This window comes from Exiguobacterium sp. s48, assembly GCF_018617395.1.
Classification (GTDB): Bacteria; Bacillota; Bacilli; order Exiguobacteriales; family Exiguobacteriaceae; genus Exiguobacterium.
This window is the reverse complement of record NZ_JACSKC010000001.1, coordinates 746,775-862,117: the sequence shown is the minus strand read 5'-3', so window position 1 is coordinate 862,117 and position 115,343 is coordinate 746,775. Positions and strand designations below refer to the sequence as shown.

Sequence of the window (115,343 nt, the reverse complement as noted above, 5' to 3'; positions counted from 1 at the left end):
GGGCCATATGGTTCAGGGAAAAGTAGTTTACTAAATACATATCAAGAAAAGCATAACCATAATTATCACTTTTTAAATATTTCGTTAGCGACTTTTCAACAAGAGGCAGGACATCTGCAAGAGAATGAATTAGAGAAAAGCATACTTCAACAAATGATATATCGTGTGAAGGGGCGAACTATACCATTTTCGCGCTTCAAAAGAATTAATCATGTGAACAATCTTAGTATTATTTTTTCCTTCACATTATTTCTAATGTCAGTAACTGCAGGTATTTTTTTATTCCAACCATCATATTTTAGGGATCTTTTCGATGGAACTCTATTTCAAGAAAACATTATAAGTGGGAATCTTACAAAGATCTTATGGACACTCCTTCTTAGTATAGTCTGTTTATTATTCCCTTTTGTTTTTCTTAAAAGAATATACGGTTTCTTTCAAGGAAATCTGAGTTTTAATAAAGTGACACTTGCGAGTGCTACGTTTGAAAAAAATAGTGAGAATGCACAATCTATTTTTGATAAGTACCTAGATGAAATATTATATTTCTTCGAAGCAACAAAATATGATGTTGTAATTTTTGAGGATTTGGATCGCTTTGATAATTTGGAGATTTTTGAAAAATTAAGAGAGTTAAATGCGTTACTAAATAATTCAAAGCAAATTAAACGTAAAATTGTATTCATTTACGCTATCAAAGATGAGATTTTTGGCGTAATTGATACAGAGAATAAAACAACTAGAGATTCTATTGATTTCAGTAAAAGTAGAACTAAATTTTTTGATTTTATCATACCTGTTATACCAATCATTAATTCCTCAAATTCGATTGATAAATTGATAAAAAGAATTGAAAATCTAGACTATAAAGATAGTATTAACCCTGACTTTTTAAGCGATGTTACAATTTACATTGATGATATGAGAATATTAAAAAATATCATGAATGAATTTATAATCTACAAGGGAAAGCTTGGGAGCATTGATTTCGATTTAAATAAGCTTTTAGCAATGATAATCTACAAAAATATCTACCCATTTGACTTTTCGCAGCTACAATATGGTAAGGGTCTTGTATATAACGTTTTAAAAAATAAGGATGAGGTAATACGTTTACGAACACTTAGTATAGAAGAAGATATTGAAATTTTGAATTCAAAGCTCAGTCAAATAGAACAAGAAACTTTGATTTCTTTGACAGAACTTCAAGTAATTTATCTTTATGACTTAGGGTTTTATAGTACTAATAGACGTGGAAACTCTTACATTCAAATTGCCACGGATGTATATAGAGACGATCAAGAAATTGATAAGCAAAGTTTATTTGAGAACTTGAAAAAGGCAGATATCGTTCAATATAAATTACCTAATGGGGGTTCGCGCCAAATTAAAGCTGAACATATTGCGACAGTTTTTGATACGAAGCAAAATTATTTTGAACGTGAGGATTACATAAAGATACGTGGAGAAGGAAAAGTTAATGATTTAAAAGAAGATTTGGCAAAACTAAAACAATTAAAAGCAGAAGTTAGCTCGAAATCATTGAAAGAGTTAATACAAGAAAGTGATTCACAAGATGTGTTTTTTAATTTGATTTCTGATCAGAAGTTATTAATTTATCTATTGCGTCATGGTTATATCGATGAGATGTATAATCATTATCTCACATATTTCCATCCTGGAAGTCTAACGGAAAGTGATATGAAATTTATCTTTAGTGTCAAAAATCATGAATTGTTAGAAATGTCTCATCAGCTGAAAAATATCGATAAAATTATTGAGTTATTAAATGGGAGTGAATTTAAACAAGAGGAAATCCTTAATTATGATTTACTTAACCATTTGATGGAAAATATTCAAAGACCGAAGTATAAAAATTATTTTGACACAGCTATTAATCTACTTTCCAGTAAATCAAAAAGAGTCTTAGCATTTATTGATGAATTTAGAATGGTAGCAACTAACAAAAAGATGTTTATTCAATCCATTTGTAAAGAATGGAATGGTATTTGGAATTATGTGGAAAAAGAATCAAACTTTTCAAATAAAGAAATAGATAGTTATTTAACAGATATACTTACTTTTGCAGACATAGAAGATATAAAGCAAATGAATATGAACAATGAATTATCGTTCTTCATCGCAAAACACCACAATTTCCTAACTGTCGCACCAACGGATGAACACAAACGTAATCAAATAGTAATTGACCTTGATGTCAAATTTCATTCTCTGGAAGGACTCACAAGTAACCAGAATTTTATCGATTATATTGTTGAAAAAGAATTATATGAAATCAATCCAAATACGTTAGTAACTATTCTTGGAGTATCTGATGACAAATTATCTTACTCCTGTATAAGGCAAACCGAGTGTGAAGAGGTACTCAATTATCTCGACGCAAATATTGAAACTTATGTACTACAAGTGCTGCTGAAAGTTGCAAGCAAAAATGAAACTGAAGATGCAATAATTGATTTATTAAACCGAGATGATATTTCAATAGAATTAAAGAAAGCAGTTATTGAAGAGAAAAGTGTGATGATTACAGACATCACATCATTAGATTCTGAAATTTGGACATTGCTCATGAGCTCAAACAAGATAGCTATAACTTGGTCTAATATAATAGCATATTTCCAAAAAAATGAAGGTTTTGATAAGGTATTAAATGAATTTCTCAATACTTCAGAAGTTATGAATGAACTGTCTAAATACTCTATTAATGATACAAATGAAACTGATAAAGATGCTATAGAGGTATTTTCTGAAGCAATAATTAAAAATGAGAATGTCACGGATCAATCATTTGAAACACTAATAAACAGTCTCGACAAATATGATTACTTCCCGATTGATTCTTTGTCAACAAATAGGGTTAAAATCATGGTGATTCATGATTTACTAACACTAAGTACTGAGAATTATGAATCATTAAAAATGAATCACGATGAGCTTGTTCTTTTATACTTAGAGACAAATATTGCTCAGTTTATTAAAGATATCGATAACTATACTGTCGAGAATGAAATAATAGTTAAGCTAATTCATTCAGATAGAATTTTGGATAATGATAAAATTAGCTTAATTAAGGTTCTGGATTTTGAGTTACTATTAGAAATGAATTTACCGACTGATTTGTTTAAGTGGTTATTAAACAGTGATATGGATAATGAACAAAAACTGATGCTGATCACTGATAAAGTAGATGTACTTGGTTTAGATGATATTACAGAAATATTAATAAAATTGGGGCATCCATATTCCGAGATAGCGGTCAATGGTAGGCGTCCGAAGGTTCGGAATAATATTATGAACTTGGAACTTGTGAGGGCACTAAAAGAGAAAAACTATATATCCTCTTATCGTGAAGAAGGTGAAAATATTAGAATTGAAACTAAGAGGAAATCCGAAAAAAGTTAGGCGGGTAGTAAAAGTTGTAAATGGCTCTTGACTCGATTGATTTTGTTATGACCTATAATTGTTATAAATATCTCTCTTTTATATTGTAATGAAGATTGGGGTAATCTATTTTATATGAGTGACTAAGTTAAAAAGAATAAGGCAAGGCTATAGAAGCAGCATGGGTCTAAATTAGATCCGTGCTGCTTGTGGAATCGCATAATAATTCTATTCTAATCAGTTTGATTAACTTGTTCATGTTGAGAGATAACGAACTTAATTATATTGTTTTGTTGTTATAATAGAAACCATAAAAGAGCATTGTCGTTGGAAGAATTTTCTTAAAGAATGAGCCTTCAAATAAATTTTCAGATACAAGAAAAATTTAAATGCGACTAATTAAATTGAAACTCGTTAAATGAAATGACTATAAGTATTTTCATATATTTAAGAGAAGTATGCAGACCCTTATTGAATAGACTGCAAATGTCCTGTTTTTAAAGATAGGGTATTTTTACTTACTTCTCCTTCTTATATGTCTCACATTCCACATCATCGACGTCATAAACGCTGCCCATCCACCGAGTACAATCATATAAATTCCTAAGAATAATACGAATGCTCCATAGTCTTCGAGCTCTTCGAATGGATTCTGAATGATCATCGGTTCGGATAATATGCCGACCACCATCAATGGAATGAAGAACAGAAAGAAACGTTTCCAAAAGTAGTGTTTGTACGGTTGCGAGAATGTCTGCTCCATAATCGTACCTCCTCAATTGAATTACACTTATTTACATATATGATAGCATGTTCTCAATTGATGTTGGATGATTGGTCTTTATTTTTTTATGCAATTTCAATTGAAAAGAGGGTGGCCGATTCATTCAGCCACCCTCTAGTCTGATTATTCACTTGATCCAGTCAGTTCACCCGTCCCGAACGTCGCGCTGAACGCACGGCACCAGATGACGACGGTGTTGTACTCTTCTAAATTCACATCCTCAGGGACCAAGTAGTTTTGATTCCCGATGTTCCCTTTTAGCGCCCCTAAACTGACGCCTTCGGTCGTCTCTTGTCCTGGTTTTGTCAAATAGACGAATAAGTCAGGACCGTTCGTCGTCTCGAACTCTTCGAATCGGAGATACGTCCCGTCTTCTGCCTCGACCGAGCGGATCGTACCGGTCGTCTCATAATTTTTCTCCCCGTCCATGAACACACCCGCTACTTCGGTTGGACTCGGTTGTGCTTCCGGTGTCTCGGACGACTCTTGAGCTGATTCATCTTCCTCTGGAGCTGGTGATTCGACTGCTGTCGGCGGCAATCCTTCATCGACCGTCTCCGTTAAGAATAGTGGGGAGATGAGCCACCAGGCAACAGCGATTACGGCTACGCCGATCACACCGATGATGAGTTTCGTACTTGTTTTCATATATGAGTCCTCCTTTTCGGATGTATGAACCGTTATATCCCATTTCCCGATTAATGTGCTTATTAAAAGACGCGAATGCTAACATTCGCGTCTGATGACCGTTATACGGTTTCCGTCCAGTTTTCCTCGATGAACTCGTCACGTCCTGAAATTGCCCGGTCTTCCTTATAATGCTTCGGATTCTTTTTATGATAATCCTGATGGTAGTCTTCTGCAGCGAAGAACGTCGTCGCCGGAATGATTTTCGTGACGATCGGAGCCGTGAAGCGACCACTTACCGCTAATACGTCTCGACTCGCCTCAGCCGCGACTCGTTGTTCTTCCGTGTGATAGAAGATGGCTGGGGCATACTGAGGTCCCCGGTCTTGGAATTGACCACCATCGTCCGTCGGATCGGTCTGAATCCAATACAGTTCAAGAAGACGTTCATAGGAGAATAATGCTGGATCATATGTGATTTGAACGACCTCGAGGTGCCCCGTTGTCCCGGTTTTCACTTGTTCATATGTCGGATTGTCGACCTGTCCGCCCATATAGCCGGATACGATGCCTTCAATCCCTGGTAATTCTTCAAATGGTGTCACCATGCACCAAAAACAGCCGCCTGCGAATGTTGCTTTTTCCATACTGTCGTTCCCTCCAAATCGTCATTCAACAAAAAAAGCGCTCACGTCGGATGACATGAGCGCTTTCGTCATATCGTCCAAGGTTTCCCTTGCTGGTCGTAGCACCTTGCCTAAGGCAGGTTGCTGTGAAGTCGCGGAGCCAGATCTCTCGTTCACTCTTGATATCGATATGTAGTTGGTGAGAGCATCATACCACCCTCAAATTACATTCGTCAATGATTCGGTTTTCGTTTCAACTGAAAAACCGTCAAGACGATGATGAATCCAATCAACCCGATGGAAATGAGCGTACCATACGGCACATTCTCCCCGTATAGCTGTAAGAAAAATAGACCGAATACGGCAAGCAACACAAAGACATAGGAGCGAGTCATTGGGACCTCCTGTTTTTTCTTAAGTGTATCAAGAACACATCGACTTGGCGATACGAAAAGGAAATCAGACGTAGAGCACGAATAGAGTGGGAGAGATAAAGGAGGAATGCATGATGGAACAAATCCAATTACATGAACTGACGATCGAACGTGCGCATCGTGGGTATAAAGAAGGACAATTCACGGCGAGAGACGTGACCGCCTACTATTTAGGACGGATTGCGACGTATAATGAACGGCTTCACGCCGTCATTCAAGTCAATCCGGACGCCCTGTTCGAGGCAGAGGCAGCAGACCGGGCCTACCGAAAAGGGGTACGCAAACCGCTACTCGGCATTCCCGTCTTAATCAAAGACAATATCGAGACGAACGGTCTGATGCGAACGACTGCAGGTGCTACCGCGATGCGACATCATTTCGCCGGTCGAGATGCCGAGCTCGTCAAACGGTTACGGGCTGACGGGGCCATCATCCTTGGCAAAGCGAACCTGTCCGAGTGGGCGAACTTTTTAACGGAAGATATGCCGAACGGCTGGAGTGCCGTCGGTGGACAGACGATGAACCCATACGGCGACGGGTTAGACGTCGGGGGGTCAAGCTCAGGGTCGGCTTCAGCGGTCGCGGCAAACCTCACGCTTCTCGCAGTCGGATCTGAGACGAGCGGTTCAATCATCCATCCGAGTGTCCATAACAGCATCGTCGGGATCAAGCCGACCGTCGGATTAATCAGTCGCTCGGGGATCATCCCGATTTCACGTTCTCAAGATACGGCGGGACCGATGGCGCGTACGCTTCGTGATGCGGTCATCGCCTTACAATCGATGTGCGGTGAGGATGAATCAGACCCGGCGACGTGGGAAACTCCAGTAGGACCGCCTTATGTGACATGTCTCGATGTCCGTCAAGCGGTAGGGATGCGTGTCGGGTTCGTCAAACCAGACATCTCAGAAGAAGAAGTCGGATTGTATGAGAGGGCGCTCCGATTGCTACGGCAAGCCGAGGTCGAACTCGTCGAGGTCACGCTACCAAAGCATGAGGCGCTAAATCAGGCGGACATCTTGTTCGACGAATTCAAGCTCGGGGTCGAGGCGTATCTTGCCAACACGACCGTGCCGTTTAAAACGCTTTCCGATTTGATCGAGTGGAACGCGGAACATCCTGAATCGATTCCGCACGGTCAGACCATCTTTGAAGAAGCGAACGCCAAATCTGGAAAACTGACTGAAGCGAACTATCTCAACCGTCGCATCGAGGACGTCCGTCTCGCGAAAACGGAAGGGATTGACACATTGCTTGCGTCACATAAACTGGACGCACTCGTCCTGCCGCATGACATGAACTACGACATGGCTGCGAAAGCAGGGCATCCGACGATTACGATCCCATATCAACGAAAGGAGAGCGGTGCCCCATTCGGTCTCTCGTTCACGGGAACGAGCTATGCGGAGCGTGATTTGATCCGAGTCGCTTATGCGTTCGAACAGTTCATCACACGACCGACGCCTCCAGACTATTCGTAAGTTGCACCCGTCTCTCACGTCCGCTACAATGGTACGTATGCGGATTAGAGAAAGGACAGATTACAATGAAATCATCTATATACGGGTTGACGTTCGATCAACTCACAAACGAGTGTACGGAAGCGGGATACGGTGCCTTCCACGCACGTCAAGTTTGGGACTCGCTCTACATCGACCGGGTCAAATCGATGGACGACCTCAACGTACGTGATGAGGTGCGTAATTACTTAACAGAGAAATATGTCATCTCGACACAAGAACTGTTCGTCAAACAAGAAGCGGGCGACGGGACGGTCAAATTCTTACTTAAATTACATGACGGGCACTACATCGAGACGGTGCTCATGCGTCACAAATACGGACGTTCGGTCTGTGTGACGACTCAGGTCGGTTGTAACATCGGCTGTAGCTTCTGTGCGAGCGGCTTGTTGAAAAAGACGCGTGACTTGACGGCGGGTGAGGTCGTCGAGCAAATCATGACCGTCCAACACTTCCTCGATGAAGAGGGTGAAGGGGACCGCGTCAGCCATATCGTCGTCATGGGAATCGGCGAACCGTTCGATAACTTCGACAACTTGGTCGACTTCTTGCGTGTCGTCAAAGATGAGCGTGGACTTGCGATCGCCCCACGTAAGATCAATGTGTCGACGAGTGGTCTCGCGGATAAGATTTACAAGTTCGCAGACCTTGATCTACGTATCAACTTGGCGCTCTCTCTGCATGCGCCAAACGATGAATTACGTACACGTATCATGAAAATCAACCGGGCGTTCCCGCTCGATAAACTCATGCCATCGATTCGTTACTACGTCGAGAAGACGAACAAACGAATCACGTTCGAGTATATCCTACTCTCGAAAGTGAACGATTTACCGGAACATGCGGAAGAACTCGCTGACTTGATCGAAGACATCAAAGACAAGTCTTACATCAATTTGATTCCATACAACCCGGTCAACGAGCACATCCAATATGAGCGAAGCACGCCTGAGGACATCATGGCGTTCTACGACATCTTGAAAAAACGTGGCGTCAACACAGGTGTCCGTCTCGAACACGGGACAGATATCGATGCGGCATGCGGACAACTCCGCAGTAAGCATATGAACGTCGAAGGCGCGAAGTAAAAAATGGCCTCTCCGAATCTCGGGGAGGCCATTCGTTTACCATTTTTGCCCAACATATTGAATCACAGCTGATTCGCCGTGATGGAGCGTGCCTTCTTCTCGCCAGACGACCGTCTCGTGTAAGACGAGCGGTACGAAATCGTCCTCTAGTTGGCGGAACATCTCTTCGGTGTATAGAAGTGAGGCATCTTTTGGTCCGCCTGTCCCGTAATCAAGTTGATGTGTAGAGTAAACTTCAGTCAGGAATACGCCACCAGGTCGAAGCGTTTGTTGGATACCCGTGAACACCTTTTCTCTGACATGTGGACGAAAGTGGCCAAAGATACAGAGGACCATGTCATACGCCTCGTTTGGCCAGTCCGCTTCATTCAAGTCGATCTGTTTCGTCTGAATGGACACGTTTCGTGACGTCGCCAAGCGCTTCGCCTTTTCGAGCCCCACTTTCGAAGCGTCCCACATTTCGACTTCATAGCCGAGCGTGGCGAGCCATACCGCGTTTCGACCTTCCCCCTCGGCGATGGCCAATACACGTTTCCCTCCAAGCTGGCGAGATGTGACCCATTCGCGTAAAAAGTCGTTTGGCTCTGTCCCATACACATATTCTTCCGAACTAAATCGTTCATCCCATTTCGACAAGCCATTCACTCCCTCGCTACGTTTCTTTCACTATAGCAGACCGAACGAACGACAGTGAAATTCCATCACGATTTTCCGGATTCATGCTTAGTCCCCATGCGAGAGGGGAATAGATTTCTGAACTAATGGATAGAGTGGAGGCTGTGCAATGGAGAAAGTAGATGCGTCGTTGTGGATTCGTGTACGGAATACGCTTGGTGAAGGTCCTTGTTGGGATGCTGAGCTGAAGCGGTTTTATTGGGTGGATATCGAAGGGCATACATTGTGGTGGTATGACGAACGTGAAGATGAAATCTCGTCGTTTGAAGTCGGGAAACAAGTCGGTTTCGTCATTCCGAAAGTGACGGATGGCGTCGTTCTCGGATTGAAGGATGGCATTTATGAATGGGATGAGATCAATCGGGACTTGCAGAAGATTGTCGAGTTGGATGATCCGGACGGTCAATTGCGGTTCAATGACGGAAAAGCCGATCCATACGGTCGAATCTTCGCCGGAACGCTTCATCTCGAAGACGAAGAGAATCAAGCGACATTGTATCGTGTCGATCGGGATGGGACGACGACGACACTCATGGATAAGCTCACACTTTCGAACGGATTGACGTGGTCTCCTGACCATTCCGTTTTTTATCATATCGATACACCGACTGAAACGATTCGCCAATATGATTTTGACATGAAGGCCGGCACATTATCGAACGGAAAGGTCGTCATCGATTTCGCAGACGAGGATGGCTTCCCTGATGGTATGACATCAGATACGGAAGGATGTTTATGGATTGCGCATTACGCCGGAAGCAAAGTATCTCGCTGGAATCCATCAACCGGTGAGAAGCTGTTAGAAGTTCACGTTCCTGCACCGAATGTCACATCCTGCGCCTTCATCGGGGATGGGCTCAATCGATTGGCCATCACGACGGCTCGTGAGGGGATGGATGAGGAAGCGTTAGCCGAATATCCGGATGCTGGATCGGTATTTATCATCGATACAGAGGTGAAAGGGATGCCGCTTTATCGCTTTGGGCGTTGAGGAGGACATGTAATGGTGAAACGACTGTTAGTTCGAGCGGGTATTGGGTTGGCAGTTGCGGCAGCGGTCAAGATGGGGATTCAAAAGTTGCAAGAAAATCGAGCGCGGGAAGAAGAACATTCTTATCTCGACCCAAAATGGGACGAGGTGCCGAGTGTCGATTCTGACAAGGACGAGGATGAGGTCGGGTTGACGCAACTCGACTCCATCTATCGGGCGGAGTGGCAAGCGAACGCCTATCCCCGCTCGGAAGCAGAACGAAAAGCGTTGGAAGAATAAGAGCATGTTTTTCAAAACACGTCCGTGTGGCGTGTTTTTTTGTTGACAAATCGAATCAGTCGTTTCAATATATAAAAAGTAATGATTACGATTTAATGGAGGTTCATCAATATGAAACGAATTCCAATCACGGTACTCTCGGGTTATCTTGGTAGCGGAAAGACGACACTGCTCAACCACATCTTACATAACCGGGAAGATAAAAAATATGCGGTCATCGTGAACGATATGAGCGAGTTGAACATCGATGAGAAATTGATTGAACAGGGTGGTTTCTCCCGTACCGATGAAAAATTAGTCGAACTCTCGAACGGGTGCATCTGTTGTACCCTCCGCGAGGATTTGCTGACAGCGGTCTATGAGTTGACAAAGGATCGTGACCTCGATGGCATCATCATCGAGTCTTCTGGTATCTCTGAACCGATTCCCGTTGCGCAGACGTTCACGTATGCCGATGATGCGCTCGGAATCGATTTGACGAGCCGTGTCTATATCGATGCGATGGTCACTGTCGTCGATGCGTACCGCTTCTTCAAAGATTTCAATTCTGGTGAATCGCTCATGGAACGTCAACAAGCCGTCGATACAGGAGATGTCCGTGAAGTCGTCGACCTACTCGTCGACCAAGTCGAATTTGCGGATATCATCGTGTTGAATAAGGCAGACCGGGTGTCTGAAGCGGAACTGCAGGAGATGAAGGGGCTACTTAAGACACTCAACCCGAGCGCCCGATTATTGACTTCAACATACTCCGACGTAGCGTTAGACGATCTACTCGACGTCCAGTTGTTCGATTTCGATCAGGCGATGCGTGCGGCGGGATGGATTCAAGAACTTGAGGCAGAAGAACATACGCCGGAAACGGAGGAGTATGGCATCAGCTCGTTCGTCTACCGTCGTCGTCGACCGTTCCACCCTGAGCGCTTGATGAATTGGATGGAGCACTATCCTGAAGAAATAGTCCGTGCCAAAGGCTTCTTGTGGATCGCGTCACGGAACGACCTTGCCTGTCTCTTCTCCCAGGCCGGATACGCATCGACGCTCGAACATGCCGGTCGTTGGTTAGCGACCCTTCCGGAGAGTGAACGAGAGGCCATGTTCGCCTCAGAACCTGAACTGCGTGAAGATTACATCGAGCCGTACGGAGACCGACAGAACGAATTGGTCCTCATCGGTCAACGAATGGACCGGGAGGCGGTCGAGCAATCACTTGACGCCTGCTTGTTGACGGATGAGGAGATGGTAGCGGAGTGGGATTCGTTCCATGACCCACTTCCTGGTACTGGCCAACTCGTCACCTATTCAGATTGACCGTTTACAAACTGACAAAACATCGCTATACTGTGACTGCATAAGTAACCGCATATCAATGACTGCACTAGGGGTGCTTCGGCTGAGATGTGAGCATGGCTCCGATCCCTTATAACTCGATCCAGGTAATACTGGCGTGAGGAAGTGCGGCACTTTCTCTATGCAAGTTTGTATAGATTTTGTTGCTGCATTCTCATGAATGCGGCTTTTTTTATGCAAACACATATAGAGGGGGAAACAAGATGAATGAATCATGTGGCACGAGTCCGATTGTCGGATTTCGCTTCACGCTTAGCCCGATGACAGATGACTTTGTCGGGACGATCAAAGGGGCATTGAAAGGAACGAATATGACGGGTGTGTGGCGACATACGGATGACGTGTCGACCGTGATCCGAGGTCGCGCCGAGCACGTATTCGACGTCGCAAGGACCGTGTTGAGCCTGGCTTCGAAGGAAGGACGCCATGTCTCGATGAGCGGAACCTTCTCTGTCGGATGTCCGGGAGATTCGGCAGGGGATGAGGCGCTCGAGGCACCACCACAACCATTGAACGGAATTTCAAGAGAACAGTATGTCTCGTCACAGTTCGCGCTTTATCCGATGGGGGCGGAGCACTACATGGATCTCATCTATGATGAAATCGAGCAAGCGAAACAGGCGGGTGTCTATAATGACTCCATGCACTACGCGTCAGGCATTCATGGGAACTTAGATGATGTGTTCTCGTATTACGAGGCGGCGTTCAACAGGACGCGCGAAAAGAATCGCCACGTCGTCATGACGGTGACGTTCAGTGTGAACAGTCCGTCACATGGAGGTCAACATGCTTAAATCGTGGAAATTGAAAGAGGTCGTCCTCGTCTCCGTATTGTCTGTCGTCTTTGCCGTCGTCTACTTATTGTTTGTCCATATCGGGAACTTATGGGCAGGGTTGATTGGACCGATCGCCTATGAGTGGATCTTCGGTATCTGGTTCATCGTGTCAATCATTTCGGCGTATATCATCCGGAAGCCGGGTGCTGCCTTCATCTCGGAAGTGATGGCAGCGACGATTGAGATGTTGATTGGAAATGCGATCGGACCCCGCATCATCTTGGTCGGCATCGTCCAAGGTCTTGGGGCGGAAGCTGTCTTTGCGATGACGGGCTATCGTCGATATGAGCTATGGGTTCTCATGCTAGCTGGATTTGGCTCGGCCGTCACGAGTTTCGTGTACACCTACTTCATGAGCGGATTTGCGATGCTTGAACCGGGATATGTGGCGACGATGTTCGGGCTGCGGGCGGTCAGTGGCATGGTCATCGCAGGAATCGGTGGGAAGTTGCTCAGTGACCTGTTGCTCAAGACGGGGTCGCTTCGTGGCTATGCGATCGCTCGGAGTGGGAACGTCCATGGTTGAGACAGAATCGCTTTCATTCCGGTTCCCCGAGAGTCAGGACACCATCATCAAAGATGTGTCACTATCCATTAAACCTTGGCGCACGATTTTGACAGGAGCGAGCGGAAGCGGGAAGTCGACCCTGCTCGCGCTGTTCAACCGTCTCTATCCAGAGAATTGTGATGGAATCCTTGAAGGCAGACTCGAACTATTGGGTCGCTCACACGACGACTACGAACCAGGTGAGATCAATCAGCGGGTCGGGACTGTATTCCAAGACCCGGACACGCAGTTCGTGATGGAACGGGTGGACGAAGAACTCATCTTCACACTCGAAAATTTGCAGACGCCGGTCGAGGTCATCGATCAGCGCGTGACGGAGATTCTCGAGTCACTCCAACTGACTGATTACCGAAATCGTCACATCGATTCCTTGTCAGGCGGGGAGAAACAGCGGATCGCCGTCGCTTGCGCCCTGGTCGGACAACCGGAATGGTTGCTTCTCGATGAGCCGTTGACACACCTTGACCCAGTGACCGCGAATCGATTCGTCGACTGGCTCGATCACTTGGACAACGTGAACGTCATCGTCGTCGAACATCGCGCGCACGTATGGGGAGACTTTTTTGATTGGCATATCGAACTCGATCAAGGGCGGATTGTACGGGACGAACCGTTTCAACCGGTCGATGATTTTTCATTCACACGAACTTCTGCATCACAACAAGAAGGCGAGCACTATGTGGTCGACGAGGTGGTGCGCGACACATTTCGATTAAAAGGCGTGACCCTAACAGCTCGTATTGGGGAAGTGATCGCCATATTGGGTCCAAATGGGAGCGGGAAGTCGACGTTTTTACGAAGTTTGACGGAGAGTGATCGCCGAGTCGGACTTGTCCCTCAATCTCCGGAACACTTATTTTTCATGTACTCGGTCGAGCAAGAACTACAGTTTGGTCATGAGGAGTCGATTGATATCGTATTGGAGGAGCTATCCCTTGCGGATAAACGGTCTCTTCATCCACTATCGCTCAGTCATGGACAGAAGCGACGACTCGCCGTCGGGATCCAGTTACTTTCAAACAAACAGTTGCTTGCCTTCGATGAACCGACGGCAGGGCAGGATGAACCGGCACTCCATGCCCTTGAGAAATTGATGAAGCGACATGCGGATAAGGGACAGACCATCTTGTTCGTGACCCATGACTTGTCGTTCGCCCATATCGCCAATACGTTCTATTTGATGAAGGATGGGGAACTCTCAGGACCATTTGGGGATGAGCTTTGGGAGGAAACGGAGAGACTTCGTCATTATCGACTAGCGGGAGGTCGAGAGCGATGTCACTCCATGATATGAATCCGACGATCAAGTTTGGGACGATGACGATCATCATGTTCGGGCTGGCCATGTTTTATAACCCGTGGACCCCGCTCGTCATCATCGTCGGTACGTTGACGATTCAATTGCTGGCGACAGATGTGTCCTGGAAGAAGTGGAGCCTGTTCTTGATCCCATTTCTCGTCACGGCGCTCGGGACGTTTTGGACGACGCTCGTGTTTGGGAAGGAGCTCGGGGGAGAGACGTGGGTGACGCTTCTCGGTCAAGATATCTCAAAAGAAGAGGCACGCGTCGCTACGTCTCTTAGTCTGCGTGTATTGGCGTTTACCGTGTTGTCCCTGCTCTTCATGTTGACGACCGATTCGAAACGTTTCGTCATGAGTTTGATGCAACAGGCGAGGCTTTCGCCGACGATTGCCTATAGCGCGCTCGTCGGATTCCGTTTCCTCCCGTTGATGCAACAGGAGATGCATCAGCTTCAATACGCGCATCGTCTTCGCGGTGTTCCGCTCGATACGAAATGGGAACGGATCCGACATGTACCGAAACTACTTCTCCCGCTGTTGGCAGGTTCGATTCGACGTGCTGAACGTGTCGCCTTCTCCATGGAGGCGAGGGGGTTCACAAGTGGAAAACGGACCGTCTATGAGCGGATTGACATCAAATCGTCCGACTACATGTGGTCCGGTATATTCTTCATACTGTTCGGCCTTTCCATTTGGATCGGCATATGAAAAGACGACTCACGGAGAGTCGTCAGCTTGTTGACAAATAACATGTTCGAACTCGTCCTTCAGGCGCCCACGCTTTCCACAGGCAATCCCGGAGCCGCATCGCGACTGAAGTCGCTGCTGGGTCTCCGTTGGATCGCGTTCCTGTAGGAGTCGGGGCGCCGTAGGACGAGTCACAAGAATGGCCAACACTTGTAGTGCTCATTTAGCTATTTTCTCTGGCGCCTCGTCTTCCAAAGAAATAGCCTGATCTATTCTTCGAAACGGTCTAAGCGAAGAAATAAGTTGGTAAACGTTACGTCCACTTCGCACAGAATGCCTCAATCTCGTTAAACATAAAAAAAGAATCAAATCGCACATGGCGATTTGATTCATCAACAGCCTGAGACGACTCACGGAGAGTCGTCTTTCTTCGTTTCTTTCACGATACGGAACTTCGGTTTGACCGATTCATTGTTGAACGCCTCAAGGACGGTGTTTTCATTCGCCATTCGAATCTGTTGTGGTTCGCCTTTAGCTGTTGTACCGATGCAATACATATTTGCCTCATAATCCGCAAAGAGCGACTTATAAGAAGTCGCGTGGTGCATCAATCGACCTGGTGAGCCCCAACCGACGATAATCATCCCGCCACTGGCCTCTACTTCTTGAAGCGTCTCTTCGACGTAATGATAGTTCGTCTCATCGAGCTGTGATTCCACATATGGAAGATTATCATTGACGGCGAGCGTCGGAACGAGGCTGATGACACGCATCTCTCGTATTGGTTGGGTCAAATGATTTTGCATCAGCATATAAGCACGCTGTGTTGTCGTGCCAGACAAAAAGGCATCGCTCATCCGCGGTGAATAAATGATGACGGCGCAGATGACCCCGTCCTCCACGTCGGTAAATTCATACGTTCGCATATAACGTTTCGTTTTATCTTCATTGAAGATTGATTTGACGCGGATGGTTACTTCTTCTACATGCGTATTCATTTCCATTCCTCACTTTTTCATGTAAGCATCAGCCGAGTGTCTTAAACCACTCGATATAACGAATTGTGTAATAAGCGACATGTTGACTAAATGTGTCACGTTCATCTGGCATATACGTAATCCCGGATTCATAGTTTTCGAAGTATGTCATCACATCATTGACGTACTGCTCACTTCGGTTGTATTCATAGATGGCGTTACGAATCGATGAGATCGAATCAGATGTTCTGCCTCCATGCTCACTTAAATAATACGCCGCTGTATGGGCAGAATCAACCAAGCTATGTGGATCTGCTTTTCCATCCCCATTGCCATCGCGACCGAGTCCTCCATATTGTTCAATCAATGAGAGGTCTGTCAAATCGACTTCGTCTTCTGGGACATCGCCTTTTACGTCATCGGTATCATATTCCCATCCTAGCCACGTACGAGGCATGAATTGAAAGGGACCGATTGCACCGACAGATGATCGCATCGAAGAACTATGCGAAAAGATCGTCTCTACACGATGTACGGCTGCAAGTAATCGCCAATCGACGTCGTACGTTTCAGCCGCGTCTTGATAGATGTCGATATGTGTATTCGGGACACCATGTTCCCCGTAGTACACACGATATAATCCATTATTCACTTTATCATGTTGACCGAGCCAGCCGACTGCACCGAGCAATAGCACGAGTACAATGATGAAACCGGTCAGTCGCAGCATCATTCGCTTCAAGATACCGCCTCCTAGCTTTTAGACAATACCCGAATAGTGTAGCATATAGCTAAGAGGAAGGACAGGAGTGGATATGGATGCTCGAACGACTCGTTTTTTCAGCCATCATCGGCTATATGCTGATTGTTCAAATCTTCAATGCGAGATTAATTCGCCCCTTAATCGAAACGAAAGGACGTACTTGGGTATATGAACAGACTGTGAAATCAGCTTGGGGGCTCAGTTTATTAATCGTTGCCCTCATATTCTTATTTCAAGTACCGCCATCTCAAGTTGGATTAAGGTTGGCACCAGAACCCGGCAACGAAGGGGCATGGCAAGTCTTTTATTTATCATGCATCCTTGTTACCTTTACGCTCGTCTTCTATTTACTAGTCAAAACTTCTGCCAAACTTCGCAATACCTTGCGCCCATACTATGAACTAGACTTAGAGAAACTGCTCCTCCCCCGAACTAAATCTGAAGAACAGGCTTGGAGTGCCGTCTCGGTCACTGCTGGCGTGACCGAGGAATTCATTTTCAGAGGAGTGCTCTTGTATACGATCACGCTCTATATAGAAGCGCCGAACCTGACGCTCGCCGTCATCGGAGGTGCACTGTTCGGTATGGCCCACGCCTATCAAGGGATTAAAGGAGTCCTCACGACGGGCGTCGTCGGTTTCGGACTCGCTCTCCTTTATTTAGGGATGGGTGTATTATGGCCGGTTATGGTGATACATGTACTCCTTGACTTGATTGCGGGCCCAATCCATGTCGATACAAAAAGTGAGTGACTGCCTCTTCGTAGCCAGGAGCGTCCTTGATGATACAATCGGTATGTTCGGCACCGTCAATCAATTTTATATCGTTTGTCCGGTTTAAAGCGTTCATCTCGACTGACATCCAAGTTGGAACGAAGTCGTCTTTTGAGCCGTGAACGAACAAGATAGGGGTCGTCGTTTCTGTGACGGCCTTTTTAGGCTGAACTTGATTCATGGTGAACCCGGCGCGAGACCATAAGAAATAATTGATCCCTGGTAGGAAAAGCTCGGCAGGGATATGGTGTAACTCCTTCAATTGATAACGCATCAGCTGTTTCATATCATCAAACGGACACTCCGCGATAGTGAAATCTACTTCGGTGAGCGGGGTCGTCTGTAAAACGGTCGCAGCGCCCATCGACACACCATGGAGACCGACCGTCTCGACCGTTTCATTTTCTCTTAACCAGTCGACCCAATCGATCATATCGATTTTTTCGTGATACCCATATGATGCGTACACTCCTTCAGACTCCCCATGTGAACGTAAATCGACGGCGAGTAAGTTGAATCCAAGCCGGTGAAACATGGCGAGGTGAGGTGCCATGAAACTATGAGATGCCGTATATCCATGGACGAATACAATCCATTTTGTGGAACCTTCATTCCGATAAATACGACCGTAGAGACGGTAAGCATCGCGCGATTGAATCGAGACATGCTCGAATGGGACGTCATGATAGAATGTACGATCCTCATCCGTATACGGAGCAAGTAACATCTCCGGTGTCTTCCGCTTTCCTCTCGTCATTCGCTTAAAGGCGTAATAACTGACCGCATAATAACCTGTGAATAATGATGCTAATCCAATTTGCCATTTTCGTTTCAAAAAGACCGACCCCTTTCATCGTTATTGTACCCGAAAGATACAGATGAGGTCCTCTTTTCTTACATAAGAAGGAAGTATAAGTAGCATAAACGGCTATCATCAAGACAACACGATGCTTCGAGCGACGTGCTCATTAGCGATATCATGAAGTGACAATTAAGAGAGGTGAGGGATGTTATGGGGAGGATAGATATCTTTCAAATGATTCAACAAGTACTGAGCAATCGGGAGGGGACACTAGATCGAGGAGTAACATTTTCATGGACGTGCGAGGGAGATGATCGAGTGGTCGGTCTGGTGTTCGACTTGTTGCTAGACCGTTACTTTTTCTATAACAAAACGACCCTCCTGACCGAGGTTCAAGAGATTGCGCGTCTAGTCGGGTGTCGACCGGCTGAAATCGTCCGCGCATTCTCCTGCCTCTCGGGGATTCAACTCGAATCGAATCATATCACCGAACGACTGATGACGATTGAAGAAGCGGCCGTCTCGGAGGAGGGGGCAATCAGCGTCACCATTCGCCTGGGTGGATGGCTCACTTATCAATTGCATCAAATCTGTCTTCGTGATGCCGTTCTTCCTTGTTGACTTCGGTCAAGGTACCGTCAATCACGCGAAGGACACGATCACACACATCGAGCATCCGTTCATCATGTGTGATGACGACGACACGTCTCCCTTCTTCATGAGCCTGTTCGGCTAATAGTTCCATCACACGACGTCCATTCTCATAGTCTAGACTCGCTGTCGGTTCATCTGCCAAAATGAGCTGCGGGGAGTTGACCAACGCCCGTGCGACGGCGACTCGTTGCTTTTCACCTCCTGATAAGGTCGTCGGGAGTTGGTGCAGACGGTGTCCTAAGCCGAGGTTGGTCAATAGTTGTTTCGCATCGATTTTTCTTTTCTCCTGAATCAGTTCAAGTTGTTCTAGCACCGTCAAGTAGGGAATCAGATGAGCCTGCTGAAACACGAACCCGACTTCATGTAGGCGTAACAGACGAAGTTCTTCCTCATCCAATTCGAACACGTCGCGTTCGTCCATGAAGAATGCTCCTTGATCTGGTTTTCGCAATAGACCGAGGATGTATAACAACGTACTCTTCCCGCTGCCACTCGGACCGACAATGGCGACACATTCGCCTGGTGATACATGTAACTCGATGTCATTCAATACGAGATGACCGTCAAACTGATGTGATACATGGCTTAACCTCATGATGCTTTTCCTCCTATGATTTCAATTGCGTCGACTTGACGGAGTTTCCATAACGGTAGCAATGCGCCGATAACCGATAAAAAGATGAACATGGAGCCGAATAGCGCGACATGACCGAAGTCAACAAGAAACGGTAGGGTCGATGGAATCAACGCGTCGACGATGTACATGATCCCAATCGACGTGGCGACTGCTGCGGAAACGATGACGATGACCTGAAAGAGCAGTGCACGTCCGATGACGCGTGGTGATAAACCGATTGCCTTCAGAATTCCGAGTTCAGGTAATTTTTGAAGCGTGAATAAATAAAAGAAGGCGGTCAAAATAAACGTTCCTATTACGAGCAGAAAGGCACGCATCATTGTGAACGTACTTTGTTCGGCACTATATCCAGGGACCGACTCAATCAAATCTTGTTGACTCATGACGAGCGCATCGGATACCGTAGATTCCGTTCCAATCTCAGCAGATACATATGGACGTTGTTCGGAATGATTTAAATAATCGAACCACGTCTCATTCGTCGTGTACATCACTGGTCCATGACTATAGCGTCCTAGTGACTCACCGGCAATCGTAAACCGGTAGTTGGAAGCGAAGTCGATCAACGGATCACCTGGTCTAAGATTTTCTGAAAGACTAGGATCGAAAACAACCTCACCTTTTCTAAGGGGGGAAACAGGACCGATATTGCTATCTTTTGGAAGAGCGAATAGTGTCACCTCTTCTTTTTTACCGTCAATGGTGACCGTTAGCGGTCGGACGCTCATCGTCTCTTTTGATGTATCCTTCGTGACCTCGATGAACGATCGTGTCAATTGACCTTCTGAGTCCGGATCTAGTCGATAGGTCGTAGCATTCAATTCATGCAGAGCAGAACCGTTATCATATGCGAGGCCGTCTGCTAGCCCTGTGATGAGCGTCGTCAACATGACAATCAATAATGTGATGACGAACAACATGGAAAATTTTCTTTTCTGTCGCCACATCTCTTTCCAACCTAACTGCATAAAAAAACCTCCTTCAAGTGCTGATGAAGGAAGTGTAAGCAATCTTTATGAACAGAATATGAACGACATCAAAAATGTAGATGAATCGTGGTACCGATTCCTATGCTTGATTCGACTGTAATCTTTCCACCATGTAATTCGATGATATCTGATGTGATGGCGAGACCGAGACCGGTCCCCTGACTCGTTCGAGCTTTGTCACCGCGATAGAAGCGATCGAAGAGGTGCTCTTTCGTCTCCTCGTCCATTCCAATCCCTTCATCCGTGAACGAGATGACGAGACCTGGGTCAAGCGTACAAGTGATGTGGATGGTACCTCCATCATGTGAAGCATGGATGGCGTTCACCAGTAAGTTGTTCCAAACTTGTGCGAGTAGAACCGGATCGCTCATCAATTCCGCATCCTGTGGAATATCGGTAACGACGGCAATTCCTTTTTGATCAAGGGCGAAGGCGTTCATTTGAATGACTTCGGATACTGATTGCAGCACATTCACATTTGTCTCGAGGATTGGTGGGTTTTCATCCAATCGTGATAACAGCAGGAGTTGTTTCGTCAATTGGGACAGACGCTTCGTTTCCTGCTCAATGACAAGCGCATATTCCTTCGATTCTCCTTCGGTTTCGTCAGACAATTTCTCAGCATACCCAACTAGGGAGGTCAACGGAGATTGAAATTCATGGGAGACATTCGAAACAAATCGCCGTTGTCTCGCTTCTGTCCGATCAATCTCATTCGACATATATTGAAATTGACGTGCCAACGTCCCAATTTCATCTTGTCGCTCGATGGGGAGGTGTTCCGGAGCTTTACGCATGGCGACGGATGTGGTTGCTTTCGTGAGCGTCTGTAACGGACGGACGAGGGACCTTGTCGAAATGGCGATCAAGCCAAATGCTAATAGCGTGACGAGCGCAAAAAATAGACCGACGAACAGATGTAGTTCGCGGATTTGGGCACTCAAATCCGGACGGATAAAGATGACGTCTCCGTTTTCAAGTGTAAATCCATATGTGTTCTTTAATTCGTTATCGAACAATCCGAGCAAGAAGAGATGAAACGGGAAGTCACGCATTCCTTGATAGGGTGACCCATTCCGTACAGATTGGACTACCGAATCAGAGATGGTCTCGTCTCGAAACTCACCGCCAAATCGTTGGCGCTCGTTCGTTGCGTCCACGACGACCAATTGATATCCGGTCGCGGCTAAAAAGGTGTAGAAGGCATCATGATCTAAGTCGGTATGTTCCTCAATATACGACTCTGCCATTTTGGCGACCCGTTCCGTTTTCTCGCTATAGGATGGTTGCCACCACGTATAGTAAGCGACATTACTGACCAATAAGGAGATTGCCCCTGATAAAAGTAAAATCAAAAACATCGTCACGATGATTCGCGTATAAAGAGTTTTCATGCGTTCACCTCAAGCGAGTATCCAACGCCTCGAACGGTACGAATCGTCAGAGCTGGATGGTCGAAACGGTGACGGAGACGTTTGATATGCACGTCGACCGTCCGCTCATCTCCTTCGAAATCAAATCCCCATATGAGTTCAATCAATTCCTCCCGTCGATATACCCTCCCTGGAAACGAGGCTAATTGAAACAAGAGCTCGAACTCTTTTTTAGGGAGATAGAGTAACTGATCGTCTAAACGTACCTCATATTCTCTCAAATCCAAGTGGAGCGGACCGGCTTGAATTTGAGAAGCGGCCGAGCGTTGATATCGACGCGAGACGGCTTGCAATCGGAACAGTAACTCTTCTGGGATGAACGGCTTGGTCACATAGTCGTCTGCCCCGTACTCGAAACCTTGGCGTTTATCCTCCCATTCATCAAGAGCGGTCAAAAGGATGACGGGTATATCGAGAGACTCCTTGAGTCGTCGACACAATTCACGGCCATCAAGCCCGGGGAGCATGATGTCGACAATCGCAGCATCGATCGGATGCATCGTAAAACGTTCTTCGCCTGTCTTCCCATCAGTCGCCGTTATCACCTCATGACCCGCATCCTCGAAGGTCTCCTTCACAAGGCGTAAAATTGATGGATCGTCTTCTACGATGAGTATTCGCATAAATATGTTCCCTTCATCACTAGTTTACGTCAAATGAGGTGACTCTTCGCGAGTCACCTCATGTCGTATTCGTTTCATTCAATTACTTTGTCATATTTTCATGTAGGGCACGGAGTGCGCGGATAAAAGCATCTTTAAAATATTTGTCTTCTTGAGTTTCGAGTGTCTGAATGGCTTTTTGGTCACCATTGCTCGCTTTCACGAGGAGATTGACCACTGTCCCCCAACGCTTCACATGTTCAGGTCGAGGATGGTTCATCGCGGTCGTGAGACTAAACCAGTAAGGTTGATCGCGCCGCTGTAGCGCGGCAATCATTCGTTTTGCGAGAAGGGCTTCTTCTTCAGAAGGAATGGTGGCCGTAGCGAACCATCCGAGCAGTGACGTACTCATCGACTCGAGCTCTTGTTTCATCGAGGATTCGATAGGGAGGCGACCAAAGTCTGTCACGTTGACGAAGACTAATCGGTCTTTCAGATCGATATGGGTGATCCATCCAGATACCGATTTCAGTTTCTCGCGTTCCTTTGATTGAGCTTTACACGTATAACCCTGTTGTTTTCCGATATAAATTCGGAACTGTCCTCGGTCGACATGCTTGTCTACCTTGAATTCGATATCTTGTCCCACTTGAAACGGTTGATTCCGCTTATTCAATGTTTGTCCCTTCTGTAGTTCTGGACGTTTCGAGATGTGACGCAACGCTTCCTGTTCCGTTCGGTCATCTAATGTCCAGAGGTTATGAGGGGTCACGTTTTTAAAACGATGACGTCGAACATAAATATACTGATCGAGTGCCTCCATCGCATCTGCGGAAGTGGAGGTTCCGTTAATAAAGTCATCAGCGATGTCACGTAAGGTGAGGGATTCGAGACGATCGATGTGTCCCGAATAAGGGACGCTTCCGACAACAAACAGCGCAGTCGCAATCAACTCACTTTCACGAGGGGTCAACGGTCGTTTGGCCATGATGCACTTCCTCTCTAACTTCATATGTTCAGTATAACAAAAACATCTTGGACGTTGCGAATTCAACTGACATTTGGAAAAAAATGAGGAGTGGACAGGATTCCCACATTTTATCTCGAATACTCACATGTAGAGAATCCGATGAAGCTATGAAAAGTGAGGTGAGGCGATGAAGCTCTCCATCGAGCCCGGGGATTATGTCGTATTGATAGAAATCAATAAAGAAGTATTAAAATGTGCCTCCCTAGAGGAAGCTGACCAGGCAGATCGCCTACGATATGAATTGGTCGGTCGTATGAGTGAACGTTTGCCTGCGGAAGTCATCGTTCCGTCCATCATCGACTACATCCGCTTCGGAAGCGGGTATATCGGAGATCGAATCGTCTGGAATGCCGAAACAGAGTCTTTTTTTTGTCAGCAATTCGAGACAATTGATGGTTCTCCGCTCGGTGAAGACCTTGAGGGATTCCGTCCCGACCCGAGTCGAGTCGAACTAGCCCGCTACTATACGTACTTGACAATCGGCCGAATCGTCGAGTTCGATATGTTACACCCGGACGAAACGAGTTATTGGTAAACTTTCCGACAACTTTTTATTCAAAAAAAGGGAAATCTAATCCAAAGTTTGAGATAATAAAGTCACTTTGTAAGTTTGGAATGGAGCGGAAGGAATGAAAAAGATTGCCCTTTTGACAGCGCTTGCCCTTTTACTGCCGGTCGGAGTAGATGCTGCGAAACCTGTCATCCTTGAAAAACACGGTTATGTTGTCTCGGAACCACGTGTCACGAGTCAATATTATGTACGTCAAATCGGAACCGATTTGGCTTGGAGTAAAACGCGCGGTGCCTCTGACATCGTCATCGCATTGATTGATTCTTCGGCTGATCGTAATCATATGGACTTAAAAAACGTACCTCGTGTTGTCAATTCGATGATCGGCCCTTATACGGCTGACGTCCATGGCACACATACTGCTGGAATTATGGCGGGGAAACATAATCGAGTCGGCATTGCCGGACTTGCACCTAATGTTCGCTATCACTTCTACAACGTATTCTACGGTAAAAACTCGGAATCCACCGATTCATGGACAGTCGCGAAAGCGGTCGATACGGCGGTCGCCAAAGGCGCGACCATTATCAACTTGTCTTTGGGTGGAGATGACTACGATACCCGCTTGGCGACATCCATCAAGCGTGCGCGAGCGAAGGGCGTCATCGTTGTTGCTTCATCCGGAAACGATGGGAAACGTCAGACATCGTTTCCTGCCAGCATGAACGAAGTGATTGCGGTCGGAGCCATCGACTCTCGCCACCGAATCGCGAGCTTTAGCAATATGGATGACCATGTGAGAATCGTCGCGCCTGGGGTGAACATTTTATCACTTGGAGTGAATAATCGCTTTGTCTATATGGACGGGACGTCCATGGCGGCACCGATGGTCACGGCAAGCCTCGCACTCGTGAAATCGATCAATCCATATTTGACACCGGGAGAGGTCGATCATTTACTTGCGAAAATGCCGCGTGCTTCAGGTAAATCGTATACAGAATTAAATACGATGAAGCTGCTTGAAGCAACAGCGCGCCCGATTCATATCTCAACCCCTTCCGTATGGGAGAGTCGATATGTCAAAAACGTTAAACTGAGTGTAATGAATCATTCCAATCTCAAATCAACGTTCTCATTGTATCAAGGGAGCAAGAAAGTCAAAACGCTCACACCGAACCGGTCGTTCACAATGTATTCGAACGGGGACTGGCTACCAAGCGGTCAATACCGAATCGTTGGGCAAGTGACGGACGGAAAATATAAACGTTATACAAGTCGGACGATTGAATACGTCAATACATTAAAGACCTCGATTTCCGTCGAAGCGGCGGATGAGTTGACGTTCACGTTGCACACGACACGAAAAGGCACGGTGACCGTTCTAGATTCAGAGGGCAAGGTGATGTATGAGGCCCTCCATGTCCCTGGCAAGTTTCCTGTAAGAGGAGACACGACTCAGCGTCTCACGGTCATCCTTAAACCGACGGACATCCGTGAAAAAGTTGTGACGACAACATATGAACCGCCGATCGTTGAAGAAGACACACCAGTCCTCGAAACGACTTGATCAAAAAAGCCGCTCGCTCCATAAGGAGCGGCGGCTTCGTTTATTTAATCCATGGTGATGGCTTCACCACACCAACGGATACTCGCTTCTAATACGTTTCCTTGGTCATCAATATGCTCGAAACTGAGTTTGCCATCTCGGATGATTTCGCATAAACCGACACGAACCCGATCGCTCCAGCCTCGACGCGTTTCCTTAGTTTCATCGAAAACTGGAATGGCATCTGGAAAACGCTCTTCTAAGTGTGCCAGATTGTGATGGTCAAAATGATAAGACCGTTTTGAGAGTTCGTTCGGTGCTTTAATATCGAACGGTTCAAACCCTCGGACGAGACGATTATTTCGGTAGAAGGCGAACACGCCGTTGTTCGGGTGGAGCACTTTAATGTCATCGATTTCGATTACATAAGTCAGACGTTGAATCCAACCGTTTTTTGCATCCTGATGCATCAAAATCCCTCCTTATTCATTGAACACGCCTTATTTTAGCGCTGACGGGATGTAAAATCAAGTTTCGAATTTCAGTTGTCAACCGCTCGAATTTCCGCTACAATGGTTGAAGTGACTATGAGGTCTGGACAATCGCGGGACGCAAGTTTTGAGGAAAGTCCATGCTCGCACAGCCTGTGATGGCTGTAGTGATCGTGCTACACGAAAAGATAAGTGTAGGCAACGCAAGTTGACGGCAGAAGAAATACCTAAGTCCTCGGATACGGTATACGCTTCTTGAAAGTGCCACAGTGACGGAGTCTGATCGGAAACGTTCAGAGTGGAACGAGGTAAACCCCACGAGCGAGAAACCCAAACTATGGTAGGGGAACTTCCGAACCGGAACCGAACGGAACGGAGGGCGCCGATGTGCGCAGATAGATGATTGTCACTCCATCGTGCCAGGGAGACCGTTATGAGCACCGGAGTACAGAACATGGCTTACAGGACAACATAGTCTCAACTGACAACGACAAGGAGTTCAAGCACATATACTTGAACTCCTTTTTTCATGAACTTTTTAGAATGTACAACATGAATCGACTCAATGTAGAAAGAAGGAGATGTTTAAATGGCGAAACGTAAACTGATTGCGACGGCGGCGATGGGAATCGAGGCACTCGTAGCTAAAGAAGTAAGAGATTTAGGATACACATGTGAGGTCGAGAACGGTCGCGTGTATATCGATGCGGAAATGGAAGACATTCCACGCCTCAACATGTGGTTACGGACTGCAGACCGGGTCAAGCTCGTCGTTGCCGAGTTCAAGGCGACAACGTTTACAGAATTGTTTGACGGTGTGGTGGCGTTGCCATGGACAGACCTCATGCCATGGGACGCGGCGTTCACGGTAGACGGTCGCTCGGTCAAATCGAAACTGTTCTCCATTCGTGACTGCCAGAAGATCACGGAAAAGGCGATTGTCGAAGCGATGCAACGCGGTTATCGCAAAGAAGGGGAGTGGTTGCCGAAGTCAGGGGCGAAATTCCCGATTGAGGTCGCTCTATTGAAAGATGTGGCGACGATCACAATTGATACTTCAGGTCCTCTTCACCGTCGTGGCTATCGTGAATTGCATTCCCAGGCACCGCTTAAAGAAACGATGGCGGCGGCGATGATTCAGTTGACGAACTGGCGTCCGGACATGCCATTTTATGACGTGTTCACCGGGTCAGGTACGCTCGCAATCGAAGCGGCGATGATCGGACGGAACATCGCGCCGGGTATCAATCGCGAATACTTCGCTCAGGACTGGGCATGTATCCCGAAAAAAGCGTGGTATGCAGCCATGAACGAAGCGAACGAGAAAGCGGAGTGGGATAAACCGCTCAAAATCTATGGAATCGACCTCGACCCGCGTATGGTGAAACTCGCGAAAGACAATGCGGAACTCGCCGACGTCCGTGATGCGATCACGTTCGTCCATAGTGACGCAGCCGCACTGAAACCGAAAGAGGAGTACGGCGTCATCATCGGTAACCCACCTTATGGGGAACGTCTCCAGTCAGAAGAAGAAATCATCGACTTGTACGAGCGAATCGGGGAGCAATATGCGAAATACCCTGGTTATAGCGTCTACATGTTGACGAGCTATGAAGACTTCGAGAAAGCGTACGGTCGCCCAGCGACGAAACGTCGTAAACTTTATAACGGTAATATTGAAACGCAGTATTACCAGTACTTCGGGAAGCGTCGTCCACGTCCGGACCGTGACGCAAAAGCGAAATCAGAGTAATGAATCCATGACCGCTCAACTGAGCGGTCATTTTCTATTTTCTAGAATGAACTCACTTGTTTCATCTTTCTCCGAACAGGTTATACATAACATATGTATAATAAGAGGGGGACATAAGATGGAAAAGCATACAGTCGAATACCAGTTACACGCGAAAGAACAGAACACTCGCACGGTCGAGGTCGAGATGGATCGGGTACCGGACCTGAATAATCAAGAGGAACTGAATGCGGTGTACCAAATTGTATCAGACGCTATTCGTGAACCGATTACCAGTTTTGAGATTGTATCCATCACGTGAGCCCGAGGCAGTCGCTTCGGGCTTTCTACATATTATTGGAGGAGTGAGTAGATGAATATGTTAGTAGTGGGCATTGGGGATGTCGCCAAAAAAGCATATCTGCCAGTATATGCCGGATTGAAGGATGTCAACGTGTATCTCGTCTCTCGAGATGAACAGAAGTTACAGGACATTAGATCGACTTACCGTTTCAAAGAGGGATATACGGATCTTCAAGCCGTTCCGATGACACAGATCGATGCGGTCATGATTCATTCGACGACAGCTGTTCATTATGAGCAAGCCGAGTATTGTTTACGCCAAGGGAAGCATGTCTTTATCGATAAACCGATCACGTTCACATTTGAAGAGACGGAACGACTCGTTATGCTCGCTAAAGAGAAAGGCGTCCATCTCGTCACGGGATTCAATCGCCGATTTGCGACAGCGACGCAGGCGCTGAACCAAGTAGAAAATAAAAATATGGTTTTCATTCAAAAGAATCGAACGTATAAGCCGGCGACGATTCGTGAATTCGTAATTGAGGACTTTGTACATGTCGTCGATACGCTCCGTTATTTGACCGACCTTCAGCCCGTCGACCGGTTGCGTGTCACTCCTCGGTATGAAGGGGATGTATTGAGACAACTCATGATTCACTTCACGGCAGGAGGGATTGAGGCAATCGGTTGGATGAACCGAGACAACGGTTGTACCGAAGAAGTGATGGAAGTCATGTCACCGACCGTAAAGCGGGTCACCCGTGACGTGGAGCGGATAATCGATTATGGACGAGACGGCATGAGGGAATGGTCACTCGACCCGTGGGAGTCGAACTTGAAGCGTCGGGGATTTGTTGACATGATTGAATCGTTTATCCGACTGCTAAGTGGTGAGAACAACACATCGGTCACTGCCGAAGATAGTCTCGAGACACATCGTCTCTGTGAAGAAATTCTAAGTCATGTACAGTGACCACACTGTTTCTGTCAGATTCAGAGCGGGTAAAAACCCGATAAAAGGAGGCGATATCGTTGGATATTCGTGAACTGATTATGCAAGTGAATGACTATTTATGGTCATATCTTCTCATTTTCGTATTGATCATTGGGGGACTCTATTTTACGATTCGGATGGGATTTGTCCAATTCCGAATGCTCCCTGAGATGTTCAAGCTCTTATTTGTTAAAGGACTTAAGCATGAGAAAGGTCAGGTATCATCATTCCAGGCATTCGCAATCGGTACGGCTGCACGTGTCGGTACGGGAAACATCGCTGGTGTGTCGACGGCAATCGCTCTAGGCGGACCGGGTGCCGTATTTTGGATGTGGCTCATTGCTCTGATTGGAGCGGCATCTGCCTTTGTCGAAAGTACACTTGCACAAGTATATAAAGTGCATGACGGTAAAGCGTGGCGGGGTGGACCGGCTTACTATATCGAACGCGCTTTAGGAGAGCGCTGGTTAGGGATTGTCTTCGCTATCTTGATTACGTTCGCATTCGGATTTGCTTTCAATTCGGTACAGGCGAATACGATTGCCTTATCAGTGAACAATGTATTTGAAGTCGACACGGTTTGGGTCGGACTCATTTTATCCGTTATTACCGCAATCGTTATCTTTGGTGGGATTCGTTCGATCTCGACCTTGTCCGGAATCATTGTACCAATCATGGCAGGTGGCTATATTTTATTAGCCATTTGGGTCATTTTTACAAATCTTGATGTGGTGCCGCAAGTGTTCTCTGCCATCTTCTCGGAAGGGGTTCTCGGATTACAACAATTGTTTGGTGGTGCCGTCGGGGCAGCTGTTCTACAAGGTATTCGTCGCGGATTGTTCTCCAATGAGGCAGGGATGGGTTCTGCACCGAATGCCGCGGCAACGGCCGAGGTGAGTCATCCCGTCAAACAGGGATTGATTCAATCGCTCAGCGTATTCGTGGACACGTTATTCATCTGTACCGCAACGGCCATGATCGTCTTGATTTCAGGTGTGGAGGGCTCTGAAGCCTTCCAAGGAATCGAACTTGCCCAGGAGGCATTACTCGTTGAAATTGGTCCGATTGCGACTACGCTTATGACAATCGCGATTCTATTATTCGCTTTTAGCTCAATCTTAGCTAATTACTATTATGGCGAAACGAATATCGAATTCATCTCGGAGAAAAAGCAATATTTGATCATTTATCGCATTGCTGTCGTCGGAATGGTCATGTTTGGTTCCGTACGATCGGCAGGGCTTGTTTGGTCAATTGCAGATATCTTTATGGGACTCATGGCACTCGTCAACATGTATGCGATTTTCCGACTAAGTAAAGTCGCCAAGACGTTACTCGATGATTATATCGTTCAGAAAAAAGCCGGAAGAGACCCAGAGTTCTTCAAAGATGGGGTCGATCTTCCGGGTAAAGAACATATTGAGGCGTGGGAAGCGAAAAAAGAAGAAATCAGCTAAGTTGATCGAAGGGAGCTCCTGGCAACAGGAGTTCATCCTTCATCAAACTAATATTATTTCAATTACCGTATTTTAAGATAAAATAAGAAAGTAGAGAGTAATGATGAAACAAGTATTTTTGACAATCGTCAAGCGATTTTTTACAGAGCGTTTTTTTGATCAGGCAGCAATGTTGGCCTACTATTTTATTCTTTCGACGTTCCCATTTTTATTGTTTGTGCTAGGGATTGTCGGTTTTTTACCGTTTACAAGTGGGGACGTGATTCAAGCGTTGTCCCTTATCATGCCAGAAGCAAGCTATCGTTTGTTACAGGGGAACATTGAGGCAATCTTTGATAATTCTAAATTGAAATTGGCATCATTCAGTATCTTACCGGCGCTTTGGATTTCATCGATGGCAGTTCAGTCACTTGTCCGTGCATTAAACGATGCATATCGAGTTGTACGCAATAAGGCCTTTTGGAGAGGTCTGATCCAAGATATCGCGATTACATTGGCACTTATGTTCGTTCTTCCGTTCTCGCTACTTGTACCATTAATTGAGACGGCGCTTAGAGAATTATCTTCATATGTGCTTTTCATTGATGAAATCGTGACAGACTATGCCCAAATCTGGTTCTATTTTCGATGGATTGTAGGGTCGAGCCTCCTATTCACCGTTTTCGTATTCGTCTATAAATGGTTACCAAGTGTATCTGGAACATTTAAAAACAGTTGGAGTGGCGCTGCATTTGCTACAGTGGGTATCTTAATCGTATCGAATGTGTTCAGTTACTATTCTCAGTTTGCAAACTATGAACAATTCTATGGACAATTAGGTGCCTTTATCGTTTTATTGATTTGGTTCTATTTAGCGGCAACTGTTATTTTGCTAGGAGGACTTTTAAATGCGACTTTGATGGAGAGAAAAGAAAAACTTCGCTAGACGTGTAATTGCTAGTTATCATTTAAAAGAATAGGGAATGGTAACGTAAGGTCCACATCATCTAAGCGGAGGTGGGAAACATGGATATGCAACGGCTCGTTCACAATCGTCGTTTCATCGATCAATCATTGTTTTACCTCGCCTTACATCTTTGGAAATGGGTTCTGTTGTTACCTGTCTTGTTCTACCTTGATGTCTCGTTTCGACATTCGCCGTTCTCTGAGTACTTGATCGTCAGTATCATCTTGTATCTCATGTTTCGTGTGATTCAATATGTCATTGCTAGCCGCGCCTCGTTTATGGAGTTAATAGAATTCGGCTATGCGGTATTGTCACTCGTTCTCGTATTCTCCTTTTTGATGGAAATCAATGCGCCACCCGTCGCCACTGCATTGATTGGTGCAGCATACTTGGTCCACCCAATGCTCGCGCTTCATCATTATCAAAATTTTTCGGAACGGAAGTGGTTGAATAAACAATTTCAACTGTTCAGTCCGATGTTACGTCAAGGAGAGGTACCTGTTCACGTTCTTGTATTGACGGAAGATGAGATTGTGATTACTGTAGAGAGTGGAAAAGAGTTTACGTACCGTCATATTTATTGGGGCGGTTTTTATGTAGAAAATGCTTCCTAAAAGGTGGTTACACAGTTGTTTAGTGGATTCGACAATATCATTGTCATTTTATTTTGGATTACGACATTCATAGCGTTCTTCAAGGGTGCATATGACATGTGGCGTGAATATCGATCGACTAAAGAGAAGTCGGTACTCTATTATTTGATTGTTTTGGTGATCACATGGTTTTGGTTCAACCCTTACGAATTAGTCGCCCTTCATCCATTCGTATTGATGGCGTATTACTGGAATCGAAACAAGTGGATGCGGAACGCGATGCTCGTATTGGTCCTCGTGCCATTCGTGATTCGTGTCTGGTTAATCGCAGCATCGATGTAAATACAAAAAACTCGGTTCCCTTCAAAGGAACCGAGTTTTTTGATGCATCTAATTATTCTTTCTTAGCAGCTGCCAATTCAGCTTCCATTTCACCGAATTCACGGTTGATACGTTTTTGTTCTTTCTGGCTAGTGAAGTTGCTGACAAGTACAATCGCCAACATACTCAAGAAGAAACCAGGGACCATTTCGTAAAGGACGGTTGAAAGTCCAGTCACAATCCAAAGAATTACGGTAACCGCACCGACGAGGATACCAGCGAGGGCACCTTGACGTGTCATCTTACTCCAATAAAGTGAAAGGAGTATGGCTGGTCCAAATGCAGAACCGAAACCGGCCCAAGCATAACCAACGAGTGTCAAGATTGTACTAGACGGGTTGAGTGACATAAGTGTCGCTACAAATCCGACGAGCAAGACACCGATGCGTCCAGCACGTACCATTGTTTTTTCACTTGCTTCTTTGTTGAAGAACTTACGATAGAAGTCTTCTGTCAAAGCAGATGACGTAACGAGCAACTGTGACGACACGGTAGACATGACGGCTGCAAGAATTGCGGCTAACAAGAATCCAGTGATAAACGGGTGGAACAAGACTTCAGAGAATCGAATGAAGACTGTTTCCGGGTCCCCAAGTGGATTTCCTTGTCCGCGGAAATACGCGATTCCGACAAACCCTGTCATGACGGCACCAATGATTGAAACGGTCATCCAACTCATTCCGATTCGGCGAGCCGTTTTCAATGATTTCACATCACGAATCGCCATAAAGCGAACGATGATGTGTGGCTGACCAAAGTAACCGAGTCCCCATGCAAGAAGACCGATAATCCCTAGTGTTGACGTTCCTTTGAAGACATCAAACAAATCAGCGTTGATTGTCGTTGCAGAGTTGACAGCAGTGTCTACTCCACCAATATCTGTTAAAGCGACAAGTGGTACAAGTACGAGTGCCAAGAACATGATGACACCTTGTGCAAAGTCCGTCCAACTTACTGCCGTGAACCCACCGAAGAGGGTATACAAGATCACGACACTGATTGTAACGATCACACCTGTCTGATAGTTTAATCCGAATGAGCTTTCAAACAACTTCCCGCCAGATACAAGTCCGGCTGACGTGTAGAACGTGAAGAAGATGATGATGACGGATGCAGATAGGATCCGTAGCCAGTTCGAGTGATCTCGGAACCGATTCTCTAAGAAGTCTGGAATCGTAATCGAATCGTTCGCCATCTCCGTGAAGACGCGAAGTCGTGGAGCAACTAACAAGTAGTTCAAGTAAGCTCCGATGACCAATCCAACGGCTAACCAAATTGCTGATAGTCCAGTTGCATACATTGCACCCGGTAGTCCCATTAACATCCATCCACTCATATCCGAAGCTCCGGCTGACATGGCTGTAACTCCTGGCCCCATTTTACGGCCACCTAACATATAATCTGATGAATCGGTCGTTCGTTTATACGCAACGTATCCGATTAGAAGCATCATCACGAGATAAAGCGCGATTGATACCCATTCTTGCCATAGCATTGAATTACCTCCTATTAAGTTAAGAAATCTATTTAATCAACTCGTCCGCGATTGTGTGAAGACATCACACAGTTAGTAACTAAAGTTGAAAAAGCGAACTTGTGACTTACCTTACAGAACCTTTTAAATGATTGCAAACTGTCACCTTTTCAGAAAAACGGCTCTAAAGCCCATCATATCAACGGATAAGAGTGAAAATCCTTTAATAAAAAGTTTAAATATTCTGAATATTTGAAATGTTGAGGACTTCCCTGTGTAACATGGTTGTAACATTCATAGCTTTTTTTCTGAAAAAAAGCAAAAAGGAAGAACGTGAATTTCACGTTCTTCCATAAATTATTGAAATGCATATTCTTCTACAAGACGCATGGCCGGGAATGTTTGACCAGATTTTGCTTGCATAGTGACAAGAATATAGGTTTCTTCCTGATGATTCATGATAAATACCATCGTATATCCGGATTCATCCGTATAACCTGTCTTTGTGGCGGTCACATACTTTGAATAATTAACACTTCTTTCATTAATTGATGAGCCAAGGTGGTACCACCATCGACGTTTACCATTTCCATCTTTGTCCTTGAACTCTGCTTTATATTCATATGTCCCCGCAATTTCAACGAGATCTGGATATGTACTGAAAGCGTATGCGATTTTGGCCATGTCGTTCGCCGTCGTGTAATGGTTCGGATCAGAATAGCCATGTGCGTTCATAAAATGAGTACCCGTCAAACCTAATACTTCAGCCCGTGCGTTCATCAATTTCACGAAATCATCGGTTGAGTCACTCGTGTATTCCGCTAAACTATTTGCGGCATCGTTACCTGATTCGAGAAGTGTGGCATAAAGCGCTTGTCGCACGGTTAGCGTATCACCGATTGCGAGATGTGCGATGTGACTGTCCCACGGGATATCAAGTGTCGAACTCTTGATGGTGATGATTGGTTGATCGAGCTCGTTTTTCTCTGAAGCTTTCTCATAAGCGAGAAGCGCCGTCATCAATTTCGTAGTACTGGCTGGAAACACACGATCGTTTGCATTCTTGTCGATTAATATTTTCTGTTCGGTCACGTTGACGAAGGTAAGGGCACCAACAGGAATGTCCTCGTTCGCAATCAAATTAGTGTCACTCAGAGACCAACTTCCCATTTCGATTTTCGGAAAGACCGGACCTTGTTTCATCTGTTCAACTTCAGGGGTGGCCGCTTTTGCTGGAGTCGATGATTTTTGATCCTGCTTAAATCCGACTAATGCCGGGATCAATGCGAGGATTCCAAGCAACACGACCGCTGCAATCATTCTTCGCATGATGTACGTTCTTCTTTGATGTCTCCTTCTACGGGTCAAGAAAAGTCCCTCCTTTTATCTTTACATGATAAACATAATAGAAACCGCTCTCTTTTTTCGCTGTTAAAATAAAGAACTAGGTCAATGATTGACAGACGATGAAAGAATTGTGTTTCGGGTATAAGAGTAGAGATGCCACTTTTTGAGAGGAGAATGTGTCATGCACCGTTATCCGTTCACGAACTCGATTTGGCGACAACATGATTCGGGAGATCTTTACCCGCCGCTCGCCGTTTCGGAATCGACCGAAGTCGTCGTCATCGGGGCAGGGATTGCCGGGTTAGTCTGTGCCTATGAACTACAACGACGGGGGAAACAGGTGACGCTCTTAGAAGCGTTAGAGATTGGGCACGGGACGACTGGTCATACGACGGCAAAATGTTCTGTTCAACACGGAGCGATCTATCATCAGTTGATTCGTCATTTCAATGAATCAATCGCCCGTTTGTATTACGAGTTCAATTTAGAAGCACTCGCTTACTTAAATAATCAAGTGGCTGAAGGATTTGACTGTGATTATTCGGCAGAGCATTCGTTTCTTTATTCTAGGGAGGCGAACGAGGAACTTTCTAAAGAACTTGATGCCTATCGTCGATTGAAAATTGACGGGGGTGACGCCACGGAAGAAGTAAGATCGACTCTCCCATTCTCAATCGAGCAAGCGCTGGTAATCCATAATCAAGCTCAATTCCATCCCGTAAAGTATTTACGTGAATTAGCCAATCGTTTTGTTCGATATGGAGGAAAAATTTATGAACGAACGAGAGCGACGGAAGTGAGTCAGGGACCACGTCCGGTGGTCACTACATCTACCGGTAGAAGGGTACAAGCAAATCAGGTCGTGATTGCGACCCACTATCCGTTCAATGACTTGCGCGGTCTATATGTGTCAAAGTTTTCTGTTGAGCGTTCGTATATCGTTGCCTGTGAAACGAATCTTCCTCCGCTGAAAGGGATGTATTTAGAGGTCGGACAGAATAGCCGCTCGTTTCGATCCTACGAGGAAGAGGGAACGAATTATCTACTTGTCGGTGGCGAGGGTCATCCTGCGGGACAAGTTACTGACACGCGTCTGCGATATGATCGATTGGAGAATGACGCCCAGTCATATTTCGGGACGAATCGAGCATCCTATCGATGGTCGTCCCAAGATCTCATGACGCTAGACAAACTTCCATATGTGGGACAAATGTTTAAGCGAGAACGAGATCTCTTTGTAGCATCAGGGTTTTCGAAGTGGGGGATGACAAACGGAATCGCTGCCGGGATTTTACTCGCCGACCAATTAACAGGTCGGCCGAATCGATTCATTGAAGTGATGTCTCCACTCCGTCAATCGGTAAAACCTGCTGATATTGGCGCATTCTTTAAGACAAACTTAGATACGGTCACTCAGTTCACAAAAGGGACAGTCGATCGGGTGCTTGAACGAAGAGATGTTCAAGAGCTTCAGCTAGATGAGGGGGGGATCGTGCAAGTTGATGGGAAGACCAGGGGTGTATATCGAGACCTCGATAACCAGTGTCATGTGGTCAACCTGACCTGTACACATCTCGGCTGTACAGTGAAATGGAACAATGCCGAACGGTCATGGGATTGTCCATGCCATGGATCTCGCTTTGATGCGAAAGGGGACGTTTTAGAGGGTCCTGCCACAAAACCACTTACCTACAACAAGCGTGGAGATTTGTAACCTGGTGTCGGTAAAGGTTGACAGCTATAATGAAATAGAAAGAGAAAATATGACATATAGGGGTGACTTGAAATGGAAATAACGAAAGAATGGCGAGAACATTTTAAACAACTACGCGCTTTTGATGAAGCAATCTCTCTCTTATATTGGGATATGCGCACTCAGATGCCGGAACAATCGGCACCTTTACGTGCGGAGACGATTGGTTATTTGTCGACCGAGGCGTTCAAACGGCAAACAAGTGAATCATTTGCCTCACTGCTCGAGCGCATGTCAGATGAGGAGGGGCTCTCTGATGTTGAAGCACGTTCACTTGCTGTCGCAAAGACGCAATACGAGCGTAACGCCAAAATCCCACATGACGAGTATCAAGCCTATGTGACACTTGTGTCCGAGGCGGAAACAGCATGGGAAAAAGCGAAGGAACAGGACGATTGGGACATGTTCGCTCCGTACTTAAAGAAAATCATCGGTTTCCAGCAAACATTTGCGGAATATTTCGGTTATGAGAAGCATCCGTACGACGCACTCCTTTATGATTTCGAACCCGGCATGACGGTCGAACTGTTAGATGAATTGTTCGCCTCACTCCGAGATGAACTGGTGCCATTGATTCAACAGCTTCCGAAAGAATCGCTATCCATGGATTGGTCGATGCCTGCGGACGTCCAAGAAAAAATTTGTCACGACTGGATGAACGTCGTCGCTTATGACTTGTCACGTGGTCGATTGGATGCGACCGTGCACCCGTTTGAGATTACAATCAACCGACGCGATGTCCGAATTACGACGAAATATGACGAAGCAGATTTCCGAAATGCTCTGTTTGGTACGATGCACGAAGCCGGACATGCGACCTATGAGCAACAAATTGACCCGATGCTCGATGAACTCGGACTTGGAGGAGGAGCATCGATGGGAATCCATGAATCGCAATCGCTCTTCTTTGAGAACTTCATCGGACGAAGTGAAGCGTTCCTACGTCGCGTCTATCCGCAACTTCAACAGTTGCATCCAGCATACGAGGACATCAGCTTTGATACTTTCTACCGTGGGGTGAATGAAGCTAAGCCGTCCCTCATTCGGATCGAGGCGGACGAATTGACTTACAGTCTCCATATCATCATCCGCTACGAACTTGAAAAGGCACTCATTCAAGGGACGCTATCCGTCGATGAGCTTCCGGCCGCGTGGAATGAAAAGTATAAGGAATATCTCGGGCTCGATGTTCCGTCGAATGCCAAAGGAGTTCTTCAAGATGTGCACTGGGCAGGTGGATCATTCGGATACTTCCCAAGCTATGCGCTCGGTTTGATTTATGCGGCTCAATTGACGGAGACGTTAAAAGCGGATCTCCCTGAGTTTGAAACGTTGATTCAAGACGGTGAAATCGAACCAGTCAAAGCTTGGTTGCAAGAACATGTCCATCAATACGGGAAGCGTCTCACACCGAACGAACTCATTCATAAAGTGACAGGTCAAGAAATCTCAGTACAGCCTCTTCTTCGCTATTTGACGAAGAAATATCAGACCGTCTCCAAATGAAGCGATTCGCACACCGAGGCGTGATGGCACACCTCCCGGAAAATACGATGTCTGCCTTCAACCTCGCACTTGAGGCAGGCGCAGATGGGATTGAGACGGATGTGCATATGACGAAAGATGGCGAACTCATTCTCATTCATGATGAAACGTTAAATCGAACGACAGATGGAAACGGTCTAGTTTCCGCCTGTACCATTGATGAATTGAGAGCATTCAATGCGGGAATCCGTCATGGTCGTGAGGATAAAATCCCGACACTTCAAGATTTATTGAAGCTTGTCCAAGACAAATCGGTTCTATTGAACCTTGAAGTGAAGACGGATGTCCTTCGGTATGAGGGAATCGAAACAAAGATCATCAATGCCATCGATGCAAGTGGGATTGAACCGTCTCGCATTTTGTTTTCCTCATTCAATCATGAGACCATTCATCGTTTAAAGAGGATGCGACCAGAAATCGAAGCGGCCATCTTGATTGCACAACCACTCTTTGACATGGTCGGCTATCTGAGAGCAGTCGGTGCCGATGGGGTCCATCCTCACATCGACCGCATCACGGATGCTGAAATCAAATGGTTGCAACAGAATGGTGTACCTGTCAGACCCTATACGATTAAGACGGATGCTCAACTCGAGCGTTGCCGAGCGTTACAAGTCGATGCCATTTTCGTCAATGACGTCGAGTGGTCAAGAAAAACCCTTTAGTTGCAGACTAAAGGGTTTTATATATTTTTTAGTAGGGAACTTCCTATATTGTAAAGGGAGCGCTTTCAATCGTGAGCATATCGGAGCACATTCACGGCATAGTGTTCCCTTTACGTCACTGTCGGATTGTCTTAAGTTTAAGATGTCACCGAGCTACATAGCAATCAGATGTAGCACACCATGTAGCACTGCATCACATTTGTTGTATGCACGTCGTAGGTTACCGTAGAAAAAAGGAGGAAATTTCACATGAAGAAGTTGATGTCTTTACTGGGTACTCTAGCACTGGCTTTCGCTTTCGTCTTACCGGTTAGTGCCGATGGACACGAAAACGCGATGGTCCGTGTGCTACATGCTTCACCTGATGCACCGGCAGTTGACGTGTATGTGGATGGGGAAGTCGCGGTCGAGGGAGCCGAATTCAAAGATCTCACAGACTATTTGACACTTCCTGCAGGGGATTACAACGTTGAAATCAAGCCGGCAGGGGATGCAGAAACAGTCGTTGTCGCAGCAGACCTTTCAATCGAAGCAGGCAAATATTATACAGCGGCTGCGATTGGTCAGCTTGAGAACATCGAAATCGCTGCAATGGAAGACGATGCAAATTTTGAAGACGGTAAATCGAAAGTTCGTGTCGCTCACTTCGCACCAGATGCACCAGCGGTTGATGTCGCACCTAAAGGTGGCGACCCACTCTTCTCAAACCTCGAGTTCAAAGCAGTAAGTGATTATGGCACACTCGATGCGGGGACGTATGACCTTGAAGTGCGTCCGGCTGGAGCGACTGATGTCGTGAAAGCACTTGACGGTGTCGCACTCGAAGGTGGCAAAAACTATACAGCATTCGCAATCGGACTCCTTGAAGGAGAACCAGCGTTTGAAGTCCTTCTCGCCGCTGACGGTGGAGAAATGGCGATGGCACCTGAGACAGGGCAAGGTGGACTCGCACAGACGGCATCAATTAACTGGTTGCTCGCGGCAGCGGTAGTTGGAGCGGCAGCGGCTGGTTTCTACGTCTTTCGTCGTCAGAAGCAAGACGCTTAAACTTCTCTTTATAGGAGGTCTCCTATTTCTTATCTTTGACTCACATGCAGACGCTCCAGACAAAACCTTTGTCATGCCGAAGGCTGATTTTGCAGAACCTCTCGTATTGACATCAAAACAGATTGATCGACAGTCGTTTCACACGAATCGATTCGTCCCATCCCGACTGATTATTCCATCGATTTCCGTCGAGGCATCGATCGAAGCGGTCGGGAAGGACGAGGTCGGTCGAATGGACACCCCGTCCGAAGTGGACAAGGTCGGGTGGTATCAATATGGAGCGAAAGCAGGAGAGATGGGAAATGTGGTGTTATCCGGTCATCTCGATGATCTGAACGGTCCAGCCATCTTTGCGAAGTTAAATCAACTTCCAATTGGAGAAGTGGTGACCCTCCAACGGAAAGATCAAATCGCAACGTATGAAGTGGTCAGTGTCAACCAATATCGAGTAGATCAAGTGCCGCTCGCATCGATCTTTGCGGCCACACAGGCAAGTCGGGTTCAATTGATTACATGCGCAGGACCTTATGATGAAAATCTGGGGTATCTCGATCGTATCGTGGTCACGGCCCATTTAGTTGAATCGAATTAAAAGGAGATGCGACCATAAGGTCCGCATCTCCTTTTTTGTATGAGTCAAGCATCCATTCGATCTAATAATTTCGAAAGTAAAATGAGTTCGTCATCAGAAAAATCATGGAAGACATCCATCAAATATTCGATCTTCATGTCTTCAAGTGTCTCAAATAATGCACGACCTTCATCTGTCGCTTGAAGTTCGACGACACGACGATCACGCTCGCTACGTTCGCGAGAGATCAATCCTTTTTTCGTCAACTCGTCAGCAAGTGCCGTGATCATCGAAGCCGAGAATTGAAACTCGTTCGACAAAGCAGAGGCGATTTGAGGACTTTGTTGGCATAGAGAACGTAGGATGAAGAATTCATTACGGGTTAGATATTGTGAGAACATCGAACGGAGATTTTTTTTCACTCCGCGATAGTTCATTCGGATTCCACGTTCAGCATCAGCGACGAGCTGACGACGTGAAGCCGTCTGTACAGGTGTTGTCATCCTCGAAACTACCTCCTGGCAAAATATTATTCATATATACTTCAGAACATAAAAACATTCTACATCAAAAACATGTTGTCTGTAAAGTTATAGAGGCTCATCTTTCGTCCGAATTTGTTGGATGATATCTTCATAATGTTTCAGGTCGGGATAGAAGCGTCTAAAGAAAAATTCAATTTGAGGATCATCGCCTTCCGCCAATAGTTTCGCAAGGACTGCATAGACAACCCCCATCCCTTGTCTTGGTAACAAAGAGGACGGTAAATGCAATGCGCATTCAATGGCACTCGTGAAATACATAGAGAGCGTGTCATTCAAATCTTTGAACGTTCGAATATCGGCGTAGTGAAACATTCTCGTCAATTCAACGATGGCCGAGAGATCGGTCTCAAGCAGCCATTCGCTCTGGAAAATAGCATTGTCTAGTTTTTCAACAGTTTGATCGTTCGCGATGTAATAATTCAAGTTATCTCGCGTGATTGTCACTTTTTCAGGGGAATCAAGAATTTGTTCGACCGTTTCTTGTTCGAACGTCCGCAATTGTTTTCGGATGTTAACGAACTCAGAGTCGGCAATCTCCAAAAGACCAGCGACCCGGCTGAAACTTCGTTTGATTTCCGGTGGGACGGCATTCGGGTTTTTGTATCCGAGGTCATGTTCGATTTCTGCCCAAGCATGCTGTAAAATCGAGCGGACTTGTATTTCTGCCTCCTTTTCAGCAAATCGGCGATATTCTCCAAGCGCTAGTCGTTTCTCGCTCAGCTCTACCACGTAGTGCACGGAAAGATAACCGAATTCATTGGCATCTAGTAATGTCGACTTGTCAATGGACTGTTCACGGTCGATGGTGAACTCGTCCTCTAATATTTGTGCGACGGCCCGTACGTCATCATGGAAATACGTCACAATCCGAATCCCTGCTAAATCCTGGACATCGCGTAACGAGCGATACTGGTATGGTTTTCGTGATAGCTTAGCATACAGGCTGTCCGCTTCCTTGGCACGTGCGACAATTGAATGAAATTGGATTCCGGCTTCCGTCAACAGTTCACTGAGGAGTGCTTTCAGCTTTGTGGCAAACGCCTCGAAATCTTCTTTTTCATTCAAGTATTCAAGCATGATTGTATTCAAGTCTTGTTTCGGCACGGAAATCACTCCTTTTCTCTAACTTTAGTATATCATCATCATTCTGAAACGATATGATAGCATGGAAGCGTCACAGAAATGAAAGGGGATGGAATGAATGCATACGTTCCGATCAGGTGAAAGAGAGAAAGTTGAAATCATTGCGGGGTTACTGCAACAAGCAGGGTATCGTATATCTCGAATTCGGGAAGTAGAGAACAAGTTCGTCGTCACCGCTCGATTAGAGGGGAGATCAATGATTGAAGGGGAGCGAGAGCGAATCAAAGGAATCGTGGAGCACTTCGGGATCGAAGAATGGACGCACGAATAAACTTCAAACAATCATGTTTATCTGCTCATTTTCGGGGAATAATAAAAACAATGAAATAATTGTGAACGTATAGGAGGATGGGCATGTTAGAGACGAGAGTAGTGAATGATATGACGACTGTGGACCACGAGGTGAATGAGATGGTCTCGGGCGGCTGTGTGAACGAACATATTTATTTATTTGCGAAAGATGAAGAATTGACGGTTCGTTTGGCCGCAGAGGCCGGCGTCCAGCCATATCGTATCCCGGAGAAAGGGATGTTCGAGTCGTTGTTATCTAAGTTCACGAGCAACTCAGATGACCGAATGGAACAAATGGAGAGCCTCGGACTCACGAAAGAAATGGTCGAATCCCTCGAACATGAAATTAAAGACGGAAAAATCGTTTTAGTTTGTGATAAATGAAAATGGACCGGCAACCCCGGTCCATTTTTTATTTTGTCTGATAATAGGCATTCACGATACGGCGTAACGACTGGTGATCGAGTCGAAGTGGGGAAAAACCGGCATCTCGTAATAACTGTTTCGTGTTCTCGTCATGGAAGGTGATGTTTCGATTCAAATAAGGATTGAACACTTTCACCATCTCGTTAAACGATTGTTCAACTGAACTGAGTGTCGTAGCCGGTGTCTCCGTAATCGTCAGATGTGGGAATGATAATGAGTCTTTCATATAATCAAGCATCGTCTTGTTTTGTGGTGGTGCATCGTTCGTCACGTTGTAGATGGTGCTCGCCTTTGCGTGCTCGATGGCGGCCAATAAGACGTCCGCAACATAATCGACAGGGACGAGGTTTGAAGTGCCTGTCGCGGACCCGATCAGCCGTATCGTGTCAAGGTCATGACCACGACGCTCTAACTTACGTTTGAACAATTCAAGGGCTTTCATATAGCCGTACATCGTGAATTTCGAATCCGCTTCACCCGTCTTAGAGTCCCCGACGATGATGGCTGGTCGGAAGATTGACACGTCAAACTCATCTCGCATCTGCCAGACGGCTTGTTCGGCGTAGGCCTTGCTCTCTTCATACGGATTTAAAAACGATTGTGAGACATCGTAAAGTGTTTCGCCACCGACTTCTTTAGCACCGAGTGTATAGGCGGTACTCACATGGAAAAATCTCTGGCAATCAACCGCCTGAGCCAATCGAAGAGCCTCTTTCGTTCCGGTCAAGTTCGTCTCAAACAATTCTTTGCGGAGTCCTTCATCAAATTTGACGAGTGCCGCCATGTGAAGGAATAAATCAATCTTCCCAGAATGTGTATCGATGAAGCGCTCATCCGCACCAAGCGCTTCTGCTGTCAAATCCCCTGATAAAACGTCAATTGATTCACGTTCTTTCTTAGTGAATTGAGCCTTTACTTTCTCAGGTGTCCGGGCAAGCATGCAGATCCGATGCCCTCGTTGAATCAACTCTTTGGCGAGACGTCCTCCTAAAAATCCAGTTCCACCAGTCATAAAAATATACAATCGCGTTCTCCCTCTCTATCGCATTCTTCATCCATCATACCAAGTCTCGTGTGATGTAGCCACTTCACCTCTTTTGAAATTCCATGTTTAGAAAAAATAGAAGTCGGTTATCAACTATAGAGAAGCGTACAAAAGGTGCGTAACGACAGCTTGCCTGTCAAATCCATTGAAGTGAGGTTTTAAAGAATCATGGCAAATCTATTCGGAACAGACAAGGATGACGTAGCAAAGAAGCAACAAGAGATTGAGAAAACGGTACAAGAGAAAGGCATCACCCAAATCCATCTTTACTTTTCAGATGTACTCGGTGACTTGAAACTCTTGACCCTTTCGGCAAAATTGTTGCCAGAGGTATTTGAAGGAAAAACGATGTTTGATGGCTCTTCCATCAACGGATTCTCTTCCATCAAAAACTCTGACTTATTCTTGAGACCGGATTTAGATCGTCCACGGTATGAGCAAGATGGGGATGAACAGATTTTAGCGTTCTTCTGTGACGTATGTACACCGGAAGGAGAGCGTTACGAATACGACCCACGAAATGTATTGAAAGAGGCCCTTGAACGTGCTGCTCGTGATGGGTACTCGGTATTTGTCGGAGCGGAGCCTGAATTCTTCATCTTTGATGAGAATGGGGAATTTTATGACGAGGCTGGATACTTTTCAACCCGTTCAGAGGACAAGGGTTATGAAGTCCGACAGCATATCGCAAACCGCTTGAGCAATGTTGGGTTCAACATCGAGGCCGTACACCATGAGGTCGCGCCTGCACAACATGAAATCGGCATCAAATATGACGATGCTCTCCATACAGCAGATAACATCCAGTTCTTTAAGGAAATCGTTAAAATCGCAGCAAAAGAAAAAGGAGCTTCCGTTTCCTTCTTGCCGAAACCGTTGCGTGATGTGAACGGATCTGGAATGCATCTCAACATCTCGGTATGGAAGAACGACGACGCTGGGAATGCGACGAACAACGCATTTGATGAGGCTGATGCAGATTATGGTTTGTCGAAAACGGCACGTCACTTCATTGAAGGAATCTTGAAGCATGCTCGCGCGACCGCCATCTTCACGAATCCACTACCTGAATCATATGAGCGGCTCGTGCCAGGATTTGAGGCACCGGTCAATATTTGTTGGAGCCCATCGAACCGTAGTTCGATGATTCGTATCCCGGCATCCCGTGGAAGTGCGACACGCGTCGAAGTTCGAAATCCTGACCCGAGTGCGAACCCTTATTTAGCACTCGCCGCCCTCATCTATGCAGGTCTTGAGGGAATCGAACAACAACTCGTCCCATCTTCACCGAATGAAGACGACTTATTCGAGTACTCGGCGAAACAAATTGAAAGTCAAGGAATCGCTTCACTTCCAGCGACATTCCATGAATCGATTCAGTCACTGAAACAAGACAATTTCCATGATTACTTTAACCACAATATGATTGATCGTTACTTGTCACTCATTCAAGTACGAAAATAAAAAGAAGCCAGCCGAATTGAATCGGCTGGCTTCTTTATTAGATTAATGAATTCCACGCATATACACTTTGATCTTCGGTGCAAGTGCGAAGAGAATCAAACTTAAGACGATGGCAGCACCACCGATCATCCCGAAATAAAGCATCTCATTCTCTGGTGAATAGAACTTGACGAGTTGCGCGTTGATTCCTTGTGCGGCAGCATTCGACAAGAACCAGAGTGACATCGTTTGAGCAGAGAATGCAGCTGGTGCAAGCTTTGTCGTTGCCGACAATCCGACCGGAGACAAGCTCAACTCACCCAAGACGACGATGAAGTAGCTCAATACGAGCCAGAGCGGATTGACGAGGGCATCAGGTCCACTAAAGTAGGCAGGAAGCAGGATGACCAAGAAACTGATTCCGGCAAATAAAATCCCGAATGCGAATTTCGTCGGAATGCTCGGCTCACGATCACCGAGCTTAACCCATAGCCAAGCAAAGACCGGGGCAAGCATGATGATGAAGAGGGGGTTCAATGACTGGAACCAAGCCGGCGACAACGTGAAGCCGAAGAACTCGAGATCGGTCCGTGTATCCGCATAGCTCGCAAGGATTGTCGCCCCTTGCTCCTGGATGGCCCAAAACATGACCGATGCGATGAACAATGGGATGTACGCGATGATTCGCGAGCGTTCCACTTCTGTCGTCTTCGGACTACGATACATGATGATGAAGTAAGCCGTCGGAATCGCAATCCCGAACACCCCGACCAACGTAATGAAGGTGTTGATTGTGAACCATCCGATTGGAATCAAGATGGCAAGTAAGATGGCGATGGCAATGGTAACGATACTGACGACTTTGATTGTCTTTTTCTTTTCGTCAGGCGTCAATGGGTTTGGTACATATGAACCTGCCAAGCCAAGGTTCGTCTTACGCGTCATCACAAAGACGACGAGACCGATGAACATCCCAATGGCAGCAAGGGCGAAGCCCCAATGGAAACCATAGTCTTTTTGCACTTGACCGACGATGAGTGGTGAAATAAATGCACCCAAGTTAATTCCCATATAGAAGATACTGAATCCAGCGTCACGACGGCGGTCCGTCTCACTGTACATATCCCCAACAATGCTTGATACGTTCGGTTTAAGCAACCCGGTACCGATGACAATCAATGCCATCGAGATGAACAAGAACACGACACTCCCTGGAATGGAGAGCACGATATGCCCGAGCATGATGAACACACCACCGAAGAATACGGCCCGTGATGTCCCGAATATCCGGTCCGCAAGCCATCCCCCAATGACCCCAGACATATAGACGAGCGCTCCGTAAACGGACATGATGGAGAGTGCGACGTTTCGGTCAAGCCCTAGTCCACCTTCGGAAACCTCATAATACATATAGAATACGAGAATAGCCCGCATGCCATAGTATGAGAAACGTTCCCAAAACTCTGTAAAGAACAATGTGAACAACCCTTTCGGTTGTCCTAAAAACCCTTTTTGTGGAACACTATCCACGATTGTTTGTTTGTCGATCCTTTCCATGAAAGATCCCTCCTTAACCGTTTTATCATAAAAAGGATTGTTATGATTGTAAAGTGAATTGAATGATAATTTCAAATTTTAATACAGTTGAAAAGAACGAAAAGACCACACTTCCGTAAACATAGAGTGTGGTCCAAAAGTGACTACGCCGACTTCTGTTTCGCTTCCGTCGCTTGAACATGACGTCCGAGTTGCCAATAGATGATTCCTGAGAGGCAGCTCGCGCAGCCGATCAGAATCAATGCGATGTGTCCTGCGCGATTATCAAAAAAGATACTTGCGATAATCGGAGCCGTGACACCACCAATCAACCATTGGATGCTCGCAGCCCCGTTATAGGCACCACGCATATTTTCTGGTGCAATCAAAGCGATGAACGTTTGTTGTACGGGAGACATGATCATTTCGCCGAGCGTATAGAAAGCGTAAACGACTAGTAATACTGTGACGAGTGGTACGTATGGCGTGTCGAGCGCGTATAATAGTCGCGGCACGATCGCGATCAACATCATCCCGACCCCGAATACCGTTGCTCCAGCCAACATGACTTTTCCAAACGGTTTGTTCCCAAGTTTTGATGCGATCGGGAACTGAAGAAGGACGACCATGATTCCGTTCAGTGCCAATAAATACGGGAATGGATTCTGTTGCGCTGTGTACGTTGGAAGCGACTCTTTCAAAAAGAGCGGTAACATACTCTCGACGACAGAGAATCCCATTGATATGAATATACCCGCAAAGATAAAGATGAGAAACACGCGATCATTATAAAATACGCGCAATACTTCTCGATTACTTGGCGTCTCTTCTTCTGTGCTCTCAGGTAGTGATTCATGAATGAATGTCCCGAGGGCAAGTGCATATAATCCGAAAACAAATGCCGCTGCGAAAAAGATCAGTTCGCGGTCGATGAATAAGACGGCACTCCCAAGAAGAGGACCGAATGCAGCACCGATATTATGTCCCATCCGGAGGAGACCGAACGCTTCATTCATATGCTCAGGTTCTGTGACGTCAGCGACCATTGCACTAGCCGCAGGATGGAAGAGTGAGTTCGTCAAACCGAGCATGGCGTTCAATAAGAGTAGGGGCCAGAACGAGTCCGCGAATGCAAATCCAATCAATGCAAGCGCATCGCCGACAATCGCAATCATCATGATTGGTTTGCGTCCGTATATATCCGCGAGTCGCCCTCCGATGATGGATCCAAGGAGGGCCATGATTGGACCGGTTGCCATAATGATTCCGACTTGAAGGTAACTATCCAACTGGTCGCTATAATATAAGACGAGGAACGGGGCAATCATGAACATCATAATCCCTGTGATGGTTTCACCAGAGAAACGAATCCAAATGTTGCGATCTAATCGTTTGAGTGATTGAAACATAAAAGTCACCTGCTTTATTTAATTTTGATACACAAAAGGGACGTCATATGCATGAAGGCATACGACGTCCCACGTTGTTTATGCATGCCTCGATAGGCAGGCGTCTTAGATATGAATCAATCGAAGAGGTGCCTGCCAATCAGTATGAACTTGAGTGAATGGTTTCGAAGATACAACTGACATGGGAACCTCTCCTTTCTATTGTTTGTTAATCTTCACTTCAACTGTATGACACATTTATTCAATATGTCAACTAAATTGTGAAGGGGATCAAAGTAACTCGTTTAAATTTTTTCGATTGAGTCGATAATCGATTAACCGAGATAAAACGACTTGAATCATGGCCGTGATGGGAACGCTCACAAACATTCCGATGAGACCGAACAAGCTGCCCCCGATGATGATTGAGGTAATGACCCAAAATGGCGTGATGCCGACGCTGTCTCCTAAAATCTTTGGACCGAGCCACAGTCCATCGAATTGTTGTAGCAGGAAGATGAATAGGAGCACGAGCAACGCCGTGAACGGGTCGTAAAAATAGGTGATGATGAACGCCGGAATCATTCCAAGAAGTGGACCGACATACGGAATGAAGTTTAAGACACCGACAATGACCCCAAGCAATAAGGCGTATGGCGCACCAATCAGTAAAAGTCCGATGACAGCCAGCACACCGATGATCAGACAGTCAAGAGACTTCCCGATGATGTACCGTTTAAAGATGTAATCCATCTCTTGAAAAATATCGATGGTAGTCTTAGCAGTACCGACTGGCAGCAACGCATAGAGAAGGCGCTTGAACATACGGGCAAAGACTTCTTTATCTTTCAATAAATAAATCGAGATCACAATCCCGATCAAGAAGTTAATCAAGGTCATTGTGAAGCTGGAGACATAACTGACAGATGAAAGTACAGCTGTCTCGACCCAACCCGAGTAGCGTGCTTCGAATTGAGCAAAATCAATCGCTTTGGCGATGGTCGCATTATAATCTTTCAAATAATTGTTCACGTCTCCAAGAAATGCATCGATTTGTCGAATGTAGACCGGTAGTTCTTCGATCAATGATGCGAGACTCGAGTAAATCCGCGGGAACAACGTGACGACGGAAATCGCGAGGATTCCGATAAATGTGATATAGACGATGAGTAGTCCTTGATACCGCTTCAAGTGGAACCGTTCTTCAATATAAGAGAGTACGGTGTTGAGTAACAAGGCGATGGCAATCCCCATGATGATAGGGGTCAGTAACTGAAACGTGTATTGTAAGACACGTGAAATGGTATCCGGTTCACTGATGACACGCCATAAGACGAGTAAGATCAGCCCGATGACACTCAGCTTCCAAATAAGTTGACGATTAAGCTCCAATGCTCTATCCCCTCATACAAATATAATTTTTCTACTCTTTTACTATGAATGTTTTTTGAAAAGGATTCAATAGATGTTCACCTTGAAAAAAATGTTTGACACCGTTGGGAATGTCTGGTTAACTTAGGGACATACAAAAATTACATAACGAATGACACTTTCTATCAAGAGAAGCGGAGGGACTGGCCCGATGAAGCTTCAGCAACAGATTGCAAAATACTGTGCTAATTCCAGCAAGGTGACCTTGAGAGATGGAAAGGTGGTTGACTACATACGTCTGTATCGAGCACCCCTTTCCTCAGAAAGGGGTGTTTTTTCGTAATAGGAGGACCCATTATGGCAGACAGACGTTCCAAGTTATTAAAATCATTACCGACACAACACTTCGTCGGCTTAGCAGAGGAAGTCGCGGCAGTAGAAGCGAGTGGCAAGACCGTCATCCGACTCGGACAAGGCACCCCCGACTTACCAACGCCAGCTACAATCTGTGAGGCGCTTGAACGAGCATTGACTGACCCGTCGACACATCAATACGGACCGTTCCGAGGGCAGGCTCGACTGAAAGAAGCAGTGGCCGCATTTTATCACCGGGAATACGGAGTCGACCTCGACCCGGCGCGAGAAGTGGCCATCTTGATTGGCAGCAAATCGGGTCTCATCACGTTGCCCCAATGTCTTCTTGAGCCGGGTGAAGGCATCTTGCTCCCGAACCCCGGCTATCCCGATTATATCTCGGGCGCGCGTCTCGCGGGAGCGGACATCATCGATTTGACGTTGAAGGAAGAACACGGCTATCTCCCGGATTACGCCACGCTCGATCCGCTTCATGCTCGACTCATGTATTTGAACTACCCGAGCAATCCGACCGGCGCCGTCGCGACGCCGGCATTCTTTGAGGAGACGGTTGAATTCGCAACAAAACATGATCTGATGGTCGTGCACGACTTTGCATACGGGAGCATAGGCTTTGATGGGCATGTCCCGCCAAGTTTTCTCCAAGCAGAAGGGGCAAAAGAAATCGGGATCGAGGTGTATACGATGTCGAAGGCGTTCAACATGTCGGGATGGCGTGTCGCGTTCGCAGTCGGGAACGCAGATATCATCGAGGCGATCAATACGTATCAAGATCATGTCCACGTCTCTGTGTTCTCTGCCATTCAAGAAGCAGCGATCGTGGCGTTAGAATCCCCGCGTGAATTACGTGACGACTTAGCCTCACTTTATGAAACAAGACGAAACCGATTGATTGACGGGTTACGCCGCGCAGGGTGGGCGATTGAGGCACCGAAAGGTTCTTTCTTCGTATGGGCGAAAGTTCCTGAGGGTGATGCGAAATCATTCTCGACAAAGTTACTACACGAGGCGGGCGTCGCCGTCACACCGGGTTACTTTTTTGGAACGGAGGGGGAGCATCACATCCGCTTTGGCCTCGTGTCGTCTGAACAGAAGATTGATGAAGCGGTAGAACGGATTGAGAGACTGTTTGCAGCCTATGAGGAGGTGCATTTGTGATTCGTCAGGCCGTGCTCGAATATGACCACTCGAATGATGCTCTCGATGACCTTCATACGTTGATTGGCAACCGGGAGGCACTCGTTTTGAAAGGATTGAACGGATACGGTGAAGCGATTCGCGTGTCCCCTCGTTTAGCAGAAATTCCGAGCATACGATTTAAGGGGGAATGTTCAGACGAAGAAGTCGAACGACTAAAAGCGCATCGACCTGACGTCTGGATTGCCGTCGGTGGTGGTAAATTGATTGATACGGCGAAGCGGATTGCATTCATCCAGTCGGTTCCGCTCATCATCGTTCCGACACTTGTGTCAAACTGTGCCACGTTTACCCCGCTCAGCGTGATTTATGGTGAAGATGGTACATATTTACGGTACGATACGTTCCCCGTCGTCATCGAGCGCGTCATTGCGGACAGACGACTGTTACGCGATTCGCCATACGATTACTTCAGAGCCGGGGTGATTGACACGGTCGCGAAGTGGTTCGAGGCTCGATATATTAGCGGAACAACATCAAGAGATGCAGGGATTCACTCGGGGCTCTCACTTGCTGCACAATGCGGCGCGTTGATGGATTTGTCCATTCGTGAAGATGATTTCCGCCGTTACGACACGGACATCCGATTTATCGTCGATCATGTCCTCGCCATCGGTGGTGCCGTTGGTGGATTCGGTGATGCTGGCACCCGTGTCGCCGTCGCCCATGCGGTGCATAACGCACTCAGTCGTTTTGACTCGACGCATCACTGGTTGCACGGGGACAAGGTAGGCTTTGGGCTGATCGTTCAAGAACGAATGATCTCATCCGAAGATACATTATTTCTTGAAAAATGGCTTCAATCCATCGATGCACCGACCTCACTTACACAACTCGGCATTCACTTGGATCAAATCGATGAATTGACCGAATATGTCGTCGAGGAAATGACGATTCAAGGCATTCATAAGGTCGAAGATACCGACCGATTAAAAGAAATTTTAAGAAATCTAGAAGAAATTGTTTACAGATAATGCTTTTATCAGTAATATAATAACAAAATAATAGAACCGATTGCTTATCAAGAGTGGTGGAGGGACTGGCCCGATGAAACCCGGCAACCAGATCAGGAATGATCATGGTGCTAATTCCAACAGACGAGACGTCTGGGAGATGAGCGTGTCCGACTTTCACGTGTCGTGCCCGCCGCTCTTTATGAGTAGCGGGCTTTCATTTGGAGGAGGAATCATTCATGAACATCAAACAAAAAACCATTTTGGCAGGTACATCTATCCTTGCGGCCATCGCACTCTCAGCGTGCGGACAATCCGAGGCGAGCGAGACGCTCAGCACGAAAGAGCTGACGATCGGCGTCACTGGTGGACCACACGAACAGATCGCCGAGAGAGTACAGGAGCTCGCAAAAAAGGATGGGCTTGAAATCGATATCAAAGTGTTCAATGACTACAACACGCCGAACACCGCTCTCGATGAAGGAAGTCTCGACTTGAACAGCTACCAGACGCTCTCGTTCCTCGAACTGCAAAAAGCGGACAAGGGGTATAAGATTGACGACGTCTTCAAGACGGTCGCTTTCCCGATGGGGCTCTATTCAGAGAAATTGACGGATATCAAGGACTTAAAGGAAGGCGATAAAGTGGCCGTCCCGAACGACCCGGCGAATGAGCTCCGTGCGTTACGACTATATGAAACGGCTGGGCTCATCACATTAAAAGAAGGATTGACGGATAAAGCAACGAAGCGCGACATTGCTGAGAATCCGCTCAACCTCGAATTTATTGAACTCGAAGCATCCCAACTGCCGACGCAACTCCCGGAAGTGGCACTCGCAGCCATCAACACGAACTTCGCGATGGGAGCGGGTCTATCTATTAATGAAGATGCCCTCTTCCATGAAAATACGGTCGACAACCCGTATCCGAACTACGTCGTCGTCCGTTCAGCCAATAAAGAAGATGAAGTCGTGAAGACGCTCGAGTCTTACTATCATTCAGATGAAGTACGTGCCTTTATCGAAGAAGAATTCAATGGTTCGGTCGTGCCGGCGTTTTGAGGAGGGGTCTTATGATTGAACTGAAACAGATCACCAAGGAGTTCAAGGTCAACGGAGACACAATCACGGCACTTGATGATGTCTCCCTCACGATTGAGAGAGGAGAAATCTTCGGAATCATCGGGCGAAGTGGTGCCGGCAAGAGTACGCTCATCCGGATGATCAATCTCTTGGAGCGTCCGACATCAGGGGTTGTCGAGATCGAAGGACAAGATATCACGCTCCTCAAAAAGAAAGGGCTGTCGACGTTACGCCAGCGAATCGGTATGATCTTTCAGCACTACAACTTGCTGAAGACTGCGACCGTCGAAGAAAATGTCGCCATCCCACTGCGTCTCGAAGGTCTCGCGAAACAGGTCATCCGAGAACGGGTCGACCGCTATCTCCAAATCGTCGGACTGAGCGAACATCGGAACCATTATCCTGAACAATTGTCAGGTGGACAAAAACAACGCGTCGCCATTGCGCGAGCGCTCGCCCACGAGCCAGACATTCTCCTCAGTGATGAGGCGACAAGTGCACTCGACCCTGAGACGACCGAGTCGATTTTAGAGTTACTGCTCGAAATCAATCGAGAGCTCGGATTGACGATTTTCTTGATCACGCATGAGATGGAAGTCATCGAACGAATCTGTGACCGGGTCGCCGTCATCGATCGTGGCCAAATCATTGAGCAAGGACACGTACTAGACGTCTTCTCCAATCCGTCACACGAGACGACCCAGAAGTTTTTAAAGACGAACCTCGACGTGCCGGAAGAAGTCGTCTCTGATCTCCAGACCCGGGGAACGCTCGTCCACTTGTCGTTCATCGGCAGTCAGACGGAACAAGCAGTCCTGGCACAATTGACCAAACGATTCGGTATCCTCCCGAACATCATCGGAGGCGGGATAAAAAAATTAAAGGCGGGTCTCGTCGGAAATTTGCTCGTCCATCTTGATGGGGACCAAGATCAAACAGAACTCGCCGTCCGTTATTTGAAAACGAGCGGCGTACATGTGAGGGAGGTGTCAAACCATGCAACAGTTTTGGACAGACTGGGGTGACTTAATCTGGACGGGAACGGTCCAAACCTTGACGATGACGAGTATCGCTCTTTTGATTTCGACCTTGATCGGATTGCCGCTCGGGACGTTGCTCGTATTGACAAGACCGAACGGAAGACTCGCCAACCGATTCGTCTATGGTGGCTTATCGAGCGTCATCAACGTCATCCGTTCCATTCCGTTCATCATTCTCTTGTTTTTCATCTTGCCGTTCACACGATTCATCATGGGGACGACAATCGGCGTGCAGGGCGTCTTGCTCCCCTTGATCGTCTTCACGGCACCGTATATCGCGCGACTCATGGAGTCGGCACTGCTCGAAGTCGACCGCGGGGTCATCGAGGCGTATGAAGCGATGGGCATCTCGACGAGAAAAATCATCTGGTACGTCCTCATCCGTGAAGCACGTTCTTCCATCGTTCTCGGATTGACGATTGCGACAATCGGGTTGATTGGAGCGACGGCCATGGCGGGACTCGTCGGGGCAGGAGGACTTGGCGACATCGCCTATCAATATGGACATCTCCGCTTTGAACCGGAGGTCATGTACGTGACCATTTTCGTCCTCATCCTCCTCGTACAGTCCATCCAATCCTTCGGGAATCGACTGGCGGCAAAGTTAAAAAAGGCATAAAAAGAATCGTGTCGCGAATGCGGCACGATTTATGCGTTATGGAGCAAACGCTTCAGTTCAGCGATGCGGTCATGTCTCGGGATGAACGTCCGAATCTCTTTTTCACTAAACCCGACCTGAATGCGGTGATGATCGAAGACGATCGGACTTTTCAGGATTTGAGGATTCGAGGCGACGAAGCTATATAGCTCACGTATCGACATTTCGTCGAGTTTCTCTGCCGCTTGTTTATAAACACTCTTTTGTACCGACAACAAATCGGTCGTCCCATTTTCAGTCAGACTCAACATTTCTTTAAACTCTCCAAAGGATAATCCTTGGTCTGTCAATTTCTTTTCGATGAAGGGAATCTTTTGTTCCCGCAACCAATCAATCGTTTTTCTGGAAGAACTGCAGCTCGTATGCGTGAATACCGTGACCGTCACGACAACCACTTCTCCTTTACATCAGTTTGGTTCTAACTATTATCTCCTTTTATACGTTACGTATCGTGATTATGTTTCAAATCACATACAGTTTCTTTTTGATTGAGGACGACTTCGTTCGGGTACAGATTTCATGAGTAACCACATAAGGAGGAATGAAGATGTTTGATTATACTGTACAATCTGACCGTACCGTCGAGGACGTGATCGACCGACTCAACGAATCACTGAAAGAAGAGTCATTTGGTGTATTGTGGGACTTTGATTTGAGTGAGACACTCGAGAAAAAAGGACAGGGGATTGATGGGAAGTATCGCATCTTAGAAGTATGCAATCCGAAGGCGGCAAAAGAAGTATTGTCGCATCATTTAGAAGGAGGGTACTTCCTCCCTTGTAAAATCGCAGTATTCGAAAAAGGCGACCACACCCAAATCGGTATGCCGAAACCGACAGAATTGATTCGCCTCATCGATGACGAATCGTTACACGACATCGCTTTAGACGTCGAATCTAGATTGAAACGTGCCATCGACCAAAGTAAATGATTGTTCTACCATCCGCTCATGAAACGTGAGCGGATTTTTTTACGTATAGGATAGTTAGATAATGGTAAAATTGGAATGGGCAAAGGAGGAGATGAAGTGTTCGAACGAGGGATACTTATGATGATCGGTGTATCACTGCTCAGTGCATGTGGGACATCAGACATAGATGTTATTCAAATGGATTACATAGAAGATCAGTGGAGTGTGGAAAGCTATTCAAAAGAAGGGGAAATGATTGAAGTCCATGAGACGAAAGAAGTATTAGCTGCATGTGAGGGGGAGCGTGCAACCGAATTAAAGGGTGACATCACAGTATATCAAACGGCGATTGCAGGGAGAACCGAACCTGTTTCAGCCATGATCCCATATACGATGAAAGTCGTGACGTACTTAGAAGGTGACGAACGGTATGTCGTATGTCGTGAAAGTTACACCAATCAATTGATGGCGGAAGTGATTGACTCGTTTCCAGACTTTGTGAATACAAGTGATGGAATTCGACTTCCACAACTCCCAAGTATTCATCAGACATCTTCCGCACTACAAGATGAGTTAGTAGAAGCAGAAGGGTTGGACATCGACGGGAAGCCCATCACCCCGTTCCCGCATACGTTACTGGAAATCGAACCAGCACTCTACGGCGAACTTGAAATAGAACTTGGTGGCAAGGCGATTCGTTATCCAATTGCGCAGTTCGAACCACGAGGATTTGAGATGCCGAATCAACAGATTGCCATCGGATATGATAAAAAGACGTTTCGTCCATATATTCTCTACTCGTTTGATGGTCAATTTTTCATGCCTCAACCGATCGAGTTTGAAGAGTTAGAGGACCCTGAGTCAAAAGAGAATACCGTCTTTTCCGAGTTAGAAATCAAGACTGTCGCTACAGCTCGTGAACTGAACGAAGGAGAGGAAATTCCTTTCTACACTTTCTCGTATCTGAAAAAAGGGAGACGTGTGACCGAAACGATGACGATCCGTTTCGTTCCCGGGACGTTGCTAAAAGACGGTGAAGAACCTGACCCGATGTTTGAAGATTGGTTGCCTGTTGAAGAAGCTGGGCCAAGGGCGATCGTTCATCGCCAACCATATGATGGAGAGTCAATGGATTTCGCAGAGTATAGTGAGGCAACAAAAGATGAATCTGAAGAATTGTTCGATATGATCAATGAAGCAGAACCCGTCGACCGCTACGGAGATGTTTCAGATTTTCGATATTTGACTTTAACGGATGGGTGGAAAGGACAAGTGTTCGAAATCAGTTATCAAAAACGTTCGAAAAAAATCGATATTTATTTAACGGACCCGCTCCGCAATCAAACATTTAAATTATCGAGCGAAGGAGCGGAATCGTTCTTAGACATATTTCCGCGCCTTAAGGAAACATTATGAAGCGAATCCTTTTACTCATTTGTTGTGTAGGTTTATTGACAGGTTGCGGTGACGAGGAAATGGATGTCGTAAAGCTAGATTACATATCAGAAAACTGGAATGTGAAAGATCTTCAATCAGGTCATATGGATGCCAAGTCGGTGATGTGGACTCCTGATTTACTCGATGCGTGTTCCGGGAATGCAATCTCACGAATCGAAGAGGACGTCACCGTCTATCGCTCGTATGAATTGAATCGAAAATTCGACGATGCATATAAAATCGTGATGTATATGAAAGGAGATCAACCATACACCGTTTGCTATGACAGTGCTTCAGAGCAAATAAGGGCGGAAGAGATAGATGAATTCCCTTACTTCGTTCATACGGAAGAAGGGACCGACATCTTGAGTACGCCAACGATTCGCACGGGTACACATGAAGAATTGAAACAAATGGAACAGAAAGACGAAGGTCATTACTATCCTGCGCCCGTCCGTCTCCTCGAGGGGACGATGATTCATGTGACACCCCCATTATATGGCCAAATCGATTTAACGATTGGAGACCAACAAGGACTGTTCCCCATTTCTCATCTAGATCCGTTTAGTGCCCAATCGGAAGAAGTGGGAATCGCGCTTGGGTATGACGAACAATCGAAAGAAGCATATTTTTATTATGAGAAAGAAGATGGATTGACGACCATACTTCCTTTAGTCGTGTGGAATGAAAAAGAGCACAAACATGAGCCGATTCAATTCGAAGGGCTACAAGTAGAACAGGTACTTCGGGAAGACATTCTTGAACCGGGTGTCAAGACGCCTCTCTACACGTTCTCCTTCATTGAAGATGGGAAACGTGTGAATGAGGAGATCCGTTTAACTTATTTGAATGGTGAATTTTCGACACATGATCCTGTTCAAAACGCGAGCGATTCAAATGGTCCATTCGTTTATGTTCATGAGAAGCCATTAAACGGTGCAATCGATATTCAGTATCCAAACGTTCTAACGGCTGAAGAGAACGACATATCTGATTTGATGGGCGCAATCAAGGATGCTACACCTGTCAAACGTGCTGGAGAAGTGAATCACTATTCGAGCCTTACCATCATTGACGGATGGATGGGTCAGGAATTTCAATTAAGCTTTAAGAAGCGATCCAAGAAAATCGATATCTATCTGACGGATTCACTTCGGAGTCAAACATTTAAATTATCAAGTGAAGGAGCAGAACGATTCTTGGAGATATTTCCGGAGTATATAAAGTCATGATGAAACGAATGGTATTGATGTTATGTACAGTCGTGCTTTTAACAGGGTGTGGTAGTGAAAAGAAGGATGTCGTGCAGCTAGACTATATGCCCGAGCAATGGAACGTGAACGATTTATATGCGAACCAGATGGATACGGACTCAGAGACATGGTCGACTGCGATTCTCGGCGCTTGTACGGGTGAACCGCTCCCTCAGATTGAGGGGGATGTGACGGTTTTCAATTCATATGCGGTGAGTCGGAAAGTCATGATATCAGATTATGACCCGAGCTCATATAAATTGGTGACTTTCTTGAAAGGAAAAGAAAATTACACGATTTGCTACGACGGTGACTATTCCAACATGAGGTTAGGAAAGATTGATGAACTTCCCGATTTTCTTGACTTGACATCCGGTGTGGAGGTTCCGAGCATCCCGAGTATTGAAGTCGGGACAAGAGAGGAAGAAGAGATTGTGGAGCAGAGTGATTCATCAGAATACCTCGGTATGCCCATCAACTTATTTGAAGACACGATGGTTCATTTGACTTCTCCTTTGAATGGAGCGATTGCATTAACGGTTGGTAATCAGGAAGGAATCTTTCCTATCTCCTTCATTGAGCCATATAATGCGCAAATGGGAACCGCTAAGATTGCGCTTGGATATAATGACAAATTGAAAGCAGCCCATTTTTACTTCGAGACAGAGAACGGGACTCCATCCATTCAACCGTTCCTTGTGTTAAATGAGAAGGAATGGGCACATGAACCCATCCAGTTCGAAGAGTTGCAAGTCGAACGTGTTCTTCAGACGGATACATTAGAGCCAAACGTTAAGACGCCTCTTTATACTTTCTCATACATGAAAAATGGAAAGCGTGTGAATGAAGAAGTCAGCTTGACGTACACGAAAGGCGAGTTTGCCACGGAAGAGTCCATTAAAGAAACAACTGAAGCAGGACTCATTGCCAATCCTTCAGTGCCGCGCGGTCCGTTCGTCTTTGTCCATAAATCATCACTAGACGATGCGACAACGCTTGATTATCCGGACGCATTACGTGCGGCAGGCATCAACATGTCTGATTTGATGAACGCATTTGAGGAGGCAGAACCGGTGAATCGAGCTGGGGAAGTGGGGGACTATCCGCTCCTCACCATCATCGATGGATGGAAAGGGCAGGAGTTTCAATTAAGCTTCAAGAAGCGGTCCAAAAAGATAGACGTCTATGTGACGGATGAATCAAGCAATCAAACGTTCAAACTGAGTAGTGCGGGAGCGGAAACATTCTTCTCCTATTTTCCGGACTTGCGAGAATGAAAGGCGCCCATTGGTGCCTTTTCATATGCTAAATACTTCAAAAACAAGATATTGACCTTCTGTATAAAAAGAGAGTAATGGTATGTTATAGGATACGTTACACTGAAATTCACGATTTAGTACGAACATCCTAGGAATAAGAAAGGTTGCTATCTATAATGAGTACTTTGAACCAAAAAGAAATTCAATCTGCAGACGTTTTTCAATCCATTGAAATGAATATGGCGATGATTCGATTCGATCGTCAACGCCGGGTCGTCGATGTGAACGATACGTTTGCGAAAGCAATGAAATACAGACGCGAGGAGATGATTGGCATGCAGCATCACTTTTTCTGCCCTTCTTCCTTTGTCAATAGTCCAGAATATTCGGCATTTTGGGATAAATTATGGAGTGGTTTCAGTTTCTCGGATAAAGTGGAACGATTGAATGCAAAAGGGGAGACGATTTGGCTAGAAGCAACGTACATGCCGATCCTAGAAGGGGAAGAGGTCGTCGGTGTCGTCAAGATTGCCTCGGATATCACCGAACGTCAAGAAGTGATCAAAGATTATGCCAGTCGATTCAAATTGATGACCGATGTGCTCGACGATAAGGCGAAGACAGGGATGAATGACACGAAAGTGTTACATGCAACGATTGAGCGGCTCGCCGAGGATGCAGCGAACAACTTGCACGCTCTCCATCAGCTTCGGCGCCAAGCTGAAGATATCAACAAGATCGCGTCGTCAATCAAAGCAATCGCCGCTCAAACGAATCTATTGTCCCTCAATGCTGCCATCGAAGCGGCACGGGCTGGAGAACACGGACTTGGATTCAATGTCGTAGCGACGGAAGTTCGGAACCTCTCCCGGATGGTCGAGCGTGCGGTTGTCGACGTCAACTCAAACACAGAAGCCATGAATGTTGAACTCCAAAAAATTGTCGATGGGGTCACGCAGTCCAATCGAGAGATTCAGTTGAGCGCCGAGACGATGGAACAGACGATGGACCGTTTCCATACGTTCGAACAGGCAGCCGCAGAACTACATGAGACGGCGGAAACGTTTACGTCAAACCTTTAAACCGACCGGCCCATTATAGGGTCAATCGGTTTTTTTGAATTGTAATGCATGTCCATTTTGTTTTAACCAAGCTTTCGCAAAATCCACTTCTGGATAAATGGTACGACACGTGTTCCAAAACGAGGCAGAGTGATCGAAATGAACGAGATGCGTCCATTCGTGAGCGATGACATAGTCCATGATTTTTTTCGGGGCCAACATGAGTCGGACGTTGATGGAGATGGTTCCATTCGAACTACATGATCCCCACCGTGTCCTTTGATGACCAATCCGAATCTTTTTCGCTTTAACATCCAATAATCTTTCGTAAGTCGGTGCCTGGTTGATTACATATTCTAGCGCGCGTTCACGTAGCCATGTCTCATAATGTTTAGCCAGGGCGTTTTCGTCCCATCTCTTCGGAACGAAAAATGAGGAACCGTCAAATCGGAGAGTCGTGCCATCATCTATTTGGGTCGGATAGTTTTTCCCATGAAAAACGAGCCCCTCATCGAGAACGGACGTCTGTCGAGGGAGCTTTTGCGATATCTCATGAATCCATGTGTCGTGCTCTTCTAGTATGCGGTCGACGACACGTTTAGACAAACGTGCTGGAATACGTAGCTCGATGCCGTTTGGCGTGACATAAAATGCGGCTTTTTTTCTTCGTTTGTTAGGGATGACGGTAACACGCATTGACGTGCCTCCTTTCTTATCTCGATCGAGTATAACGAAGTCGGCAAAAAACTGCCATGCTTTTTTAGCACGCAGGTGAATCAACTTTGATACAGTAAGAGAAGGAGGGATGAACATGAAATCAATTTTACAACAACAACTTGAACGAACAGGTACGAATTCGGTGAAGTGGGATGGATTGAATCGGTGGTTCCATCTGTCAGAAGAGGTGTTGCCGCTATGGGTAGCGGATATTGATATTCGTACCGCGCCATCCATTTCTGAGGCGCTCGCCGCAAAAGCCGCTCAAGGGGAATTTGGCTACACCTTGTTTGCACCTGAAGCGCAGGACGCGGTGTCTTCTTGGTATGGACGTCGCCATGGTTTGGATGTTGACCCGAACCATGTTTTATTCTCAAGTGGGGTCGTCCCCGCGTTGACACATATCGTCGAGGCGTTGACCGAAGAGGGGGAAGGGGTTGTCATCCAGTCACCCGTCTACCCGCCGTTCCATGAACTCGTCGTCGGTTCGAAGCGTCAGGTATTGGATGCCCCGTTAAAGAAAATCGATGAACGATATGAGATGGACTTCGTCGCACTCGAAGATGCGATGAAACAAGCGAAGCTCTTCTTGCTTTGCTCCCCGCATAATCCGGTCGGTCGTGTCTGGACAAAAACAGAACTAGAGAAGGTCGTGGAACTAGCGAATCAATATGATGTCATCGTTGTCGCCGATGAGATTCATGCAGATTTGACGTTCCCGTCTCATAAACATACCGCTATCGGCTCACTCGACCCTCGCGTCATCACGGTGAGTGCGCCATCGAAAGCATTCAATATCGCTGGTTTATTTGCATCCTACATCATATGTCCGGTCGATGACTGGCGGAAACAGATTACGAAAGTACAGAACAAACATCACGTCCTCCCGACACCGTTCGCGAATACGGCCATCATCGCGGCCTATACCGACAAACGTGCGGAGCAATGGCTCGATCAGTTGCGGGAAGAGCTTGAGCAACAGATGAACGACGTGATCGACTCGATCGAATCAACTATGCCGATGCTTCATACGGCACGTCCTGAGGCGAGCTATTTATTGTGGATCGACTTTTCGGAGCTTCCGATGTCTGCCGAGGAGCGGAAGTCGTGGCTCCATCAGGATGTCCGGATTTTCTTGTCTCCTGGAAGTCCGTTCGGACCTCATGGTGACACGTTCGAGCGAATGAATATCGGGACACGTCGTGAACTATTGGATGAGGCGATTCGACGTCTGAACACGCAAATGAAACGAAAGGCGTTTGTGTAAATCGAGAATCGGGAAAAAATTCTCAATGAGATGAAGAGAAAGCGAGTGGATAGGATGGAGTCAATCAATTGGAAGAAAAAGATGGAGGAGCAGTTGCGGCGCAGTGGTTTCACGTTGCAAGTCGAAAATATGTCCAATATCCGCTTGACTGAGATTCATGCGAGCTCTTCTCCGTTGATCTCTTATCCGCTCCGTGTCCGTCTCTATGAGCGGATGGGTTGGCTGATGTGTACGGTCGATTCACCTGCGCTCGATCGAAATGAGGATCACCCGCTTTTCGAACGCATGGTGACGGCCGTTTTCGAACGGATCGTTCGACACCTATATAACGGATATGGGTTCCATGTGTTGACATTTATCGGGGACACGGGGAATTATATCGCCCCGAAAGATTCAGAAACCGGTGAAGTCGTCCGTCTCATCGCACATCTCTGGAATGACCGTTCCTACATCCACCTTGATACGTTCGAAGAGTATCCAGCTCTTTATGTGACGCCCCCATGGGCTCATCAAGCTTATGCGGTTGAAAGCACCGATGAAGAATGGGTCATATATGCAGGAAGAGGGGGGCGCCCGTCAACCGATTACCGGGCAGATGGTGTGGAACTAAAACCACATCGACTCGCTGATGGTGAGCTCTTCTTTCCAATTGATCGAATCTCGAAGGACAAAGGGACGCTTGCCCTAGCCGAATGGCTACGACTCGAACGACGAGAAGTCGAGGACTTTATGATGTCGTTTATGCAGACGATTCGGAAGTTCGATCCATCCTTTGGGTTCGCCTGGGGCGGTACGGAAACCTTCTTTCATGGTGTTCCGGTCGAACCGTATGCTCAAGTCCTTCGACTCGAGACCGGCAAACGACGATATCGTGTCATGAATAACACGGCAAAACGATTATTTGCCGTATCAAATGACCCAAACGAATGTTTAAAAGAAGTGAGTCGGACACTCGGGACGATTACACTTCCTGAACGGCGTGTGTCGGCACTCGGGCAATTGATTATGGGAATCTGGCAACAATTTGAAACGGATGAGGAAACCTACATTCAAGAAGTAGCATTCCGCGACATTTCTAAATTCCAAATGGAAGAGAAAATCGGACATGCCCTCGCGAATCAACAACGGATTCGCTGGATTGAGAAAAGCCATCCGCATCAATTGGTGATTGAATATGCACATCTTCGTATCACGTTCCCGAAACGACCACCTGGGCTTGTTACAGTCGAACCCGCTGAATCTGGAATCGAGAGAGGTGCCTTATGAGAATCGTTGATGCACGAACCTTACCCATCGATCACGAAGATGTGATTGCGGTTACATCGTCTTCTTTATATTTCCGAAAGAAAGAGGAGCGTACGTCTTTCTCACTCTTTCGCTATGATGAAGAAGATGGAGCAATCACGCAATTGAATCGTCGGGTATACGAAGATTACGGGTACCCCAAACTGTTCGTCGATGGGGACGTGGTTTACTTTTTAAACGAGATTCCGGAAAGTGAAGGTGTCATTAAAACAGAGCTGATTGCTTTCTCGTACAAGGCAGGCAAAGAAGAAGTGATCACGACGTTCGATAAGAGAGGCAACAGTACGTTATTTTGGGTTCTCGACAATCGTTACTTCCTCTTTTTGACGGCGTTTGAGTCATCGGATGAGGCATGGCTATATGATCGGGTGACGGGACAACGTGAACGAATCCGAGACGAACGATTGGTCGGGAAGACGGAACGCTTCCGTGAGCTTTATCTGTTCACAACGACGTTCAAAGGGGTCTCCTATATCGTCTGTAATGCGCGACTTGATGAATTCGATTACTACGATGCACTCGACAATGGTCGAATCTCACCGGACGATCCGATCGATCACTCAGAGGCGCTACTGATTTGTCCACTCAAGGAAGCGGTCGAAGCGGTTTGGGATCAACGAGAAGAATTGCCATTCGATGATATTCTTCGCTTGCAAGGTGAAGGGGACACCGTTCAATATTTAGGCGAGAATGACGGACTTCTCCGCTTCTCTGCTTTCGTGGATGCGTTGAATGAGGAGGTCATTTACGACTTGACGGCACCGGATGTCTTACATGAAGTATCCGTCGTCGATTGGGGAGCCTATGAACCGCTTGATTTCACCTATGACGATGTCGGTTCGACTATCTTTATTAAAATAGATGAGAGCGACATGCATACGGAAGTCATCGACATTGCGACAGGGGCCCGTTACATTGACGTGGAACCGTTCGAACGTGTCATTGGACGACGGTACCTTGTTCATGAATTTACGGAAGATTTGACGAGCAGTGTCGTGATGTTCGATTTAGAAACGGAAGAGCGACATGCATATGATAATGCCTATTACATGGTCATCGACGATACTATTCTGGTATTGTCAATGTCTAACACATAAATATAACCACCATCCGTTTTTTTGGATGGTGGTTATATTTGGATTATTAGTTTACATAACATATTACTGTAAACCTGATATCGCATGTTTTTTTCGTTCATCTCCGATATGGGCATATACTTGTGTCGTGGCTACGGATTCATGGCCGAGTAATTGCTGGATCGTCAATACGTCGACACCGCTCATGGCGAGTCGTGAAGCGAATGTGTGTCGAAGTTTATGCGGCGTCACTTGCTTATATGTCAAAAAGGGGAGATACGGTTTCAAGCGGTCGATATGTCCCTTAAGCAAATGCTGAACCGTTCGCACTGCAATCCGTCTACCGTTCTCATTCTGAAATAGCGCACCGTCTTTCGAATGTTGTCGGAAATCAATCAATAGAGGATGAAGCGGTCCGGCAATCGGGATCACCCGCTCCTTGTTTCCTTTTCCGATCACGCGAATCGTCTCTGTTTCGAGGTCGATATCGGACCAGCTGAGGCCGACGAGCTCAGAAACGCGCATACCCGTAAGTCCAAGCAGTTGAATAATCAAAAAGTCTCGGGTACGATTTGCCTCATAACGACTAGCCTCCCGATTCGTCATACCGACGTTGCTCCGAACAAGTGTCGAGAAATCGAGCCATTCTGACTCTGTCAGATAGACCGGGTTACGTTTGGCTCGTTTTGGTCGTTCTACTGTCTGAAAAGGATTCACCGTCGCTTGATTGGTCTCAATCAAGTAATTGAAGAGTGATTGTAACGTCGATAGTTTTCGATTGATGACGCTTGGTGCGTTCTCTAGTTCAAGTGCGAGATAGGAAGCGTATGCCTCTGCTCCGGCATGATCGAGCTCGGTGAATGACGCTAAGTCGATCGTATCCGGTTCGAGTTCGGTTCCACTCACATGCTCGACCCAGCGAAAGAAGTCTAATACATCGTACACGTAACGTTGGGCTGTCTGTTTGGAATAGTGTTTTGCAGCTAAGTGATGAAAGAACTGTTGGATAAATGTCGGCAATCGGTGCAGTCCGTTCAACTCGAAACGCTTCGTCGTTGTCGGTGTCTGCCGTTGTCCAAGTTGGCGGAATATACTCATTTATGTCTCCTTTCTTTACGTGTATCTGACTTGATTCTTGCCATTTCGTTTTCCCTCGCGGAGAGCGTCATCTGCTTCTTTGACGATTTCTGCGACTGTATCGAAGTCATGTCGGATCGCCAGACCAAACGTCATTGTCACATGAAGACGCTGACCTTCGTAAAAAAAGCTCGTGGCTTCGATTGTTCGCCTTATCCGTTCGATCGACTCATAAAAGTTTCCAGATGGGTCGGTTAAGAAAAGCAGAAACTCTTCTCCTCCCCAGCGGACCGTAATCCCGTCACAATCGGACAGGATAGATGCGACTTGTTGGAGCACACGGTCCCCACAATCATGCCCATACGTCTCGTTGAATGATTTGAATCGATCGATATCACCGAGGGCAATCGCATACGGAATATGTTCACGGGCAGCTCTGTCAATCGCTTCTGCAACCTGTTCTTGTCCGATTTTACGATTCAAGAGTCCGGTCAATCCGTCCGTGGATGCGAGGATTTGTAGTCGTTCATTCGATAGTTCTAATTCATCCGTCACTTCGACGACGGCTGACTCAAAAATGAACGAGAGACCGGCAATCATCATGACGGTCGATAGGATACAAAAGAGACCGAGTGCCTGTTCGAAGCTTGCTGATATTGTCACTTGTCCATCCGATACGAAGATGAAAAGGATACTGTAGATCACCATCGCGAGGAGGGTAGCCAGGATCCGTTGCGTTTTCGTCACGCTTGGCATGAAAAAAACACCGTATGCCATCATGAGGATGAAATAATGCATGTTGACTCCCCATCCGAGGATGAACGTCGAAATCATTGCATTATAGACAACTTCAATAAAGAGTCCAGTAAAGAAAATTCCGTACCATCGTTTATGTACAAAGTAAAAGGAAATCGTGTAGTAGATGATACTCAATCCGTTTGATAAGAATAAGGAAGTCACGTCTAATCGCCAAAATAAGATGCAAAATAAAAAGTGAACCATCCAGGCGATCGCGTTTCCGTAAAAGGTAATGCGCTCATTGTAAAGTGTTCCGCGTCGGGATTCATAAATTGTTCCCATCTCACACCTCCCTTCTTTTAGTATATCGAAAGAGAGACTGATTTTATATAAAAGTCACCAAAAACCGAACCGAAAAACGCTTTTAATTCGCTTCTTATATTGCGTGAAATAGATATTTCACGCAATGTTCATGAGTTGCATGATTGTTTATAAATCGAGTGGTTAATCAACTAATAAATTTTATCGCGAAATAAAAGGTAGACGATAATTTGTTATGTAAACCATATTGATTTGTCTTGAAATTGTAATGTTGGGTCATTATACCTTATGATGAAAATAGGACTTGAAACAGGAAGGAATGTAACGTTACACTGTAAACGTAAACCAAAGGGGGATTTTGGATGGATGATCAGCGTTTGAAGCAACTTTTGTCTGAAGCGAAGACCATCGCGGTCGTCGGCGTGTCCGACAACCCGAACAAGACGGCCAACCAGATTGCAGAGTATCTACTACGCGTCGGCTATACCGTCATCCCTGTCAACCCGATGCTCGAACAATGGAACGGTCGCAAGGCGTATCCGTCCGTCGAGAGCATCCCGGGTAGAATCGATATTGTCGACGTGTTCCGTCGCAGCGAATTTTTAGCAGGTGTCGCGGAAGACGCGGTACGACATGGGGATGTCGGGCTCGTCTTCAACCAGCTCGGTCTCTCAAGTCCAGAGGCGGAGCAAATCGTGCGCGATGCCGGACTCGACTACGTTGAGAATCGCTGCCTGTACGTGGAGCATGCTCGTCTACTCGGATAAGACCTACCTCCTTGGTAGGTCTCCTTTTTTTCAGCAACGCCTGACATGGGAGGCTTGCCAGAATCGATGAACAGCTATACAATAGGAAAGAAAAACGAACGTGTGTTCGAAATTGAGGTGACTGCTATGTCAACAGATCTATTTAATTACAATGAAGACGCCATTCAGGTGCTCGAAGGACTCACGGCCGTACGAAAACGACCGGGGATGTACATCGGGTCAACCGACCATCGCGGACTTCACCATCTCGTCTATGAAATCGTCGACAACGCGATCGATGAGGCGCTCGCCGGTTTCGGTGGTCAAATCGATGTGACGATCCACAAGGACGACGCGATCACGGTCCGTGACCATGGTCGTGGTATGCCGACGGGGATGCATGCCTCTGGGAAACCGACCCCAGAAGTCATCTTCACGGTCCTTCACGCAGGAGGGAAGTTTGGACAAGGTGGCTATAAGACATCGGGCGGACTCCACGGTGTCGGTGCTTCTGTCGTCAACGCCCTTTCAAGCAAGGTCGTCGTGACGATTCACCGTGACGGCAAGGTGTTCGAACAGACATTTGCGGACGGTGGTGTGCCTCAAACAACCTTGATTGAGACAGGCAAGACACGTCAGACCGGGACGAGCGTCTATTTCAAACCGGATGCAACGATTTTCTCGACGACGACGTATAATTATGACACGCTCGCCGAACGCCTCCGTGAATCAGCTTTCCTCTTAAAAGGATTGACGATCTCACTCACGGACGAGCGTACCGATAAACAAGACACGTTCCATTACGAGGATGGAATCGCCGAATTCGTTCAGTACTTAAATGACGACAAGGCGACGCTCCACCCGATCGTCTATTTCGAAGGGACGGAGAACGAGATTGAGATCGAGCTCGCCTTCCAGTTCACGGACGCCTATTCCGAGAACGTCCTCTCATTCGTCAACAACGTCCGGACGCGTGACGGTGGAACGCATGAGGTCGGCGCTAAGACGGCGATGACCCGGATCATGAATGAATATGCGCGTAAGAACGGACTGCTCAAAGAGAAGGATAAGAACCTAGACGGCGGTGATGTTCGTGAAGGACTCACGCTCATCGTCTCGGTCCGAATCCCGGAGGAGTTCCTCCAGTTTGAGGGACAGACGAAATCGAAACTCGGCTCCCCGGAGGCGCGTGCGAGTGCCGATAGCGTCATGGCGAAGCAACTGACGATCTTCCTAGAGGAGAACCCGCAGATGGCCACGATGCTCATCAAAAAGGCGATTCGCGCGGCACAGGCTCGCGAGGCGGCACGTAAGGCACGTGAAGAGGCACGTAACGGCAAGAAAAAGAAACGTTCGAGTATCTTGAACGGGAAACTGACGCCGGCGACGTCGAAAAATGCCGCAAAGAACGAACTGTTCCTCGTCGAGGGGGACTCGGCCGGTGGTTCCGCCAAACAAGGGCGTGACCGGACGTTCCAAGCCATCCTTCCGTTACGCGGAAAAGTCATCAACTCGGAGAAGTCAAAACTCCAGGACATCATGAAGAATGAAGAAATCAACACGATCATCCATGCGATTGGTGCCGGGGTCGGTCACGATTTCGACTTGGACGACTGTAACTTCGATAAGATTATCATCATGACGGATGCCGATACAGATGGCGCGCATATCCAAGTGCTCCTTCTCACATTCTTCTTCCGTTATATGCGTCCACTCGTTGAGGCGGGCCGTGTGTTCGTCGCCTTGCCACCGCTCTATCGCATCTCAAAAGGGAAAGGCAAGTCCGAGCAATTTGACTATGCCTGGGATGAAGAGGCGCTCGAGAAGCTCGTCAAGGTGTATAAGAAAGGCTATATCCTCCAGCGCTACAAAGGTCTCGGTGAGATGAATGCGGATCAATTATGGGAGACGACGATGAACCCGGATACGCGTACACTCATCCGTGTCACAGTCGACGATGCGGCTGTCGCGGACAAGCGTGTCTCGGTCTTGATGGGTGACAACGTCACCCACCGCCGTGAATGGATTGAGGAGAACGTCGCCTTCGGACTCCAAGAAGATGATTCGATCATCGCCAATGAACATGTGACTAAAGCGATTGAGGAAGTGATGTAACGATGTCGACGATTCAACACATTTTAAACTTATCTCTCGAACAGGTCGTAGGTGACCGGTTCGGGCGTTATTCGAAATATATTATCCAAGACCGTGCCTTACCGGATGCTCGTGACGGGCTCAAGCCCGTACAGCGCCGGATTCTATATGCGATGCACCATGAGGGAAATACGAACGACAAGCCGTACCGGAAGTCCGCCAAGACGGTAGGGAACGTCATCGGGAACTATCACCCACACGGTGACTCGTCTGTCTATGAGGCGATGGTACGCCTATCGCAAGATTGGAAATTACGCTATCCGCTCATCGACATGCATGGGAACAACGGATCGATGGACGGTGACCCGGCAGCGGCCATGCGTTATACGGAAGCGCGTCTCTCGAAGATTGCAGGAGTCATGCTGACGTCGATTGCGAAGAACACGGTCGACTATACGCCAAACTTTGACGACTCGACTGAAGAGCCGCTCGTCTTGCCGTCGCTCCTCCCGAACTTGCTCATGAACGGGACGACTGGGATCTCAGCCGGTTATGCGACAGAAATCCCACCGCATAACTTGACGGAAGTCCTCAACCTCGCCATCGCACGCCTGAAGGGTCAGGTCGCTACGGCAAAAGACGCCCTCGAGTATGTCACGGGTCCCGACTTCCCGACTGGTGGGACGGTCATGGGGAAAGACGGTATCCTCAAGGCGTTCGAGACCGGTAAAGGGAAGGTCATCATCCGGGCGAAGTCCGAGATTGAGCAATTAAAAGGTGGACGTGAACAGATCACGATCACCGAACTCCCGTATGAAGTGAACAAGGCGAACCTCGTCAAAAAGATGGAAGAGCTCCGTCTCGACAAAAAAGTCGAAGGCGTCGCGGAAGTCCGTGATGAGACGGACCGGACCGGCCTTCGGGTCGTCATCGAATTGAAGAAAGAAGCGGACGCAGAAGGTGTCCTTCACTTCTTCTTGAAGCATACGGACCTACAGCTCGCCTATAACTACAATATGGTCTCCATCGTGAACCGGACACCGAAACAGATGGGAATCATCCCAATCATCGACGCCTATTTGAAGCACGTCGAAGAGGTGGTGACACGCCGGACAACGTTCGAGCTCGAACAGGCGAAAAAACGCGCTGAAATCGTCGATGCTTTAGAACAAGCCATCTCGGTTCTCGATGAGACGCTCGAATTGATTCGTTCCGCAAAAGACAAAGCGGATGCGAAGAAGAAACTGATGGAGCGGTTCTCATTCACGGAACGTCAGGCCGAAGCCGTCGTCATGCTCCAATTGTATCGACTTACGAACACAGACATCGTCGAGTTGCAAAAAGAAGCGAAGTCTCTACAGAAAGAAATTATTCGTCTCTCGAACATCCTCGAGGTGGATTCGACGAAACGGAAGTTGATCGTGAAGGAGCTCACGGCGCTCCGTGATGAATTCGGCGATGACCGTCGCTCGGTCATCGAATCGGAAGTCGAAGAATTGAAACTGAAGACCGAAGTCATGATCGCCGTCGAGGAGACGATGGTATTCGTCAGTCGTGACGGGTATGTCAAACGTGCCTCGATGCGCTCGTATGGCGCGTCTAGTGACGTCTTGCCCGAGATGAAGGAAAAAGACCGTCCGCTTCTCACGACACAGGCGATGACGACAGACCACTTGCTCGTCTGGACGAACAAGGGCAGCTATCTCCTCGTCCCAATCCATCAGATCCCAGAATCGAAATGGAAGGATGCCGGACAGCACGTCGCCAACCTCGTCCCGATCGAAGGGGAACAGGTCATCTCGGCAGACGTCGTCTCGACGTTCGAGACAGATGCCCACTGCCTCTTCGTGACGAAAGACGGGATGGTTAAACGTACGCCGTTACGAGACTATGACGCGCAGCGGAAATCGAAACCGCTCATGGCCTTGAAACTAAAAGGTGACGATGAGGTCGTTTTCGCAGGGATCAGTGACGGTCCTGGGCAGTTGTTCCTCGTCTCAGAACGTGGCTACGGCCTCTGGTTCAAAGAGGATGATGTCCCGGTCGTCGGACAGCGGGCAGCCGGTGTGAAGGCGATGAACTTGAAAGACGGTGACGTTGTCGCCGATGCCTTCTCCTTCTTTACGCCACCGTTGTTCGTCCTCGTGACGCAACGAGGAGCGGTCAAGAAGATGAAGCTCGAAGACCAGTTCGATTGTACGAACCGCAACCTTCGCGGTACGATGCTCATTCGTGAGGTAAAATCTAAACCGCACCAAATCCGACGTGTACTCCCGGTACATGGGGATGAGACATTGCATATCGTCGGGAAAGAGAAGGCAAAAGAAGTGAGTACGAAGAGTCTGACGCTACTTGATCGCTATGCCAACGGGTCATTCGTCTTTGACGAGGACTCATTTGGTGAGATTGAGGACGTCTATCTCGATTAACGAAGTGAAAAAAGACCTATAATCAGCATTATTGCCGATTATAGGTCTTTTTGTTTGATCCACGTTTCAAGCTCACGTTGTTGGAGACGATGATGTCTCGTATGCATCTCGACGAGCTCGAACCATTCTGTCGCATTCAACCAGCCAAACCCACCGTGAAACGTTTTACGATCCTCGGCGGTATTCTCTAACTGCGATTCCAACGTTTTCATTCTTGAAATCAAGCTTTGCATTCGCTCTTGAAGCGTGACACTAGAATCCGTATTGTTCGGCGGTTGGTTCATTTCTGGAGGAAGCTCGATTTTTATTGGAGGAAAACCACCTTCCATGAATAACTTCTCTCCAAACGGTGTCTTCTCACCATCTGAAACGCCATCACCCCGTAAACAAATCTCGACTTCATCCAAGTATTCACTCGCGACCAAAATGAGATGGTCATACATCTGTCCGATCGACCAAATTTTTGGGGCATGCTTATACCGCAAGTCAGATTCTGAATAGTGTATCAGGTCTTCGAAAAATCCGTTTAATTCATAACGATTCATCTTATCCCACCTCTCACTTTCATTATACATATATCCAGGATTCGATATGCCTCTCAAGAAATTTAGTATTGGAAAAGGAACAACTTGTCGATTTGCCGAAAAAGACATGTAGGACAAAAGATAGGGGGATCTATATGTCTCAATGGCTAACGTGGGCGAAGCGGATTCAGGCGCTATCTCAGGCCGGTCTGACATTCACACGTGATCAGTATGACCGAGAACGGTACGAAGAGCTTCAGGAAATCGCTAAAGAGATGTTCGAACGACATTCCGACCTGCCGAAGGAGATTGTTACAAAGTTGACCCATGTCGATGGATATCCAACACCGAAACTTGATGTTCGAGGCGTTGTTTTCAAAGAGGACCGACTCCTACTTGTGAAAGAGCGGTCAGACGGATTATGGACGTTACCAGGAGGATTTTGTGAAGTAAATCGTTCACCCGCTTCGAACATCATCAAAGAAGTAGAGGAAGAGGCGGGGCTAGACGTGATTCCGATTCGTTTGCTCGCCTTATTCGACATGCACGAGCATCCGCACCCGCCACTTTCTGAGCACTATTATAAACTTTTCATCGAGTGCGCATTGATTGGTGACGAGGAAGGGACGGCAGGGATGGAGACGACTGACGTTGGATTCTTTGAACGTGATCATTTGCCAGAACTCTCTCTTGCCCGTAACACACTTGAACAGATTCATATGTGCTTTGATGCTCATTGGCAGGAAGAGGACTGGACCACTCTATTCGACTAGGAGGCTGATCCGATGAAAGTTAGACGATACGGACACATTCATCTACTCACTTTTTATTCACCGATCTTACCGATAAATGTGCAATTGTTCGAGCATGAACTGGGACTCGTATTGATTGATACGGCACTCGAGCGGAATGCGGCACATATTTTGTCTTATATTAACGAGCTGGATAAGCCACTTCTCGCCATTTTATTGACTCATGCCCATGGCGATCATGTCGGCGGGGTAGATGCCATCAAGTCTGAACATCCTCTCGCAGAGCTATACATGTCTCGACGTGATGCTCGCTTACTATCAGGAGACCGTTCACTAGATGAGGATGAACAAAACAAGATTCGTGGTTCCTTACCGACGATTCGCTCCAAACCGGATAGGCTGATCGATCCAGGCGAGCGGCTATTTGGGTTACGGGTTCTTGATGCAGCGGGGCATACGCCTGGGTCGATTGCTTTTTATGACGAATCAAACCGAATCTTATTCGCAGGTGATGCTTTTCAATCACAAGGAGGGGCAGCGGTGGCAGGGGACGTACGTCCTTTGTTCCCATTGCCCGGCATCGCAACTTGGAATCGTTCGGTTGCCGTCAAGAGCGCGGAACGCCTGATCGATTTATCACCGCTCCTGACATTTGTCGGACACGGTTCACCGCTCAAAGGGACGCATCGCCTCTATTTAGCATTGAAACGTGCGAAACGGAAACAGGCGAGAAAGTTCATCCGTTAACGGGAGGGTTGAAGCATGCAACTGAAAGAGATCCCTATACAGCAATTCGAACAAGCACGCCAGATGCTTGAAATTCAACGAAATGCGTATGCTGTTGAAGCAGAATTGCTCGGTTTTGATGAGATTCCGGCACGATATGAGACGATTGATGTTATTCAAAATTTGCCCGGAACGAGCTATGGGCTATTTATCGAAGAGCGGATCATTGGATTTGTGACCATCGAGTCGTCTGAAACTACGGTGGAAATCACGAAACTATGTATTGATCCGACATACTTTCGGGCGAGACTGGCGACGACGTTACTCGAACACGTGCTGAAACTTCACAAAGGTAAACTCATATATGTGCACACCGGCAAGCATAATGGCCCAGCCAAGCGTCTATATACGAAACTCGGATTCGAAAGAAGCGCGGAATTCGAACCCGAACTTGGCGTCACATTAATTCGATATACGCATTCATCTTAATTTTTCTAACTCATCTCACTATCATAAGTATACTAAGATAATGAGATGAGTTCTTATTTTTACTGATAATATATGTTATGTAAACTATTAAAAAAAAGAGAGCGATTTCCGCTCAAATTTGATTTCCCCTCCTATGTGAAAATTCGGTACCAATATAAGGTCAATTCGATTTGTGGATTCGCATATTGTTTGATTGAGTCGACTCCACCTAGTTGGAATCCCTCTTTTCGATAAAATCTGCATGCAATCAAGTTATCATTTTGTGCTTCTAATGATAATCCAATGAGTTGTTTCTCCTTCGCCCAACATTCTGCCATTTCAAGCAGCATCCGTCCGACTCCACGTTTACGATACGATTGACGGACCGCGATGTTTTCAATGTATGCGAATCGACTCCAGTCCGTCGTGAGTCGGATTTGCCCAACGCAAGTATCCGCATCCATGGCTAGATACACAACACGATCATCCTGGTCGATATAATGATCCCAATCTAATCGGTCATCGGGAAATTTAAGCTCCGAAATCTCCATATTCAATTCTTCTCTGTAAGTCCATGCTCCATTTAAATAGCTAGGAATGATTCGACCAATGATTGGAAACGGGTCATTCGCATCATTCACTTGTGGAATGAGTGATTTGTGCAATGCGACAATTTGGATTGGGTTCATCTGTTTCACCTCCAATATTTTTTCGTATGACCTTCCTATCATTCATTATGATTATAATCAGGCTGGAAAGGAATGATTTGTTCTGTTTCACGTTAAATGAAACGCTGTATTATTCCAATGATTTTTGAATTCAAAGGAATGATAGCGCTTCATGAATATTCGTTTCAAATATCTATTTCATCTGTTTGATAGATGCTTCACAGTTGCTAGACCATTGAAGTCATGCTATTTTTAGACAGATGAAGCATCTTAAGGAGGAATTCTTGTGAAACGAACGACAAAAGGATTAGCCGCAACATTGTTCTTAGCAGTCCCGCTCGCCGCTTGTGGTGATGATAGCACGAATCAAGCAGATCAGACACGCTGGGAAGAAATTCAAGAGGAAGGAACGTTGACAGTCGGTACGGCCGGTACGCTCTACCCCGCTTCTTTCCGTGAAGAAGAGAGCGACATGTTGACTGGTTTTGACGTAGAACTCATGAAAGAGATTGCGAAACGTCTCGATCTTGAAATCGAATTTAAAGAAATGGCGTTTGACAACATGTTGACAAGCGTTCAAAACGGACAGATTGATGTCGCAGCAAACGACATCTCGGTCACAGAAGACCGTAAAGAGAAATTTGCCTTCTCGAAACCGTATAAGTACACATACGGGACAGCCATCGTTCGGAAGAGTGATCTTTCAGGCATTGAGTCGCTTGAAGACTTGAAAGGCAAAAAAGCCGCTGGTGAAGCGACGACCGTCTTCATGGACGTGGCTCGTCAATATGGCGCTGAAGAAGTCATTTATGACAACGCAACGAATGATCAGTATTTGCGTGACGTTTCGACTGGACGCACTGACGTCATCTTGAACGATTACTACCTCCAGACACTCGCACTCGCCTTTTTCCCTGAGTTCGATATTACCATCCACCCGGATATCGCCTATAACCCACAAGAAGTGGCTTTCTTGATGGACAATGAGAATGATGAGCTCCAGGAAAACATTGACCGGGTGTTAGAAGAGATGCTCGAAGACGGTACGGTCAAAGAGTTGTCTGAGCAATTCTACAACGGAGCGGACGTCTCGGTTGAACCTGACGTGGATGCGACAATCGTCGAGACGAAGTAAGGAGTCGATATGACGTTCTCGGATATCAAATGGGACGCCATCTTTGACGTAGACCTAGCCATCCGATCGTTTCCTTATTTGTTGGGTGGACTACCGAATACGCTTTGGATTTCATTTCTCAGTATGTTTTTTGGTCTCGTGCTCGGTCTCGTATTGGCGTTAGGTAAGCTGTCCCCGACACGCCTTCTGCGCTATCCGTCCACTTTTTACATCTCGTTCATGCGTGGTGTGCCCATCTTGATCATCTTGTTTATCCTCTATTCGGGATTCCCATTCATCGGGATCGAGTTTGCCGCATTGACGGCAGCCATTCTCGGGTTCAGTTTAAATTCAGCTGCCTATATTGCTGAGATTATCCGCTCTTCGATTCGCGCGGTCGATACAGGACAAGTTGAGGCGGCACGCTCGCTTGGGATGGGTAAATTTTTGACGTTAAAAGGTGTCATTTTGCCGCAGGCGACTCGGATCGCCCTTCCCCCGCTCTCGAATGTCTTTCTCGATTTGATTAAAGCGAGTTCGCTCGCCGCGATGATCACGGTACCTGAGATCTTTAACAAGGCCAAGATCGTCGGTGGACGAGAATTCGACTACATGACGGTCTATATCGTCGTCGCGTTGATTTACTGGGGGATCTGTACATTTATGTCGTTTTTCCAAGATTGGCTCGAACGTCATTTTGAACGATATTTGGATTCTCCAAAGCGCTGACTGACTGGTTGTAACCAGTCGGTCTTTTTTATTGATTGGATTTTCCGTACATCTCCTGAGGTGAATATGCTATGATTTTCTTAATTATCAGAAAAATATAGGGGGATTTTGAATGAACCATCCATGGGTTTCACATTTGAATGATCAAGTCATTGGTCAATCGAAGGCGATTAAGCTTGCCTCGATTGCTTTATTATCCGGGGGACATGTATTGCTTGAAGATCGTCCCGGTACGGGAAAAACGACTCTCGCGCGTAGTTTGGCGAGTTCGATTTCGGCAACGTTTCAGCGTGTCCAATGTACACCGGACACATTACCGAGTGATATTTTAGGGATGGAACTATTTAATCCGACAACTGGCGCGTTTGAACGTCGAACAGGTCCAATTTTCACTTCGATTTTACTGGTCGATGAAATCAACCGGACGACACCACGTACGCAATCCGCGTTACTCGAAGCGATGCAGGAGCGACAAGTCACACTTGGGGAAGTGTCACTTAAACTGCCCGATCCGTTTTTTATGATTGCCACGCAAAACCCGTTCGACGGACAAGGAACGTTCCCGCTCCCGCAGGCTCAGTTGGACCGTTTTTTATTCAAGTTGACCCTCGCCCCGCTCTCGCGTGATTCAGAGCGGCGACTGATTCGAAACGAACACCTCTCGACCGAATCATTTTCATTGCAGCAAGATGAGCTGTTGAAGATGCAACAGGAGGTCCGAAATGTACGATTCCATGAGGCAATCGAAGATTATTTACTCGATTTGATGGAGTCCCTTCGACATCATCGGGATATCGAGGTTGGACCTAGCCCTCGTGCAACGCTTGCCTATACGATGGCGGCTCGTGCGCACGCTTATATGGAAGGACGCGATTACGTGTCTCCAGAAGACATTCGGGCGCTCGCACTACCAATTCTAGGACACCGCATCGTCTTGACGGTCGAGGCTTCACTGAAGACAAAACCGACTAAGCTCATTAAATCTGTACTCGAGACCATCCCGGTCCCTTCAGAGGTGTAAGATGCAATTAGTCAGCCCACGCTATCTCGAGTCCGGCTATATGTGGCTCTTGTTCGTCGTCGGGATCTTTACGGCACTGTATGGAAATGTCTTGATTGCGAGTCTATTGATTGGGTTCAGCCTCTACGCCTTGGTCATGCCGGCATTCATGTTCCGGTTGGCGGAGCATATCCGAATCGACCTCACAGAAGAGCTAAAACTTTTTCCGAATGACGATGCCGTGTATGTCTTGAACCTTGTATCGACAGCAAAAGTGCCGCTTGGGGTTGTTCGATTATCCGGCTATTTACATCCGACGGTCGAGTCTGAAGGGCACGCCTTTTGGCGACAGGAGAATTTTGTCGAGACAAATGCAACTGTCGAGTTCACCATTCCGCTTCATGCGAAGAAACGTGGTCCGATTCGGTTAGAGGCAATCGGCTTAGAGATTCGTGACCCGCTTCGAATGTTTTCTCTATACAAGGAAGACGCTCTCCCACGAATCGGTTATGTATTTCCTGAGTTCTCACCGTATCCGATTCCAAAGCGCCCTCCTACCCTTCCTGGTGAGGAGATGGTACGGCATAGTGCCTATCGTGACCCGGAAACGTTCCAATCAGTCACGCCGTACCATGGACAGCCGATGCGTCAGCTGTATTGGTCTGCTTATGCAAAAACGGGGGAACTTCTCGCTCGTACGGAACAACCCGTACAGGCGAATGAGTATGTCATTGTCCTCGATTTGCTGACGAAAGACGGACGAGCCCTTACGTATCAGATGGAACGTCTCATCTCACAAGCGGCAGCACTATGCCGTGACTTTGAAAAAGAGAACGCAAGCTATGGATTGATTGTCCCGACGCTTACGAAAGATGGGATCACGTATGATTTGCAACCTGGTAGTGGAGAAGTGCATTTTCGTAAGATCATGACTACGTTTGCTTGTCTATCAGAGAGTGACTTCCCACTCGCTAGGTCGCTGTTCGAACGAAAAGTGGCCAAGTATAGCGGGAATCAATCCATTCTCCGGTTAGGAGGTGACGGCCAATGAGATGGTTATGGTGGGTCTTCGCAGCCTTTTATATCGGACATGTCTTTCCACTGCTCTTTTTATTGACGCTCCGTCTCTCTCGAAACACACAATTGATCGTGCAAACGCTCATAAGTATCGCCGCCTTGTATTTTTCTTATGAGATGAGCATCTTGCTTTTGATTTTCACGTACGTACATGCGTTCATCCGGACGTTAGATTGGACAGACCGCTACGCGATGGCGAGTGTGCTCTTCCTAGTGGCGGACTGGTTATTCCCACCGGCGACACAATCGCTTGCAATGGTCCTCTTTCCGTTCATCTTTTTGATTTGGCAACGGAATCTGTATTATCGTCGTGATTATAAGCGGATGGTGACGATGCTCGCCCTCGGTCTAGGAATCGGTCTGGTCGTATCCCTGATCATTCGTACGATAAAGGAACTTCTATTCGGAAATGTGATTGCTTGGATCAGTCCTTTCTTTTTATGGATTGGTAGCTGGTTCGACGGAATCGTTCTCGATCCAAATGATCGCGTCAATCGGTTTCTCGTACCAGACAACCCGAATCTTGATGCGGATACGTTGTCTCAAGAGACATTATTCGAATCTGCTTCGAATGAGTCTTTGTTTTTCATCGGCGTCTTTGTCGCCATCTTATTGATTGGAGTTTTCTTGTTCTTCTACTTACAGAAGCGGAAAGATATCCAAGAAGATGGGATGATTCCAAAAAGTATTCATCATCCGACACTTTCAGATAAGCGCATGGTCCGCTCACCTCGTCAGATTCAACTCCTTGAGACGGGACGAAAGCTTGAGCATCATCACCCTCGTTTGCGCGAGGAGACGGTGTCTGAATGGTTGAAACGAATTGAGTTCACAAACCATTCGCTTTACGCTGAGTGGCTAGAAGCTGCAGAGTATGGGGACAAAGAAGCCCCACAAGAGATCAACGATTCGTTCAAGCGACTCGTCGAGCAAGTGAAAAACCGCTAAAAAACATCCGGCTATGAGGAGTGTCCTCTGCCGGATGTTTTGTTTTAAAGAATAGGACTGAGTAGACGCGATACACTTTCCTTAAAACGAATCCACCGCGTTCTTGATTCATATCGTTCAATCGTCAGTCGTTCGGCACGAGCTTCGTCTCGCTCGAACGCATCGATGACAGATTGTGCGACCGTGCGATCAAAAATGAGCGCCGAGATTTCAAAATTGAGTCGGAAGCTTCGGGCATCGATGTTCGTCGTTCCGATTGAGGCGACTTCCCCATCGATGACAAGTGTCTTCGCATGGAGGAAACCTTCCTCATACGTAAACACTTCTGCGCCGTAACGAACAAGCTCAGCTGCATTCGCATATGTTGCCCAATAGACAAACATATGGTCCGGTTTGTTTGGAATCATGATCTTTATTTTTGTACCAGCCATGAGTGCGATCCGACAGGCGTCGAGAAAACTAGCATCTGGAATGAAGTACGGGGTCTGGATGTAGATGCATTCTTTAGATTGGCTAATCATTTTGACGAGCATATTCTTTAAGTGTTCTGTCGACGAGTTGGGACCGGATGTCACGATTTGTACCGGAGCGACAGGTAACATCGCATTCTCAATCGGCCAGACAAATGCGTCCTTCTCTTCTTTTTCACGCGTCGGGACAGAACGGTTCCAATCTAGGATGAATCGTTCTAGCAATTCTTTAACAGCATCACCCGCAATCCGTAGATGTACATCACGCCAGTACCCGAAATGTTCATCTTTACCGAGATACTCGTCCCCTACGTTGAATCCGCCGATATAACCGAGTTCTCCGTCGATAATACAGAGCTTTCGGTGATTACGATTGTTCACTCGGAAGTTTATCCCTAGCTTTGATGGAAAAAACGACTTGACCTCCCCACCATGAGTGAGAAAATCTTTAAAATGTTTGTGTTTCAGTCCTCTTGACCCAACTGCATCGTAGAGCAGTCGAATCCGTAAGCCTTGTTTTGCCTTCTCCGTCAACAACCGAATCAAGGATTGACCGAGTGCATCGTTTTGAATGATGTAGTATTGGATATTGACTTCTTTTGTCGCTCGTTCGATATCCTGAAACAGCTGATCGAATTTTTGGGTACCATCATGAAGAGTGCTGATGTCATTATGAAAAGACATCAGTGCATTCGTTGACACGAGGTTCAGACGAGCGAGTCGCCGATGCTTAAGGAGTAACGGATGGTGGAATGGTTCTATCGATCGATCGAGTTGGTCTAATTGTTCTTCGACATGGTGATGATAGGCTTCTCGCTTTTCTTCTTCGACCTGATAAAAGTTTTGAGATTTGATCAAGCGGCCAAAGAAAATGTACACAAAGAATCCGATGAGCGGCAAGAAGAAAAGGACAAGCAACCACGCCCACGTCGTCCCGATATCTCTCCTCTCGAAGAAAATGATGGTAATGGCAAATGTGAGATTAAGTAGTAAGATGATCCACGTTAAGATGACGATGATGAGTCCGAATGTTACTTCCATCGTATCCCTCCCTTTCTTTCATGTCTTACCCGAAATCAGGTAATGTTAGTGAACGTTTTTTATGATTCGGGTATACATATAGGTAGAATTGAAGAAATGGGGGGAGTTTATGGAAGACATGATGATTGGATTCAGTCTATTAGTCCTCATCGGAGCACTTTCACAGTTACTCGCTTGGCGCTTTGATTTTCCGGCGATCTTGATTATGACGATTGCTGGGATCCTCGTCGGTCCGATTTTCGGGTGGTTGAATCCTAACGAAATACTAGGGGATTTGTATAGTCCCCTCATTTCGATTGCGGTGGCGCTCATTTTATTTGAAGGAAGTCTCAGTCTCGAGTTCCGGGAAATCGATGATTTGCGAAAGTACATCTTTCGCCTCGTCACGGTCGGGGTATTTCTCTCTTTCATACTGACATCGCTCCTCCTCCTCATCGTCGGAGATTTTCATTGGCTACCCGCATTCACACTGGGGGCTATCTTCGTCGTAACCGGACCGACCGTCATCATTCCGTTATTACGACAGGCGAACTTATCGGCTCGTCCGGCTACAGTCTTAAAGTGGGAAGGCATCATTGTTGATCCGCTCGGAGCCTTAATGGGCTTGTTTGTGGTTCGAGTCGGTTTCATCCTTTATCAGAACGATGGACTCGCCAGTCATTTGCCATTCTTTTGGTCCTGTATCATCGCAGTCGCCTTTGGGATTGCCGTCGGTCATCTCTTAATTCGTTTGTTCGGGAATGAAAAAGTTCCCGAATATTTACGAACGACGCTTACATTCTCTGGCGTGCTTCTTGTCTATGCCATCAGTGAATGGGTGATGCAGGAAGTCGGTCTATTGGCGGTGACGGCAATGGGGTTGACCATGGCCAATTCTAAACATGGGCATGCACGAATCTTACATCAACTGCGCGAATTTAAAGAAAATATCTCCATCTTACTCGTTTCGACCGTCTTCATCATTTTGACGGCGAGTTTGACCCGCGATAGTTTACTCGCTATATTTGACTGGCCACTATTGCTGTCGATTCTTGGAATCTTGTTCACCGTTCGTCCCATCTCAGTGCAAACATCATTACTCGGCTCTCCTTTGACGACGCAAGAACGGGCACTCATTAGCTGGATTGCCCCTCGAGGGATTGTCGCTATGACAGTGACTGGCTTTTTCGCACAAGAAATTACTGAACTCGGAATCGCAGACGCGGAGCGGATGCTGCCCATCACACTCGGTTTAGTCGTGACGTCTGTCGCCTTGCATGGATTGACGATTAAGCCTCTTGCGAAGCGACTCGGTCTGACGAAAGTGAAGAATCCTTGGGAAAAGACATGAACTAAAAAAAAGACACCGCCCGATGGCAGTGTCTTTGATAAGCTTGAATTAGTTCAAGACTTTGATTGTAACGGATTGACGACCGAAAGCAAGTGCTTGCTCTTGTGTCGGCATCAAGATGTCGATACGGTTACCTTTAATGGCACCACCTGTGTCTCCTGCGATGGCTTCTCCGTATCCTTCAACCCATACTTTAGAGCCGAGCGGAATGACAGAAGGGTCGACCGCGATGACTTTTTGGTTAGGGTTCGAACGAACGTCGATTCCTGTCGCTGTGATACCAGAACATCCTGCACAATATGGTGTATAAGCTGTTGCTTCAACTGTCATTGTCTGACCTGAAGCCGGAGCTTGGGTTTGCGTTGTAGACGATGCAGTTTTCGTAACTGGTGCTGTTGTCGATGTCTTCGGTGCTGTTGTCTTCGCATCATTCGCTACAGATGCAGCGGCTGCACCTTTCACGGCGAACTCTTGTCCAGGGAAAATAAGATCTGAATCAAGACCGTTCCAAGTCATCAATTGATTGACAGAGACCCCGTGGTTCAATGCGATACGATAAAGCGTATCACCTGATTTAACTGTATACGTTTTAGATGCAGTAGAAGCTTTTGCTTCTGCCTTTCCAAGTTTCAAGACTTGGTTCGGGTAAATCATATTTGAGTTTAAGCCGTTCGCTTGTTTGATGTCGTTTACAGAGACGTTGTTGTTCACGGCGATACGGTATAGTGTATCTCCAGACTGAACTGTGTGTGTTGATGCTGCCGAAGCTGGAGCAGCGACTCCTAAACTAAGGCCAGCGAGTGCCGTTAGTGTCAATAGTGGTTTTTTCATAAGAATATTCCTCCCTTTTCTAACGCCCCCTTACTGTAACACCTCTATATTTCACAGCGATTACAGGACGATATGAGAGTGTTATCAGTTCATTTACAGAACAATTCGTGAGAATGAGAGGATTCAGAAAATTGTTTCAGTCGATTGAAACGGCTTCACAGAGCCAATTTAAGATATAATGAAGAAAGAAATAAGGAGGTTTTGGTCTTTGGAACTATTACTGCTATATTACATTGTGACTAATTTACTAGCTTTTGTGTCGTATTTTGTCGATAAAAGACGGTCTCGCGTGGGAGCTTGGCGTATTTCGGAGCGTACGTTACTGACGATGGCATGGATTGGTGGGGCATTCGGTGCCTATTTGGCAATGCGTATCTTCCGACATAAGACATTGAAGCCGAAATTCCGGATTGGGGTACCTGTTGCCATTCTCGTCCATGCGGCTTTTACAGGCTGGCTTATCTTTTAAATCAATTATGAAGGAGACTTTCTAGTGAATCATACGAAACTATCTTCGTTCACGATCATTGATGTGATTGAAAGACAAATTCATTTTGTTGAGGCGAATAATGTGTTTGAAGATTTATCTGTGGAAGATCTACATATAGGTCGGCTACGTAATTTTCAAACAGGTCAGCTACTGGCTTTACGTAATATGTTATCAGATGTTATGGAGATGAATGAGAATCAGTTCTTAGATAAATACCTAACAAAGATGGATGATTTGAATGAGCAATATAAAGTAGGGAATTTTCCGAGCCGAAGCCAGGCTGATCAATTGAACGGCTATACTACTGCAGTCATCAATATTTTATCTTGTATTGATCCCGAATTCTATTTTGCGTTAGAAGATTACTTTGAAGGTTTATTGTACTGACTTGAGGAGACTGATTGACGAAAACTTTTTTTAGGTTTCGGGATCATTTTTATAGACGCTCTGGAGGGAAGACATTTGGAGAATGAATTGTTGTCGAGGTTCACTTTAGCAAACATGATTGAGAGAGAAATCATGTTTATTCATAAGCAGACAATATTTGATAAAGCCTACTATCAATCGTATGACGAAGGTCGGTTATTAGCATTTGAACAAATGTTAGAAGATGTTAGAGCTATGTATGAAGATGAATTTGTTAACAAGTATCTAGCGTTGCTGAATTCAGTAACTGATCCATTCAAGACATATGAACAACAAGATCATAAACTCGTAGGCTACAATGATGCGATTTTAACAATCATTACATATATCAGACCAGAATATCCGTACAATTGACAGAGATAAGAATGAACTGCGGAGTGATTGATCAGTTATATAGAAGAAACTGGTTCAATTTTCATTCGTTCAGTCTGGGAAAATGTATGAATTTTGGCATGATATTCGGTTTTATTTCTTATGTCCCGGTATAACTCATTAAAAAATATCATGATTTTGAGGTGATCCATTGGAAGGGACTCAATATCCGTCCGCAACAATATGGGACTCTTCACACTGCCCCACGTCTCATTTTTATGTTTCGAAACAATTCCACTTACTTTGGGTAATAGACGGCGAATGTGATTTATCAATTGACGGGATTCGTTATCAACTTACATCCAAGTCAGGATGTATGATTGGACCGAATCAATTCTATTCGATACGCCTTTCAACATCGGTGAGCCGCGTATACGAAATCTCTTTTACCCCGCAAGGGACGTTATCAACACTATTAGAAGACATATATGTTCGACCGTATATAGAGAACCATTATCCACCCTACATGTATGATTCTAATCAGAAGCAAGATCGTACCGCACTTCAAGCGGCTGAGAAAGCGGTGAATCGACTATTATCAAACGATGACTTTTCATTGTTTGATTCACTTCTTCACTTAACGGTCATTTGGCGCCATCGTATCCAACGAATGAACGAGCCGATGTATCGTTCTAGTTCACTAAATCGTGTCACGAATCTTCTTCATTCGATTCATTCAGAAAAACTTTCGAGGTTGACATTAACTCAGTTAGCTGATCATAACAAGTTAAGCAAAAGTGAATGTTGTCGTTTATTCACTAGATATCTAGGTACTTCTCCTTCTCAATATATCCAGTCAGTTCGTATGCACAATGCTGCGAATACTTTACTTACGACTCAACTATCAATTGCTGAAACAGCTCAGTTATACGAATACTCATCAGTCAGTCACTTCGTCCAATCGTTCAAAGCACATCATTCCATTACTCCGCTCGCCTATCGTAAAAAACACCAAACGAAAAGAGCCGAATAATTTCGGCTCTTTTCGTTTATCTTGCCGTCCAACCACCATCCGCTTTCAGTACATCGCCATTTACAAAACTTGAATCGTCCGATGCTAAAAAGAGCGCAACGTTCGCGATTTGTTCGGGCTCACCCATCGGTGCTTCCCCCGCCCCTTGGATGGCACGCATCCCGAGTTCGCTCGGAGCGGTGATTGTTGCCCCGATGTTCGTATTGACCCCACCTGGTGCGATGGCATTAGCTCGAATTTTTCCGAGCGTTCCGTAAGTGGCTGCGATGTTTTTCGTCAGTCCAATCAACCCATGTTTCGAAGCGACATAGGCTGCGCCACCGCGCGTACCAAATAGTCCTCCAACGGACGCGTTATTGATGATGACGCCCCCCTGATCCTGCTTCTCCATCACTTGGATGGCGGCACGTGCTAATTTCATCGGGCCGGTCAAATTGACAGCAAGGACCCGCTCCCATACTTCATCCGTCACTTCTCCCACCGTTAGGAAGTTGTCCATGATGCCCGCATTATTCACGAGAATGTCGACGGATCCGAACGTGTCATTCGCCGCATCGACAAGTTTGTCGATATCCGTTTGGTTCGTCACGTTACCAGTGACACCGACGACATGCCCGCCTCCCGTCTTGATTTCTTCGACTACCGCCTGAATCGTCTCATCGTTCAAATCGAATGCGACGACCTGTGCGCCTTCTTTCGCGAACAGTTTAGCGATGGCTCGTCCCATACCTGAACCAGCACCAGTAACGATTACTGTTTTCCCTGCAAGTTTCACTTCACTCTCCTCCTTCTAATGTAAGAACCGTTCGAGCACTCGATGACAAACATTCGTCTATCAGTAAACTATACCCGTAACGACGGTTCATATTTGAGAAATGCGTGACGAATTCTCTTCAATTGATTGGAAAACATCTTTATACTTGAGTGAAGTACATGAAGTAGAGGAGAGATGACGTGCGACAGTTTCATGCAAGCACCTTCGGACAGGGTGAACCGGTTCTATTTCTTCCGGGTGGTGGTTTCACAGGGTTACAAGGACTTCAATTTGCCGAAGCACTTCAACATCAGTATGAAATACATCTTATGGATTTACCGGGTTTTGGTGAAAGTGAAGGAATTGATCGATATACGACTTCAGAAGTATTAGCTGATTGGATCGAGACCTACCGAACTTCAAGACAGCTTGACTCCATTCGGCTAATCGGTCATTCGATGGGAGGAGCGATCGCCCTCGCATACGCCGCCCATTATCCCCAACATGTCAATCGATTGATTCTGCTTGACCAGGGGCATAAACCGAATGTCATGCTACCTTATCGGGAATATGGCTTATTCGGATTCACTTTTCCCATGTTGCGACTTCTGTATCATCGTTCACCGAAACGTTTCTTGAATTGGATTGAACAGAAAACACAAGCTAGAGACGCATTTACTTCAGAAGACCGTTTTCAATCGTTCTGTCGACGCATCGGTGTCGAGCCGACACCGTTCGTTCGAACGGCTTTCGAGAAACCGGCACGACTGACAACCGGCGGATTACATTTACTATTTGGATATGATGGACTGGATTTCAACAATTTGTTACGTCGCCTGTCAGTGCCAACACAGTTGTATTATGCGGACTTTACTGGTTTGGATGTGAGGGAAGCCAAACGGACGCTTCACTATGTGAAACGAGCAGAACGACACGTACACCCATCTGTTCAATTGATTGCCGTTCCAGGCGGACATTTTGTCCAGTGGAATCGATACTTTTCAATGGACAGCGTTAAGACTTTTCTTCAGTAACGGCAAAACGTCAGAGAACCATTGAACTCTGACGTTTTGTATTTGTTAGTTTAAATAACCTTTTCGTTTCAACCAGTCCATGAGGTGGTGTTGAAGTTGAGGGTGGAGCGGCTCGCGAATTTCTGTGCGATATTGCTTCTTCACATCTAAAATAGTCATCTCATCAGCAAAATGCTTCAGCATATGGTCCATGTCCGCTATTTTTACTGTCTCCATATTCGGCGCATGCAGTGCATCGAGCTCTTCTAAATGACGCACGTTCGTTTGAACATCGCGATCTCCTGTCACTGCAAGTTTCGGTACATTCAACTGAACCAATCGCTCTCGAAGCGACTCATCTGTATACGCAAGGTGTTCCCGTAACCATTTGGCAGGGAATTTCATCAGTTGAATCCTCATTGTATCCTGGTCCGTTGCTGTGACACGTTTGAACAGTTTCTGTTGTTTCCCAATAACCGATTTTTCGTTCAAGCTAAAACGTAGTAGCATCCCTTTGATTCCTTTTGTGCGCTCTACTTCTTCGAGTAAAAAGTGAGCCTGCTCCTGCATGCTCGTCTTCAAAGCAACACCGGCACCAGACAACAGGATGAGACCAGAAACGGATTCACGTTCGGCTGCGAGTGTCGCGACGATACATCCTTCGCTATGGCCGAGCAATAAAATATCTTGTGAGACGTGATCATGAGATTTCAGATAACGAACGACCGCCGTCACGTCATCAACGAGCCCTGTCAAACCGACACTATTTCGATTGCCGCCACTCTTGCCAATCCCACGTTTGTCATATCGTAATGTGACGAAACCTTGAGTCGTCAGCCATTCTGCCATGTCTTTATAAAGGTTCATTTTAAATCCAAGTCCGTTCCCGTCACGGTTCAATCCCCCCGTACCGCCGATGAGAACAATCGCTGGATACGATTCTCGCTCTTGCTCGGGGATTGTGACCGTTGCGCTAATCACTTCTTCTCCTTGAATGAATACCTCTTCTTGTTTAAACATCATCCATCTCCTCCTTTTCTTCGACCGGCATGAAGGCATAGGAGAACTTTCGCAATGTCCGCTCTTTGGACGGTTCATGCCCGAGCACTCCCTCTAAGAGATCATAGAGACCTTTTAGGAATCGATCACTCTCGGCATCAGACAAATAAAGCGGGATGCTTCGGAACCCAACTTTGTCTTTCTGGAGGTCAATCGAGTCTCGCTTCAGATAGTTCCCAAAATCCATGAGCAGTGACATCGTGAACGTATAACAGACCATGTATAGTTGCTCCCGGTCTTCCTCTTCAACAATTTTATTGATACTGGTCAACGGATTGTTTTGAATCGCATACACTTTTTCATACACTCCGCGTACTTTATTTTCGCTCACGACAGATAAAATCTCGTCTTGAACCATCTTGTTGATATGGCGATAGAGGCTCGCTTGGGGCACATCCGGAAGTAACTTTGCCAATTCCGCGGTCGTCACTTGCTCGTTCATGAGCACGTGCTGAAAAATTTTCATGCGAACCGGGTTCAACAGACTTTTTAAAACGTCTTGATTCACCATCTTCACCTCAATATTATCAAATTTAATAATGTTATTACTAATGATAATATCATGCGAATGAATAGATGTCTATCTCCATGAAAAAAGCCGCCATGATTGGCGGCAGATTGGATTTTTTATCTCTCACAAGCAATTCCATCTTTATCGCGATCTTTTGATTTATTGGCGTCATATAATGCTTTACTTACGTATGGCGTATAACGTGTTTTGCCACCTTTATTTTTAGTCGTCTTTGACTTGGCTACACCACCTTTATATGTTTTGTTTAGCTCTGTACAGTTTTTAAATGTCTTGACCGATGCATCTACTGACTTTGTCGGTGTTGAAGACAATCCGACTATCAAAGCGAACGTAGAAAGTGCTAACATAAATTTTTTCATGAAATCTCTCCTCTCATATAATATATCGGGTGATTTTGTGTGATTTGAATCATTCCAAGAATGACATAAAAAATCCTTTTTATTTTCCATAGAAAACAAAAAGGATGTGATTCATTATTTCTTTTCAACGACGCTTCGGACAATCGCGAAGAATAAACGGTTCGGGAGATAACGCTTGAGCGCGATCAAAAGGCCAGCTTGTTTACCTGATGGATACCGGAGACGTTTCTTCCGTTCGGTCGCGGCTCGCCAAATCGTCTCGGCGACAACGTCTGGACCTTCAGCGTTCGCACCAGCGGCATTCGTGTTATGGAGTGCGACTTCTGTAAAGTCATCATATACATCGAGCGGTTGGTCACGGACGAGTTCTTGGGAACGTCCGTAAAAGTCTGTCTTAATCGGTCCCGGTTCAATCAATTTCATGTCGATATTGAATGGTGCCAACTCGAACTGAAGCGATTCGATGAACCCTTCGATCGCCCATTTTGAACTGTGATACAAGCTATAGATTGGAAATGTGATCTGACCACCGACCGAAGACACGGTCACAATACGTCCGCTCCGCTGTTTGCGGAAATACGGGAGTGCTGCCCGAATCACGTTCATGACCCCGAATACGTTCGTATCAAATTGCCGCTGAATCTGTTCGGGAGAAGCTTCCTCGAAAATTCCGACCGCTCCGTACCCAGCATTGTTCAATAACACATCCATCGTTCCGTGATCTGAGATGATTTGTTCAAATGCCTCTCGGATACTCGCCTCATTCGTCACATCTAGTTGATAGAGCGACACCCCTTTTAGGTTAGACAGTTCTTGATGTTCTTCAGGTCTTCGCATCGTCGCAGCGACATGCCAGCCACGATTACTGAACAGTTCGACCGTTGCCCGACCGATTCCGCTCGATGCGCCCGTGATAACGATGGTTTGTTTTTGGTTCATATTCATTCTCCTTAATAATGTTTATATGTTTAAACTCTTAAACGCATTGGTGAAAATGAAGCCTTTCTCTCTGTTTCCAAAAAGAAAGGGTCACAAGATACATTCATCTTCGATTGCACGTGTCAGTGCCTTCAGCAGTCCGACGGCTTCTTCGAGTGTCAGATAGTAAAAATTCTCTGTCCCGACTTTCTCTGATGCGACGATGCCCGCTTGTCGCAATAGTTTGAGATGATGTGAGATGGCCGGTCGAGACAACTCGATTTTTTCATCAATCTGATTGACGTTCAAGCGTTCATGTTTGGCGATCTCGACGATGATCCGTTGCCGATTGACGTCGGCTAATACTTGAAACAACGGGATCGCATCTTCAAATAAAGATAGCGATACTTCGGGTGTTACATCTGTTCGTTTCATAATCCTCACTCCGTTTAAAAGTTTAAACGTTTAATCCTGTATTCAGAATACAAGGTGATTCATCTTCTGTCAACGAAGTTGTTCGTAGACTTCCCGAAGAATACTTGAAATCATATGTCTGGAGTCATAATCCCGCTTGGAGATTTGGACGAGCGGCGACGGGTCAGGAAAGAGCTGAGCATTGATGTCGTCAATCGAATATCCCGCAGCGGTTTTGATGATCACGTCATCGGTCAATCGCTCGAGGTATTCGAGTTTCTTTTTCAGTTGCGCCCGGCCTTCGTCGAGACGCCCGGCATGCTGACAATATACTTCATCAAAATCGAGGGACAGGACACGCTTGAGCGAACGAATCTGTTCAGGGACCGACTCCTCTGGAATCATCACCTTCGGATACGGATGGACGAACAAATCACCCGAGAACAGTCGACCGTTCTCCTCATCATATAAGACGACATGATTCGGCTCATGACCGGGTGTATGAATCACATGATAAGTATGATGTTCTGACGTGATCTGATTTTCATGATAGGCGATCGGCTGAAACGGTTCCGGGTCTCCTGAGAAACGCGCACGGTAATCAGGGATTTCTAACCCTGTCTGACACATGTCCCTGGCGGACTCTCGTATGTAAATAGGGACACCATATGTCCGCTCAAGCCATGCCGCCGTTCCAATGTGGTCTTCATGTGGGTGGGTGATGCTGACGAGATCGATCGGGACCGACTCATAAAAGGGTTGGAGAGCGGGTAGCATCGTGCGTGTCCCCGTATCGATGATCATGCCGTCGATATAATAGACGTACATCGACATCTCGAATGGACCGTTCTTCACTTTCGCGCAAACGGCTGTCACTGGCCCATGTTGCTTCACTTGCATCAGCCTTCCCTCCTGGATCGTCATTTTCTACATTATAGCGAAAAAAAGCAAAGACCTGCAGACATTTCACAGTTCTTTGCTCATCTTATTTAGAAATTCTCTCCGTTCGTCGCGATGACCCGCTTATACCAATCGAACGAGTCTTTCTTCATTCGCTCCATCGATCCGTTCCCTCCATTGTCACGGTCGACGTAAATCATTCCGTACCTTTTCTTCATCTCTCCCGTCGTGAACGAGACGATGTCGATGATGCCCCAAGGTGTGTACCCGATCAAATCGACCCCGTCATAGAGGACGGCTTGCTTCAATTGTTCAATATGGGCTCTTAGATAATCGATTCTGGCCGCGTCATGAATCTTCCCGTCGATAATCTCATCGACGGCACCGAATCCATTCTCGACGATGAAGAGCGGGATTTGGTACCGGTCATAGAGTCGGTTGAGCACATAACGGAGACCGACCGGATCAATCGCCCATCCCCAGTCACTCGACTGGATATACGGATTCTCGACGCCGTTCGGCAGACCACCATTGACGATATCTCCGCTATTGTCCGCGACGACATCACTCTTCACGGTCGTCGACATATAATAGCTGAAACCGAGATAATCGACCTTCCCGTTCTGTAAAATCTCTTTGTCCCCTTCAAGGATGGGGATGTTGTACCCCTCGCGCTCGAACTCGTTCAAGGCGTAATTTGGATAGAACCCACGAACTTGTACGTCCGGGAAGAAATAGCGTTGCCGCATCATCTCTTCGGCAAGCATGACGTCGTCTGGGTTTGATGAATACGGATAGATTGGGACGTGAGAGACCATCGCTCCAATCTCGAAGTCCGGATTGATGGCTTTCCCCTTAGCGACAGCGAGTGCACTCGCAATCAGTTCGTGGTGTCCCGTCTGATACATGACTTCACGTGCGTTCTCCCCTTCCTTTAGGAGGACACCCGAATTGGTCCACAAGAAGAGCGGGTTGTTGACGTCCATCTTGTTGTTGATTTCGTTGAACGTCATCCAGTATTTGACCTTGTCTTTGTAACGATTGAAGCAGACCTCTGCGAAGCGGACGAAATGGTCGACGACCTCACGATTTCGGAAGCCTCCGTATTCACGGGCAAGATGGAGCGGCATCTCGAAATGCGAGAGCGTGATGATCGGCTCGATGTCGTACTTTAACAACTCGTCGAACAAGTCGTCATAAAATTGAAGGCCTGCTTCGTTCGGTTCTGCGTCATCTCCGTTCGGGAAGATGCGACTCCACCCAATCGAGGTACGCAAGCATTTCAATCCCATCTCAGCAAAAAGTGCCACATCTTCTTTGTAACGATGATAGAAATCAATCGCCTCATGGTTCGGATAAAACTCGTTCGGCTCGACCTTGTCTGTGATCCGACGCGCGACACCGTGTGCGCCTGCTGTTAAAACATCGACCACACTTGGTCCTTTTCCGTCAGCGTCCCAACCGCCCTCAAATTGATGTGCGGCGAGTGCGCCTCCCCATAGGAAATCTTTAGGTAACGTCTTCATCCTCTGTTCCTCCTTTTGATACATCATACACGTCAAGTATAATTGTACCGGTACAATTAAACAAGGTCGAGACACTTGAACATTTTTTCGTTTTCTCATGATATAATGAAATCAGTGACGAAAAAGTGAGGAATGACCATGCTAAAATACCAACAAATTGCGAACGAAATCGAACAATATATTAACGAACAACAGTTAAAACAAGGTGATAAGCTACCTGTCCTTGAGCAGATGATGAGTCAATACGCAGTAAGTAAGAGTACGATTACGAAAGCATTAGAGCTGCTCGAACGAAAAGGGGTCATCTTTCAACTGCGGGGAAGCGGCATCTTTGTCAGACGACATAATCGACCCGGCTATATGAGCCTCTTCTCCACCCAAGGATTCAAGAGCAGTCTCGGAGACCGTGTCTTGACGTCTGATGTGATCGATGTGTCTGTCTTGAAACCAGATGCGTTGGTGGCCGAGAACCTCGGGATTGGCGTGTCTGACGAAGTGTATCGGGTCGAACGGGTGAGATATGTGGACGGGGAAGTGCTCTGTCATGAGGAATCCTATTATGTGAAAGCCATCGTTCCTTATTTGAACCGCGAGATTGTGGCGGACTCGATTTTCGATTACGTGCAATCGGCGCTCGGCGTCACGATTGGGTTTTCTGACATGTATCTACAGGTCGATCGATTGTCGGAAGTGGAAGCAGGCAACCTCGGATTGCAAGAGAATGACCCGACACTTCGCATCGAAACCATCTTTCATCTGACGAACGGGAAGCCTTTCGACTATTCACGAATCACCTACCACTACGCACATTCCCAGTTCGTCATTCAGGCGAACGGTCCCTATATGTGAAGAAACCCCTCATGCGCGCATGAGGGGTTGTTCGTTAGATGAGTTTTTTTCGATTCATGTCGAGTAACTCGTAATCTGTCTCATATAAGAGCTCGTCAAATGGTTCGGTTCCGTGTTCTTCGATAAATTGTTCTTCTGAAGGATGAATCGGTACAAACCAAACAACTAACACGCTTTGATCCTCGTGCTCATATGTGATGAACGACTCATCTGAGTAAAAAGGTGCAGTCACATAGACCGAAGAAAATGAATATTGTTCAAGCAATCCCTCAGGCAATTTATAGAGTTCCCCCAACTCGAACGCCCGGTGCGTTCCCAACGCATGATCGGTCAGCTGCCACATCAATTCAATAAACTCTTCTTTGGCATGCTGTTGTATGAAACGAAACAATAATTCCTGACGTACGGTTGAGCCGTCTTCGAATTGAAGTGCATGCCAATGTAGGCCTAATGTCGAGATACTTGTTAATTTTGAGGACTCTTCTTCAAGCTCGATGATTTGTACAGCATCTTCTAATAAGTCAGGGATATCAAATCCGCTGACGAAGGTGCCGCAATGCTTTTCTAGATGTTCTAAATAGTTCATTTTCCATTCCTGCTTTCTCATAACTGGTGTACTGTTTGATTCGGGAATTGAGTTTGATGGACTAAATCGATTGACACGATTTTGATGTACGCTTCTTCATATCTAAATGGATTACTCAAAAAATCTTGATATCCCCATTCACATGATCAATGAAATAGTACGTATCGTTAGCATCATGTGCAAGTATGAAATTCCCTAGTATATTTGGATGAAATTCAATAGTGAACGTCTCGAGCGTCTGCTCGTATGTCGGATGTGAGAGAGACTGCCACACATTCTTCGCCTTCGGAATCTGAAGCTGAGGCAATAACTCGTCTTCAATCAATCCCTTCCAGTCTGGGTTATGCAATATAAAGCGAAACACGTTTTCAAATGGAGCAAACGTCCCACCTAAACCAAACGCCAATTTGATGGGAAACGTGCCTCTAACCACATGTTCAAAAAATGTCTCCATTTGAACAATACCAGTTGTCGCGACACGTTTCACTTGGTTTCCTTGAAGCGTCAACCCGTCTTCGTAATAGCTTACGACCCAACCTCCTCCTATATAGAGGACAAGCACCTCATTCGAAGAGAAAGTTAATTCCGGTTCTAATGTCTCGACACTATCAATGACTTTAGTTGTCACATTCTCCTCTTTGGTATGTGCAAAAAAGAAGTGTCGCTTTTTCGATGGTTTTAGAATCTGTTTTCGTCTTATTTGTAGCGGGAATGCCATACTCTGCAAATGTCGCTGAATCAGGAGAAGAGCTTCACCTTCTTCCAAAGCGTGACGCGGTAGCACGACCGATTCAGACAAATCACCCTTTTCTTGAAAATCATCCAATTTCATAGTTACTCCGTCTCCTGAATATCCAATTCGTAAATGAAGGCAATGTCAAAACAATATTTTCTATGGGATACATTTTGATTACATCCAATTCTCTCTTGGTCAGCCGGATGATTTTAACAATATCCTCTGGTTTATTTGAATCAATTCGGCGTGCGGCTGTTTGTGACGACTGACATATGACGTGAATCGCGATGATGCAACAAACGCGTTCGATTCATGAATCTTCGCCAGTCGGACGAGAATGAGCCGTAATTGTTTTCTTCCTTCTCCCAGTGTAACACGGTCGACTTGGTTGTTTTTGTCGAGTCGGTTGATTAACAGTTCCACTTTACAATCTTCTTTGATCAAGTAAGAGACCCAATACGCCGTCTGTTGAATCAAGTCTTCGTATTGCGCATGGAGCCCGTTCCCGAGCGGACCGCTCAAATCAAGGGAAATCGTGAACGTGTCGAGATTTTGTCGTTCGAACACTTTTGCCTGTACATGACCGACTTTTGAAGTGGCGACCCAGTCAATCTGTTTAGCCGGTTCCTTCTCATATCGTTTTGCACTCTGAATCATCAACGGATCGTTCAACGGGGAGTGCTTGACGATACGGTCACCCATCCGAATCATGCGAGATTCGGTGATTGGTGACTTCGTGATGGTAGGTAACACAATCCATGAGGGCATATCCATCTCCTCATCCGTGAAAAAAAGAGTACCTAAATAAAACGGTAACGTGACACGCATCACACACGTATGAATCGAAGCAGGTCCACGGTTCACAGCCGAGACGCTCACATGATGTATTTCCTGTTCGATCCTTGTGTCGTATGCCTGTGACCCGTCCTCGAATACCATCCGTTCATTACCCTCTAGTCGAATCAATAGCGGAACGCCGAGGGCAATGATTCGCTCATACCCCTCAATACGGACGATACATGATGTCTCATCGTCAATGAACAAGAGATCTTCTTTCTGTCGGATGGAAAATGAGACTTCGTTTGAAAGTGTTCGAATGATTCGTTTCCGGATGAACATGACGATTAATAATCCTCCGCATACATATGCGATGGGCCATACATAAGGCATCCACATGGTGAGAAAACCGAGACTGACATAAGCCGGCCAAAGTTGGTCCTGAAGAATGGACGGTGTACTGATTTCGACCTGTCGCATCGTTACACCTTTTCGACTGGGACAGTTACGGACTCGAGTACGTCCACCAACACTTGTCGCTTCGTCGATTTGATATCCCCTTCAAGGGTGAGGGTCAATCGGTGCGAGAGGACATGTAGCGCAACGGCTTGAACATCTTCAGGTGTGACAAACTGACGATCGTTCAAGTACGCATAAGCTTGTGAGGCCTTGACGAGCGCGAGCGTCGCCCGTGGGCTCGCCCCGACTTCGACTAACGGGTGTTGTCTCGTCTCGTGGATGAGTGCGAGCAAATACGTGACGACATCTTCATGAATCCGGATATTCTCGACTTCTTCTTGTGCTTCTAAAAAAGCTTCATTCGTCATCAAGGCATGCACTGTCTGTCTTGTCTTTGAAATCGTCTGTAGAATCAAGTTCCGTTCTTCATCTGCCCCTGGATATCCGACTTGAAGGGACATGAGGAAGCGGTCGAGTTGGGCGTCCGGTAGCGTGAACGTTCCCGCCGACTCGATCGGGTTTTGCGTCGCGATGACGAAGAATGGTTTCGGTAGTTGATACGTGACGCCACCGATAGAAACTTGGCGTTCTTCCATCGCTTCAAGCAAGGCGGATTGCGTTCTCGGAACGGCGCGGTTCACTTCATCGATGAGTAAAATATTCGTGAAGATCGGTCCGGTGCGGTTCTCGAACGTTTGGGTCTGCATATTGAAGAAGTCTGAACCGATGATGTCAGAAGGTAGCAAATCGGCTGTGAATTGAATTCGGGCGAAGTCTGCCTCAAAGCTTTTGGCGATGCTTTTCGCAAGTAACGTCTTCCCCGTCCCAGGCACATCCTCTAGCAAAATATGTCCGTTCGCCAATAAGGCTGTGCAACATAATTTTGTGATTTCTGGTTTACCGAGGTAAATGCGGTCTAATTGATCCAATACGTGTCGGATGGTCATGAGTTCGACTCCTTTTGTGTGCGTAGTAGGTATTCGTCAAGTTGTTGGGTGAACGCTCGCTCACGTTGTGGTGAGATGTCGCCTTCGTCATAACGTATCTCTAAATAGGTAAGTAGGGATGCATCGAGCTCGATTCGTTTCGCCCAAGTCGACAACGTCTCATACGGGCGACGACGTTTATATGGAGGTAACGCTGCTTCGAATTGAATCAACTGCTTTCGGATAGCCGATGCTGGTAATGGATGAACTGTTCGGTTTATCTGCATCGACGCGTTGTCAGAAGTCACTAGCGAGTGATCCTCGATATCTAACTCTCCCTCCTCGCTTTGTTTCTTCGAGGGGCGTCGTCTTTTCCAGAGCCACCATCCGAGCAAGATAAGCAGTCCGGTAATCATGTATGGGAGGTAGGAGACGTTGTTCGACTCTTCTGATGAGGGGTTTCCGTAAGATGGGGATTGGTCCTTGATCCGCTCTTTCGGTGTACCACCTGAATCCTCTTCTGAGTCAATCATTGCTCCGTCTGGACCGTTCCCTTCTGGTTCTTCATATGGCGCATCCCCACACCAAAAGTCGACATCCGTCACTTCGAAAATCCCTAAAAATTTTCGTTTGTCATGACAGTCGGTGACCCAACTCGTAATCTCGCTCCCTGAGATATCTAATGATTGGTAGTAACGGTATCCCAGTTGACCGGAATAGGAGATGAGGGCGACAATTAGTAAGGAGAATAGAACCCCTGATACAAAGAGTGTTTTTGCTTGCTTCATGGGTGTATCCGTTTATGTATAGTCGGCTTGATCGCGTTCATCTGATATACGGCTCCCCTCATAGATTTAATACCTTTTCTTGGAAATGGATTTAAAAGGATTATAGCACAAGGATTAGCGGAATATTCAGTTATTTTCAGACAAGAGAAAAAGCCCGTTCATTGAACGAGCAGTTGATCTATAGACTCATAAATTTTTTCATCGCTTGAGAATAGACTCGACTTGCTTCATATGGTGTCGGTCATGCTCGACGAACTCCCCGATGATCACATCTAGTGAATATGGGACACCTTGATGCGGATCATGGGAGACACCATTCGCTGTCGTTTTATAGGTCAGCGCTTCTTCACTTAAGGACTCGAGCATAGTGATGAGCGCTCGTCGACTTTGTAGTGATTCCTTCAACACGACGTCACCCGATAACTTCTCCGCCCTTTTCGTCGCCCGTGCGTTGAACGAGTCAAAGTCAGGGAAGATCATCCCTTCCCCGTTCTTCACCGATGGGATGATGACATTTAACAGATGATTGTCCCAATGGGCGATATGTAGAACGATTTGCTTTATGGACCACTTCTCCGAGTCGCTCTGTTTGTTCCAATCAGATTCACTCAGCTTTTCTAACGTCTTGAGCCATTCTGTGTACGATGCGAATTCTTGAATAACTTGCATCCAATCCCCTCCACGTTCGCTTTAAATTACTGCGATTATAGCACGAACGAGTCTTTTCAAATCAAAAAACGGCACCGTTCTTCCTGAACGATGCCGTGCGTATCTCTATCAAAATTAAGCGAGAGTACTCCCACTCTCCTTTCGGGTATACTACCTTCAAGGAGGTGAACATCATGCTGAAACACAAGGCTTACAAATTCAGAATCTACCCGACAAAAGAGCAGGAGATCCTGATTGCGAAGACGATCGGTTGTTCGCGTTTCGTCTTCAACCACTTCTTGGCGAAATGGGATGAAACCTATCAAGCGACTGGTAAAGGACTCTCCTACGGATCTTGTTCGAAAGAGATCCCTTTGCTGAAGCAGGAGTTCGACTGGTTAAAAGAGGTCGACAGCCATTCCCTTCAGACTAGCGTCAAGCATCTCGCCGACGCCTATGAACGCTTCTTTAAGAAACAGAACGAGCGCCCTCGCTTCAAGTCGAAGCGGAACCCTGTTCAATCATACAAGACGAATATCGAGAAGAATAATCAGATCCCCGAAATCTCGATCATCGGAAACAAACTCAAGCTCCCGAAGCTGAAGTGGGTTCGTTTCGCCAACTCGAAGCAGGTCAAGGGGCGTATCTTGAACGCCACGATCCGACGTACAGCTTCGGGCAAATACTTCGTGTCCCTGCTCGCAGAGCAGGAGATCGACGAACTGCCGAAGACCGGCTCATCCGTCGGCGTCGACGTCGGGCTGAAGAATTTCGCTATCCTGTCAAACGGAACCGTATACCAAAACGACCGTTATTTCCGTACGCTCGAGAAGAAGCTGGCGCGCGAGCAACGGAAGTTGTCCCGTCGTCAGCTCATCGCCTTGAACAGGAAGGTGAAACTGTCCGAGGCGAAGAACTATCAGAAGCAGAAGCGGAAGGTCGCCCGTATCCACGAGAAGATCGCCAACAAGCGGACAGACTTCCTGCACAAGGTATCGACCGAGATCGTCAAAAATCACGACGTCATCGGTATCGAGACCTTGCAGGTGAAGAAAATGCAGAAGAACCGCAAATTGAGCAAGTCCATCTCCGAGGTGAGTTGGTCGGAGTTCTTCCGCATGCTTGAATACAAGGCCGACTGGTACGGGAAGACCGTCGTGAAGGTCGGGAAGACCTTCGCCTCGAGCCAGCTCTGTTCGGGTTGCGGCCATCGACACAAAGACGTGAAGCATCTAAGCCTGCGTGAATGGACATGCCCGAATTGCGGGGTCCATCACGACCGCGATGTGAACGCAGGACTGAATCTCAAACAAGAAGCAGAACGTATCTTGGCTGCTACAACCGTCGGGACGACGGGGTTAGCCTGATCAGGTTTTGACCGATAGGTCGGATAACTCAGGAATCCTCCACCTCTAAGCGAAGCGTAGGTGGAGGTAGTTCAAAACCAGACTGGTAATGAGAAGAAAACTAAGAACAATACGGTCAAGACACCGACGACCGGACTGAGTGACCGGTAGCCCTTCTTGAACAAGACAATCATAGTGTACGCGATGAACCCGAGTCCGATCCCATCGACGATGGAATACGTGAACGGAATCATGATGATGACGAGAATCGCCGGGAAGGCATGCTCCCAGTTATCGAGAGGCAAATGCTTCACGTTTTGGAACATCATCATGCCGATGATAATCAACACCGGTGCAATCGCCGTCACCGGGATGATTGCAAAGAGCGGTAGCAATAAGAGCGATACTACGTACAATCCAGATGTGACGAATGAAGCGATCCCGCCTCGTGCACCGACCGATATCCCGGCAGCCACTTCGACCGTCGAGACGGTCGGGCTTGAACCGAACATGGCCCCGGCCATCGTCGAGAGACCTTGTGCGACGAGACCTTTCGGCGCATCTTCTTCTTTGCCGATTGCACGTGTCTGATTCTGAATCAAGCTGATGTTTTCAATCAACAAGACGAGCGTCAGCACACCGACCGCGACGAAGAAGAGTGGAGAGGCAGATTCCGCGAACGAGATGTTTCCAAATACCGTGCCGAACGATTCGAAGAACGGTGTCAACGCGAAGCTTCCCGTCCAATCGAGTGTTCCCATCACGGCACTGAGTCCGACACCGAAACCGATCGTCCAAAGGAAGCTGCTCGGTCCCATCTTCAAGAACAGTAAGATGGCGACGAAGAGTGACAGGAATGCGACTTGGACGTCACGCTCTCCGAGGTCACCGATGTGAAGCAATGCCCCACCCCCGCCTGAGACGATCCCTGCCGCCTCGAGCCCGATCAAGATGAGGAAGAGGCCGAGACCGACCGTCAATCCGTCATGAATGATCGGTGGGAACGCGTTCGCCAATTTCCTCGCCACCTTGGTGACCGTTAATAGTACGACGAGTACACCTGAGACGAACGAGACAGCGAGCGCACTTTGCCAGCTCAACCCCATCTGTAGGACGAGCGTGTACGTGAAGAGCGCATTAATCCCCATTCCCGGTAACAAGAGAAGCGGGAGATTGAAGAATCCCGCAATCAATGTCCCGATGATGCTTGTCAAAATCGCTCCGACGAGCGCCCCCTCGAACGGGAGTCCGGCTTGTGTCAAGATTGCCGCATGCACGGCCGGGATGTATGCTGTCGCCAGAAAGTTCAGCACGCCCCCGTATGTTTCTGTTTTCCATTCTGTTTGTTTTGCCATAGGAATCAATCCTTTATTGGCACCCTCACCCACCCGTGTATACACACGAGATTGATTATATCCTGTCAGACATCTAACAAGCAAGAGCGATTCGACTCAATTCCATCTTTGGACCCATTCTTGAGACTGATTCCATCAAAAGATTCATTTTATAAAACAAGAACATTTGTTCCTATTTTTAACGCCTTTTTACGAACAAATCTGTTATAATGAAGAGGCAGGTTAACGCAGCAATAGTGGGGTCAGCCGCCAAGTCCACAATGGAGGAAGGCGGTGGTGCGGATGGAACAACTTTGGACCTGGGTTGGGGATTATGTCATGATTCCAATCCTCGCTCCGATCATCGTTCACTTGGTGATTCACCGAACATCCGATCGTGCAACGTCTGAACGCACAAAAAAATGACCCCCTCGGCGCAATGAGATGGGTCACTTTCTGATTCACTAACCATTGTGGCGGCTGGGACCACTCTTAAAGTGGTAGCCTGTAAGCCAGAGGTCGGTGTGTCCAGCACCGGTCTCTTTCTACTTGCATCATACCATACTTTATCCGCGTTTTCAGTAAGAGAAACGTTATTTGACACGAAAATCACAAATAATCTTACCGCTCAGGATCAATCAGCCTGAGCGGTTTTCGTTCATCTCACTGTATCGTGAGAACCAGACGAGCATCGCGTCCGCATCTTCTTTTGGAATGTCATCAATCGTCTCAACTGAAAGGAACCCTCCCCGTGTCGAGAATTGCACCGTACATAACCCGAAACGACGCTGCAAGAGCGATTGCTTCACTTGAATCTGCTCGATTCGCGGTTTGTCCGTCAAGAATGAGCGGACGTTGAACGCTCCCGTCCGTAACTGGATGAATTGATTCATGCGGACATATTTTGTCGTGACAAAACTGAGCACGCGCCCTCCGATGATGATGGCCCATAAGAGCAGTAGCCACCAGGCATAATCTCGGAAGAAATATAGTACGAGTCCTGAGATGATGAAGCCGAACCAGCTGATTCGGAGTAGTTTGATTCCTAAGGCACGTCTCGGTAATCGGTGTAATTCGTCCGACCATGTGAAGTGCGTGAAGTGTTCTCGGAGCACCCGCATCGCTCGGTCACGACGAACGAACGGAAGAATTGTTGACGATTCGTCCTTCAATTCATCCATTGTCCCTGCTGCGACGAGCTCGACCCCGACGATATGGAACCAACGACGAATGAACGTCTCTTTGATGCGAATTGCTTGAATCTTCTCATATGGGATTTCTTTCGCACTCCGGTTCAACAATCCCTTCTCGACACGAATGCGTTCCCCTCTCCGCTCCAGTCGGAAGTTCCCATACTTCAAGAAGTTGATGACCATGCCGATCACGACCGATAGTAGCAACACCCCGAGGACAAGCAGACCGATGGCGATGATGGACGCATGGACGACATAATCTTCGACTTGATTAAACGCCCCATCCAAATTGATGAAGTCATCAATCGAGGAAATGATCGTGGAAGCTACTGGGAAGATGGCGAATACAGAGAGCGAAGTGATGGATGCTAACACGATTTCGCGCGTAGATAAGACGTACAACAGGCGACTTGGTACCGGTGTTGCCTGTGCAGGTGTCTCATCCGACTCTTCTGAGCCATCCACCGCAACTCCATTTTGTTTCCGGTGACGAACTTGTTCGAGGATTTCTTCCAGTCGTTTGGCTTCTGTCGGGAAGACACCCGCCAATTTGAAGGAAGCATCGTCACTGTTCGCGTTCGTATCGAACGTCAATTCGACGACACCAAGCAATCGATAAAGGAACGGGCTGTTAGAATGGACGCTTTGAATCTTATAAAGCGGAAGCGACTTTTCTTTTTTCAACCAATTCCCTTCGATGACATATACAGTCTTTTCATCGAGGGCATATCGGAAGTTTAACCATCCGAAGAACTTCTGAACAATATCGAGTAATAGGAAGAGTAGAATACCTACTCGTAGAATAATTCCATACGTCGAATCCCAGTCGTTATTGAGTACAAAGAGCAACACGATTGGAATGGCGAATGACTTAATGACCTCTAAGATGCGTAGTGCCAACACACGATTTGGAAGTCGATGCCACGTTAACGCAGAATCGGTCATACGACATCCTCCTCTTCAATGCGTGCATAGATGGCAATCTGTTCACGGAGTGTCTTGGCGAACGACTCTTCAATCGCATAGATTTCATGAGATCCGGCCGCTGTCCCGATGGTGATGGTCTGTAACCCGTATTTACGGAGAATCGGTCCTTGCTCCGCATGAACATATTGGACTTTTGTCATCGGGATGAGCACATCGTGTGTCGTGATGATCCCATGGTGAATTCGAATCTCGAGCGGCTGAACGTCATACGTGAATCGTTCTTGTTTCCACTTTTGGAACCAGATGAGATCAATCAGGCTATAGACGACATCGATGACGAGTAGCACGATCAAACCAATCTGTATCCAAGTTGGCCAGTCGAACCAGTAAGCGGCCGCTACAAGAGCTCCCGTAATGAGAAGTCCAATGATATAAAAAATTGCACTAGATAACCGGAAGACAGCGCGTGCCTCGATTGGAAGTGTGCCGCTGATTCGCTGTGGTGTGACACCTTCTTCAGGTGTCGGTGTTGTTTCTGACATGGTAAATCCCCCTAACGTTCATATGTATCTGTCTTTATTGTATACGCATTTCTTCTCGAAAAGTTTCAGGATTCGGTCGGGAATGTACTTAAGCGTGCATATAACTCATCAAATATAGACTGATCCTCTATTTCGAAAGCTTGTTTTAATCGATGGATGGCTGCTAACCCTGCCACTTTCAAATCATCCGTCAGCTTTCCCGTCATTTTTAGGGAAGCAAACGCACCCGCGACGATGACTTGATCACATGTATAGGCATATTCATACGTTGACCAATCTTCTGGACCGGAAACATCTCGATTAATCCAACTTTCAATTAAGGCGTAAGCGTATGAAAGATAACAAAGGTCTCTATCCTTTCGGAGCACTTCTTCGTACATAGCCAATGCATCGGCTCCAGCATCATTCCCGAACGGAGCATATTCTTCCGTACAATCCACATAGAATTCATCGTTGAAACATTCCTGATATTTCGGATGAGAGGTCAGAAAACTCGGTCCAACTTCCGGGTCATCCACATACATATGGTTGTTCCAATCAAAAGGGCATTCAACATATCCTTTTCTCAATTTTTGACGAATGAGTTTTTCTACTTCTTTCATACATTCCGAATCGGATTCAAAAGATTTTACTTGTACCTTTCCGATTGTCCCAATTTTTCCGTAGTTTACAGCAAATTCATCACCTATAACGATGATGTTCCAATACTTTGTGATGTGTTGAAAAGACTTCTTCATCCTCAATGCCCTCTCTTCTATACGAAAAATAACTCTCTTAAAAAACGAGCCGAATATCGGCCCGTTTCTCAGTCTTCAAAAAACCACTTCTTACGTGGTTCCACTTTTAGGTTGTCCCCATGTTTCTTCATTTCCGTTACAAGGTAGCGTTCGAGTTCATTCATTGCCTTGACCCAGTCGGTCATCGTTGCCACGAGCGGCACAACAATGAGGATGAGTTCTTCCTCTTCTTCTCGCATCCTCTCAATCATTAACTTCGCAAAGTCAAAGTTTTCATGGATAAGATCCTCTTCCCGATCGATGAGGTGCTCGTTCTCGAGCTCGTAGGCTGAAAACAGACGCTCATGTCGACGCAACAAGTGACGAATGTGGCGATACAGCTCTTCGCTCAATTGGGGCGGGAGTTGTTCAATCGTATGGAAATCATGATCGAGCTTCTCGATGACATGTAGCGCGGCGCGGTTCGTCTCAATCATCTTGGATTTCAATACAGCTCGACGAAAAATCGGTGTTTTTTTCTCAAGCCAACGATTCGCTTTGATTTCCTCTTCAAAATAGGCGTAGGTCTGTTTTGAATCGTTATGCAACTTCTTTGTCTCCGGTAACGATTCAAAAGATGAACGTCCTCCTTCGGTTTCAGCAAACAGGCGTGCGATTCGAACGACCATTTGAAATACGTCGGTCACTTGCTCTTCAAGTTTCCGTTCATATCGGGGTGGGAACAAGAGCGCATTCACAATCAACGCGACCGTGATCCCCATCATGATGAGTAGATAACGTTCGCCTGCAAACACCCAAATAGGCATATCCGACTGACTTGCCCCTTCCATGATTAAAATCGTCGTCAAGATGACAGTTCTCGTCGTCGACTCTAAATTCAAAAAGAGAAGAATGGAGATGGCAATAATGATGACGAATCCGATGGCAATCGGTGTCGGATTCGGGGTGAGTAATAAGGATCCGACAGAAAGCAATGCTCCAATCAAGTTCCCTTTCATCTCTTCAATTAATCGTAGTCCGGTCTGATAAACAGACGGAAGCAGCGCGAGCGATGCGGCCAATGCCGGGACGACAATTTGTTGGAATTGAAACGCCTCGGCAATCAATAAGACAATGGCAACGGATAGTCCAGTCTTAATCGTACGTGCCCCAAATTTCATATAATGGCGCCTTCCTCTCTTACACTTGTCATATGTAATGTATTTTTGCCTTCTTCCTCAATTCTAAAACGTATCACATTCTTTTCAAGTGGAAATGAACCATTTCAGGCGGTTTTGTGAACGCTTCCGTGTTATGATGACGTTGGATATTTCTTTCATATTGATGGGGAGGGGTTTACTTGTCAACAATTGCTTTATTCGGCGGAAGTGGCCGTACTGGGGAACGGGTGCTTGAACGTCTACTTGAAAAGGGGCATCGTGTCAGACTGTTAACGAGACAGCCAATGGGTTCCAAAGAAGGAATCGATGTAATTCTAGGAAACGCGACCGATCGTGACGCAGTCTTTGAAACGGTTCAATCTGCAGACATCGTCATCTCGGCATTAGGGACGGACAAACAAAACGTGTTATCAACCTTCACACCACTCGTGATCGAAGCGATGAAACAATTTAACGTAACACGCATCATCACAGTCGGGACCGCCGGCATCTTGAAGGCAAATGACAGCGACAACTATCGCTTTGAAACGAAAGAATCGAAGCGTTCGATGACAACCGCAGCCGAAGATCATGCGCGTGCTTATGAGTTATTACGAGATTCCGGATTGGCGTTCACAGTCATCTGTCCGACTCAACTGATTAATGAGCCATCGAACGGAGACATCATCGTCTCAAAAGAAGTATTAGGCACGAAACAATCAGGTCCGATCTCGAGAGACGATGTCGCCGAGTTGGTGCTAGATTGTTTCACGAATGATGACTATGTTGGACACCGTGTCGGCATCACGACGGAATCATAATTAGGGGATGGGAAACATGCACGAACAACGAGAACAATTAGCACGACTCGCTTTAACGTTTGAACAAGAAGAAATGACGGATGCTGCCCGACTCGCCCGCACCGCCCTTCAAAAGGTAACGAATGAAGAAGTATGGATTGCCGTCTGTGGTCACTTCTCAGCTGGGAAGTCGACATTGCTCAACGACTGGCTAGAAGAAGGATTTCTTCCGACAAGTCCGATTCCGACGAGTGCGAATATCGTCACATTACGAGGTGGCGAATCAGCGGCATCCGTCGCAATCAATGATACGGACTGGATTTCATTAGACCCTTCTTCTCTATCAAACATTAGTGACTATTGTAAAGTCGAGGAAATCAAGGAAGTCGAGTACACCATCGAACGATTCCCGTTTGACGAACATGTCGTGTTGATGGATACACCAGGAATTGACTCGACGGATGAACGTCATCGCCAAGCGACGGAACGCTCGCTCTTCTTGGCAGATCACCTGTTCTTCATGATGGACTACAACCATGTCCAGTCGGAACAAAACATCGGGCTGATGAAACAATTTAGTCGAGAAGGACGTCCCTACTCCATCATCATTAACCAAATTGATAAGCATGACGAGGATGAGCTTTCCTTTGTGGACTTCAAAGCCTCATTGACGAAAGCGTTCCGACATCATGACATCGTCCCGAATGACACGTTCTACATTTCACTTCGTGATTTACAGTATCCTCATAACGAAGTCGAACGCTTGCGGTCGTATGTCCGTCAAGTCATCACGGAATCGAAACAACAACAGGTCGAGCATGCGGATGCATTGATTCATACGCTAGTTCGCCGCAACGAAACGTCAATTCAATCGATGTTAGATCAGTTACCAACTTATGAAAAGAGTCCGAAGGAAATGCAGTCACGTCTACATCGCCTTGAGAAGAAACGGGCATGGTGGACATCATTCCGTCGCGAATTCTTCAAACATCAGGCACCGATTGTCGAAAGTGCACCGATCATGACCTATGAGTTCCGTGAGTTATTACGCTCTTATCTCGAGAGTTGTGCACCGTCCTTCAAAGTCGGTCTCTTATTCTCAAAAGAAAAGACGAAGCAGGAACGAGCGCGTCGTGAAGAAGTGGCGGTTAAAGAGTTCAACCGTCTGATTGACATGAACTTACGTCCACATCTCGTGAAGTACGCGGAGGACATCATCCGAGATTTGAAACTTCCGGAGACTCTCCTACCGAAAGGCGATGTCCTCCCGATTGCACCGAGCTCACTCATCACCGAACAAGTGAAATCCGGCGCATCACTCAGTGGTGATACGGTGCTTCAGTTCAGTCGTGACATCGAGACGGCCCTTGCGTCATGGGTGACGAAAGTTTCAGAATCGTGGGTCCATTCGACGGATACGTATATGAAAGCGGAAGTCGACATGCGCTTGGAACAATTTTCGACTGAAGAAGACGAATTATATGAGGCACTTGATAATGAAGCATTACGTTTACGCCTCATAAATCGTCTACATGCAATCGGTAAATATGAAACGTTACAACTTGATTCGAATCAATTAGATCAGTTGGCCGTTCGAAACTATGTCGACGCGACGTACCTTCCTGAAAAACAGTCGAATGTTGTTGAATCAGAGGTTGCATCGACGTCGATGTTAGAAGATGATCATGACTTGTATGATTTTAATTTTTCTTATGAAAATGCGGTATGTGAAATATTAGAGAATCATCCATTGTTCCGCTCCCGTGTCTCGACATTACGTAAGAAAATCGAGCGCGCGAAGCATGAGCAATATACGTTCGCCATCTTCGGTGCGTTTTCGGCTGGAAAATCTTCAACCCTCAATGCCCTTCTCGGGGAGACGGTTTTACCGACCTCACCGAACCCATTGACGGCATCGATCACGAAAATCGTACCGCCAGATGGTCGGACGAATCGAACAGCGATGATCACCTTCAAATCACGAAATGAACTTGAGGACGAGCTACAAAGTTACGGGACTTCCCTCACCTCGCTCGATGTCGACCATCCGTTCGTCAACGCCGTAAAAGCGGCACCGCTCGATTATCTTGGACAAACGGAAGTCGTCGACTATGACACGTTCTGCGCGTTCGTCGCAGAAGAAGAGAAAAGCTGTATCGTGAAAGAAATCGAACTGTATCTCGACTCCCCTTGGGCGCGACGTGGTATCGTCTTCGTCGATACGCCAGGTGCCGATTCACAGTTCAACCGTCATAGCGAGGTGCAGTTCGGCTACATGCGTGACGCGGATGCGGTCTTGTTCGTCACGTACTATAATCATGCGTTCACGGAAGCGGACCGTGAGCTCGTCATTCAGCTCGGACGTGTTCAAGGGACGGGAGACCACGAGATGTTCTTCCTCGTGAACGCCTCTGATCTTGCGACAGATGACGAGGAGCGGGATGCAGTCACAAGCTATGTTTCACAACAGTTGACCGCGCTCGGTGTCCGTAGACCAAGCGTCCTCCCCATCTCGAGCCGAAACGCCATGCAAGGGCATGACGCGGGATTCGATCGATTCGTCTCGACACTTGAACGCTATGTCGACAAAGACCTTCGTCTCGCCAACGCGATGCGTATCCAGGAAGAAACGACTGCACTACTCGCTGCATTTGATCGTGTTCTGAACGAAGCGAAAGAAGACGCGTCGGCGAAAGAACATCGTCGAAAGCAATTGAATGCCTTACTCGAGAACCCGCCGGCACTCGGTGTATCAGCACTCATCGATTTATTTGACCGTGAAGCGAAAGAACTCCTCGCCCACCTCGAGACGCGATCGCTCCTGCGACTCTCGGACTTCGTCAAAGAAACGTTCCATCCGGTCGAGGTCGACGGGTCAAGGAAGAGCTTGGAGCGTGCCCTCGCACGTACACTCGATAAATATGCCTATGACATCCAACAAGAGCTCCAAGTGTTCCAATATCGGTTGGAGCGATACGTTAAACGTGAGTTTATTTCATTGGTCGAACGGTTGACAGAACGTCAAGCGTCTCTCCTTCCGACGCTTGAATTCGACCGAGAACTCGACGTGGCATGGCTACGAGAGGCTGTCGAACCGATTCATCTCGAGACACCACCCTATCAGTCGGTGTTGAAGCGCTATAAGAATGCGAGTCAATTTTTCGAGGGAGACGGACGAACGCAATTGAAAGATGAGTTGACCTCACTGCTTCGCGATATGATTCGTTCACGTCTTGAAACGATTCATACGAAGCAAGTTGAGCGGGCCAACGAAGAAATCAAGAAATCCGAATCCGAGATTGAACGAGATTGGTCGATTCAAGTCACGGAACTCGCCGATGCAGAGCTCAGCATGTTGACGGATAGTCAATCCTTTGATGACATGCGTGATCGACTCGAGTCGATCAGAAAGGAAACCGTATGAGTACGCTACTACTGATCGGACTCATCCCCGCCGTCGTCATGACGATTGTATTGGGGTTGTTTCTGAGATATCTCTATTTGAACAAAGAATAACGGAAACGGTCCTCGATGCGCACATGACATCGAGGACCGTTTTAAGTTTGTATTTATTTGTCTGCTGGATAGACCACGCCAAGCTGTGTTCGAACGTTCGTCATCACATCAGCAAGACGAATCATGTCAGTTGCTGAATGCGCAACTGTCTCTGAATTCCTAGCTTCGATTGCTCGGACAAATGCTTCGATCTCGTATGACATCGGAGCATTCTGCGCCTCTGATATGATTTCTGACGTGCCATCCCGTAACTCTAGATGGACTTCATCGCACGTCGCGATATCGTCGATGACGATACGCCCTTTTTCTCCGATGATCTCAGAAGGAGTCGATGTCGCATGAATCTTTGAGTGCATGACAATCACATCAAGGTCGTCATAGGAGAGAATGACCGTTCCGCTCCCGTCCACTCCAGATTCTAACGTAACCCCGCTCGCCTGGATCTCATTCGGCTGACCAAACAGTTTTAAGGCAGGTCCGAGGAGATAGACACCGAGGTCCATCAACGAGCCGTTCGAAAAATCAGGATTGAACGTGTTTGGATTTTCCCCTTGTTTATAGAGGTCGTATCGTGAAGAATACTGTGATTTATTGAAGACGGCACGACGCACCGGCGCGATTTGCTCGATCGCCTGTTGAATCCGTTCGAGGTTCGGCATGAACAGGTTTCGTAGTGCCTCAAGTAAGACGACTTGGTTCTCCTTCGCGACATCAATCATGCGGGTGACTTCCTCGACGTTCGAGGCGAGCGGTTTTTCACAGAGGACGTGTTTCCCATGCTGCATGAATAAGATGCTCTGTTCGGCGTGAAGTGAGTTCGGGCTCGCAATATAGATGGCATCGATGACATCACTCTGAGCCATCTCTTCAAGTGACGTGAACGTATGTAAAATGGAGTGATTTTCTGCGTATTCTTTAGCTCGCGATTCCGTGCGCGAGTAAAGTGCCGTCACTTCTACATAATCCAACTGATTGATCGTCTCGATAAACCAGTCTGTGATGAAGTTTGTACCAATGATGCAAAAACGGATCATGTGAATTCCTCATTTCTCTTCTATCAGTTTTTTGGTGAGTATGATTTCATCCAATAGAGGAATCTTATCATAACCGACTTGTGGGATTGTCGATTTCTGTTCTCTTGCTCGCGTCACCGCATCATGAATGATGCGTTCTAGACGATAGCCACGACGTTGATAAAAGCCGAGCGCTCTCAAATTATCATTGGTTGTGATGACGGCCGATTGGACTGCTCCGTGATGTATAGCGATTTGTTCGACAGCAAGGAGTAAACGAGATCCAATCCCACTATTCTCTTTCAGACTATCAAGAGATATGATTTCTACTTCTTCATCCCGAATAACATACGTAACAAGACCGTGAATTTGATTCGATTTCATGTAGACAAATCCTTCGAGTTTTGCACAATCATAGGTTCCTGAAGAGACGACCATTTGAGATGAACCCCATTGTTCAACAAAAAAATTGCGAATGTCTTCTTGCATACTAGAAAGGATTGGTAAAATCATTTAGCTCACCTCTGTCTATATATCATTAAATATTAATTGCGGTATTTGAAATATAAAGTAAGCCGAATTATTTTCTGATCAATTGGTTTCATTCTGAAGAACTTCGGTACGCTCTCTCTCTTTAAACGGCCAACGATATACCTTTTCCTTTTTCTCGACATAGGCTACATCGTCTTTAATCGTTAACGACGAACAATCAAGGAGATGACGTGGCATCGGATAGGAGTCAATCCGTCCGTTCACATGGACATGAACGAGACGACCATCGATTGAAGAGATGACCCAAACCCCCTTCTTTGACGCATAAATCACGTCGCAGTCATGAAGAACTGGGGCCTTTCTGACTTCTCGATTATAACGAAAACGTACGGTTCCCTCCTTTGACAAGCAGACGAGTGCTTCGGTCGAAATCCCTTCTCCAAAGATGCCCTCGTCCCCGTAACCGACCCAGATTCCTGTTGCATTTATCACAACCGCTGCAATCGCGTTTCCTGCATGAAAGGAATGTTTGATATGCCCACGTGCATCTAGCACCCATGCATTGATTGGTTCCCCTTTTAACGTAAATGCCCAGATGAACAAGTGGTTCTCGTCGATGATTCGAATACCTGAAACGTGTTTGTGATGATTGAGCGATATGACGAACTCGTTCCATTCGATGTAGAAATGATGATCTGATTGTACCAAATTAGCGGCTCCCATTAGCTCTTGAATATCAAAATCAACTAATTCTCTTCGTTGATTCATACATACTCATTCCCTTCCGTCTTCTAATCGCATGAACTGTAACGCCTCTTGAAACCGTCGTGTATCTTCATCACTCACCACTGCATCCACATATCTTGATTTCCAATAAGGCGAGAGATCCACCTCTTCCACACCGATTCGTTTGAACCAATCCAACACCGTCTCATTCGATTGGTGTTTAGAGGCAATCGGCAAGTCCAGATTGAACTGGATGAGCGCATTCCGAATCGCGTTATCGGTCCATTTGATCTCAGTCGGGTCTACAAATACATTTGTTTTCATTGTTCTATTTTTCCGTTTCACACCGTCACTCGAGAAATCAATGGTCGAAACGACACGTTTTCTTTTCTGCATCATAATAATCGACAAAATCAAGAGAACAATCAACCCTGCAATAAGGAACCATAACCAATATGAACTCCCCGACTCGGTTACCTTCCCACCCGTTCCAAACGTATAGTCTAAAAAGTCATTTTTTAAAAATTGAAGATCATCATCTTTCCAAATACGAGACTTCCCATCAAATGCGTCGCCGCTTACACCGTCCTCTCCAGAAAAACGTAGTATGATCCCACCCTCTGTCGGGTCATGAAACCAATCCCAAAACAGACGAGCCAGATGGATAAATCCAGTTACCAACATCAAACTGCCGAGCATGATCATCAATAATCGGGTTGTAAATCGCATCGTAACCTCCATCACTCATTTTGTTCTATCGTATCACGACATACGATTAATTGTCAGAAAAATCCAAATAAAAGGACCGAGAGAATTCTCGGTCCAATCGATCAGAGAATCGCTTCGGCTAGCAATCGGTCGAACTTACGCACGTCCACTTTCTTATTCAAATTGATTTTGATCGTTCCGGCACGAGTGAACAGTTGAACCTCGGAGTTGAAATCAAACATTCTTCCCGCATTCTCCGTCGAATACATATTGATCGAGTCGTACGGAAGCGAGTACACCTCAATTTTTTTTCCCGTCA

General features: G+C 46.6%; 118 protein-coding genes, 1 other RNA gene and 4 riboswitches (2 of these 123 cut by a window edge). Of the genes, 65 read left to right on the top strand and 54 right to left on the bottom strand.

Annotated features, from left to right (window positions below; genetic code table 11):
• Window positions 1-3,423, top strand: the 3' portion of a protein-coding gene (locus tag KNO66_RS04430; RefSeq protein WP_214740806.1) for a YobI family P-loop NTPase. 204 nt of this gene lie to the left of the window's left edge; only the last 3,423 of its 3,627 coding nucleotides appear in the window; its start codon lies beyond the left edge, outside the window; its stop codon occupies window positions 3,421-3,423.
• 493 nt (window positions 3,424-3,916) lie between these two features.
• Here KNO66_RS04430 and KNO66_RS04425 read toward each other — a convergent pair whose 3' ends face one another.
• The 4 genes from KNO66_RS04425 to KNO66_RS04410 all read right to left on the bottom strand — a co-directional run bounded on the left by KNO66_RS04425 (window position 3,917) and on the right by KNO66_RS04410 (window position 5,834).
• Window positions 3,917-4,165, bottom strand: coding sequence for a hypothetical protein (locus KNO66_RS04425; RefSeq protein WP_214740804.1), 249 nt, complete (start codon window positions 4,163-4,165; stop codon window positions 3,917-3,919).
• Window positions 4,166-4,309: 144 nt separating this feature from the next.
• On the bottom strand, window positions 4,310-4,834 hold the full coding sequence (locus tag KNO66_RS04420) for a DM13 domain-containing protein (protein ID WP_214740802.1): 525 nt from the start codon (window positions 4,832-4,834) through the stop codon (window positions 4,310-4,312).
• 101 nt (window positions 4,835-4,935) lie between these two features.
• Window positions 4,936-5,460: a peptide-methionine (S)-S-oxide reductase MsrA gene (msrA, locus tag KNO66_RS04415; RefSeq protein ID WP_214740800.1), complete on the bottom strand. Its 525-nt coding sequence runs from the start codon at window positions 5,458-5,460 to the stop codon at window positions 4,936-4,938.
• A gap of 68 nt (window positions 5,461-5,528) precedes the next feature.
• Window positions 5,529-5,628, bottom strand: a riboswitch (SAM riboswitch).
• A gap of 44 nt (window positions 5,629-5,672) precedes the next feature.
• Entirely contained in the window at window positions 5,673-5,834 is a 162-nt protein-coding gene (locus tag KNO66_RS04410; protein ID WP_168169845.1) for a hypothetical protein, read from the bottom strand.
• Between the two features lie 113 nt (window positions 5,835-5,947).
• On the opposite strand from KNO66_RS04410, the gene KNO66_RS04405 reads away from it, so the two are divergent.
• Together KNO66_RS04405 and rlmN are read left to right on the top strand one after the other, a co-directional pair.
• Window positions 5,948-7,354, top strand: a complete 1,407-nt coding sequence (locus tag KNO66_RS04405; RefSeq protein WP_251127293.1) for an amidase family protein — start codon at window positions 5,948-5,950, stop codon at window positions 7,352-7,354.
• 65 nt (window positions 7,355-7,419) lie between these two features.
• On the top strand, window positions 7,420-8,481 hold the full coding sequence (rlmN, locus tag KNO66_RS04400) for a dual-specificity RNA methyltransferase RlmN (RefSeq protein ID WP_214740796.1): 1,062 nt from the start codon (window positions 7,420-7,422) through the stop codon (window positions 8,479-8,481).
• Between the two features lie 36 nt (window positions 8,482-8,517).
• Here the strand turns inward: rlmN and KNO66_RS04395 are convergent, their stop codons facing one another.
• Window positions 8,518-9,117, bottom strand: coding sequence for a class I SAM-dependent methyltransferase (locus KNO66_RS04395; RefSeq protein ID WP_214740794.1), 600 nt, complete (start codon window positions 9,115-9,117; stop codon window positions 8,518-8,520).
• Between the two features lie 148 nt (window positions 9,118-9,265).
• Here KNO66_RS04395 and KNO66_RS04390 point away from each other — a divergent pair, with 148 nt between their 5' ends.
• From KNO66_RS04390 to KNO66_RS04360, 7 genes are all read left to right on the top strand, one after another.
• The gene (locus tag KNO66_RS04390; protein WP_214740792.1) at window positions 9,266-10,147 is read left to right on the top strand and encodes an SMP-30/gluconolactonase/LRE family protein; all 882 of its coding nucleotides are present in this window, start codon (window positions 9,266-9,268) and stop codon (window positions 10,145-10,147) included.
• A 12-nt stretch (window positions 10,148-10,159) separates the two neighbouring features.
• Entirely contained in the window at window positions 10,160-10,426 is a 267-nt protein-coding gene (locus KNO66_RS04385) for a hypothetical protein (protein ID WP_214740790.1), read from the top strand.
• Window positions 10,427-10,537: 111 nt separating this feature from the next.
• Window positions 10,538-11,737, top strand: a complete 1,200-nt coding sequence (locus tag KNO66_RS04380) for a GTP-binding protein (RefSeq protein WP_214740788.1) — start codon at window positions 10,538-10,540, stop codon at window positions 11,735-11,737.
• A 59-nt stretch (window positions 11,738-11,796) separates the two neighbouring features.
• A riboswitch (TPP riboswitch) is annotated at window positions 11,797-11,897 on the top strand.
• Between the two features lie 82 nt (window positions 11,898-11,979).
• A complete protein-coding gene (locus tag KNO66_RS04375; protein ID WP_214740786.1) occupies window positions 11,980-12,570 on the top strand; it encodes a YkoF family thiamine/hydroxymethylpyrimidine-binding protein in 591 nt (196 codons plus the stop codon).
• Window positions 12,563-13,138 (top strand): ECF transporter S component, encoded by a 576-nt coding sequence (locus tag KNO66_RS04370; protein WP_012726387.1) that lies wholly within the window; start codon window positions 12,563-12,565, stop codon window positions 13,136-13,138. The genes KNO66_RS04375 and KNO66_RS04370 overlap by 8 nt, the downstream gene beginning before the upstream one ends.
• Window positions 13,104-14,474, top strand: a complete 1,371-nt coding sequence (locus KNO66_RS04365) for an ABC transporter ATP-binding protein (RefSeq protein WP_251128098.1) — start codon at window positions 13,104-13,106, stop codon at window positions 14,472-14,474. Before KNO66_RS04370 ends, KNO66_RS04365 begins: the two co-directional genes overlap by 35 nt.
• On the top strand, window positions 14,456-15,190 hold the full coding sequence (locus KNO66_RS04360; protein WP_214740783.1) for an energy-coupling factor transporter transmembrane component T family protein: 735 nt from the start codon (window positions 14,456-14,458) through the stop codon (window positions 15,188-15,190). Before KNO66_RS04365 ends, KNO66_RS04360 begins: the two co-directional genes overlap by 19 nt.
• A 389-nt stretch (window positions 15,191-15,579) precedes the next feature.
• Here KNO66_RS04360 and KNO66_RS04355 read toward each other — a convergent pair whose 3' ends face one another.
• On the bottom strand, window positions 15,580-16,167 hold the full coding sequence (locus tag KNO66_RS04355) for a DUF1643 domain-containing protein (RefSeq protein ID WP_214740781.1): 588 nt from the start codon (window positions 16,165-16,167) through the stop codon (window positions 15,580-15,582).
• Window positions 16,168-16,195: 28 nt separating this feature from the next.
• Window positions 16,196-16,879: a lytic transglycosylase domain-containing protein gene (locus KNO66_RS04350; RefSeq protein ID WP_251125800.1), complete on the bottom strand. Its 684-nt coding sequence runs from the start codon at window positions 16,877-16,879 to the stop codon at window positions 16,196-16,198.
• Window positions 16,880-16,965: 86 nt separating this feature from the next.
• On the opposite strand from KNO66_RS04350, the gene KNO66_RS04345 reads away from it, so the two are divergent.
• Window positions 16,966-17,661: a CPBP family intramembrane glutamic endopeptidase gene (locus tag KNO66_RS04345; protein ID WP_214740777.1), complete on the top strand. Its 696-nt coding sequence runs from the start codon at window positions 16,966-16,968 to the stop codon at window positions 17,659-17,661.
• Here the strand turns inward: KNO66_RS04345 and KNO66_RS04340 are convergent.
• Window positions 17,594-18,517 carry an alpha/beta hydrolase gene (locus tag KNO66_RS04340; protein WP_214740775.1) on the bottom strand — a complete coding sequence of 308 codons (924 nt, stop codon included), beginning with the start codon at window positions 18,515-18,517 and terminating at the stop codon, window positions 17,594-17,596. The two genes, KNO66_RS04345 and KNO66_RS04340, sit on opposite strands and share 68 nt — an antisense overlap.
• Window positions 18,518-18,718: 201 nt before the next feature.
• Here KNO66_RS04340 and KNO66_RS04335 point away from each other — a divergent pair, with 201 nt between their 5' ends.
• Window positions 18,719-19,105: a hypothetical protein gene (locus tag KNO66_RS04335; RefSeq protein WP_214740773.1), complete on the top strand. Its 387-nt coding sequence runs from the start codon at window positions 18,719-18,721 to the stop codon at window positions 19,103-19,105.
• Here KNO66_RS04335 and KNO66_RS04330 read toward each other — a convergent pair.
• From KNO66_RS04330 to KNO66_RS04310, 5 genes are all read right to left on the bottom strand, one after another.
• Entirely contained in the window at window positions 19,053-19,733 is a 681-nt protein-coding gene (locus tag KNO66_RS04330) for an ABC transporter ATP-binding protein (protein ID WP_214740771.1), read from the bottom strand. The genes KNO66_RS04335 and KNO66_RS04330 overlap by 53 nt on opposite strands.
• A complete protein-coding gene (locus KNO66_RS04325) occupies window positions 19,730-20,743 on the bottom strand; it encodes an ABC transporter permease (RefSeq protein ID WP_214740769.1) in 1,014 nt (337 codons plus the stop codon). The genes KNO66_RS04330 and KNO66_RS04325 overlap by 4 nt, the downstream gene beginning before the upstream one ends.
• Before the next feature lie 68 nt (window positions 20,744-20,811).
• Window positions 20,812-22,158: a sensor histidine kinase gene (locus tag KNO66_RS04320; protein ID WP_214740767.1), complete on the bottom strand. Its 1,347-nt coding sequence runs from the start codon at window positions 22,156-22,158 to the stop codon at window positions 20,812-20,814.
• Window positions 22,155-22,820, bottom strand: a complete 666-nt coding sequence (locus KNO66_RS04315; RefSeq protein ID WP_214740764.1) for a response regulator transcription factor — start codon at window positions 22,818-22,820, stop codon at window positions 22,155-22,157. The genes KNO66_RS04320 and KNO66_RS04315 overlap by 4 nt, the downstream gene beginning before the upstream one ends.
• A gap of 82 nt (window positions 22,821-22,902) precedes the next feature.
• Complete coding sequence (locus KNO66_RS04310; protein ID WP_214740762.1) at window positions 22,903-23,787, bottom strand: hypothetical protein; 885 nt, start codon at window positions 23,785-23,787, stop codon at window positions 22,903-22,905.
• Between the two features lie 169 nt (window positions 23,788-23,956).
• On the opposite strand from KNO66_RS04310, the gene KNO66_RS04305 reads away from it, so the two are divergent.
• Window positions 23,957-24,364 carry a hypothetical protein gene (locus KNO66_RS04305; RefSeq protein WP_214740760.1) on the top strand — a complete coding sequence of 136 codons (408 nt, stop codon included), beginning with the start codon at window positions 23,957-23,959 and terminating at the stop codon, window positions 24,362-24,364.
• 94 nt (window positions 24,365-24,458) lie between these two features.
• Window positions 24,459-25,907 carry a S8 family peptidase gene (locus KNO66_RS04300; RefSeq protein ID WP_214740758.1) on the top strand — a complete coding sequence of 483 codons (1,449 nt, stop codon included), beginning with the start codon at window positions 24,459-24,461 and terminating at the stop codon, window positions 25,905-25,907.
• A 44-nt stretch (window positions 25,908-25,951) separates the two neighbouring features.
• On the opposite strand, the gene KNO66_RS04295 is transcribed toward KNO66_RS04300, so the two are convergent.
• Complete coding sequence (locus KNO66_RS04295) at window positions 25,952-26,356, bottom strand: hypothetical protein (protein ID WP_214740756.1); 405 nt, start codon at window positions 26,354-26,356, stop codon at window positions 25,952-25,954.
• Between the two features lie 120 nt (window positions 26,357-26,476).
• On the opposite strand from KNO66_RS04295, the gene rnpB reads away from it, so the two are divergent.
• The 8 genes from rnpB (at window position 26,477) to KNO66_RS04255 (ending at window position 32,744) form a co-directional block, all read left to right on the top strand.
• Window positions 26,477-26,844, top strand: an RNA gene (gene rnpB, locus KNO66_RS04290) — RNase P RNA component class B.
• A gap of 122 nt (window positions 26,845-26,966) precedes the next feature.
• Window positions 26,967-28,130, top strand: a complete 1,164-nt coding sequence (locus KNO66_RS04285) for a THUMP domain-containing class I SAM-dependent RNA methyltransferase (RefSeq protein WP_214740754.1) — start codon at window positions 26,967-26,969, stop codon at window positions 28,128-28,130.
• A 118-nt stretch (window positions 28,131-28,248) separates the two neighbouring features.
• Window positions 28,249-28,431 (top strand): hypothetical protein, encoded by a 183-nt coding sequence (locus KNO66_RS04280; protein ID WP_214740752.1) that lies wholly within the window; start codon window positions 28,249-28,251, stop codon window positions 28,429-28,431.
• Window positions 28,432-28,482: 51 nt separating this feature from the next.
• The gene (locus tag KNO66_RS04275) at window positions 28,483-29,385 is read left to right on the top strand and encodes a Gfo/Idh/MocA family protein (RefSeq protein ID WP_214740750.1); all 903 of its coding nucleotides are present in this window, start codon (window positions 28,483-28,485) and stop codon (window positions 29,383-29,385) included.
• Window positions 29,386-29,444: 59 nt separating this feature from the next.
• On the top strand, window positions 29,445-30,863 hold the full coding sequence (locus KNO66_RS04270) for an alanine/glycine:cation symporter family protein (protein ID WP_214740748.1): 1,419 nt from the start codon (window positions 29,445-29,447) through the stop codon (window positions 30,861-30,863).
• A gap of 103 nt (window positions 30,864-30,966) precedes the next feature.
• On the top strand, window positions 30,967-31,788 hold the full coding sequence (locus tag KNO66_RS04265; RefSeq protein ID WP_214740746.1) for a YihY/virulence factor BrkB family protein: 822 nt from the start codon (window positions 30,967-30,969) through the stop codon (window positions 31,786-31,788).
• Between the two features lie 80 nt (window positions 31,789-31,868).
• Window positions 31,869-32,423: a hypothetical protein gene (locus tag KNO66_RS04260; RefSeq protein WP_214740744.1), complete on the top strand. Its 555-nt coding sequence runs from the start codon at window positions 31,869-31,871 to the stop codon at window positions 32,421-32,423.
• Between the two features lie 15 nt (window positions 32,424-32,438).
• Window positions 32,439-32,744: a hypothetical protein gene (locus KNO66_RS04255; protein WP_214740742.1), complete on the top strand. Its 306-nt coding sequence runs from the start codon at window positions 32,439-32,441 to the stop codon at window positions 32,742-32,744.
• 52 nt (window positions 32,745-32,796) lie between these two features.
• Here KNO66_RS04255 and putP read toward each other — a convergent pair whose 3' ends face one another.
• Window positions 32,797-34,278, bottom strand: coding sequence for a sodium/proline symporter PutP (gene putP / locus KNO66_RS04250; protein WP_214740740.1), 1,482 nt, complete (start codon window positions 34,276-34,278; stop codon window positions 32,797-32,799).
• Between the two features lie 336 nt (window positions 34,279-34,614).
• Window positions 34,615-35,586, bottom strand: a complete 972-nt coding sequence (locus tag KNO66_RS04245; protein ID WP_214740738.1) for a D-alanyl-D-alanine carboxypeptidase family protein — start codon at window positions 35,584-35,586, stop codon at window positions 34,615-34,617.
• Between the two features lie 199 nt (window positions 35,587-35,785).
• Between KNO66_RS04245 and KNO66_RS04240 the strand changes: the two genes are divergently transcribed.
• The 5 genes from KNO66_RS04240 to KNO66_RS04220 all read left to right on the top strand — a co-directional run bounded on the left by KNO66_RS04240 (window position 35,786) and on the right by KNO66_RS04220 (window position 41,206).
• The gene (locus tag KNO66_RS04240) at window positions 35,786-37,318 is read left to right on the top strand and encodes an FAD-dependent oxidoreductase (protein ID WP_214740736.1); all 1,533 of its coding nucleotides are present in this window, start codon (window positions 35,786-35,788) and stop codon (window positions 37,316-37,318) included.
• Window positions 37,319-37,390: 72 nt separating this feature from the next.
• A complete protein-coding gene (locus tag KNO66_RS04235) occupies window positions 37,391-38,863 on the top strand; it encodes a carboxypeptidase M32 (protein WP_214740734.1) in 1,473 nt (490 codons plus the stop codon).
• Entirely contained in the window at window positions 38,860-39,567 is a 708-nt protein-coding gene (locus tag KNO66_RS04230) for a glycerophosphodiester phosphodiesterase (RefSeq protein ID WP_214740732.1), read from the top strand. Before KNO66_RS04235 ends, KNO66_RS04230 begins: the two co-directional genes overlap by 4 nt.
• Before the next feature lie 249 nt (window positions 39,568-39,816).
• Window positions 39,817-40,614 carry a DUF4397 domain-containing protein gene (locus tag KNO66_RS04225; RefSeq protein WP_214740730.1) on the top strand — a complete coding sequence of 266 codons (798 nt, stop codon included), beginning with the start codon at window positions 39,817-39,819 and terminating at the stop codon, window positions 40,612-40,614.
• Between the two features lie 73 nt (window positions 40,615-40,687).
• The gene (locus KNO66_RS04220) at window positions 40,688-41,206 is read left to right on the top strand and encodes a class F sortase (protein ID WP_214740728.1); all 519 of its coding nucleotides are present in this window, start codon (window positions 40,688-40,690) and stop codon (window positions 41,204-41,206) included.
• Between the two features lie 44 nt (window positions 41,207-41,250).
• Here KNO66_RS04220 and KNO66_RS04215 read toward each other — a convergent pair whose 3' ends face one another.
• On the bottom strand, window positions 41,251-41,688 hold the full coding sequence (locus KNO66_RS04215; RefSeq protein ID WP_214740726.1) for a MarR family winged helix-turn-helix transcriptional regulator: 438 nt from the start codon (window positions 41,686-41,688) through the stop codon (window positions 41,251-41,253).
• A gap of 87 nt (window positions 41,689-41,775) precedes the next feature.
• On the bottom strand, window positions 41,776-42,834 hold the full coding sequence (locus KNO66_RS04210; protein ID WP_353048537.1) for a GTP pyrophosphokinase: 1,059 nt from the start codon (window positions 42,832-42,834) through the stop codon (window positions 41,776-41,778).
• Between the two features lie 97 nt (window positions 42,835-42,931).
• Here KNO66_RS04210 and KNO66_RS04205 point away from each other — a divergent pair, with 97 nt between their 5' ends.
• Complete coding sequence (locus KNO66_RS04205) at window positions 42,932-43,144, top strand: hypothetical protein (protein WP_214740724.1); 213 nt, start codon at window positions 42,932-42,934, stop codon at window positions 43,142-43,144.
• An 83-nt stretch (window positions 43,145-43,227) separates the two neighbouring features.
• Window positions 43,228-43,548 carry a YflT domain-containing protein gene (locus KNO66_RS04200; protein ID WP_214740722.1) on the top strand — a complete coding sequence of 107 codons (321 nt, stop codon included), beginning with the start codon at window positions 43,228-43,230 and terminating at the stop codon, window positions 43,546-43,548.
• Between the two features lie 28 nt (window positions 43,549-43,576).
• On the opposite strand, the gene KNO66_RS04195 is transcribed toward KNO66_RS04200, so the two are convergent.
• A complete protein-coding gene (locus KNO66_RS04195; RefSeq protein WP_214740720.1) occupies window positions 43,577-44,614 on the bottom strand; it encodes an SDR family oxidoreductase in 1,038 nt (345 codons plus the stop codon).
• A gap of 189 nt (window positions 44,615-44,803) precedes the next feature.
• On the opposite strand from KNO66_RS04195, the gene KNO66_RS04190 reads away from it, so the two are divergent.
• Window positions 44,804-46,099: a glutamine synthetase family protein gene (locus tag KNO66_RS04190; RefSeq protein WP_214740718.1), complete on the top strand. Its 1,296-nt coding sequence runs from the start codon at window positions 44,804-44,806 to the stop codon at window positions 46,097-46,099.
• Between the two features lie 42 nt (window positions 46,100-46,141).
• Here KNO66_RS04190 and KNO66_RS04185 read toward each other — a convergent pair whose 3' ends face one another.
• The 3 genes from KNO66_RS04185 to KNO66_RS04175 form a co-directional block, all read right to left on the bottom strand.
• Window positions 46,142-47,635 (bottom strand): peptide MFS transporter, encoded by a 1,494-nt coding sequence (locus KNO66_RS04185; RefSeq protein ID WP_214740716.1) that lies wholly within the window; start codon window positions 47,633-47,635, stop codon window positions 46,142-46,144.
• A 143-nt stretch (window positions 47,636-47,778) separates the two neighbouring features.
• Window positions 47,779-49,023 carry an MDR family MFS transporter gene (locus KNO66_RS04180; protein ID WP_214740714.1) on the bottom strand — a complete coding sequence of 415 codons (1,245 nt, stop codon included), beginning with the start codon at window positions 49,021-49,023 and terminating at the stop codon, window positions 47,779-47,781.
• A 270-nt stretch (window positions 49,024-49,293) separates the two neighbouring features.
• Window positions 49,294-50,394, bottom strand: coding sequence for an AI-2E family transporter (locus tag KNO66_RS04175; RefSeq protein ID WP_214740712.1), 1,101 nt, complete (start codon window positions 50,392-50,394; stop codon window positions 49,294-49,296).
• 158 nt (window positions 50,395-50,552) lie between these two features.
• Window positions 50,553-50,652, top strand: a riboswitch (SAM riboswitch).
• Between the two features lie 78 nt (window positions 50,653-50,730).
• Between KNO66_RS04175 and KNO66_RS04170 the strand changes: the two genes are divergently transcribed.
• From KNO66_RS04170 to KNO66_RS04150, 5 genes are all read left to right on the top strand, one after another.
• Entirely contained in the window at window positions 50,731-51,906 is a 1,176-nt protein-coding gene (locus tag KNO66_RS04170; RefSeq protein WP_214740710.1) for an aminotransferase class I/II-fold pyridoxal phosphate-dependent enzyme, read from the top strand.
• Window positions 51,903-52,919, top strand: coding sequence for an iron-containing alcohol dehydrogenase (locus tag KNO66_RS04165; RefSeq protein ID WP_214740708.1), 1,017 nt, complete (start codon window positions 51,903-51,905; stop codon window positions 52,917-52,919). The genes KNO66_RS04170 and KNO66_RS04165 overlap by 4 nt, the downstream gene beginning before the upstream one ends.
• A gap of 41 nt (window positions 52,920-52,960) precedes the next feature.
• A riboswitch (SAM riboswitch) is annotated at window positions 52,961-53,065 on the top strand.
• A gap of 72 nt (window positions 53,066-53,137) precedes the next feature.
• Window positions 53,138-53,959, top strand: a complete 822-nt coding sequence (locus KNO66_RS04160) for a MetQ/NlpA family ABC transporter substrate-binding protein (protein WP_214740706.1) — start codon at window positions 53,138-53,140, stop codon at window positions 53,957-53,959.
• 11 nt (window positions 53,960-53,970) lie between these two features.
• Entirely contained in the window at window positions 53,971-55,005 is a 1,035-nt protein-coding gene (locus KNO66_RS04155) for a methionine ABC transporter ATP-binding protein (RefSeq protein ID WP_214740704.1), read from the top strand.
• Window positions 54,977-55,639: a methionine ABC transporter permease gene (locus KNO66_RS04150; protein WP_012726344.1), complete on the top strand. Its 663-nt coding sequence runs from the start codon at window positions 54,977-54,979 to the stop codon at window positions 55,637-55,639. The genes KNO66_RS04155 and KNO66_RS04150 overlap by 29 nt, the downstream gene beginning before the upstream one ends.
• Before the next feature lie 29 nt (window positions 55,640-55,668).
• Here the strand turns inward: KNO66_RS04150 and KNO66_RS04145 are convergent, their stop codons facing one another.
• Window positions 55,669-56,064 carry a Spx/MgsR family RNA polymerase-binding regulatory protein gene (locus KNO66_RS04145; protein WP_012726343.1) on the bottom strand — a complete coding sequence of 132 codons (396 nt, stop codon included), beginning with the start codon at window positions 56,062-56,064 and terminating at the stop codon, window positions 55,669-55,671.
• A gap of 161 nt (window positions 56,065-56,225) precedes the next feature.
• Here KNO66_RS04145 and KNO66_RS04140 point away from each other — a divergent pair, with 161 nt between their 5' ends.
• The 5 genes from KNO66_RS04140 (at window position 56,226) to KNO66_RS04120 (ending at window position 61,619) form a co-directional block, all read left to right on the top strand.
• Window positions 56,226-56,609 (top strand): DUF302 domain-containing protein, encoded by a 384-nt coding sequence (locus KNO66_RS04140; protein WP_214740702.1) that lies wholly within the window; start codon window positions 56,226-56,228, stop codon window positions 56,607-56,609.
• Window positions 56,610-56,726: 117 nt separating this feature from the next.
• Window positions 56,727-58,004: a hypothetical protein gene (locus KNO66_RS04135; RefSeq protein WP_214740701.1), complete on the top strand. Its 1,278-nt coding sequence runs from the start codon at window positions 56,727-56,729 to the stop codon at window positions 58,002-58,004.
• A gap of 59 nt (window positions 58,005-58,063) precedes the next feature.
• Window positions 58,064-59,257 (top strand): hypothetical protein, encoded by a 1,194-nt coding sequence (locus KNO66_RS04130; RefSeq protein WP_251128053.1) that lies wholly within the window; start codon window positions 58,064-58,066, stop codon window positions 59,255-59,257.
• Window positions 59,254-60,555 (top strand): outer membrane protein assembly factor BamD, encoded by a 1,302-nt coding sequence (locus tag KNO66_RS04125; protein ID WP_214740697.1) that lies wholly within the window; start codon window positions 59,254-59,256, stop codon window positions 60,553-60,555. The genes KNO66_RS04130 and KNO66_RS04125 overlap by 4 nt, the downstream gene beginning before the upstream one ends.
• Before the next feature lie 158 nt (window positions 60,556-60,713).
• On the top strand, window positions 60,714-61,619 hold the full coding sequence (locus KNO66_RS04120) for a methyl-accepting chemotaxis protein (RefSeq protein WP_214740694.1): 906 nt from the start codon (window positions 60,714-60,716) through the stop codon (window positions 61,617-61,619).
• A 21-nt stretch (window positions 61,620-61,640) separates the two neighbouring features.
• Here the strand turns inward: KNO66_RS04120 and KNO66_RS04115 are convergent, their stop codons facing one another.
• Complete coding sequence (locus KNO66_RS04115; RefSeq protein WP_214740692.1) at window positions 61,641-62,294, bottom strand: M48 family metallopeptidase; 654 nt, start codon at window positions 62,292-62,294, stop codon at window positions 61,641-61,643.
• Between the two features lie 115 nt (window positions 62,295-62,409).
• Here KNO66_RS04115 and KNO66_RS04110 point away from each other — a divergent pair, with 115 nt between their 5' ends.
• The 3 genes from KNO66_RS04110 to KNO66_RS04100 are packed head-to-tail and all read left to right on the top strand — an operon-like array spanning window position 62,410 to window position 65,984.
• The gene (locus KNO66_RS04110) at window positions 62,410-63,582 is read left to right on the top strand and encodes a MalY/PatB family protein (protein ID WP_214740690.1); all 1,173 of its coding nucleotides are present in this window, start codon (window positions 62,410-62,412) and stop codon (window positions 63,580-63,582) included.
• 54 nt (window positions 63,583-63,636) lie between these two features.
• Window positions 63,637-64,848 carry a hypothetical protein gene (locus KNO66_RS04105; RefSeq protein WP_214740688.1) on the top strand — a complete coding sequence of 404 codons (1,212 nt, stop codon included), beginning with the start codon at window positions 63,637-63,639 and terminating at the stop codon, window positions 64,846-64,848.
• Entirely contained in the window at window positions 64,845-65,984 is a 1,140-nt protein-coding gene (locus KNO66_RS04100) for a hypothetical protein (protein WP_214740686.1), read from the top strand. The genes KNO66_RS04105 and KNO66_RS04100 overlap by 4 nt, the downstream gene beginning before the upstream one ends.
• A gap of 63 nt (window positions 65,985-66,047) precedes the next feature.
• Here the strand turns inward: KNO66_RS04100 and KNO66_RS04095 are convergent, their stop codons facing one another.
• Together KNO66_RS04095 and KNO66_RS04090 are read right to left on the bottom strand one after the other, a co-directional pair.
• Window positions 66,048-67,061, bottom strand: a complete 1,014-nt coding sequence (locus KNO66_RS04095; protein WP_214740685.1) for a tyrosine-type recombinase/integrase — start codon at window positions 67,059-67,061, stop codon at window positions 66,048-66,050.
• A gap of 15 nt (window positions 67,062-67,076) precedes the next feature.
• Window positions 67,077-68,120, bottom strand: coding sequence for a GGDEF domain-containing protein (locus tag KNO66_RS04090; RefSeq protein ID WP_214740683.1), 1,044 nt, complete (start codon window positions 68,118-68,120; stop codon window positions 67,077-67,079).
• A gap of 341 nt (window positions 68,121-68,461) precedes the next feature.
• Here KNO66_RS04090 and KNO66_RS04085 point away from each other — a divergent pair, with 341 nt between their 5' ends.
• The 3 genes from KNO66_RS04085 (at window position 68,462) to parC (ending at window position 73,368) form a co-directional block, all read left to right on the top strand.
• Window positions 68,462-68,866 (top strand): CoA-binding protein, encoded by a 405-nt coding sequence (locus KNO66_RS04085; RefSeq protein WP_214740681.1) that lies wholly within the window; start codon window positions 68,462-68,464, stop codon window positions 68,864-68,866.
• A gap of 126 nt (window positions 68,867-68,992) precedes the next feature.
• Window positions 68,993-70,960, top strand: coding sequence for a DNA topoisomerase IV subunit B (gene parE, locus KNO66_RS04080; protein WP_214742372.1), 1,968 nt, complete (start codon window positions 68,993-68,995; stop codon window positions 70,958-70,960).
• 2 nt (window positions 70,961-70,962) lie between these two features.
• Window positions 70,963-73,368: a DNA topoisomerase IV subunit A gene (gene parC / locus KNO66_RS04075; RefSeq protein WP_214740680.1), complete on the top strand. Its 2,406-nt coding sequence runs from the start codon at window positions 70,963-70,965 to the stop codon at window positions 73,366-73,368.
• 38 nt (window positions 73,369-73,406) lie between these two features.
• On the opposite strand, the gene KNO66_RS04070 is transcribed toward parC, so the two are convergent.
• Complete coding sequence (locus KNO66_RS04070; RefSeq protein ID WP_214740678.1) at window positions 73,407-73,913, bottom strand: DinB family protein; 507 nt, start codon at window positions 73,911-73,913, stop codon at window positions 73,407-73,409.
• A gap of 134 nt (window positions 73,914-74,047) precedes the next feature.
• Here KNO66_RS04070 and KNO66_RS04065 point away from each other — a divergent pair, with 134 nt between their 5' ends.
• From KNO66_RS04065 to KNO66_RS04055, 3 genes are read left to right on the top strand one after another with little or no spacing between them, the layout of a single operon-like run.
• The gene (locus KNO66_RS04065) at window positions 74,048-74,665 is read left to right on the top strand and encodes an NUDIX hydrolase (protein WP_214740675.1); all 618 of its coding nucleotides are present in this window, start codon (window positions 74,048-74,050) and stop codon (window positions 74,663-74,665) included.
• Window positions 74,666-74,677: 12 nt separating this feature from the next.
• Window positions 74,678-75,391: an MBL fold metallo-hydrolase gene (locus KNO66_RS04060; RefSeq protein ID WP_214740673.1), complete on the top strand. Its 714-nt coding sequence runs from the start codon at window positions 74,678-74,680 to the stop codon at window positions 75,389-75,391.
• Window positions 75,392-75,406: 15 nt separating this feature from the next.
• On the top strand, window positions 75,407-75,859 hold the full coding sequence (locus tag KNO66_RS04055) for a GNAT family N-acetyltransferase (protein ID WP_214740671.1): 453 nt from the start codon (window positions 75,407-75,409) through the stop codon (window positions 75,857-75,859).
• Window positions 75,860-75,990: 131 nt separating this feature from the next.
• Here the strand turns inward: KNO66_RS04055 and KNO66_RS04050 are convergent, their stop codons facing one another.
• Window positions 75,991-76,527 (bottom strand): GNAT family N-acetyltransferase, encoded by a 537-nt coding sequence (locus KNO66_RS04050; RefSeq protein WP_214740668.1) that lies wholly within the window; start codon window positions 76,525-76,527, stop codon window positions 75,991-75,993.
• 265 nt (window positions 76,528-76,792) lie between these two features.
• Between KNO66_RS04050 and KNO66_RS04045 the strand changes: the two genes are divergently transcribed.
• The 5 genes from KNO66_RS04045 (at window position 76,793) to KNO66_RS04025 (ending at window position 81,374) form a co-directional block, all read left to right on the top strand.
• Window positions 76,793-77,641, top strand: a complete 849-nt coding sequence (locus KNO66_RS04045) for a transporter substrate-binding domain-containing protein (protein WP_214740667.1) — start codon at window positions 76,793-76,795, stop codon at window positions 77,639-77,641.
• A 9-nt stretch (window positions 77,642-77,650) separates the two neighbouring features.
• A complete protein-coding gene (locus KNO66_RS04040; RefSeq protein WP_214740665.1) occupies window positions 77,651-78,349 on the top strand; it encodes an amino acid ABC transporter permease in 699 nt (232 codons plus the stop codon).
• Between the two features lie 112 nt (window positions 78,350-78,461).
• Entirely contained in the window at window positions 78,462-79,370 is a 909-nt protein-coding gene (locus KNO66_RS04035; RefSeq protein WP_214740663.1) for an AAA family ATPase, read from the top strand.
• Between the two features lies 1 nt (window position 79,371).
• Window positions 79,372-80,400: a DUF58 domain-containing protein gene (locus KNO66_RS04030; protein WP_214740661.1), complete on the top strand. Its 1,029-nt coding sequence runs from the start codon at window positions 79,372-79,374 to the stop codon at window positions 80,398-80,400.
• Window positions 80,397-81,374 carry a hypothetical protein gene (locus tag KNO66_RS04025; protein WP_214740659.1) on the top strand — a complete coding sequence of 326 codons (978 nt, stop codon included), beginning with the start codon at window positions 80,397-80,399 and terminating at the stop codon, window positions 81,372-81,374. Before KNO66_RS04030 ends, KNO66_RS04025 begins: the two co-directional genes overlap by 4 nt.
• Window positions 81,375-81,418: 44 nt before the next feature.
• Here KNO66_RS04025 and cls read toward each other — a convergent pair whose 3' ends face one another.
• Window positions 81,419-82,885 carry a cardiolipin synthase gene (gene cls, locus KNO66_RS04020; RefSeq protein ID WP_214740657.1) on the bottom strand — a complete coding sequence of 489 codons (1,467 nt, stop codon included), beginning with the start codon at window positions 82,883-82,885 and terminating at the stop codon, window positions 81,419-81,421.
• A gap of 109 nt (window positions 82,886-82,994) precedes the next feature.
• On the opposite strand from cls, the gene KNO66_RS04015 reads away from it, so the two are divergent.
• Window positions 82,995-84,215, top strand: coding sequence for a cation:proton antiporter (locus KNO66_RS04015; RefSeq protein WP_214740655.1), 1,221 nt, complete (start codon window positions 82,995-82,997; stop codon window positions 84,213-84,215).
• Between the two features lie 48 nt (window positions 84,216-84,263).
• On the opposite strand, the gene KNO66_RS04010 is transcribed toward KNO66_RS04015, so the two are convergent.
• The gene (locus KNO66_RS04010; RefSeq protein ID WP_214740653.1) at window positions 84,264-85,046 is read right to left on the bottom strand and encodes a LysM peptidoglycan-binding and 3D domain-containing protein; all 783 of its coding nucleotides are present in this window, start codon (window positions 85,044-85,046) and stop codon (window positions 84,264-84,266) included.
• Between the two features lie 178 nt (window positions 85,047-85,224).
• Here KNO66_RS04010 and KNO66_RS04005 point away from each other — a divergent pair, with 178 nt between their 5' ends.
• From KNO66_RS04005 to KNO66_RS03990, 4 genes are all read left to right on the top strand, one after another.
• Complete coding sequence (locus KNO66_RS04005; RefSeq protein ID WP_285800749.1) at window positions 85,225-85,515, top strand: DUF1294 domain-containing protein; 291 nt, start codon at window positions 85,225-85,227, stop codon at window positions 85,513-85,515.
• A gap of 24 nt (window positions 85,516-85,539) precedes the next feature.
• Complete coding sequence (locus KNO66_RS04000) at window positions 85,540-85,923, top strand: hypothetical protein (RefSeq protein ID WP_214740649.1); 384 nt, start codon at window positions 85,540-85,542, stop codon at window positions 85,921-85,923.
• A gap of 114 nt (window positions 85,924-86,037) precedes the next feature.
• The gene (locus KNO66_RS03995; RefSeq protein ID WP_214740647.1) at window positions 86,038-86,316 is read left to right on the top strand and encodes a hypothetical protein; all 279 of its coding nucleotides are present in this window, start codon (window positions 86,038-86,040) and stop codon (window positions 86,314-86,316) included.
• 334 nt (window positions 86,317-86,650) lie between these two features.
• Complete coding sequence (locus tag KNO66_RS03990; protein ID WP_214740645.1) at window positions 86,651-87,307, top strand: helix-turn-helix transcriptional regulator; 657 nt, start codon at window positions 86,651-86,653, stop codon at window positions 87,305-87,307.
• A gap of 16 nt (window positions 87,308-87,323) precedes the next feature.
• Here the strand turns inward: KNO66_RS03990 and KNO66_RS03985 are convergent, their stop codons facing one another.
• A complete protein-coding gene (locus tag KNO66_RS03985) occupies window positions 87,324-88,082 on the bottom strand; it encodes a glucose 1-dehydrogenase (RefSeq protein ID WP_214740643.1) in 759 nt (252 codons plus the stop codon).
• Window positions 88,083-88,261: 179 nt separating this feature from the next.
• Between KNO66_RS03985 and KNO66_RS03980 the strand changes: the two genes are divergently transcribed.
• Entirely contained in the window at window positions 88,262-89,095 is an 834-nt protein-coding gene (locus tag KNO66_RS03980; RefSeq protein ID WP_214740642.1) for an alpha/beta hydrolase, read from the top strand.
• Window positions 89,096-89,140: 45 nt separating this feature from the next.
• Here KNO66_RS03980 and KNO66_RS03975 read toward each other — a convergent pair whose 3' ends face one another.
• From KNO66_RS03975 to bglA, 7 genes are all read right to left on the bottom strand, one after another.
• Window positions 89,141-90,094 carry an alpha/beta hydrolase gene (locus KNO66_RS03975; RefSeq protein ID WP_214740640.1) on the bottom strand — a complete coding sequence of 318 codons (954 nt, stop codon included), beginning with the start codon at window positions 90,092-90,094 and terminating at the stop codon, window positions 89,141-89,143.
• Window positions 90,087-90,644, bottom strand: coding sequence for a helix-turn-helix domain-containing protein (locus tag KNO66_RS03970; RefSeq protein ID WP_285800748.1), 558 nt, complete (start codon window positions 90,642-90,644; stop codon window positions 90,087-90,089). Before KNO66_RS03970 ends, KNO66_RS03975 begins: the two co-directional genes overlap by 8 nt.
• 116 nt (window positions 90,645-90,760) lie before the next feature.
• Window positions 90,761-91,024, bottom strand: a complete 264-nt coding sequence (locus tag KNO66_RS03965; protein WP_214740636.1) for an excalibur calcium-binding domain-containing protein — start codon at window positions 91,022-91,024, stop codon at window positions 90,761-90,763.
• Between the two features lie 114 nt (window positions 91,025-91,138).
• On the bottom strand, window positions 91,139-91,963 hold the full coding sequence (locus KNO66_RS03960; protein WP_214740634.1) for an SDR family oxidoreductase: 825 nt from the start codon (window positions 91,961-91,963) through the stop codon (window positions 91,139-91,141).
• Between the two features lie 90 nt (window positions 91,964-92,053).
• Window positions 92,054-92,377: an ArsR/SmtB family transcription factor gene (locus KNO66_RS03955; RefSeq protein ID WP_214740632.1), complete on the bottom strand. Its 324-nt coding sequence runs from the start codon at window positions 92,375-92,377 to the stop codon at window positions 92,054-92,056.
• A gap of 69 nt (window positions 92,378-92,446) precedes the next feature.
• Window positions 92,447-93,256: an MBL fold metallo-hydrolase gene (locus KNO66_RS03950; RefSeq protein WP_251128052.1), complete on the bottom strand. Its 810-nt coding sequence runs from the start codon at window positions 93,254-93,256 to the stop codon at window positions 92,447-92,449.
• A gap of 89 nt (window positions 93,257-93,345) precedes the next feature.
• Window positions 93,346-94,782: a 6-phospho-beta-glucosidase BglA gene (gene bglA, locus KNO66_RS03945; RefSeq protein WP_214740630.1), complete on the bottom strand. Its 1,437-nt coding sequence runs from the start codon at window positions 94,780-94,782 to the stop codon at window positions 93,346-93,348.
• 138 nt (window positions 94,783-94,920) lie between these two features.
• Between bglA and KNO66_RS03940 the strand changes: the two genes are divergently transcribed.
• Complete coding sequence (locus KNO66_RS03940; protein WP_214740628.1) at window positions 94,921-95,631, top strand: GntR family transcriptional regulator; 711 nt, start codon at window positions 94,921-94,923, stop codon at window positions 95,629-95,631.
• Between the two features lie 34 nt (window positions 95,632-95,665).
• On the opposite strand, the gene KNO66_RS03935 is transcribed toward KNO66_RS03940, so the two are convergent.
• The 6 genes from KNO66_RS03935 to KNO66_RS03910 all read right to left on the bottom strand — a co-directional run bounded on the left by KNO66_RS03935 (window position 95,666) and on the right by KNO66_RS03910 (window position 100,572).
• Window positions 95,666-96,217: a suppressor of fused domain protein gene (locus KNO66_RS03935; protein ID WP_214740626.1), complete on the bottom strand. Its 552-nt coding sequence runs from the start codon at window positions 96,215-96,217 to the stop codon at window positions 95,666-95,668.
• 115 nt (window positions 96,218-96,332) lie between these two features.
• Entirely contained in the window at window positions 96,333-97,049 is a 717-nt protein-coding gene (locus KNO66_RS03930) for a hypothetical protein (protein WP_214740624.1), read from the bottom strand.
• Window positions 97,050-97,148: 99 nt separating this feature from the next.
• The gene (locus KNO66_RS03925; protein ID WP_214740622.1) at window positions 97,149-98,210 is read right to left on the bottom strand and encodes a DUF58 domain-containing protein; all 1,062 of its coding nucleotides are present in this window, start codon (window positions 98,208-98,210) and stop codon (window positions 97,149-97,151) included.
• Between the two features lie 2 nt (window positions 98,211-98,212).
• Entirely contained in the window at window positions 98,213-99,136 is a 924-nt protein-coding gene (locus KNO66_RS03920; RefSeq protein ID WP_214740620.1) for an AAA family ATPase, read from the bottom strand.
• The gene (locus tag KNO66_RS03915; RefSeq protein ID WP_214740618.1) at window positions 99,133-99,903 is read right to left on the bottom strand and encodes a hypothetical protein; all 771 of its coding nucleotides are present in this window, start codon (window positions 99,901-99,903) and stop codon (window positions 99,133-99,135) included. Before KNO66_RS03915 ends, KNO66_RS03920 begins: the two co-directional genes overlap by 4 nt.
• Before the next feature lie 198 nt (window positions 99,904-100,101).
• Complete coding sequence (locus KNO66_RS03910; RefSeq protein ID WP_214740616.1) at window positions 100,102-100,572, bottom strand: DinB family protein; 471 nt, start codon at window positions 100,570-100,572, stop codon at window positions 100,102-100,104.
• A 173-nt stretch (window positions 100,573-100,745) separates the two neighbouring features.
• Here KNO66_RS03910 and tnpB point away from each other — a divergent pair, with 173 nt between their 5' ends.
• The gene (tnpB, locus tag KNO66_RS03905) at window positions 100,746-101,918 is read left to right on the top strand and encodes an IS200/IS605 family element RNA-guided endonuclease TnpB (RefSeq protein WP_214740615.1); all 1,173 of its coding nucleotides are present in this window, start codon (window positions 100,746-100,748) and stop codon (window positions 101,916-101,918) included.
• 71 nt (window positions 101,919-101,989) lie between these two features.
• Here tnpB and KNO66_RS03900 read toward each other — a convergent pair whose 3' ends face one another.
• Window positions 101,990-103,252, bottom strand: a complete 1,263-nt coding sequence (locus KNO66_RS03900) for an NCS2 family permease (protein WP_214740613.1) — start codon at window positions 103,250-103,252, stop codon at window positions 101,990-101,992.
• 282 nt (window positions 103,253-103,534) lie between these two features.
• On the opposite strand from KNO66_RS03900, the gene KNO66_RS14925 reads away from it, so the two are divergent.
• The gene (locus KNO66_RS14925; protein ID WP_255349577.1) at window positions 103,535-103,657 is read left to right on the top strand and encodes a hypothetical protein; all 123 of its coding nucleotides are present in this window, start codon (window positions 103,535-103,537) and stop codon (window positions 103,655-103,657) included.
• A 212-nt stretch (window positions 103,658-103,869) separates the two neighbouring features.
• Here the strand turns inward: KNO66_RS14925 and KNO66_RS03895 are convergent, their stop codons facing one another.
• The 4 genes from KNO66_RS03895 to KNO66_RS03880 form a co-directional block, all read right to left on the bottom strand.
• Window positions 103,870-105,369 carry a PH domain-containing protein gene (locus tag KNO66_RS03895; RefSeq protein WP_214740611.1) on the bottom strand — a complete coding sequence of 500 codons (1,500 nt, stop codon included), beginning with the start codon at window positions 105,367-105,369 and terminating at the stop codon, window positions 103,870-103,872.
• Window positions 105,366-105,893 carry a PH domain-containing protein gene (locus KNO66_RS03890; protein WP_214740609.1) on the bottom strand — a complete coding sequence of 176 codons (528 nt, stop codon included), beginning with the start codon at window positions 105,891-105,893 and terminating at the stop codon, window positions 105,366-105,368. Before KNO66_RS03890 ends, KNO66_RS03895 begins: the two co-directional genes overlap by 4 nt.
• Window positions 105,894-105,958: 65 nt before the next feature.
• On the bottom strand, window positions 105,959-106,630 hold the full coding sequence (locus KNO66_RS03885) for a WGR domain-containing protein (RefSeq protein ID WP_214740607.1): 672 nt from the start codon (window positions 106,628-106,630) through the stop codon (window positions 105,959-105,961).
• 68 nt (window positions 106,631-106,698) lie between these two features.
• Window positions 106,699-107,790 carry an FUSC family protein gene (locus KNO66_RS03880; protein ID WP_214740605.1) on the bottom strand — a complete coding sequence of 364 codons (1,092 nt, stop codon included), beginning with the start codon at window positions 107,788-107,790 and terminating at the stop codon, window positions 106,699-106,701.
• Window positions 107,791-107,969: 179 nt separating this feature from the next.
• On the opposite strand from KNO66_RS03880, the gene KNO66_RS03875 reads away from it, so the two are divergent.
• Together KNO66_RS03875 and KNO66_RS03870 are read left to right on the top strand one after the other, a co-directional pair.
• The gene (locus tag KNO66_RS03875; RefSeq protein ID WP_214740603.1) at window positions 107,970-108,590 is read left to right on the top strand and encodes an NAD(P)-dependent oxidoreductase; all 621 of its coding nucleotides are present in this window, start codon (window positions 107,970-107,972) and stop codon (window positions 108,588-108,590) included.
• 16 nt (window positions 108,591-108,606) lie between these two features.
• Window positions 108,607-111,993: a dynamin family protein gene (locus KNO66_RS03870; RefSeq protein ID WP_214740601.1), complete on the top strand. Its 3,387-nt coding sequence runs from the start codon at window positions 108,607-108,609 to the stop codon at window positions 111,991-111,993.
• A 145-nt stretch (window positions 111,994-112,138) separates the two neighbouring features.
• Here KNO66_RS03870 and KNO66_RS03865 read toward each other — a convergent pair whose 3' ends face one another.
• The 5 genes from KNO66_RS03865 to KNO66_RS03845 form a co-directional block, all read right to left on the bottom strand.
• Complete coding sequence (locus tag KNO66_RS03865) at window positions 112,139-113,119, bottom strand: Gfo/Idh/MocA family protein (protein WP_214740599.1); 981 nt, start codon at window positions 113,117-113,119, stop codon at window positions 112,139-112,141.
• A 9-nt stretch (window positions 113,120-113,128) separates the two neighbouring features.
• On the bottom strand, window positions 113,129-113,587 hold the full coding sequence (locus KNO66_RS03860; protein ID WP_353048561.1) for a GNAT family N-acetyltransferase: 459 nt from the start codon (window positions 113,585-113,587) through the stop codon (window positions 113,129-113,131).
• Between the two features lie 102 nt (window positions 113,588-113,689).
• Entirely contained in the window at window positions 113,690-114,358 is a 669-nt protein-coding gene (locus KNO66_RS03855) for a hypothetical protein (protein WP_214740595.1), read from the bottom strand.
• 6 nt (window positions 114,359-114,364) lie between these two features.
• Window positions 114,365-115,045: a hypothetical protein gene (locus KNO66_RS03850; protein ID WP_214740593.1), complete on the bottom strand. Its 681-nt coding sequence runs from the start codon at window positions 115,043-115,045 to the stop codon at window positions 114,365-114,367.
• A gap of 101 nt (window positions 115,046-115,146) precedes the next feature.
• On the bottom strand, window positions 115,147-115,343 hold the 3' portion of the coding sequence (locus tag KNO66_RS03845; RefSeq protein WP_214740592.1) for a PH domain-containing protein. 172 nt of this gene lie beyond the right edge of the window; 197 of the gene's 369 nt are visible here — the last part of the coding sequence; its start codon lies beyond the right edge, outside the window; the stop codon is at window positions 115,147-115,149.

Excerpts from the sequence above, each read along its gene's own strand:
- KNO66_RS04425 (WP_214740804.1), bottom strand. The coding sequence starts at position 4,165 with ATGGAGCAGACATTCTCGCAACCGTACAAACACTACTTTTGGAAACGT.
- KNO66_RS04420 (WP_214740802.1), bottom strand. The coding sequence starts at position 4,834 with ATGAAAACAAGTACGAAACTCATCATCGGTGTGATCGGCGTAGCCGTA.
- msrA (WP_214740800.1), bottom strand. The coding sequence starts at position 5,460 with ATGGAAAAAGCAACATTCGCAGGCGGCTGTTTTTGGTGCATGGTGACA.
- KNO66_RS04410 (WP_168169845.1), bottom strand. The coding sequence starts at position 5,834 with ATGACTCGCTCCTATGTCTTTGTGTTGCTTGCCGTATTCGGTCTATTT.
- KNO66_RS04405 (WP_251127293.1), top strand. The coding sequence starts at position 5,948 with ATGGAACAAATCCAATTACATGAACTGACGATCGAACGTGCGCATCGT.
- rlmN (WP_214740796.1), top strand. The coding sequence starts at position 7,420 with ATGAAATCATCTATATACGGGTTGACGTTCGATCAACTCACAAACGAG.
- KNO66_RS04390 (WP_214740792.1), top strand. The coding sequence starts at position 9,266 with ATGGAGAAAGTAGATGCGTCGTTGTGGATTCGTGTACGGAATACGCTT.
- KNO66_RS04385 (WP_214740790.1), top strand. The coding sequence starts at position 10,160 with ATGGTGAAACGACTGTTAGTTCGAGCGGGTATTGGGTTGGCAGTTGCG.
- KNO66_RS04380 (WP_214740788.1), top strand. The coding sequence starts at position 10,538 with ATGAAACGAATTCCAATCACGGTACTCTCGGGTTATCTTGGTAGCGGA.
- KNO66_RS04375 (WP_214740786.1), top strand. The coding sequence starts at position 11,980 with ATGAATGAATCATGTGGCACGAGTCCGATTGTCGGATTTCGCTTCACG.
- KNO66_RS04370 (WP_012726387.1), top strand. The coding sequence starts at position 12,563 with ATGCTTAAATCGTGGAAATTGAAAGAGGTCGTCCTCGTCTCCGTATTG.
- KNO66_RS04365 (WP_251128098.1), top strand. The coding sequence starts at position 13,104 with ATGCGATCGCTCGGAGTGGGAACGTCCATGGTTGAGACAGAATCGCTT.
- KNO66_RS04360 (WP_214740783.1), top strand. The coding sequence starts at position 14,456 with ATGTCACTCCATGATATGAATCCGACGATCAAGTTTGGGACGATGACG.
- KNO66_RS04355 (WP_214740781.1), bottom strand. The coding sequence starts at position 16,167 with ATGAATACGCATGTAGAAGAAGTAACCATCCGCGTCAAATCAATCTTC.
- KNO66_RS04350 (WP_251125800.1), bottom strand. The coding sequence starts at position 16,879 with ATGATGCTGCGACTGACCGGTTTCATCATTGTACTCGTGCTATTGCTC.
- KNO66_RS04345 (WP_214740777.1), top strand. The coding sequence starts at position 16,966 with ATGCTCGAACGACTCGTTTTTTCAGCCATCATCGGCTATATGCTGATT.
- KNO66_RS04335 (WP_214740773.1), top strand. The coding sequence starts at position 18,719 with ATGATTCAACAAGTACTGAGCAATCGGGAGGGGACACTAGATCGAGGA.
- KNO66_RS04330 (WP_214740771.1), bottom strand. The coding sequence starts at position 19,733 with ATGAGGTTAAGCCATGTATCACATCAGTTTGACGGTCATCTCGTATTG.
- KNO66_RS04325 (WP_214740769.1), bottom strand. The coding sequence starts at position 20,743 with ATGCAGTTAGGTTGGAAAGAGATGTGGCGACAGAAAAGAAAATTTTCC.
- KNO66_RS04320 (WP_214740767.1), bottom strand. The coding sequence starts at position 22,158 with ATGAAAACTCTTTATACGCGAATCATCGTGACGATGTTTTTGATTTTA.
- KNO66_RS04315 (WP_214740764.1), bottom strand. The coding sequence starts at position 22,820 with ATGCGAATACTCATCGTAGAAGACGATCCATCAATTTTACGCCTTGTG.
- KNO66_RS04310 (WP_214740762.1), bottom strand. The coding sequence starts at position 23,787 with ATGGCCAAACGACCGTTGACCCCTCGTGAAAGTGAGTTGATTGCGACT.
- KNO66_RS04305 (WP_214740760.1), top strand. The coding sequence starts at position 23,957 with ATGAAGCTCTCCATCGAGCCCGGGGATTATGTCGTATTGATAGAAATC.
- KNO66_RS04300 (WP_214740758.1), top strand. The coding sequence starts at position 24,459 with ATGAAAAAGATTGCCCTTTTGACAGCGCTTGCCCTTTTACTGCCGGTC.
- KNO66_RS04295 (WP_214740756.1), bottom strand. The coding sequence starts at position 26,356 with ATGCATCAGGATGCAAAAAACGGTTGGATTCAACGTCTGACTTATGTA.
- KNO66_RS04285 (WP_214740754.1), top strand. The coding sequence starts at position 26,967 with ATGGCGAAACGTAAACTGATTGCGACGGCGGCGATGGGAATCGAGGCA.
- KNO66_RS04280 (WP_214740752.1), top strand. The coding sequence starts at position 28,249 with ATGGAAAAGCATACAGTCGAATACCAGTTACACGCGAAAGAACAGAAC.
- KNO66_RS04275 (WP_214740750.1), top strand. The coding sequence starts at position 28,483 with ATGAATATGTTAGTAGTGGGCATTGGGGATGTCGCCAAAAAAGCATAT.
- KNO66_RS04265 (WP_214740746.1), top strand. The coding sequence starts at position 30,967 with ATGAAACAAGTATTTTTGACAATCGTCAAGCGATTTTTTACAGAGCGT.
- KNO66_RS04260 (WP_214740744.1), top strand. The coding sequence starts at position 31,869 with ATGGATATGCAACGGCTCGTTCACAATCGTCGTTTCATCGATCAATCA.
- putP (WP_214740740.1), bottom strand. The coding sequence starts at position 34,278 with ATGCTATGGCAAGAATGGGTATCAATCGCGCTTTATCTCGTGATGATG.
- KNO66_RS04245 (WP_214740738.1), bottom strand. The coding sequence starts at position 35,586 with ATGCGAAGAATGATTGCAGCGGTCGTGTTGCTTGGAATCCTCGCATTG.
- KNO66_RS04240 (WP_214740736.1), top strand. The coding sequence starts at position 35,786 with ATGCACCGTTATCCGTTCACGAACTCGATTTGGCGACAACATGATTCG.
- KNO66_RS04235 (WP_214740734.1), top strand. The coding sequence starts at position 37,391 with ATGGAAATAACGAAAGAATGGCGAGAACATTTTAAACAACTACGCGCT.
- KNO66_RS04230 (WP_214740732.1), top strand. The coding sequence starts at position 38,860 with ATGAAGCGATTCGCACACCGAGGCGTGATGGCACACCTCCCGGAAAAT.
- KNO66_RS04225 (WP_214740730.1), top strand. The coding sequence starts at position 39,817 with ATGAAGAAGTTGATGTCTTTACTGGGTACTCTAGCACTGGCTTTCGCT.
- KNO66_RS04220 (WP_214740728.1), top strand. The coding sequence starts at position 40,688 with ATGCCGAAGGCTGATTTTGCAGAACCTCTCGTATTGACATCAAAACAG.
- KNO66_RS04215 (WP_214740726.1), bottom strand. The coding sequence starts at position 41,688 with ATGACAACACCTGTACAGACGGCTTCACGTCGTCAGCTCGTCGCTGAT.
- KNO66_RS04205 (WP_214740724.1), top strand. The coding sequence starts at position 42,932 with ATGCATACGTTCCGATCAGGTGAAAGAGAGAAAGTTGAAATCATTGCG.
- KNO66_RS04200 (WP_214740722.1), top strand. The coding sequence starts at position 43,228 with ATGTTAGAGACGAGAGTAGTGAATGATATGACGACTGTGGACCACGAG.
- KNO66_RS04190 (WP_214740718.1), top strand. The coding sequence starts at position 44,804 with ATGGCAAATCTATTCGGAACAGACAAGGATGACGTAGCAAAGAAGCAA.
- KNO66_RS04185 (WP_214740716.1), bottom strand. The coding sequence starts at position 47,635 with ATGGAAAGGATCGACAAACAAACAATCGTGGATAGTGTTCCACAAAAA.
- KNO66_RS04180 (WP_214740714.1), bottom strand. The coding sequence starts at position 49,023 with ATGTTTCAATCACTCAAACGATTAGATCGCAACATTTGGATTCGTTTC.
- KNO66_RS04170 (WP_214740710.1), top strand. The coding sequence starts at position 50,731 with ATGGCAGACAGACGTTCCAAGTTATTAAAATCATTACCGACACAACAC.
- KNO66_RS04160 (WP_214740706.1), top strand. The coding sequence starts at position 53,138 with ATGAACATCAAACAAAAAACCATTTTGGCAGGTACATCTATCCTTGCG.
- KNO66_RS04155 (WP_214740704.1), top strand. The coding sequence starts at position 53,971 with ATGATTGAACTGAAACAGATCACCAAGGAGTTCAAGGTCAACGGAGAC.
- KNO66_RS04150 (WP_012726344.1), top strand. The coding sequence starts at position 54,977 with ATGCAACAGTTTTGGACAGACTGGGGTGACTTAATCTGGACGGGAACG.
- KNO66_RS04140 (WP_214740702.1), top strand. The coding sequence starts at position 56,226 with ATGTTTGATTATACTGTACAATCTGACCGTACCGTCGAGGACGTGATC.
- KNO66_RS04135 (WP_214740701.1), top strand. The coding sequence starts at position 56,727 with ATGATGATCGGTGTATCACTGCTCAGTGCATGTGGGACATCAGACATA.
- KNO66_RS04130 (WP_251128053.1), top strand. The coding sequence starts at position 58,064 with ATGGATGTCGTAAAGCTAGATTACATATCAGAAAACTGGAATGTGAAA.
- KNO66_RS04125 (WP_214740697.1), top strand. The coding sequence starts at position 59,254 with ATGATGAAACGAATGGTATTGATGTTATGTACAGTCGTGCTTTTAACA.
- KNO66_RS04120 (WP_214740694.1), top strand. The coding sequence starts at position 60,714 with ATGAGTACTTTGAACCAAAAAGAAATTCAATCTGCAGACGTTTTTCAA.
- KNO66_RS04115 (WP_214740692.1), bottom strand. The coding sequence starts at position 62,294 with ATGCGTGTTACCGTCATCCCTAACAAACGAAGAAAAAAAGCCGCATTT.
- KNO66_RS04110 (WP_214740690.1), top strand. The coding sequence starts at position 62,410 with ATGAAATCAATTTTACAACAACAACTTGAACGAACAGGTACGAATTCG.
- KNO66_RS04105 (WP_214740688.1), top strand. The coding sequence starts at position 63,637 with ATGGAGTCAATCAATTGGAAGAAAAAGATGGAGGAGCAGTTGCGGCGC.
- KNO66_RS04100 (WP_214740686.1), top strand. The coding sequence starts at position 64,845 with ATGAGAATCGTTGATGCACGAACCTTACCCATCGATCACGAAGATGTG.
- KNO66_RS04095 (WP_214740685.1), bottom strand. The coding sequence starts at position 67,061 with ATGAGTATATTCCGCCAACTTGGACAACGGCAGACACCGACAACGACG.
- KNO66_RS04090 (WP_214740683.1), bottom strand. The coding sequence starts at position 68,120 with ATGGGAACAATTTATGAATCCCGACGCGGAACACTTTACAATGAGCGC.
- KNO66_RS04085 (WP_214740681.1), top strand. The coding sequence starts at position 68,462 with ATGGATGATCAGCGTTTGAAGCAACTTTTGTCTGAAGCGAAGACCATC.
- parE (WP_214742372.1), top strand. The coding sequence starts at position 68,993 with ATGTCAACAGATCTATTTAATTACAATGAAGACGCCATTCAGGTGCTC.
- parC (WP_214740680.1), top strand. The coding sequence starts at position 70,963 with ATGTCGACGATTCAACACATTTTAAACTTATCTCTCGAACAGGTCGTA.
- KNO66_RS04070 (WP_214740678.1), bottom strand. The coding sequence starts at position 73,913 with ATGAATCGTTATGAATTAAACGGATTTTTCGAAGACCTGATACACTAT.
- KNO66_RS04065 (WP_214740675.1), top strand. The coding sequence starts at position 74,048 with ATGTCTCAATGGCTAACGTGGGCGAAGCGGATTCAGGCGCTATCTCAG.
- KNO66_RS04060 (WP_214740673.1), top strand. The coding sequence starts at position 74,678 with ATGAAAGTTAGACGATACGGACACATTCATCTACTCACTTTTTATTCA.
- KNO66_RS04055 (WP_214740671.1), top strand. The coding sequence starts at position 75,407 with ATGCAACTGAAAGAGATCCCTATACAGCAATTCGAACAAGCACGCCAG.
- KNO66_RS04050 (WP_214740668.1), bottom strand. The coding sequence starts at position 76,527 with ATGAACCCAATCCAAATTGTCGCATTGCACAAATCACTCATTCCACAA.
- KNO66_RS04040 (WP_214740665.1), top strand. The coding sequence starts at position 77,651 with ATGACGTTCTCGGATATCAAATGGGACGCCATCTTTGACGTAGACCTA.
- KNO66_RS04035 (WP_214740663.1), top strand. The coding sequence starts at position 78,462 with ATGAACCATCCATGGGTTTCACATTTGAATGATCAAGTCATTGGTCAA.
- KNO66_RS04030 (WP_214740661.1), top strand. The coding sequence starts at position 79,372 with ATGCAATTAGTCAGCCCACGCTATCTCGAGTCCGGCTATATGTGGCTC.
- KNO66_RS04025 (WP_214740659.1), top strand. The coding sequence starts at position 80,397 with ATGAGATGGTTATGGTGGGTCTTCGCAGCCTTTTATATCGGACATGTC.
- cls (WP_214740657.1), bottom strand. The coding sequence starts at position 82,885 with ATGGAAGTAACATTCGGACTCATCATCGTCATCTTAACGTGGATCATC.
- KNO66_RS04015 (WP_214740655.1), top strand. The coding sequence starts at position 82,995 with ATGGAAGACATGATGATTGGATTCAGTCTATTAGTCCTCATCGGAGCA.
- KNO66_RS04010 (WP_214740653.1), bottom strand. The coding sequence starts at position 85,046 with ATGAAAAAACCACTATTGACACTAACGGCACTCGCTGGCCTTAGTTTA.
- KNO66_RS04005 (WP_285800749.1), top strand. The coding sequence starts at position 85,225 with ATGAAGAAAGAAATAAGGAGGTTTTGGTCTTTGGAACTATTACTGCTA.
- KNO66_RS03995 (WP_214740647.1), top strand. The coding sequence starts at position 86,038 with ATGATTGAGAGAGAAATCATGTTTATTCATAAGCAGACAATATTTGAT.
- KNO66_RS03990 (WP_214740645.1), top strand. The coding sequence starts at position 86,651 with ATGATTGGACCGAATCAATTCTATTCGATACGCCTTTCAACATCGGTG.
- KNO66_RS03975 (WP_214740640.1), bottom strand. The coding sequence starts at position 90,094 with ATGTTTAAACAAGAAGAGGTATTCATTCAAGGAGAAGAAGTGATTAGC.
- KNO66_RS03970 (WP_285800748.1), bottom strand. The coding sequence starts at position 90,644 with ATGGTGAATCAAGACGTTTTAAAAAGTCTGTTGAACCCGGTTCGCATG.
- KNO66_RS03965 (WP_214740636.1), bottom strand. The coding sequence starts at position 91,024 with ATGAAAAAATTTATGTTAGCACTTTCTACGTTCGCTTTGATAGTCGGA.
- KNO66_RS03960 (WP_214740634.1), bottom strand. The coding sequence starts at position 91,963 with ATGAACCAAAAACAAACCATCGTTATCACGGGCGCATCGAGCGGAATC.
- KNO66_RS03955 (WP_214740632.1), bottom strand. The coding sequence starts at position 92,377 with ATGAAACGAACAGATGTAACACCCGAAGTATCGCTATCTTTATTTGAA.
- KNO66_RS03950 (WP_251128052.1), bottom strand. The coding sequence starts at position 93,256 with ATGCAAGTGAAGCAACATGGGCCAGTGACAGCCGTTTGCGCGAAAGTG.
- bglA (WP_214740630.1), bottom strand. The coding sequence starts at position 94,782 with ATGAAGACGTTACCTAAAGATTTCCTATGGGGAGGCGCACTCGCCGCA.
- KNO66_RS03940 (WP_214740628.1), top strand. The coding sequence starts at position 94,921 with ATGCTAAAATACCAACAAATTGCGAACGAAATCGAACAATATATTAAC.
- KNO66_RS03935 (WP_214740626.1), bottom strand. The coding sequence starts at position 96,217 with ATGAACTATTTAGAACATCTAGAAAAGCATTGCGGCACCTTCGTCAGC.
- KNO66_RS03930 (WP_214740624.1), bottom strand. The coding sequence starts at position 97,049 with ATGAAATTGGATGATTTTCAAGAAAAGGGTGATTTGTCTGAATCGGTC.
- KNO66_RS03925 (WP_214740622.1), bottom strand. The coding sequence starts at position 98,210 with ATGCGACAGGTCGAAATCAGTACACCGTCCATTCTTCAGGACCAACTT.
- KNO66_RS03920 (WP_214740620.1), bottom strand. The coding sequence starts at position 99,136 with ATGACCATCCGACACGTATTGGATCAATTAGACCGCATTTACCTCGGT.
- KNO66_RS03915 (WP_214740618.1), bottom strand. The coding sequence starts at position 99,903 with ATGAAGCAAGCAAAAACACTCTTTGTATCAGGGGTTCTATTCTCCTTA.
- KNO66_RS03910 (WP_214740616.1), bottom strand. The coding sequence starts at position 100,572 with ATGCAAGTTATTCAAGAATTCGCATCGTACACAGAATGGCTCAAGACG.
- tnpB (WP_214740615.1), top strand. The coding sequence starts at position 100,746 with ATGCTGAAACACAAGGCTTACAAATTCAGAATCTACCCGACAAAAGAG.
- KNO66_RS03900 (WP_214740613.1), bottom strand. The coding sequence starts at position 103,252 with ATGGCAAAACAAACAGAATGGAAAACAGAAACATACGGGGGCGTGCTG.
- KNO66_RS14925 (WP_255349577.1), top strand. The coding sequence starts at position 103,535 with ATGGAACAACTTTGGACCTGGGTTGGGGATTATGTCATGATTCCAATC.
- KNO66_RS03895 (WP_214740611.1), bottom strand. The coding sequence starts at position 105,369 with ATGACCGATTCTGCGTTAACGTGGCATCGACTTCCAAATCGTGTGTTG.
- KNO66_RS03890 (WP_214740609.1), bottom strand. The coding sequence starts at position 105,893 with ATGTCAGAAACAACACCGACACCTGAAGAAGGTGTCACACCACAGCGA.
- KNO66_RS03885 (WP_214740607.1), bottom strand. The coding sequence starts at position 106,630 with ATGAAGAAGTCTTTTCAACACATCACAAAGTATTGGAACATCATCGTT.
- KNO66_RS03880 (WP_214740605.1), bottom strand. The coding sequence starts at position 107,790 with ATGAAATTTGGGGCACGTACGATTAAGACTGGACTATCCGTTGCCATT.
- KNO66_RS03870 (WP_214740601.1), top strand. The coding sequence starts at position 108,607 with ATGCACGAACAACGAGAACAATTAGCACGACTCGCTTTAACGTTTGAA.
- KNO66_RS03865 (WP_214740599.1), bottom strand. The coding sequence starts at position 113,119 with ATGATCCGTTTTTGCATCATTGGTACAAACTTCATCACAGACTGGTTT.
- KNO66_RS03860 (WP_353048561.1), bottom strand. The coding sequence starts at position 113,587 with ATGCAAGAAGACATTCGCAATTTTTTTGTTGAACAATGGGGTTCATCT.
- KNO66_RS03855 (WP_214740595.1), bottom strand. The coding sequence starts at position 114,358 with ATGAATCAACGAAGAGAATTAGTTGATTTTGATATTCAAGAGCTAATG.
- KNO66_RS03850 (WP_214740593.1), bottom strand. The coding sequence starts at position 115,045 with ATGCGATTTACAACCCGATTATTGATGATCATGCTCGGCAGTTTGATG.